Origin of the sequence: Deinococcus apachensis DSM 19763 (assembly GCF_000381345.1) — a bacterium.
Lineage (GTDB): Bacteria > Deinococcota > Deinococci > Deinococcales > Deinococcaceae > Deinococcus > Deinococcus apachensis.
The window spans coordinates 1-110,525 of the sequence record NZ_KB906401.1; the positions used below are offsets into that span (position 1 = coordinate 1).

107 protein-coding genes, 1 tRNA gene and 2 pseudogenes (1 of these 110 running past the window's edge) are annotated in these 110,525 nt (G+C 69.7%); 51 read left to right on the plus strand and 59 right to left on the minus strand.

Features of this window, described 5'->3' with window-relative positions; all coding sequences use genetic code 11:
• Position 1: 1 nt before the first annotated feature.
• The 7 genes from tuf to pgm form a co-directional block, all read right to left on the minus strand.
• The gene (gene tuf, locus F784_RS0108335) at positions 2-1,219 is read right to left on the minus strand and encodes an elongation factor Tu (protein ID WP_019586270.1); all 1,218 of its coding nucleotides are present in this window, start codon (positions 1,217-1,219) and stop codon (positions 2-4) included.
• A 221-nt stretch (positions 1,220-1,440) separates the two neighbouring features.
• Positions 1,441-1,800 (minus strand): hypothetical protein, encoded by a 360-nt coding sequence (locus tag F784_RS0108340; protein WP_019586271.1) that lies wholly within the window; start codon positions 1,798-1,800, stop codon positions 1,441-1,443.
• A gap of 170 nt (positions 1,801-1,970) precedes the next feature.
• On the minus strand, positions 1,971-4,064 hold the full coding sequence (fusA, locus tag F784_RS0108345) for an elongation factor G (protein WP_019586272.1): 2,094 nt from the start codon (positions 4,062-4,064) through the stop codon (positions 1,971-1,973).
• Positions 4,065-4,189: 125 nt separating this feature from the next.
• A complete protein-coding gene (gene rpsG / locus F784_RS0108350) occupies positions 4,190-4,660 on the minus strand; it encodes a 30S ribosomal protein S7 (protein WP_019586273.1) in 471 nt (156 codons plus the stop codon).
• Between the two features lie 115 nt (positions 4,661-4,775).
• Positions 4,776-5,180, minus strand: a complete 405-nt coding sequence (rpsL, locus tag F784_RS0108355; RefSeq protein ID WP_026332367.1) for a 30S ribosomal protein S12 — start codon at positions 5,178-5,180, stop codon at positions 4,776-4,778.
• Between the two features lie 239 nt (positions 5,181-5,419).
• Positions 5,420-5,881 carry a hypothetical protein gene (locus F784_RS0108360; RefSeq protein WP_019586275.1) on the minus strand — a complete coding sequence of 154 codons (462 nt, stop codon included), beginning with the start codon at positions 5,879-5,881 and terminating at the stop codon, positions 5,420-5,422.
• Positions 5,878-7,521 (minus strand): phosphoglucomutase (alpha-D-glucose-1,6-bisphosphate-dependent), encoded by a 1,644-nt coding sequence (gene pgm / locus F784_RS0108365; RefSeq protein WP_019586276.1) that lies wholly within the window; start codon positions 7,519-7,521, stop codon positions 5,878-5,880. The genes F784_RS0108360 and pgm overlap by 4 nt, the downstream gene beginning before the upstream one ends.
• 412 nt (positions 7,522-7,933) lie before the next feature.
• Between pgm and F784_RS0108375 the strand changes: the two genes are divergently transcribed.
• Together F784_RS0108375 and glpX are read left to right on the plus strand one after the other, a co-directional pair.
• Entirely contained in the window at positions 7,934-8,146 is a 213-nt protein-coding gene (locus F784_RS0108375) for a ParB N-terminal domain-containing protein (protein ID WP_019586278.1), read from the plus strand.
• A 69-nt stretch (positions 8,147-8,215) separates the two neighbouring features.
• Positions 8,216-9,226, plus strand: coding sequence for a class II fructose-bisphosphatase (glpX, locus tag F784_RS0108380; RefSeq protein ID WP_019586279.1), 1,011 nt, complete (start codon positions 8,216-8,218; stop codon positions 9,224-9,226).
• Here the strand turns inward: glpX and F784_RS0108385 are convergent.
• From F784_RS0108385 to F784_RS22665, 3 genes are all read right to left on the minus strand, one after another.
• The gene (locus F784_RS0108385) at positions 9,184-10,389 is read right to left on the minus strand and encodes a sensor histidine kinase (protein ID WP_019586280.1); all 1,206 of its coding nucleotides are present in this window, start codon (positions 10,387-10,389) and stop codon (positions 9,184-9,186) included. The genes glpX and F784_RS0108385 overlap by 43 nt on opposite strands.
• Positions 10,389-11,060, minus strand: a complete 672-nt coding sequence (locus F784_RS0108390) for a response regulator (protein ID WP_019586281.1) — start codon at positions 11,058-11,060, stop codon at positions 10,389-10,391. Before F784_RS0108390 ends, F784_RS0108385 begins: the two co-directional genes overlap by 1 nt.
• 74 nt (positions 11,061-11,134) lie before the next feature.
• Positions 11,135-11,584 carry an SHOCT domain-containing protein gene (locus F784_RS22665; protein ID WP_019586282.1) on the minus strand — a complete coding sequence of 150 codons (450 nt, stop codon included), beginning with the start codon at positions 11,582-11,584 and terminating at the stop codon, positions 11,135-11,137.
• 174 nt (positions 11,585-11,758) lie between these two features.
• Between F784_RS22665 and wrbA the strand changes: the two genes are divergently transcribed.
• Positions 11,759-12,367, plus strand: coding sequence for an NAD(P)H:quinone oxidoreductase (wrbA, locus tag F784_RS0108400; RefSeq protein WP_026332368.1), 609 nt, complete (start codon positions 11,759-11,761; stop codon positions 12,365-12,367).
• Positions 12,368-12,417: 50 nt separating this feature from the next.
• On the opposite strand, the gene F784_RS0108405 is transcribed toward wrbA, so the two are convergent.
• Positions 12,418-13,494, minus strand: a complete 1,077-nt coding sequence (locus F784_RS0108405) for a hypothetical protein (RefSeq protein ID WP_245557794.1) — start codon at positions 13,492-13,494, stop codon at positions 12,418-12,420.
• 22 nt (positions 13,495-13,516) lie between these two features.
• A complete protein-coding gene (locus tag F784_RS0108410; protein WP_040382829.1) occupies positions 13,517-14,266 on the minus strand; it encodes a metallophosphoesterase family protein in 750 nt (249 codons plus the stop codon).
• A gap of 37 nt (positions 14,267-14,303) precedes the next feature.
• Between F784_RS0108410 and dcd the strand changes: the two genes are divergently transcribed.
• The 4 genes from dcd (at position 14,304) to F784_RS22670 (ending at position 16,132) form a co-directional block, all read left to right on the plus strand.
• Positions 14,304-14,867, plus strand: coding sequence for a dCTP deaminase (dcd, locus tag F784_RS0108415; protein ID WP_019586286.1), 564 nt, complete (start codon positions 14,304-14,306; stop codon positions 14,865-14,867).
• Positions 14,864-15,358 (plus strand): GNAT family N-acetyltransferase, encoded by a 495-nt coding sequence (locus tag F784_RS0108420; protein ID WP_026332369.1) that lies wholly within the window; start codon positions 14,864-14,866, stop codon positions 15,356-15,358. The genes dcd and F784_RS0108420 overlap by 4 nt, the downstream gene beginning before the upstream one ends.
• Before the next feature lie 71 nt (positions 15,359-15,429).
• Positions 15,430-15,651 (plus strand): hypothetical protein, encoded by a 222-nt coding sequence (locus tag F784_RS0108425; RefSeq protein ID WP_019586288.1) that lies wholly within the window; start codon positions 15,430-15,432, stop codon positions 15,649-15,651.
• Between the two features lie 160 nt (positions 15,652-15,811).
• Positions 15,812-16,132 (plus strand): DoxX family protein, encoded by a 321-nt coding sequence (locus tag F784_RS22670; protein WP_342662480.1) that lies wholly within the window; start codon positions 15,812-15,814, stop codon positions 16,130-16,132.
• A 131-nt stretch (positions 16,133-16,263) separates the two neighbouring features.
• On the opposite strand, the gene F784_RS22675 is transcribed toward F784_RS22670, so the two are convergent.
• Positions 16,264-16,692, minus strand: coding sequence for a DoxX family membrane protein (locus F784_RS22675; protein WP_019586290.1), 429 nt, complete (start codon positions 16,690-16,692; stop codon positions 16,264-16,266).
• A gap of 168 nt (positions 16,693-16,860) precedes the next feature.
• Entirely contained in the window at positions 16,861-17,307 is a 447-nt protein-coding gene (locus tag F784_RS0108440) for an acyl-CoA thioesterase (protein WP_019586291.1), read from the minus strand.
• Positions 17,308-17,387: 80 nt separating this feature from the next.
• Between F784_RS0108440 and F784_RS0108445 the strand changes: the two genes are divergently transcribed.
• Genes F784_RS0108445 through F784_RS0108460 form a run of 4 tightly spaced genes read left to right on the plus strand, consistent with a single transcriptional unit; the run spans position 17,388 to position 20,694 of the window.
• Positions 17,388-18,560, plus strand: a complete 1,173-nt coding sequence (locus tag F784_RS0108445) for an acetyl-CoA C-acetyltransferase (RefSeq protein ID WP_019586292.1) — start codon at positions 17,388-17,390, stop codon at positions 18,558-18,560.
• Positions 18,561-18,568: 8 nt separating this feature from the next.
• On the plus strand, positions 18,569-19,387 hold the full coding sequence (locus tag F784_RS0108450; RefSeq protein ID WP_169405665.1) for a helix-turn-helix transcriptional regulator: 819 nt from the start codon (positions 18,569-18,571) through the stop codon (positions 19,385-19,387).
• A gap of 9 nt (positions 19,388-19,396) precedes the next feature.
• Positions 19,397-20,119 carry an ankyrin repeat domain-containing protein gene (locus F784_RS22680; protein ID WP_019586294.1) on the plus strand — a complete coding sequence of 241 codons (723 nt, stop codon included), beginning with the start codon at positions 19,397-19,399 and terminating at the stop codon, positions 20,117-20,119.
• A complete protein-coding gene (locus tag F784_RS0108460; protein WP_019586295.1) occupies positions 20,116-20,694 on the plus strand; it encodes a hypothetical protein in 579 nt (192 codons plus the stop codon). Before F784_RS22680 ends, F784_RS0108460 begins: the two co-directional genes overlap by 4 nt.
• Positions 20,695-20,759: 65 nt before the next feature.
• Here F784_RS0108460 and aceF read toward each other — a convergent pair whose 3' ends face one another.
• Entirely contained in the window at positions 20,760-22,610 is a 1,851-nt protein-coding gene (gene aceF / locus F784_RS0108465) for a dihydrolipoyllysine-residue acetyltransferase (protein ID WP_019586296.1), read from the minus strand.
• Positions 22,611-22,698: 88 nt separating this feature from the next.
• Positions 22,699-25,413, minus strand: coding sequence for a pyruvate dehydrogenase (acetyl-transferring), homodimeric type (gene aceE, locus F784_RS0108470; protein WP_019586297.1), 2,715 nt, complete (start codon positions 25,411-25,413; stop codon positions 22,699-22,701).
• A 98-nt stretch (positions 25,414-25,511) separates the two neighbouring features.
• Here aceE and F784_RS22685 point away from each other — a divergent pair, with 98 nt between their 5' ends.
• The 5 genes from F784_RS22685 to F784_RS0108495 all read left to right on the plus strand — a co-directional run bounded on the left by F784_RS22685 (position 25,512) and on the right by F784_RS0108495 (position 31,828).
• On the plus strand, positions 25,512-26,102 hold the full coding sequence (locus F784_RS22685) for a dihydrofolate reductase family protein (RefSeq protein ID WP_019586298.1): 591 nt from the start codon (positions 25,512-25,514) through the stop codon (positions 26,100-26,102).
• Between the two features lie 527 nt (positions 26,103-26,629).
• On the plus strand, positions 26,630-27,523 hold the full coding sequence (locus F784_RS0108480) for a LysR family transcriptional regulator (RefSeq protein ID WP_019586299.1): 894 nt from the start codon (positions 26,630-26,632) through the stop codon (positions 27,521-27,523).
• A 99-nt stretch (positions 27,524-27,622) separates the two neighbouring features.
• On the plus strand, positions 27,623-30,334 hold the full coding sequence (locus F784_RS24490; RefSeq protein ID WP_051086955.1) for a DUF4062 domain-containing protein: 2,712 nt from the start codon (positions 27,623-27,625) through the stop codon (positions 30,332-30,334).
• Positions 30,291-31,154, plus strand: a complete 864-nt coding sequence (locus tag F784_RS0108490; RefSeq protein WP_019586300.1) for a hypothetical protein — start codon at positions 30,291-30,293, stop codon at positions 31,152-31,154. Before F784_RS24490 ends, F784_RS0108490 begins: the two co-directional genes overlap by 44 nt.
• Positions 31,151-31,828 (plus strand): TMEM175 family protein, encoded by a 678-nt coding sequence (locus F784_RS0108495; protein ID WP_019586301.1) that lies wholly within the window; start codon positions 31,151-31,153, stop codon positions 31,826-31,828. Before F784_RS0108490 ends, F784_RS0108495 begins: the two co-directional genes overlap by 4 nt.
• A gap of 30 nt (positions 31,829-31,858) precedes the next feature.
• Here F784_RS0108495 and F784_RS0108500 read toward each other — a convergent pair whose 3' ends face one another.
• Entirely contained in the window at positions 31,859-32,326 is a 468-nt protein-coding gene (locus F784_RS0108500) for a hypothetical protein (protein ID WP_019586302.1), read from the minus strand.
• 256 nt (positions 32,327-32,582) lie between these two features.
• Between F784_RS0108500 and uvrB the strand changes: the two genes are divergently transcribed.
• On the plus strand, positions 32,583-34,598 hold the full coding sequence (uvrB, locus tag F784_RS0108505; protein WP_026332371.1) for an excinuclease ABC subunit UvrB: 2,016 nt from the start codon (positions 32,583-32,585) through the stop codon (positions 34,596-34,598).
• A 400-nt stretch (positions 34,599-34,998) separates the two neighbouring features.
• Positions 34,999-35,133, plus strand: a complete 135-nt coding sequence (locus F784_RS27550) for a hypothetical protein (RefSeq protein ID WP_281166701.1) — start codon at positions 34,999-35,001, stop codon at positions 35,131-35,133.
• Between the two features lie 161 nt (positions 35,134-35,294).
• Here the strand turns inward: F784_RS27550 and F784_RS0108520 are convergent, their stop codons facing one another.
• Positions 35,295-35,771 (minus strand): hypothetical protein, encoded by a 477-nt coding sequence (locus F784_RS0108520; protein WP_019586306.1) that lies wholly within the window; start codon positions 35,769-35,771, stop codon positions 35,295-35,297.
• Positions 35,772-35,875: 104 nt separating this feature from the next.
• Here F784_RS0108520 and F784_RS0108525 point away from each other — a divergent pair, with 104 nt between their 5' ends.
• On the plus strand, positions 35,876-36,817 hold the full coding sequence (locus F784_RS0108525) for a dienelactone hydrolase family protein (RefSeq protein WP_019586307.1): 942 nt from the start codon (positions 35,876-35,878) through the stop codon (positions 36,815-36,817).
• Positions 36,818-36,988: 171 nt separating this feature from the next.
• Here F784_RS0108525 and F784_RS0108530 read toward each other — a convergent pair whose 3' ends face one another.
• The 4 genes from F784_RS0108530 to F784_RS0108545 form a co-directional block, all read right to left on the minus strand.
• A complete protein-coding gene (locus F784_RS0108530; RefSeq protein ID WP_019586308.1) occupies positions 36,989-37,291 on the minus strand; it encodes a hypothetical protein in 303 nt (100 codons plus the stop codon).
• A gap of 3 nt (positions 37,292-37,294) precedes the next feature.
• Positions 37,295-37,900 (minus strand): YceI family protein, encoded by a 606-nt coding sequence (locus tag F784_RS0108535; RefSeq protein WP_019586309.1) that lies wholly within the window; start codon positions 37,898-37,900, stop codon positions 37,295-37,297.
• Positions 37,901-38,053: 153 nt separating this feature from the next.
• The gene (locus F784_RS0108540; protein ID WP_019586310.1) at positions 38,054-38,929 is read right to left on the minus strand and encodes a helix-turn-helix domain-containing protein; all 876 of its coding nucleotides are present in this window, start codon (positions 38,927-38,929) and stop codon (positions 38,054-38,056) included.
• A gap of 122 nt (positions 38,930-39,051) precedes the next feature.
• On the minus strand, positions 39,052-40,326 hold the full coding sequence (locus F784_RS0108545; RefSeq protein WP_019586311.1) for a uracil-xanthine permease family protein: 1,275 nt from the start codon (positions 40,324-40,326) through the stop codon (positions 39,052-39,054).
• Positions 40,327-40,495: 169 nt separating this feature from the next.
• Between F784_RS0108545 and F784_RS0108550 the strand changes: the two genes are divergently transcribed.
• Genes F784_RS0108550 through F784_RS0108560 form a run of 3 tightly spaced genes read left to right on the plus strand, consistent with a single transcriptional unit; the run spans position 40,496 to position 41,900 of the window.
• Positions 40,496-40,897, plus strand: coding sequence for a putative dsRNA-binding protein (locus tag F784_RS0108550; protein WP_019586312.1), 402 nt, complete (start codon positions 40,496-40,498; stop codon positions 40,895-40,897).
• Positions 40,894-41,562, plus strand: coding sequence for an HAD family hydrolase (locus F784_RS0108555; protein WP_019586313.1), 669 nt, complete (start codon positions 40,894-40,896; stop codon positions 41,560-41,562). Before F784_RS0108550 ends, F784_RS0108555 begins: the two co-directional genes overlap by 4 nt.
• The gene (locus F784_RS0108560; protein WP_019586314.1) at positions 41,559-41,900 is read left to right on the plus strand and encodes a YraN family protein; all 342 of its coding nucleotides are present in this window, start codon (positions 41,559-41,561) and stop codon (positions 41,898-41,900) included. The genes F784_RS0108555 and F784_RS0108560 overlap by 4 nt, the downstream gene beginning before the upstream one ends.
• Before the next feature lie 3 nt (positions 41,901-41,903).
• Here F784_RS0108560 and F784_RS0108565 read toward each other — a convergent pair whose 3' ends face one another.
• Complete coding sequence (locus F784_RS0108565; RefSeq protein WP_019586315.1) at positions 41,904-44,399, minus strand: transglycosylase domain-containing protein; 2,496 nt, start codon at positions 44,397-44,399, stop codon at positions 41,904-41,906.
• 161 nt (positions 44,400-44,560) lie between these two features.
• Here F784_RS0108565 and F784_RS0108570 point away from each other — a divergent pair, with 161 nt between their 5' ends.
• The 3 genes from F784_RS0108570 to F784_RS0108580 are packed head-to-tail and all read left to right on the plus strand — an operon-like array spanning position 44,561 to position 46,885.
• Positions 44,561-45,445 (plus strand): DUF817 domain-containing protein, encoded by an 885-nt coding sequence (locus F784_RS0108570; protein WP_019586316.1) that lies wholly within the window; start codon positions 44,561-44,563, stop codon positions 45,443-45,445.
• 48 nt (positions 45,446-45,493) lie between these two features.
• Positions 45,494-46,369 (plus strand): tRNA 2-thiocytidine(32) synthetase TtcA, encoded by an 876-nt coding sequence (ttcA, locus tag F784_RS0108575; RefSeq protein ID WP_019586317.1) that lies wholly within the window; start codon positions 45,494-45,496, stop codon positions 46,367-46,369.
• Between the two features lie 6 nt (positions 46,370-46,375).
• Complete coding sequence (locus tag F784_RS0108580; RefSeq protein WP_019586318.1) at positions 46,376-46,885, plus strand: GNAT family N-acetyltransferase; 510 nt, start codon at positions 46,376-46,378, stop codon at positions 46,883-46,885.
• Between the two features lie 3 nt (positions 46,886-46,888).
• Here the strand turns inward: F784_RS0108580 and F784_RS0108585 are convergent, their stop codons facing one another.
• Both F784_RS0108585 and F784_RS0108590 read right to left on the minus strand, forming a co-directional pair.
• A complete protein-coding gene (locus F784_RS0108585) occupies positions 46,889-47,716 on the minus strand; it encodes a DUF72 domain-containing protein (RefSeq protein ID WP_019586319.1) in 828 nt (275 codons plus the stop codon).
• 54 nt (positions 47,717-47,770) lie between these two features.
• The gene (locus tag F784_RS0108590) at positions 47,771-48,184 is read right to left on the minus strand and encodes a response regulator (protein ID WP_019586320.1); all 414 of its coding nucleotides are present in this window, start codon (positions 48,182-48,184) and stop codon (positions 47,771-47,773) included.
• Positions 48,185-48,318: 134 nt separating this feature from the next.
• On the opposite strand from F784_RS0108590, the gene hisF reads away from it, so the two are divergent.
• Genes hisF through F784_RS0108605 form a run of 3 tightly spaced genes read left to right on the plus strand, consistent with a single transcriptional unit; the run spans position 48,319 to position 50,533 of the window.
• Positions 48,319-49,098, plus strand: coding sequence for an imidazole glycerol phosphate synthase subunit HisF (gene hisF, locus F784_RS0108595; protein WP_019586321.1), 780 nt, complete (start codon positions 48,319-48,321; stop codon positions 49,096-49,098).
• Positions 49,095-49,751, plus strand: coding sequence for a bifunctional phosphoribosyl-AMP cyclohydrolase/phosphoribosyl-ATP diphosphatase HisIE (gene hisIE, locus F784_RS0108600; RefSeq protein ID WP_019586322.1), 657 nt, complete (start codon positions 49,095-49,097; stop codon positions 49,749-49,751). The genes hisF and hisIE overlap by 4 nt, the downstream gene beginning before the upstream one ends.
• A 32-nt stretch (positions 49,752-49,783) precedes the next feature.
• Entirely contained in the window at positions 49,784-50,533 is a 750-nt protein-coding gene (locus tag F784_RS0108605; protein WP_019586323.1) for a DUF4394 domain-containing protein, read from the plus strand.
• Positions 50,534-50,542: 9 nt separating this feature from the next.
• Here the strand turns inward: F784_RS0108605 and F784_RS0108610 are convergent, their stop codons facing one another.
• Positions 50,543-51,175 (minus strand): SDR family NAD(P)-dependent oxidoreductase, encoded by a 633-nt coding sequence (locus tag F784_RS0108610; protein WP_026332373.1) that lies wholly within the window; start codon positions 51,173-51,175, stop codon positions 50,543-50,545.
• Between the two features lie 49 nt (positions 51,176-51,224).
• Between F784_RS0108610 and F784_RS0108615 the strand changes: the two genes are divergently transcribed.
• Positions 51,225-51,773 carry a 5-formyltetrahydrofolate cyclo-ligase gene (locus F784_RS0108615; protein WP_019586325.1) on the plus strand — a complete coding sequence of 183 codons (549 nt, stop codon included), beginning with the start codon at positions 51,225-51,227 and terminating at the stop codon, positions 51,771-51,773.
• On the opposite strand, the gene F784_RS0108620 is transcribed toward F784_RS0108615, so the two are convergent.
• Positions 51,764-52,294, minus strand: a complete 531-nt coding sequence (locus F784_RS0108620) for a 2'-5' RNA ligase family protein (RefSeq protein WP_019586326.1) — start codon at positions 52,292-52,294, stop codon at positions 51,764-51,766. The two genes, F784_RS0108615 and F784_RS0108620, sit on opposite strands and share 10 nt — an antisense overlap.
• A gap of 130 nt (positions 52,295-52,424) precedes the next feature.
• Here F784_RS0108620 and gcvT point away from each other — a divergent pair, with 130 nt between their 5' ends.
• The 4 genes from gcvT to F784_RS0108640 all read left to right on the plus strand — a co-directional run bounded on the left by gcvT (position 52,425) and on the right by F784_RS0108640 (position 57,291).
• Positions 52,425-53,507, plus strand: coding sequence for a glycine cleavage system aminomethyltransferase GcvT (gene gcvT, locus F784_RS0108625; RefSeq protein WP_157465136.1), 1,083 nt, complete (start codon positions 52,425-52,427; stop codon positions 53,505-53,507).
• Positions 53,508-53,579: 72 nt separating this feature from the next.
• Positions 53,580-53,942, plus strand: a complete 363-nt coding sequence (gcvH, locus tag F784_RS0108630) for a glycine cleavage system protein GcvH (RefSeq protein ID WP_019586328.1) — start codon at positions 53,580-53,582, stop codon at positions 53,940-53,942.
• A gap of 82 nt (positions 53,943-54,024) precedes the next feature.
• On the plus strand, positions 54,025-56,886 hold the full coding sequence (gene gcvP / locus F784_RS0108635) for an aminomethyl-transferring glycine dehydrogenase (RefSeq protein WP_019586329.1): 2,862 nt from the start codon (positions 54,025-54,027) through the stop codon (positions 56,884-56,886).
• Positions 56,887-57,057: 171 nt separating this feature from the next.
• Entirely contained in the window at positions 57,058-57,291 is a 234-nt protein-coding gene (locus F784_RS0108640; protein ID WP_019586330.1) for a hypothetical protein, read from the plus strand.
• Positions 57,292-57,331: 40 nt separating this feature from the next.
• Here the strand turns inward: F784_RS0108640 and F784_RS22695 are convergent, their stop codons facing one another.
• Positions 57,332-57,763 carry a hypothetical protein gene (locus tag F784_RS22695; protein ID WP_019586331.1) on the minus strand — a complete coding sequence of 144 codons (432 nt, stop codon included), beginning with the start codon at positions 57,761-57,763 and terminating at the stop codon, positions 57,332-57,334.
• Positions 57,764-58,045: 282 nt separating this feature from the next.
• Between F784_RS22695 and dnaG the strand changes: the two genes are divergently transcribed.
• Together dnaG and F784_RS22700 are read left to right on the plus strand one after the other, a co-directional pair.
• Positions 58,046-59,809, plus strand: coding sequence for a DNA primase (gene dnaG, locus F784_RS0108650; protein WP_051086958.1), 1,764 nt, complete (start codon positions 58,046-58,048; stop codon positions 59,807-59,809).
• A gap of 246 nt (positions 59,810-60,055) precedes the next feature.
• Positions 60,056-61,237, plus strand: a complete 1,182-nt coding sequence (locus tag F784_RS22700) for an aminotransferase class I/II-fold pyridoxal phosphate-dependent enzyme (RefSeq protein ID WP_040382794.1) — start codon at positions 60,056-60,058, stop codon at positions 61,235-61,237.
• 87 nt (positions 61,238-61,324) lie between these two features.
• On the opposite strand, the gene acs is transcribed toward F784_RS22700, so the two are convergent.
• The 3 genes from acs to F784_RS0108670 all read right to left on the minus strand — a co-directional run bounded on the left by acs (position 61,325) and on the right by F784_RS0108670 (position 65,403).
• Entirely contained in the window at positions 61,325-63,277 is a 1,953-nt protein-coding gene (acs, locus tag F784_RS0108660; protein ID WP_019586334.1) for an acetate--CoA ligase, read from the minus strand.
• Between the two features lie 237 nt (positions 63,278-63,514).
• Positions 63,515-65,107 (minus strand): solute symporter family protein, encoded by a 1,593-nt coding sequence (locus F784_RS0108665; protein WP_019586335.1) that lies wholly within the window; start codon positions 65,105-65,107, stop codon positions 63,515-63,517.
• Positions 65,104-65,403 (minus strand): DUF485 domain-containing protein, encoded by a 300-nt coding sequence (locus F784_RS0108670; protein ID WP_019586336.1) that lies wholly within the window; start codon positions 65,401-65,403, stop codon positions 65,104-65,106. The genes F784_RS0108665 and F784_RS0108670 overlap by 4 nt, the downstream gene beginning before the upstream one ends.
• Positions 65,404-65,585: 182 nt before the next feature.
• On the opposite strand from F784_RS0108670, the gene moaA reads away from it, so the two are divergent.
• Positions 65,586-66,617 carry a GTP 3',8-cyclase MoaA gene (gene moaA, locus F784_RS0108675; RefSeq protein ID WP_019586337.1) on the plus strand — a complete coding sequence of 344 codons (1,032 nt, stop codon included), beginning with the start codon at positions 65,586-65,588 and terminating at the stop codon, positions 66,615-66,617.
• Positions 66,618-66,950: 333 nt separating this feature from the next.
• Positions 66,951-67,643, plus strand: a complete 693-nt coding sequence (locus F784_RS0108680; protein WP_019586338.1) for a GntR family transcriptional regulator — start codon at positions 66,951-66,953, stop codon at positions 67,641-67,643.
• 151 nt (positions 67,644-67,794) lie between these two features.
• Here the strand turns inward: F784_RS0108680 and F784_RS0108685 are convergent, their stop codons facing one another.
• The gene (locus F784_RS0108685) at positions 67,795-68,142 is read right to left on the minus strand and encodes a hypothetical protein (RefSeq protein WP_019586339.1); all 348 of its coding nucleotides are present in this window, start codon (positions 68,140-68,142) and stop codon (positions 67,795-67,797) included.
• A 147-nt stretch (positions 68,143-68,289) separates the two neighbouring features.
• Here F784_RS0108685 and F784_RS0108690 point away from each other — a divergent pair, with 147 nt between their 5' ends.
• Both F784_RS0108690 and F784_RS0108695 read left to right on the plus strand, forming a co-directional pair.
• A complete protein-coding gene (locus tag F784_RS0108690; RefSeq protein ID WP_019586340.1) occupies positions 68,290-68,913 on the plus strand; it encodes a TetR/AcrR family transcriptional regulator in 624 nt (207 codons plus the stop codon).
• Between the two features lie 107 nt (positions 68,914-69,020).
• Positions 69,021-70,505 (plus strand): ATP cone domain-containing protein, encoded by a 1,485-nt coding sequence (locus tag F784_RS0108695; protein ID WP_019586341.1) that lies wholly within the window; start codon positions 69,021-69,023, stop codon positions 70,503-70,505.
• 287 nt (positions 70,506-70,792) lie between these two features.
• Here the strand turns inward: F784_RS0108695 and F784_RS0108700 are convergent, their stop codons facing one another.
• From F784_RS0108700 to F784_RS24495, 5 genes are read right to left on the minus strand one after another with little or no spacing between them, the layout of a single operon-like run.
• Entirely contained in the window at positions 70,793-73,636 is a 2,844-nt protein-coding gene (locus F784_RS0108700) for a transglutaminaseTgpA domain-containing protein (RefSeq protein WP_245557796.1), read from the minus strand.
• A gap of 11 nt (positions 73,637-73,647) precedes the next feature.
• The gene (locus F784_RS0108705) at positions 73,648-74,601 is read right to left on the minus strand and encodes an AAA family ATPase (protein ID WP_019586343.1); all 954 of its coding nucleotides are present in this window, start codon (positions 74,599-74,601) and stop codon (positions 73,648-73,650) included.
• Between the two features lie 10 nt (positions 74,602-74,611).
• The gene (locus tag F784_RS0108710; RefSeq protein ID WP_019586344.1) at positions 74,612-74,986 is read right to left on the minus strand and encodes a VanZ family protein; all 375 of its coding nucleotides are present in this window, start codon (positions 74,984-74,986) and stop codon (positions 74,612-74,614) included.
• Positions 74,983-75,414, minus strand: coding sequence for a VOC family protein (locus F784_RS0108715; protein ID WP_040382847.1), 432 nt, complete (start codon positions 75,412-75,414; stop codon positions 74,983-74,985). The genes F784_RS0108710 and F784_RS0108715 overlap by 4 nt, the downstream gene beginning before the upstream one ends.
• Positions 75,415-75,442: 28 nt before the next feature.
• On the minus strand, positions 75,443-76,918 hold the full coding sequence (locus F784_RS24495; protein WP_019586346.1) for a sensor domain-containing diguanylate cyclase: 1,476 nt from the start codon (positions 76,916-76,918) through the stop codon (positions 75,443-75,445).
• Positions 76,919-77,025: 107 nt separating this feature from the next.
• On the opposite strand from F784_RS24495, the gene plsY reads away from it, so the two are divergent.
• The 4 genes from plsY to F784_RS22710 all read left to right on the plus strand — a co-directional run bounded on the left by plsY (position 77,026) and on the right by F784_RS22710 (position 80,014).
• Positions 77,026-77,619 (plus strand): glycerol-3-phosphate 1-O-acyltransferase PlsY, encoded by a 594-nt coding sequence (gene plsY, locus F784_RS0108725; protein WP_019586347.1) that lies wholly within the window; start codon positions 77,026-77,028, stop codon positions 77,617-77,619.
• Positions 77,620-77,905: 286 nt separating this feature from the next.
• Complete coding sequence (locus F784_RS0108730; protein WP_245557797.1) at positions 77,906-78,121, plus strand: hypothetical protein; 216 nt, start codon at positions 77,906-77,908, stop codon at positions 78,119-78,121.
• A 161-nt stretch (positions 78,122-78,282) separates the two neighbouring features.
• Positions 78,283-79,302 carry an aspartate-semialdehyde dehydrogenase gene (locus F784_RS0108735; RefSeq protein WP_019586349.1) on the plus strand — a complete coding sequence of 340 codons (1,020 nt, stop codon included), beginning with the start codon at positions 78,283-78,285 and terminating at the stop codon, positions 79,300-79,302.
• A 70-nt stretch (positions 79,303-79,372) separates the two neighbouring features.
• Complete coding sequence (locus F784_RS22710) at positions 79,373-80,014, plus strand: rhomboid family intramembrane serine protease (RefSeq protein ID WP_040382853.1); 642 nt, start codon at positions 79,373-79,375, stop codon at positions 80,012-80,014.
• A gap of 14 nt (positions 80,015-80,028) precedes the next feature.
• On the opposite strand, the gene F784_RS0108745 is transcribed toward F784_RS22710, so the two are convergent.
• The 7 genes from F784_RS0108745 to F784_RS0108775 all read right to left on the minus strand — a co-directional run bounded on the left by F784_RS0108745 (position 80,029) and on the right by F784_RS0108775 (position 85,914).
• On the minus strand, positions 80,029-80,811 hold the full coding sequence (locus F784_RS0108745; RefSeq protein ID WP_157465137.1) for an aminoglycoside adenylyltransferase domain-containing protein: 783 nt from the start codon (positions 80,809-80,811) through the stop codon (positions 80,029-80,031).
• On the minus strand, positions 80,808-81,431 hold the full coding sequence (locus F784_RS0108750; protein ID WP_019586352.1) for a VOC family protein: 624 nt from the start codon (positions 81,429-81,431) through the stop codon (positions 80,808-80,810). The genes F784_RS0108745 and F784_RS0108750 overlap by 4 nt, the downstream gene beginning before the upstream one ends.
• A 14-nt stretch (positions 81,432-81,445) precedes the next feature.
• Entirely contained in the window at positions 81,446-82,528 is a 1,083-nt protein-coding gene (locus F784_RS0108755; protein ID WP_019586353.1) for a hypothetical protein, read from the minus strand.
• Positions 82,529-82,667: 139 nt separating this feature from the next.
• Positions 82,668-82,850 carry a putative periplasmic lipoprotein gene (locus F784_RS0108760; protein WP_019586354.1) on the minus strand — a complete coding sequence of 61 codons (183 nt, stop codon included), beginning with the start codon at positions 82,848-82,850 and terminating at the stop codon, positions 82,668-82,670.
• A 51-nt stretch (positions 82,851-82,901) separates the two neighbouring features.
• Entirely contained in the window at positions 82,902-84,179 is a 1,278-nt protein-coding gene (locus F784_RS0108765; protein ID WP_019586355.1) for an NAD(P)/FAD-dependent oxidoreductase, read from the minus strand.
• A gap of 34 nt (positions 84,180-84,213) precedes the next feature.
• Positions 84,214-84,660: a hypothetical protein gene (locus F784_RS0108770; protein WP_019586356.1), complete on the minus strand. Its 447-nt coding sequence runs from the start codon at positions 84,658-84,660 to the stop codon at positions 84,214-84,216.
• A gap of 21 nt (positions 84,661-84,681) precedes the next feature.
• Entirely contained in the window at positions 84,682-85,914 is a 1,233-nt protein-coding gene (locus F784_RS0108775; RefSeq protein ID WP_026332376.1) for a class I SAM-dependent RNA methyltransferase, read from the minus strand.
• A 199-nt stretch (positions 85,915-86,113) separates the two neighbouring features.
• Between F784_RS0108775 and F784_RS22715 the strand changes: the two genes are divergently transcribed.
• Entirely contained in the window at positions 86,114-87,322 is a 1,209-nt protein-coding gene (locus F784_RS22715; protein WP_019586358.1) for an AI-2E family transporter, read from the plus strand.
• Here the strand turns inward: F784_RS22715 and F784_RS0108790 are convergent.
• The 3 genes from F784_RS0108790 to F784_RS0108800 all read right to left on the minus strand — a co-directional run bounded on the left by F784_RS0108790 (position 87,270) and on the right by F784_RS0108800 (position 89,154).
• Entirely contained in the window at positions 87,270-87,731 is a 462-nt protein-coding gene (locus F784_RS0108790) for a hypothetical protein (protein WP_019586359.1), read from the minus strand. The two genes, F784_RS22715 and F784_RS0108790, sit on opposite strands and share 53 nt — an antisense overlap.
• 68 nt (positions 87,732-87,799) lie before the next feature.
• Positions 87,800-88,516: an alpha/beta hydrolase family protein gene (locus F784_RS0108795; protein WP_019586360.1), complete on the minus strand. Its 717-nt coding sequence runs from the start codon at positions 88,514-88,516 to the stop codon at positions 87,800-87,802.
• A complete protein-coding gene (locus F784_RS0108800) occupies positions 88,513-89,154 on the minus strand; it encodes a histidine phosphatase family protein (protein WP_019586361.1) in 642 nt (213 codons plus the stop codon). Before F784_RS0108800 ends, F784_RS0108795 begins: the two co-directional genes overlap by 4 nt.
• Positions 89,155-89,224: 70 nt before the next feature.
• On the opposite strand from F784_RS0108800, the gene F784_RS26090 reads away from it, so the two are divergent.
• On the plus strand, positions 89,225-89,392 hold the full coding sequence (locus tag F784_RS26090; RefSeq protein ID WP_019586362.1) for a lipoprotein: 168 nt from the start codon (positions 89,225-89,227) through the stop codon (positions 89,390-89,392).
• Between the two features lie 82 nt (positions 89,393-89,474).
• Here F784_RS26090 and speA read toward each other — a convergent pair whose 3' ends face one another.
• The 3 genes from speA to F784_RS0108820 form a co-directional block, all read right to left on the minus strand.
• Positions 89,475-91,382, minus strand: a complete 1,908-nt coding sequence (gene speA, locus F784_RS0108810; RefSeq protein ID WP_019586363.1) for a biosynthetic arginine decarboxylase — start codon at positions 91,380-91,382, stop codon at positions 89,475-89,477.
• A 169-nt stretch (positions 91,383-91,551) separates the two neighbouring features.
• Positions 91,552-92,535 (minus strand): phosphotransferase enzyme family protein, encoded by a 984-nt coding sequence (locus F784_RS0108815; RefSeq protein ID WP_019586364.1) that lies wholly within the window; start codon positions 92,533-92,535, stop codon positions 91,552-91,554.
• Between the two features lie 72 nt (positions 92,536-92,607).
• Positions 92,608-92,683: transfer RNA gene (locus F784_RS0108820), tRNA-Asp, on the minus strand.
• Positions 92,684-92,752: 69 nt separating this feature from the next.
• On the opposite strand from F784_RS0108820, the gene F784_RS0108825 reads away from it, so the two are divergent.
• Positions 92,753-93,742: an asparaginase gene (locus tag F784_RS0108825; protein WP_026332377.1), complete on the plus strand. Its 990-nt coding sequence runs from the start codon at positions 92,753-92,755 to the stop codon at positions 93,740-93,742.
• A 137-nt stretch (positions 93,743-93,879) separates the two neighbouring features.
• Positions 93,880-94,248 (plus strand): hypothetical protein, encoded by a 369-nt coding sequence (locus tag F784_RS0108830; protein ID WP_019586366.1) that lies wholly within the window; start codon positions 93,880-93,882, stop codon positions 94,246-94,248.
• 55 nt (positions 94,249-94,303) lie between these two features.
• On the opposite strand, the gene F784_RS0108835 is transcribed toward F784_RS0108830, so the two are convergent.
• A complete protein-coding gene (locus tag F784_RS0108835; RefSeq protein ID WP_019586367.1) occupies positions 94,304-96,373 on the minus strand; it encodes a S9 family peptidase in 2,070 nt (689 codons plus the stop codon).
• Between the two features lie 37 nt (positions 96,374-96,410).
• Here F784_RS0108835 and F784_RS0108840 point away from each other — a divergent pair, with 37 nt between their 5' ends.
• The gene (locus tag F784_RS0108840) at positions 96,411-97,439 is read left to right on the plus strand and encodes a serine hydrolase domain-containing protein (RefSeq protein ID WP_019586368.1); all 1,029 of its coding nucleotides are present in this window, start codon (positions 96,411-96,413) and stop codon (positions 97,437-97,439) included.
• A gap of 440 nt (positions 97,440-97,879) precedes the next feature.
• Here the strand turns inward: F784_RS0108840 and F784_RS0108845 are convergent, their stop codons facing one another.
• From F784_RS0108845 to F784_RS0108855, 3 genes are read right to left on the minus strand one after another with little or no spacing between them, the layout of a single operon-like run.
• Entirely contained in the window at positions 97,880-98,965 is a 1,086-nt protein-coding gene (locus F784_RS0108845) for a hypothetical protein (RefSeq protein WP_019586369.1), read from the minus strand.
• 22 nt (positions 98,966-98,987) lie between these two features.
• Positions 98,988-101,813, minus strand: coding sequence for an LPS-assembly protein LptD (locus tag F784_RS0108850; protein ID WP_019586370.1), 2,826 nt, complete (start codon positions 101,811-101,813; stop codon positions 98,988-98,990).
• The gene (locus F784_RS0108855; RefSeq protein WP_019586371.1) at positions 101,803-103,023 is read right to left on the minus strand and encodes a SpoIID/LytB domain-containing protein; all 1,221 of its coding nucleotides are present in this window, start codon (positions 103,021-103,023) and stop codon (positions 101,803-101,805) included. Before F784_RS0108855 ends, F784_RS0108850 begins: the two co-directional genes overlap by 11 nt.
• Positions 103,024-103,119: 96 nt before the next feature.
• Between F784_RS0108855 and F784_RS22720 the strand changes: the two genes are divergently transcribed.
• Positions 103,120-104,337: an FAD-dependent oxidoreductase gene (locus F784_RS22720; RefSeq protein ID WP_019586372.1), complete on the plus strand. Its 1,218-nt coding sequence runs from the start codon at positions 103,120-103,122 to the stop codon at positions 104,335-104,337.
• A gap of 177 nt (positions 104,338-104,514) precedes the next feature.
• Here F784_RS22720 and F784_RS0108865 read toward each other — a convergent pair whose 3' ends face one another.
• The gene (locus F784_RS0108865; protein WP_019586373.1) at positions 104,515-104,724 is read right to left on the minus strand and encodes a hypothetical protein; all 210 of its coding nucleotides are present in this window, start codon (positions 104,722-104,724) and stop codon (positions 104,515-104,517) included.
• Between the two features lie 119 nt (positions 104,725-104,843).
• Between F784_RS0108865 and F784_RS0108870 the strand changes: the two genes are divergently transcribed.
• Together F784_RS0108870 and sufU are read left to right on the plus strand one after the other, a co-directional pair.
• On the plus strand, positions 104,844-106,022 hold the full coding sequence (locus F784_RS0108870; protein ID WP_019586374.1) for a M20 family metallopeptidase: 1,179 nt from the start codon (positions 104,844-104,846) through the stop codon (positions 106,020-106,022).
• Positions 106,023-106,026: 4 nt separating this feature from the next.
• The gene (gene sufU, locus F784_RS0108875) at positions 106,027-106,443 is read left to right on the plus strand and encodes a Fe-S cluster assembly sulfur transfer protein SufU (RefSeq protein WP_019586375.1); all 417 of its coding nucleotides are present in this window, start codon (positions 106,027-106,029) and stop codon (positions 106,441-106,443) included.
• 121 nt (positions 106,444-106,564) lie between these two features.
• Here the strand turns inward: sufU and F784_RS27785 are convergent.
• From F784_RS27785 to F784_RS0108890, 4 genes and pseudogenes are all read right to left on the minus strand, one after another.
• A pseudogene (locus F784_RS27785) lies at positions 106,565-107,795 on the minus strand (MFS transporter).
• A gap of 127 nt (positions 107,796-107,922) precedes the next feature.
• Positions 107,923-108,621 (minus strand): annotated as a pseudogene (locus tag F784_RS27790) (helix-turn-helix domain-containing protein); the annotation flags it as partial.
• Between the two features lie 73 nt (positions 108,622-108,694).
• Positions 108,695-109,306, minus strand: coding sequence for a GTP cyclohydrolase I FolE (gene folE, locus F784_RS0108885; protein WP_019586377.1), 612 nt, complete (start codon positions 109,304-109,306; stop codon positions 108,695-108,697).
• Between the two features lie 120 nt (positions 109,307-109,426).
• Positions 109,427-110,525, minus strand: partial view of an adenylosuccinate synthase gene (locus F784_RS0108890; protein WP_019586378.1) — the 3' portion only. The gene runs 116 nt beyond the window's last position; only the last 1,099 of its 1,215 coding nucleotides appear in the window; its start codon lies beyond the right edge, outside the window — the gene reads right to left on this strand; it ends in the stop codon at positions 109,427-109,429.

Below are 110,525 nucleotides of genomic sequence, written 5' to 3' on the forward strand. Positions count from 1 at the left end.
TTTACTCCAACACTTTCGTGACGACGCCCGCGCCGACGGTACGGCCGCCCTCGCGGATGGCGAAGCGCAGGCCCTCTTCCATGGCGATGGGCTTGATCAGCTCGACGGTGAAGGTCACGTTGTCACCGGGCATCACCATCTCCACGCCCTCGGCCAGCTCCACCACACCCGTCACATCAGTGGTGCGGAAGTAGAACTGCGGACGGTACCCGCCGAAGAACGCCGAGTGACGTCCACCCTCATCCTTGGACAGCACGTACACGCTGGCCTCGAACTTGGTGTGCGGCTTGATGCTGCCCGGCTTGGCCAGTACCTGGCCGCGCTCCACGTCATCACGGGCCACGCCGCGCAGCAGCACCCCCACGTTGTCGCCCGCCATGCCCTGATCCAGCAGCTTGCGGTGCATCTCGATGCCCGTCACCGTGGTCTTCTTGGTATCGCGCAGCCCGATGATCTCCACCTCGTCCTGCACCTTCACCACGCCACGCTCCACGCGGCCGGTGGCCACGGTGCCGCGGCCGGTGATGGTGAACACGTCCTCGACGGGCATCAGGAAGGTCTTGTCGGTGTCGCGCTCGGGGGTGGGGATGTAGCTGTCGATGGCGTCCAGCAGTTCCCAGATGCGGTCGACCCACTGGTTCTCGCCGCGGCTGGTCTTGGGGTTGGCCTGCAGCGCTTCCAGCGCCTGCAGGGCGCTGCCCTTGATCACCGGCAGGTCATCGCCGGGAAACTCGTACTTGCTGAGCAGCTCGCGCACTTCCATCTCCACCAGTTCCAGCAGCTCCTCGTCGTCGACCATGTCCACCTTGTTCATGAACACGACGATGTAGGGCACGCCCACCTGGCGAGCGAGCAGGATGTGCTCGCGGGTCTGGGGCATCGGGCCGTCGGCGCTGCTGACCACCAGGATCGCCCCGTCCATCTGGGCGGCGCCGGTGATCATGTTCTTGACGTAGTCGGCGTGGCCGGGGCAGTCGACGTGGCTGTAGTGGCGGGTGGGGGTGTTGTATTCGACGTGCGCGGTGTTGATGGTGATGCCGCGGGCCTTTTCCTCGGGGGCCTTGTCGATCTGGTCGTAGGCCAGCTTCTCGACGGTGGGGTCCATCGCGGCCGCCGTGAAGGTGATGGCGGCGGTCAGGGTGGTCTTGCCGTGGTCCACGTGCCCGATCGTCCCGACGTTCACGTGCGGCTTCGTCCTCTCAAACGTTCCTTTGGCCATGATCTGTCTCCTCCAAGCGGTGGGCACGCCAAAAAGCCCTTTGATCGGGCTTGGGTGGGCGCTCCCACATTGGTTTGATTCCCGCCAGGGCGGTGTCCCGCCGTGCTGGCACGTTGCGCGGCCATCCGGGGACGGCCCTCGCACCGACTTGCTAAGATACTAAAAGATGGGCCGGGCCGCAAGACCCGGCCTCGCCGCGCGCCGAGACTCCCTCCAACCGCTCAACGCCGGGTATACGCCTGCACGTCCCGGTCGAAGGCGCCGACGAGCATGATCAGGCCCAGCACCGTTCCGATTGGAAACAGCAGCAGACTGAGGACCGCGATCACGATGCTGGACACCCAGCCCCAGCGGCGCCCCTCCAGCAATGCCCGCCGGGTGGAGTACAGCAGCAGGATGATGCCGCAAGTCAGAAAGAACGAGACCCACAACACCGTCATCAGCTGTTCCTGCGACAGCGCGGCCACCGGCTCTCCGGTCGCAGCATTGAGTTGCGCGAGGATAGCATTGAGGGTATCCCCCGAAAAGGGCAGCGTCAGCAGCGAGATGGCATTGTAGATCAGCCCGATCAGGAGGGGCACGGTGAGGAAGGCGAGGCGTGGCGGCCTTGGCCCCGAGGGGGAGTTTGGCCGGAGGGAAGGCGATCTCATGTCGGTCAGAGTAGCGTGCTCATCCCCACTGCCTACTACCAAGCCGAACACCAAAGGAAAAACCCGCCTGTGCGGCGGGCTCTTCCCTCAGCCTCTCGGGCTTACTTCTTCATGAGTTGCTGCGCGAGGTTGTTCGGCACCTGGCTGTAGTGGTCGAAGAACATCGAGTAGCTCGCGCGGCCCTGGGTCATGGAGCGCATGTCGGTCGCGTACCCGAACATCTCGCTCAGGGGCACGAAGGCGCGCACGATCTGCGCGTTGCCGCGGGCCTCCATACCCTGAATCTGGCCGCGGCGGCTGTTCAGGTCACCGATGATGTCGCCCATGTAGTCCTCGGGCACGGTAACTTCCACGCGCATGATGGGCTCCAGCAGCGCCGGGGCGCCCTTCTGCACGGCCTCCTTGAGGGCCATCGAACCGGCGATCTTGAACGCCATTTCGCTGGAGTCGACCTCGTGGTACGAGCCGTCGTACACGGTGACCTTCATGTCCACGACCGGGAAGCCCAGCATGGGACCGCTCTGCATCGCTTCCTCGATACCCTTCTGGGCCGGGGCGATGTACTCGCGGGGAACGGTGCCCCCCACGACGGCGTTCTCGAACACGAAGCCCGCGCCGGGCTCCAGCGGCTCGGCCTTGATCTTCACGTGGCCGAACTGCCCGCGACCGCCGGACTGGCGGACGAACTTGCCTTCCACGTCGACGGGCTTGGTGATCGTCTCACGGTAGGCGACCTGGGGCGCGCCCACGTTGGCGTCCACCTTGTACTCGCGCTTCAGGCGGTCCACCAGGATCTCCAGGTGCAGTTCGCCCATGCCCGCGATGGTGGTCTGGCCGCTCTCCTGGTCGGTCTCCACCTTGAAGGTGGGGTCCTCTTCGGCGAGCTTCTGCAGGCCCACGCCCATCTTCTCCTGGTCGGCCTTGGTCTTGGGCTCGATCGCGAGCTTGATGACGGGCTCGGGCACGTCGATGCTCTCCAGCAGCACGCGGTCGTCGCCGTCACCGATCAGGGTGTTGCCGGTGCCCGCGTCCTTGAGGCCGATCACGGCGCCCAGCTCGCCCGCCTTGAGCTCGGTGACTTCCTCACGGCTGTTGGCGTGCATCTTGAGCAGGCGGCCAACGCGCTCGCGCTTCTCCTTGGAAGCGTTGTACACGTAGGAGCCGGAGTTCAGGGTGCCCGAGTAGATGCGGACGAAGGTCAGGCGGCCCACGTAGGGGTCGGCCATGATCTTGAACGCCAGCGCGGCGAGCTTGCCCTCGGGATCGGCGGGGAACTCGGTGACGGTCTCGCCGTCCTCGTGGGTGCCGCGGATGGCGGGCACTTCCAGGGGGCTGGGCAGGTAGTCGATCACGGCGTCGAGGAGGAGCTGCACGCCCTTGTTCTTCAACGCGGAGCCGCACAGCACCGGGAAGATCTTCTTCTCGATGGTGCCCTTGCGGATTGCCGCGACGAGCTGCTCGACGCTGGGCTCCTCGCCTTCGAGGTACATCAGCATCAGGTCCTCGTCGACCTCGGCCGCCGCCTCAATGAGCTGCGAGCGCATCTCGGCGACCTTGTCCGCGTATTCGGCGGGCACGTCGTGCTCCTGGATCTCGGTGCCCAGGTCGTTCGTGTAGGTGTAGGCCCGCTGGCGAACGATGTCGATGATGCCCTTGAACTCGTTCTCCTGGCCCATTGGGTACTGCACGGGGGCGGGAATCGCACCCAGGCGCTCGCGGATGTCATTCACCACGAGTTCGAACGAGGCGCCCGTCTTGTCCATCTTGTTGGAGAACGCAATGCGGGGCACACCGTAGCGGTCGGCCTGGCGCCACACGGTCTCGGACTGCGGCTCAACGCCCTGCGAGGAGTCGAACACCGCGACCGCGCCGTCCAGCACACGCATGGAGCGCTCCACCTCGATGGTGAAGTCCACGTGGCCGGGCGTGTCGATGATGTTGACGGTGTACTCCTCGTTGGTGCCGGAACGCTTCCAGCGGGCGGTCGTGGCGGCAGCCGTGATGGTGATGCCGCGCTCGCGCTCCTGCTCCATCCAGTCCATCGTGGCGGCGCCGTCGTGCACCTCGCCGATGTTGTGGGTACGCCCGGTGTAGTACAGGATGCGCTCGGTGGTCGTGGTCTTGCCCGCGTCGATGTGCGCGGCAATCCCGATGTTGCGGAAGTGCGTGAGGTAGCTCTGGGCTTTGGTGGTCATAGGACTCCCTATTTTCCGCGAGTGGCGTGTCTCGCCACCGTAAGGTCAACCCCTGGCTTTCAGCGAAACGGGACAGCCGGCTGTCTAGGCCGCTGTCCGGTCACGCTCTATTCAGCGGCGCTGAATTACCAGCGGTAGTGGGCGTAGGCGCGGTTGGCTTCCGCCATGCGCTCCACGTCGTCTTTCTTCTTGATCGCGCCGCCACGGCCCTGCGCGGCGTCCATGATCTCGCCCGCCAGTCTCTCGATGGCGGTGCGCTCGGGGCGGCCCTCGACGGCGCTCATCATCCAGCGCAGCGTGAGGCTCTGCTGACGGCGGGCACTCACCTCGACGGGCACCTGGTAGGTGCTGCCACCCACGCGGCGGCTGCGGACCTCGACGCGGGGCTTGACGTTGTCGAAGGCCTGGCGGAAGACCTTGAGAGGCTCCTGGCCGGTGCGCTCCTGCACGAGGCGGCAGGCCCCGTAGAAGATGCGGCTGGCAAGGTTCTTCTTGCCGTCGATCATGATGCGGTTGATCATCGCGCTCACCAGCACGTCCTGATACACGAGGTCGGGCTGGATGGGGCGCACTTCTGCTCTGCGGCGACGTGCCATGCTCTACTCCTTGAAACTCAGATAGCTCGGTTCATTGGCCTCACCTCTGGGGGAGGCGGCCTCTCTCCGCACGGGGCGGCGGGGGCCTGACCTCTCCCCCGCCGCCACACGGGGATTACTTCTTCTTGGCGCCCGCGGCGGCCGCGCCAGCCTTGGGCTTCTTGGTGCCGTACTTGGAGCGGCTCTTGTTGCGGTCCTTGACGCCCTGGGTGTCGAGGCTGCCGCGCACGATGTGGTAGCGCACGCCGGGGAGGTCCTTCACACGGCCGCCGCGGATCAGCACGACGCTGTGTTCCTGGAGGTTGTGGCCCTCGCCGGGGATGTAGGCGGTCACTTCGAAGCCGCTGGAGAGACGCACGCGGGCGATCTTGCGGAGCGCCGAGTTGGGCTTCTTGGGCGTCGTGGTCTTGACGACCGTGCAGACGCCGCGGCGGAAGGGGCTCCCCTTGAGCGCGGGAACCTTGCTCTTCTTCTGGAGGGTGGCGCGCCCCTTACGGAGCAATTGCTGGGTGGTAGGCAGAGTCGATCACTCCTAATCTGGTCTGGTTTCGTGGAGGCCCGCCCACACGTGGGATAACCCAGGGAGCGGGATCGGGTTGGCGGTGAAGCCGAGGTGATCAACGCACGTCCGGCGGCTGTCAGCATCAGCGCGGGAGTGGCGTGCCGAAAAACCCCCTGGGGCAACCCTGGTCCCGGGCAGTTTTCAACCGCAGTAGCATAGCGCGCGGCGCCCGGGAAGCGCAAGGATGGGGATGAGGTTCAGGCCATGTCGTCCAGCGCCTCCGCCCCCCCGTCCTCCTGCACCCGGATTCGCGTTGTGCCGAGGGGAACGGGTAAGGTGAGCCCAACCAAGTACTCCCCCAGCCGCTCGGGCAGCTCCTCCAACCGCAGGGGCGTGCGCGGGGCCGCGACGAGGCGGTACACGCCCGGCTCGTCCGGCACCTGGTCGTACACGTAGGCGCCCCGGCGCTGCGGCGGGGTGAGGTGTTCGTCAAAACCTCCGGCTAAAGCGTTCGCGTCTTCACGTTCAGGGCGGGTGTCGATCCAGACGTGCAGGGCTTCGAGGAGTTCCTCGGAGGCGAGGGCCGCCTCGGGGACGCTGGGATCACCCGCCGCCATGAACTGCGCGATATGGCCGTTCGCGTCGGTGGCGAACCAGTCGAACTCGACGTCCGTGATCTCCTCACGCGTGATGATGGTGTGGCCTTCGGTCATGCTCATGCCGCCCCTCCCGCCTTGAAGGCTGCCGCGACGACCTCACGGGCCTCTTCCATGACCTGCCGCAGATGATCCGCTCCCTTGAAGCTCTCCGCGTAGATCTTGTACACGTCCTCGGTGCCGCTGGGCCGGGCGGCGAACCAGGCGAAGTCCGTGGTGACCTTCAACCCGCCGATGGGCTCGCCATTGCCGGGCGCGCGGGTCAGCTTGGCGGTGATGGGATCGCCCGCCAGCGTCGAGGCGGTGACCTGCTCGGGGCTGAGGTTGGCGAGCACCTTCTTCTGCTCGGCGTTGGCGGGGGCGTCCTGGCGGTCATAGGCGGTCGCGCCGTACTGCTCGGTGAGGGCAGCGAAACGTTGGCTGGGCGTCTGCCCCGTCCTGGCCGTGATCTCCGCTGCGAGCAAACCGGGGATGATTCCGTCCTTGTCGGTGCTCCACGCAACCCCATTCATCCTCAGGAAGCTCGCGCCCGCCGACTCCTCGCCGCCGAAGCCCAGGGAGCCGGTGAGCAGGCCCTCCACGAAATACTTGAAGCCCACGGGCACCTCCACCAGCCTCCGCCCGATGCCCGCTGCCACCCGGTCGATCAGGGCGCTGCTCACGAGCGTCTTGCCCACCCCCGCGTCCGCGTTCCAGCCGGGGCGGTTCTGGAAGAGGTAGTCAATCATGACGGCGAGGTAATGGTTGGGGTTCATCAGGCCGTCGGCGGTCACGATGCCGTGGCGGTCGGCGTCGGGGTCGTTGCCCACGGCCACGTCGTAATCGTCCTTGAGGGCCAGGAGGCTCGCCATTGCCCAGGGGCTGGAGCAGTCCATGCGGATCTTGCCGTCTCGGTCCACCGTCATGAAGGCGAAGCGGGGGTCGATGACGGAGTTCACGATGGTCAAGTTGAGGTCGTACTCCGCCTGAATGGCCTCCCACACGGGCAGGCTGCTGCCACCCAGCGGATCGACGCCCAGGCGCACCCCACTCTGCCGGATCACGTCCAGGTCCACGACCTCCCCCAGTTCGGACACGTAGGGCGCGATGAAGTCGAAGGGGTCGAGCGTCGCCATCGCGTCGTTCAGGCTGACGCGCTTCACCTCGCTTAGCCCACCCTCCAGAATCGCGTTTGCCCGGTTCTGCACGGCCTTCGTCACATCGGTGTCGGCGGGGCCGCCGCTGGGTGGGTTGTACTTGAAGCCGCCGTCCTGCGGGGGATTGTGGCTAGGGGTAATCACGATGCCGTCCGCCGTGCCGCCCTGCCCCGCCCGATTGTGGTTGAGGATCGCGTGGCTGACCAGGGGCGTGGGCGTGAAGAAGCCCGGCTGGGCGCACACCCGCACCCCGTTCGCCACGAGGACCTCTAGCGCCGACATCCACGCGGGCTCGCTCAGCGCATGGGTGTCCAGCCCCATGTACAGCGGCCCGGTGATCCCCGCCGCTGCCCGGTGCTCGGCAACCGCCTGCGAGACGGCAAGGATATGCGCCTCGTTGAAGGTGCCATTGAGGCTGGTGCCCCGGTGCCCGCTCGTGCCGAAGGCCACTCGCTGCGCCGCGTTCCCGGGATCGGGCCGCGTCTCGTAGTAGTGGGCGACCAGGCGGGGGATGTTCGTCAGGAGGCTCTGCGGGGCGATCTTGCCTGCGAGGTCGCTGAGGGTCATGCGGGCAGTTTAAGCAGAGCGGCGCGGGAGCAGGGTTAATGGGGCGCAGACAGAGTGAGACTGGACGCGGCCTGTACCTCCCCTCCCCTGCTACCCTGCCGCCATGCGGGAATTCCTGAACGACTGGTGGCGGCTACTCAAGCTGATCGTCGGCTCGCTGGCGATCCCGGTGCTGCTGTGGCTGCTGCTGGTATGGGTAGGCGTGTTGCGTTGAACCCTGGGGCCGCCCCCTTCGATCTGACGGGGGTGCCAGAGACGGGGGGCAGAGCGAGTTGGCCCGCTGGATAGATACCCACCTGCGGCAGCCGGGAGGCAACGTGGCCCTGGCAGATGGCCTGCACCTGGCGCCCCGGTTCTGGGAGGGACCATGCCCCTGAGTGAATTGTAGAGGTGCTGTGGCCCGGAGCCGGACATGGAGTACCGGGTGTCGGCCGAAGAGTGGATGGCGCATGGGGCGGAACTCGCCTCTCACCTTAGGGCCGGAGGGCGCTTCGCCCCGCTCATCGTTCGGCGGGGTGAGGGAAGGCTGGTCGTGAGTGACGGCAACCACCGACTCGCGGCTCTGCACACCCTCGGCCTGCCCGCCGCCTGGGTCCTGATCTGGTCCGACCTGCCTTCCCCTTGATCCCAGCCGGGTGACACCCTGGAACCGCTCCCAGCCGCCTTTTTCCGAATGACATGGTACGGTCCAACCATGACGGGCAAAGGCAAGGGGCAGGGCACGCAGGCAAGGACGGGCAGTTTCGAGCACGCGCTGGTGCTGGAGACGGCGCGGGTGACCGAGGGGGCGGCGCTGGCGGCCAGCCGCTGGGTGGGCATGGGCGACAAGAACGCGGTGGACGGGGCGGGCACGGAGGCCATGCGTGAGTTGCTGAACTCGCTCGACATCCGCGGCCGGGTCGTGATCGGCGAGGGCGAGATGGACGAGGCGCCCATGCTGTACATCGGCGAGGAGCTGGGGCAGGGGCAGTACGAGGTGGACATCGCGGTCGACCCGGTGGAGGGAACGAGCGTGACCGCCAAGGGGCTGCCCAACGGCCTCGCGGTGATCGCCCTCTCCGAGCGGGGCGGCCTGATGCACGCGCCCGACTGCTACATGGACAAGCTCGTCGTGCCGCCCCCCGCTGCCGGACGGGTGAACCTCGACTGGCCGGTGGAGGCCAACCTCAGTGTCCTCGCGCAGAGTTTGGAGCGGGACGTGGAGGACCTGCTCGTGACCATCCTTGACCGTGAGCGGCACGCGGACCTGATCCGCCGGGTGCGGCAGGCCGGGGCGCGCGTGAAGCTGATCGGGGACGGGGACGTGGTGGCGAGCCTCGCCGTTGGGGTGCGAGGCACGGGGGTCCACGCACTGATGGGCTCGGGCGGGGCGCCGGAGGGTGTGCTGTCGGCGGCCGCGATGAAGTGTCTGGGCGCCGAGATTCAGGGCCGCTTCATCGCCGAGGACGACGCTATGCGCGAGCGGTTCGCGTCGATGGGCGTGGACGAGCACAAGATTTACAAGACGGACGAACTCGCCCCCGGGAGCCAGATCGTGTTCAGTGCGACGGGCATTACGTATGGTGAGTTGCTGAGCGGTGTGCGGCGCTTCGGCGGCGGCGCGCGGACGCATACGCTGGTGATGGGCTACGCGAGCCGGGTCGTGCGCTTTATTGACACCGTTCACCTGGAGGACGACGGGGCGCGGGTGACCATCCGGGTCTGAGGACTGGGAGGTTCCCCGGACGGAACCGGGAACGTCAGCGTAAATTCCGCCCCTCCCTCCGGATGATTCCGGGCGGCAAGCCGTCCTCCTTGAGCTTCAACGAGGGCGCGGGCAATTGCCAGACCCAGCCCGCTGCTCGCCCTTCCCTGCGGGTCACGGGTGCGGCTGGCGTCTGCCCGGTAGAAGCGCTCGAAGGCGCGGGCGAGGTCGTCGGGGCGAAAGCCGGGGCCATCATCCCGGATGCTGAGGTGGGTGCCTTCCCCATCCGCCCAGGCTGACAACTTGACCGGGCCAGGCGCCGCGTAGCGCAGGGCGTTGTCCAAAATATTCCCGAGGGCCTGCCTCAAACGGTCGGAGTCGACGTGCAGGGGAAGCGGAGAGGAGGCGTGAACGGTGAGCGTTACCCCCGCCTCCACCGCCCGGACGGAATAGGCCTCGGCGAGCCCCCGCAGCGCTTCCTCCGCGTCGAGGAGTCTGGGCTCTAAACTCAGCGCCCCGCTCTCCGCCAGCGACAGCGTCCGCAGGTCGGTCACCAGGCGCGCGAGGAGCAACACCTCGCCGTGCAGCCGGGCGAGGGCGGCCCCGTCCAGCGGTTGCACGCCGTCCTGCATGGCCTCGATCTCCGAGCGCAGGACCGCCAGGGGCGTCCGCAGGTCGTGGGCGATATCCGCGACCAGGCCGCGGCGCCACGCCTCCTGCCGGGCGAGGCTGAGGGTGAGGTCGTTGAAGGTGGCGGTGAGGTCGCGCAGTTCGTCCTGGCGGGGGGGAATGGGCAGTTGCACGCTGCGGTCCCCCGCCCGCAGCCGTTCGGCCCCGTCGGCGAGGCGCGCGAGGGGGCGGGTGAGCTGCCGGGTGACGAGCCCTGCGACGAAGATGGCGAGGAGCGCACTCAGGAAGGCGGCCTGCACGGCGCTGCGGATGATTGAGCGCCCCGCCCCGCTCGCCACCTGCTGCCAGGTCGCCGCGTCCCAGGCGGTGTCCGCCCCCACCCCGGGGCCAAACTGCGCGAGGACGCGAAAGGTCGCCCCCACTGTCAGGACAGTCGTGAGCACCACCGCCAGGATGGCCACCAACGCGAACATCCGGGTCAGACGGGCGCGCAGGCCGCGGCGGCGATGATGAGCCCGCCGGGCCGCCCGCCCCTGGCGCCACCGTTCCCGCATCAGGAAACCTTCAGGCGGTAGCCCACACCGCGCACCGTGTCGAGCAGCGCGTCGTGCAGGCCGAACTTGCGCCGCAGGTTCTTGACGTGGGCGTCCACCGTGCGCTCGTCCGTGCCGCGCTCCAGGCTGCCCAGCGCGGCGAGCAGTTCGGCCCGCGTCCGCACCACTCCCGGCTCGCGGGCCAGCAGGGCGAGGAGGCGAACCTCGGCCACGGTGAGGTCCAGCGGCTCGCCCGCCAGATATGCCTCGTAGCTCGCCGTGTCCACCGTGAGCGGTCCCGCGTGCCGCACGGTGGGCAGGCCGACTCCCCCGCCCGCCCGGCGCAGCACCGCCTTCACGCGCGCCACCACCTCGCGGGGGCTGTAGGGCTTGACCACGTAGTCGTCGGCGCCGATGCCCAGGCCCACCAGCCGGTCCACCTCCTCGTCCCGGGCGGTGAGCATGATGATGGGGAGGTCGGATTCGGCCCGGACGCGGCGGGCAATCTCCAGACCGTCCAGCCCGGGCAGCATCAGGTCGAGCAGCATCAGCGCGGGGCGGGCGGCGCGCCACAGCTCCAGGGCACGGGGTCCGGTGGCTGCCCGCTCGGTGTGAAAGCCCTCGCGGCGGAGGTAACCCTCCAGAATCTCGGCGAGCCGCGCCTCGTCCTCGACGATCAGGATGGTGGTCATGGGCTGCTGCCATTCTCGCCGGTTCGGGGCCGCCTGCCACCCGGATGGGGAAGGCAGGCAGCCCGGAAAGAGCCTCAGAGCTTGAGCGTCCCCTCGTCGCCCCCGGCCGGAGGACGCGGCGCTCCGCCCTCCTCGCCGCTCAGGGTGCGCCGCAGGGTCTCGTACTCGTCGGCGTTGATCTCGCCTTTCGCGTACCGCTCTCGGGCGATGTCGAGCGCGTGGTCATTCAGGAAGCGCGCCCGCCCACGCCGGAAGGTGTCGCGCACATCGTCGCCCAGGTTGCCGCCCGCCGGACCTCCTGGGCCGCCTGCTCCGGTCCACCGACGCCAGGCGCCGCGCCGACGCAGGAACACCACGGCCCCGATGATCAGCAGGACGAGGAAGAAGCCGGGGAAGCCCCCCTCGTGGCGGTAGCCGGGACCGTAGCCGTACGGCGCCGCGTACGTCACGCCCGGCGTGGGCACGTATTGCTGCGGCACCATCTGAACTGCACCCGGGGTCGCGTTATTGATGATCACATCCATACCAATGCAGAGCTCCTTTCGGGGCGGGGAACAGGATTTCCCCTGCCTGCGCGCAAAGTAAGCCGGGGGCCGTGAAGGGCGCGGGGAGGCTCTGTGAATCGGGTGTGAACGGCACGGGGTCTCTTAAAACCGCTTAATGTTGAATAAATTGGTGGGGAGGCGTACCCTTGGCCCATGACGAGTCCTGCCCCGGTTCGGATGACCATCGTGTACTACTCGACCTACGGCACGAACCACCAGATGGCCGAGGTCGCCGCTGAAGCCGCGCGGGAGGCCGGGGCGGAGGTCCGGCTGGTGAAGGCCCGCGAGACGGCGCCCCAGGAGGTCGTCAACAGCCAGGACGCCTGGAAAGCCCAGCAGGAGCGCACCGCGCACGTCCCAGAGGCCACCCTGTCCGATCTGGAGAACGTGGACGCCATCATGTTCAGCAGCCCCACCCGCTTCGGCGGAGCGGCCAGCCAGATTCGCGCCTATATCGACACGCTGGGTCCCCTCTGGGGCACCGGGGCGCTTGCAGACAAGACCTTCAGCGCCATGACGAGCGCCCAAAACGCCCACGGCGGGCAGGAGACGACCCTCCAGACGCTGTACATCACCGCAATGCACTGGGGCGCGATCCTGGTGCCGCCCGGCTACACCGACCCGGCGATCTTCGCCTCGGGCGGCAACCCCTACGGCGCCAGCATCACCGCGAACGGGCAGCCCCTGAGCGAGGAGGACAAGGCCACCATCCGTCATCAGGCCCGCCGCCAGGTCGAGATCACCCGCCAGCTCAAGGGCTGAAGTTGGATTTCAGCGCGCTCCGGGGCAACCTGGGGCGCGTTTGTATGGCCTCAGCGCGGGTAAAGGTCGCGGAAGTACACGCCCCTTGGGTCGGCCCAACCCCGCAGGGAGGCATACGGCAGGACGATCGTCTCAGCGCAGGCGAAGGCCACGTGGGGTAACCCTGTGGGTGTGACGGCCAGTCCCGCCGGGGTGAGGTTCGCCGTGAACGTCGGGTCGCGGTCCGTCAGGGCCTCGCGGCAGTCCGCCCCCACCTTCACCCCGGCGAGGTACAGGCTGTTCAAACGAGGCGCCGTTACGCCCGGCCAGATCACCGTGATGGGCACTTCCCGCCCACTGATGCGGTCCAGAATCAGCCCTACGTCGAAAGCATCGGGATGGGCGCCGCCGCAGTAGTACCCGGCATTCTCGGCCACGCTGAGGAGCCGGGGACCGCGAAAGGTGACCTGGGCCGTCAGCGTGTACCCGTCGCCTCCGGCGGGGGCGTCACCGAGCTGGGAGCGGCAGTCGAGCGCGTTCGCGGCGTGGAGGAGTTGGCGGTCTTGCAGTGCGGCGTTCAGGGCCGCACTGCCGCCGGGGATGCGCGGGTAGGTCAATCCGGTCAGGGGTTCCCGGACGCTCGTCCTGTCCGGTGCTGGGACCCAGGGACGATTCAGTTTCAGAAAGGCGAGCGGGGCCGAGGTTCGGAGCCCCCGCAGGCCCGGCGAGTCGGGGAGGTTCAGGGGCAGGCGCGTCACATCGAGCGGCGCGAGGGTGACGGGCAGAGGTTGTCCGCCGTCGGGGCGGCGCCACTGACCTTTCAATCCCGCTCCGACCCGGCTCAGGGTCAGGCAACCCGTCACTTTCAGGCCCGCCCCCGGTCCCGACCAGACCTCCTCCTGCGCCACCAGCGTCTCACCCCGCCGCCCGAGCGTGAGGGGAAGATCCACCCCCCGGCGTTCGTAGAAATACGCCCCGGTGAGGTCCGTGCCTTCCCGCCCAATGGCGAGGTTGACGGCCTGGGTGCCCACCGTTCCCCGGTACACCCCCGGCTTCATCCAGGCGGGCGGGCCTTCGCTGCCCCCACACCTCACTGCGGACGCCGAAGTTCCCAGCGCCAACGCCGCCACCGCTGCTGCCACGCGCATGGGGGCAGCGTACACCCTGGCCTTATCCCCCCCGGCGCTCGAAGGTGCCGGAGCGCAATAATTCCCCCTCGCCCAGACCGAAGGGGGTGTGCGCCTCCGACCACTGCACCGCCGCCTCGATGTCGTACGGCACGCTGCGAAACTCGACCGACCAGCCGCCCCGCCCCCGGGTGAGCAGGGTCCAGCGGGCGCGGGGGTCGCCGTCCACCTGATCGCTCACGGCGCCCGCGTTCACGACGAGGGTGTCGCCCACCCGGGTCCCGCCGGGGCGATGGGTGTGGCCGCACAGCACCACCTCGGCCTCCAGCGGCTCGACCAGTGCGCAGAGTTCCCTGGGGTCCCGGGCGCGGTAGAAGCCCTTCCCCTCCCCCTCCGGCTGCCAGACCCACAACAGGCTGTCCCAGGCACTCTCCGGCGTGCCGTGGCAGGCAAAGAGCGCCCCGTCCAGCGCTCGGGCGGTCAGGGGCAGTGCGGCGAGACGAGCCAGCAGCTCCGGGTCCACGTGCGACTCCAGCCAAGCGCCGTACTCGTGGCTAAGGGGGGAACGGCGGCCACCCGGCCAGAGCTTCTCCTCGTTGTTGCCGCGGACCTCCAGCGCGCCTGCCCGCGCCAGCTCCAGTTGGAGCGCCGCGGCCCGCGCGGGATCGGCTGAACCCTCGACCTGATCGCCCAGGTTCACCGTCACATCGGGGTCGGCCTGACGAACCTCGCGCAGCACCGCCTCCAGCGCGAAGGCGTTGCCGTGCACGTCGCTGATCACCGCCACCCTCACGGGCACAGGCTACCCCACGCCCGCTAGCATGCGGCCCATGAGCATCCTCCCGGACTGGCGCATCCGTGAACTCGCCCGAGCGGGCATGATCGACCCCTTCGAGGACCGCCTCGTCCGCACCGCTGAGAACGGGCACGTCATCAGCTACGGCCTGAGTTCCTTCGGGTACGACCTGCGCTGCGCCGACGAGTGGAAGGTGTTCACGAACGCGCACGGCAACACCATCGTGGACCCCAAGGCCTTCGACGAGCGGGCGTTCATCGACATCCAGGCCCCCGAGATCATCATCCCGCCCAACTCCTTCGTGCTGGCCCGCAGCGTCGAGTACCTGCGGATTCCCGAGAACGTGATGGTGGTGGCGCTGGGGAAGAGCACGTACGCGCGCGTGGGCATCGTCGCCAACGTGACCCCGCTGGAGCCCGGCTGGGAGGGGCACGTCACCCTCGAATTCAGCAACACCACGCCCCTCCCGGCCAAGATGTACGCCTTCGAGGGCTGCGTCCAGCTCCTCTTCTTCGAGGGCGAGCGGCCCGAGGTGACGTACGGGGATCGCGGGGGCAAATACCAGAAGCAGACGGGCGTGACCCTCCCCCGCCTGTGATCCGCCCGCGCACCGGGGCGGATCTCCCTGCTCTGGAACAGGCGATGCGAGAGGTCCACGAGGCGGACGGCTACCCCACGACCTGGCCCGCCGACCCCCGGGCATTCCTGGCGCTGCCCGGAACAGTCGGCGAGTGGGTGGCCGAGCTTCGGGGCGAGGCGGTGGGACAGGTCGTCCTGCGCCCGGTGCCCGACCCCGTGCCCGGCTGGGTGAGGGCCACGGGTCTCGCGGCCCCGGAGGCCCTGATCCTCTCGCGGCTGTTTGTCGCCCCGGCAGGACGCGGCCAGGGTCTAGGACGCGAGCTGTTCCGCACCGCATGGGCGGGAGCGGAAGCTCTGGGCAAACGCGCCATCCTCGACGTCCACCACCGGAATCTGGCCGCCATCCGGCTGTACGAGGCTGAGGGCTGGCCGCGGGTTGCCAGCGTGGACGGCGACTGGCTCGAACCGGACGGGAGCGCGCCGCAGGTGCATGTCTACGTTTCTCCCTGACCGGGTAGTCCCTCAACGCCCGCTGGGCTTCCTCTCGCCCTGCCGGGACCATCTCGTGGGAAGCTGCCACCATGCCAGACAGGGACGACAAGAACAGCGGCCACACCAGCCAGCCCGGCGAGTACAAACGCGACGGGCAGGAGGTCCACGAGCGCGAGAAGGATGACCGGCCATCCTTCAAGGGTGCCAACGACCGTGAGGCCGAGGCGGCCCGCAACACCGAACACGACTGTCGCAAGGAGTCCGGGGACGTGGAGGAGGCCCGCAGTGTTCCCGCCTCCGAACAGGGCTGAACAGGCCACCCATGGGGAGGGCCGGACCCAGTGCCCGGCCCTCTTGTCACGCCGAGCGCTGGGAGGGCCACCGCCGGAACTTCCCGAACCCACCCCCGGCGTGCTGCTCCTGGCCGCCCTGTTCATAGGGGCTGGCGTACTGCACTGCGTGAGACCGGAGGTGTTCGACCGCATCGTGCCGCCGGGTCTGCCCCTCACGGCGCGAACGGCGACGCTGCTGAGCGGCGCGGCGGAGATCGCGGGCGGGCTGGGCCTGCTGCACCCCGCCACCCGTCCCGCCGCCCGCCTGGGCCTGCTCGCGTTGCTGGCCGCCGTCTTTCCGGCCAACGTCTACATGGCGCAACAGGCCGAGCGCTTCGAGCCCCTGCCCGCGTGGAGCCTGTGGGCACGGCTGCCGCTTCAGCCGCTGCTGATGTGGGCGGTGTGGCGGGCGGCACGGCGGCGCGTCCAGATGCACGGGAAGGCGCCACCGGGGCCGTGAGTTGGCGGGTGGCGCTCCCCGGTGGGGTTAGCAGAAGAAATGAGACTTCGGGCGGGTGACCGGTGTTCCAGCTTAGGGCTGGGTGCACTGAACACTCCGAGGCGCGGCAGCGCGCGGCGGTCCAGGCCCCATCACCCGCCACGGAGGACTGGCCAGGTCGCCAGGATGAACAGCAGGGACTTCCAGGAGAGGGTGCCTGCCAGCAGGCCCAGGATCAGGGCGGTGCCGACGGCGAGTTCACCGAACGTCACCAGGTAGGAGAAGAGGGTCGCGTTGGGCAGCGCGACGTTCTCGATGAACCGGCCGTACCAGCCGGACACCGACGGGCGCTCGCCTCCCGTCTTCGCCAGCGCGCCGCGCAGGAAGCCAGTGATAGCGGTTCCCGCCTGCCCGCCGACCCAGGCGGGGTCAGTGACCTTGTGACACCCGGCGTCGAGCCACTGCCAGCCCACATAGATGCGGAGCAGGGTCCACAGGGGCGTCAGCCGAGTATCGGCGAACAGGAAGCGTGATACGCGGGGTTCGATCAGGACACGGGGAGTGTTGGCCTGGGCAGTCATGGTCGGTCTCCTCTGGAGGGGAGCGGGTGGTGTGACCCTCCAGGGCGAGCATGACAGGGGGTCGTTACTGGGCCGTCAAGAACGGTCTGTCACTGTCAGGCTGCTGCAAGCACCGCCAGGAGGAAGGGCTCCTTGACAGACCAAAGTTGACGGCCCATTACCAGCCCATTACCTCCCGGCGGCGGGGCGCAGGTCCTCCAGTACCGTCCTCAAGGCATCCGGCAGGGGCACCGGGCGGCGGGTCCCCCGGTCCACGTATACGTGAACGAAGTGGCCCTGGGCACCGGCCCTCTCCTCCCCCTCCCGGAAGACGGCGAGTTCGTAACGCACGCTGCTTCGGCCCAGATGAGCCACCCGCACGCCCACGCTGAGCAATTCGGGAAAGGCGGCGGGGGCGAAGAAAGCGCAGCCCGTCTCCACCACCAGGCCGATCACCGTCCCCGCCTGCACGTCGAGGACACCGCGCGAGGCCAGGTAGGCGTTCACCGCCGTGTCGAAATAGGCGTAGTAGGTGACGTTGTTGACATGCCCATACACGTCGTTGTCCGCCCAGCGGGTCGGCATGGGGTGGTGGTAGGGGTAGGCGGCGCGCGTCTCCGGGGTGGGGCGGGTCATGGGGGCAGCGTACCGGGCCGCTGCGTTCTGGGAACGGGGACAGACCGGGGGCCGTTACACCCACACGTTAGATTGCGGGCATGGAAACTCTGGTCATCACGGCGGCACGGCGCACGCCGATTGGAACCTTCATGGGCTCTCTCGCTGAAGTCAGTTCCGTCGATCTGGGGGTGACGGCGGCGAAAGCGGTGCTGGAAGGCGTCAACGCCGAGGAGGTCGCGGACGTCATCGTCGGAAACGTCCTTCAGGCGGGCCAGGGCATGAACGTGGCGCGGCAGATCGCCATCAAATCGGGTCTGCCCCAGCATGTGCCCGGACAGACGGTGAACCGGGTGTGCGGCTCGGGCCTCCAGGCCGTCGTGAGCGCGGTGCAGGGCCTGCGCTCGGGGGACGGGAAGCTGTACCTGGCGGGCGGCACCGAGAGCATGAGCCGGGCACCCTACCTGCTTCCCCGGGCCCGGCAGGGCTACCGCCTGGGCCACGCGCAGGCGCTCGACTCCATCCTGTCGGATGGCCTGACCGACGTGTTCCACGACGTTCACATGGGCATCACCGCCGAGAACATCGCTGAGCAGTGGAACCTGTCGCGCGAGGAACAGGACGCCTTCGCGGTGGAGAGCCAGCGCCGGGCGGCGTCGGCCATCGACTCCGGCGCCTTCGCAGACGAGGTCGTGCCCGTGGAGGTGCCGGGCAAGAAGGGACCGACCCTCTTCGAGCGGGACGAGCATGTGCGGCCCGGCACCACGCCGGAGGCGCTCGCCAAACTCAAGCCCGCCTTCAAGAAGGACGGCACTGTGACCGCCGGGAACGCGAGCGGCCTGAACGACGGCGCGGCAATGCTGGCGATCAGCACCGAGGAGTACGCGAGGGCGAACGGCCTCCCTATCCTCGCCGAGATCACGAGCTACGCGGCCATTGGGGTGGACCCGCGCGTCATGGGGATCGGCCCAGCCAAGGCGGTTCCTGTGGCGCTGGAACGGGCCGGGATGAAGGTGTCGGACGTGAACCTGTTCGAACTCAACGAAGCCTTTGCCGCGCAGAGCCTCGCCGTGGTGCGGGACCTGGGGGTGGACCCCGCGCAGGTGAACGTGACGGGCGGGGCGATTGCGCTGGGGCACCCCATCGGGGCGTCGGGTGCCCGGGTGCTCGTGACGCTGGTCCACGCCCTGCGGCGCTCGGGCCAGGAGACGGGGGTCGCCAGCCTGTGCATCGGGGGCGGCATGGGCATCGCCATGGTCGTCCGCGCCCGTTAGCCATGCCCATGCCGCTCGCCCGCCTGCTGAACGAGGAATCGTTCGGGTACGCGGGCGAGTCGGCGTCCGGGGCGCTGTCCATGAAGACGATGCGTGGCACGGCGCACTACCGGACCGGGGACGCCCGGCACCGCGTTGGCGGCGAGCAGGCACTGCTCCTGAATGACGGCACCCCCTACCGGGTGGAGGTCGAGCCCGGCACGCGGTCCTTCTGCGTCTTCCTGAACCCGGGTGTCCTGAACCTCGCCCCGCTGGCCGAGGACGCGGGGACTCACCTGCGCTTTCTGGAACGGACGCTGACCCCGCCCCCGCCTGTCTGGACGCTGCTGGAGACGCTGCGGACCCGGCATGAGGCCCGCACGCTGGACCCCCTCGCGCTCGACACCCTGGCCCTGCGGCTGCTCGATCTGCTGGTGGGCGAGGACCGGGAGGCGTGGCGGGCGGCGGACGAGCTTCCGGCCCTTTCCCCCGCGAGGCGGGCCGAACTCGCGCGGCGGCTCTTCCTGGCTCGGGATACGCTCGACGCCCTCGCCCTCGGCCCGGTGGGGCTGGGGGACGCGGCGCGGGCGAGCGGGCTGAGCCCGGCCCACATGGCCCGCGGCTACGCCCGGCTCTTCGGGGAGACGCCCCTCGCCACCGTCACCCGCCGCCGCATGGCCGAGGCGCGCCGGTTGCTGAAAGAGGAGGACTTGCCCGTGGCGGAGGTCACCTGGCGGGTCGGCTACACAAGCGTGACGACCTTCACGGCGGCCTACGCCCGCTGGCACGGCCAGACCCCGGGCCGGGCGCGCAGGATTGGAGAAGTCGAGGACGGACGGCGCCACTAGCATGGACCCATGACCAGCGACGCCACCAACGATCTTTTCGCCGCCATTCACGCGAACAATCTGGAGGGGGTGCGCCTCCTGGTCTCGGCCCAGCTGGAGTTGCTGGAGGCCGTCAGCCCCACCGGCCTCTCCCCGGTCCTGTTCGCCACGTATTACGGGCGCCCGGAGATCATGCGTTTCCTGATCGGGGCGGGAGCGCCGCTCAGCGTGTTTGAGGCCGCCGCGACGGGAGAACTGGCCCCACTGCTTGATCATCTGCAGGCTAATGCTGACCTCGTGAACGCCACCAGCCCGGATGGCTTCAGCCCGCTCGGCCTGGCCGCCTTCTTCGGGCGGGAGGAGGTCGCCACCGAACTTCTCGCTCGCGGAGCCGACGTGAACCGGCCCAGCACGAACGCCATGCACGTCCAACCCCTCCACTCTGCCGCCGCGGGCAACCACACGGCCCTGGCCCTGCGGCTGCTGGCAGCGGGGGCAGATGTGAACGCGGCCCAGCACGGCGGCTTTACCCCGCTGATGAGCGCGGCGCAGAACGGAAATGTGGCGCTGGTGGAGGCGCTCCTCGCGGCGGGGGCTGACCCGGCAGCGACCACCGGGGACGGGCGGAACGCGGCGGCCCTGGCCCGCGAGGAGGGCCACGCGGCGGTGCTGGAGATTCTGAGCGGGACGACCCAGGACGCTGAAGGAACCCGGAATGCGCCGCTCTCCCCCACGCGGGAGACTGGAGCATGAGTGACCATCGCAGGGACCGGGACGGCCGCCCCGACAACGCGCCCGCGGACGGGACGCAGATCAACGAGCTGACGCGCACGCCCGACTACAAGACCGGCTTCCAGACGCCGGACCCCAAGGACGTTCACGAGGAGCACTACACAACCACGCCCGCTGAGGACCGGACGGGCAGCGCCGACCACGGCAAGTACCAGCCGGTGGAAGCACAGGACCCCCGGGAGGTCACCGGTCAGTTTGACCGCCTTGCCACCCGCGACCCGGCGGCGATGGAGCACGCACCTCAGGCCCCCGAGTTCGCGGGCGCCGAGACGGTGGCGGGCATCGGCGTGCAGGACACCACGCTCGGCAGCGGCATCACCGTGGCGGGCGGGCTGGGCACCGAGAGCACCAGTCTGGCAGCGGGCGAGGCGGGGGTGGGCTTGCGCCCCGGCGTGGACCAGAACCCCGGCTACGTCCCCCCCAGCGAGAAGGAGCCGCCCCACTTCCGTGACCGCCCCGGCGACCTTCCCGCAGGTGCTCCCGCTGAGCTTCAGAACGAGGTCGCGGGCGAGGCCGAGAACCACGACCGGCTGTAGGTCCCCTCAGGTATGCGAAAACCCCCACCTTAGCGGTGGGGGTTTTCGCTGGAGTTCCCGGCCCGTTACAGCGAGATCAGGAAGGGGTCCTCCAACGCCTCGCAGATGTACCGGAGGAAGCGCGCGGCGTCCGCACCGTCGATCAGGCGGTGATCGTAGGTCAGGCTCAGGGGCAGCATGTTGCGCGGCTCGAAGCTCCCCGTCTCCTTGTTCCAGACGGGCTCGAAGCCGCCACGCGAGACGCCCAGGATGGCGACTTCCGGCGCGTTCACGATGGGTGTGAAGCCGTACCCGCCGATGCCGCCGAGGTTGGAGATGGTGAAGGTCGCCCCCTGCATCTCGTCGGGCTTGAGTTTGCGCTCGCGCGCCTTGCCCGCCAGTTCGTTCAGCTCCAGCACGATCTCGGTGATGCTCTTGCGGTCGGCGTCCTTGAGCACGGGCACCAGGAGGCCTTGCGGCGTATCGACTGCCACGCCCAGGTTCACGTAGTCCTTGTAGATGACCTGCTGGTTTTCCAGGTCGAGCGAGGCGCCGAACTTGGGGTACTTCCGCAGGGCATTGGCCACGACCTTCATCAGGATGTGGGTCATGGTGAGCTTGCCGCCCGCCTTCTCGACCCGGGCACCGAATTGCTTGCGCGTCTCCTCCATCCGGGTCACGTCCGCCTTGTCGAAGTGCGTGACCATGGGAATGGTCGTCCACGACTGGGTCATGGAGCGCACCGTCGCCTTGCGGATGCCGCTCATGTCCTCGCGGCGCACCGTACCCCATCGCTCGAAGTTGGGGAGGGGGGCGGCAGCCGGGGTGGCGGCAGGGGCCGGAGTCGGGGTGGGGGCAGCGGCGGGCGTGGGTTGGGCCGCCGGGGCCTGCACGCTCGGTGTGCCCGCCGTCCGGCGCACATCTTCCTCGCTGATGCGTCCGGCGATCCCGGTGCCGTGCACGTCGTGGATGTCCACATGCAGTTCGCGGGCCAGGCGACGCACGCTCGGCGCAGCGGGGATCAGCAGGCGGTTGTCATACGCCTGGGTGTTGTACGGCCGCTGGGCACCCGGCACCTGGGTCGCGGGCTGCGCCTCCTGCGGGGTGAGTTGCGTCTCACGTGGCGCGGTGGGCCGCTGGGTGGACAGAGTATCGACCGGGAAGTTGTCCTGCGAAGTGGGAGCCGGGGCGGGCTGGGACGGCTGAGGTTGCGGAGCCGCGCTGGGCTGGGCGCTCGCCGCTGGCTGCTGTCCACCGCCGAGCGTCAGAATCACGCCGCCGACCTTCACCGTGTCGCCCACCTTCACCGCCACGTCCTGCACGGTGCCCGAGGCGTTCGCCGGAACCTCGACGACCGCCTTGTCCGTCTCGATCTCGATGACGGGCTGGCCCTCGCTGATCGTGTCGCCAGCCTTCACGAGCACCGTGACGACCGTTCCCTGCTCGATGTTGTCCCCTACGTCGGGGAGGGTGACCTGGGCGCCGCCCGTCGAGGTGCCCGGCTGGGCAGGAGCGGACGCCACGCCGCTTCCGTCGGAGGTTCCCGCCTGCACCTTCTGGGACTCCACCTGGGCCTGGGCGACCCGGTTGGCGGTTCCCGGATCGTCGGCCACCGTCGGGCTGTCGGGCTCAGCCGCGGGCATCCCGGGCGAGGGCGTCTGCTCCTGGCCGGTGTTGGAGGCGGTGGAGGCCGTGTCCCCACCCCCCGCCAGCGTCAGGATCGTTCCGCCCACGGGCACAGTGTCACCCACCTTGACTCCCACGGCCTCGACCGTGCCACCACTCGTGGCGGGCACCTCGACCACGGCCTTGTCCGTCTCGATCTCAATGATGGGTTGGCCCTCGGCCACGCTGTCGCCGGGCTTGACGAGCACGGTGACGACTGTTCCCTGCTCGATGTTGTCCCCCACGTCGGGGAGTTTCAGTTCAGTGGGCATGCGGGGCGCTCCTTGATGTGAATGAAGGGCCGTCAGCTTTCAGCCATCAGCATAGGCGGCTGACCGCTGAACGCTGATGGCTGAAGGCTTAACGCAGGACCGGCGCTTCCCGCTCCGGGTCGATGCCCAGGTCCGCAATGGCCTTCGCCACCACGTCCCCTTTCACCTTCCCGTCGCGCTGAAGGGCGTACAGGGTGGCGAGGACCACATGCCGCGCGTCCACCTCGAAGAAGTCGCGCAGTTCCTCGCGGGCCTCCGAGCGGCCCCAGCCGTCCGTGCCAAGCGTCCAGACCTTGCGGCTCAGGTGCCCGTTCAGCCCGTCCGCCCCGAGCTTCACGTAGTCGCTGACCGAGACCAGCACGCCGGGCGCGTTCTTCTCGTCCAGTTGCGAGGCGACGTAGCTGACCTTCGGCTCCTCGGTGGGGTGCAGCATATTGCGCCGCTGGGTCAGCAGGGCGTCCTGGTGGAGTTCCTTGTAGCTCGTGACCGACCACACGTCCGCCGCCACGCCGTAGCCCTCCAGCATCTTCACGGCCTCCAGCGCTGCCCCCATGGCGGGGCCACTGGCGAGGAGCTGCGCCCGGAGCTTGGCCTTCGTGTTCTCACTCGCCTGGAAGCGGTACATGCCCCGGATGATCCCCTCCCGGATCTCGTCGTGGCTGCGGCCCTCCGGCATGGGGGGCTGGACCTCGTTCTCGTTGTCGATGGTGACGTAGTAGAACTCCTCGATGTCGTCCACGTACATCCGCTGAATGCCGTGTTCCACGATCACCGCGAGTTCGTACGCGAAGGCCGGGTCGTACACCTTCAGGGTGGGCACCACATACGCCTGGAGAAGAGAGTTGCCATCCTGGTGCTGGAGGCCCTCGCCCGCCAGCGTCGTGCGGCCTGCCGTCGCCCCGAAGAGGAAGCCGCGCGCCCGCTGGTCCCCGGCCGCCCACACCAGGTCACCGATGCGCTGCATGCCGAACATGGAGTAGAAGACGTAGAAGGGGATGGTCGGCACGCCGTGGTTCGCGTAGCTCGTCGCGGCGGCGATCCACGAGGCCATCGCGCCGTCTTCCGTGATGCCCTCTTCGAGCATCTGCCCGTCGGTACTCTCCTTGTAGGCCATCAGCGAGCCGAAGTCGACCGGCTGGTAGGTCTGCCCGCGCGGCGAGTAAATGCCGATGCGGGGCACGAGCGCGTCCATGCCGAAGGTCCGCGCCTCGTCGGGCACAATGGGGACGATCAGCTTGCCGATCTCCTTGTCACGCAGCAGCTTGCTCATGATCTGCACGGCGGCCATCGTGGTGCTCACCGCTCGGCCCTTGCTGCCCGCCGCGAACTCCTCGTAGAACTCACCGGTCGGGACGGTGGGACGGGGGTAGTCCACGATTCGCTCGGGCACGAAGCCGCCGAGTGCCTGGCGCCGTTCGAGCATGTACTTGATCTCGGGCGAGTCGGGGCCAGGGTTGTAGAAGTCTAGGTGCTCGACCTGATCGTCGGTGAGCGGCAGCTCCAGCAGGTCACGCAGGTTCTTCAGCGCCCCGAACTCCAGCTTCTTGACCTGGTGGGCCACGTTGCGCGCCTGCGCCGTCTCGCCCAGGCCGTAGCCCTTCACCGTGCGGGCGATGATGACGGTCGGGCTGCCCGTATGTTCAGTGGCCGCCTTGTAGGCCGCGTAAACCTTCCGCACATCATGCCCGCCGCGGTTGAGGAGTTCGAGGTCTGCGTCCGTCCAGCCCTCGATGAGCTTCTGGAGTTCCGGCGTGTTGAAAAACTTCTCGCGCAGCTCCTTGCCACCGAAGGCCGCGTACCGCTGCGACTCGCCGTCCACCAGCGCCTCGAAGCGCTTGACGATCTCGCCGTTGTAATCGCGGGCCAGCAGCTCGTCCCACTTCGAGTCCCACACGACCTTGATGACGTTCCAGCCCGCGCCGCGGAACAGCGCCTCGAACTCCTGAATCACCTTGGAATTGGCGCGCACCGGGCCGTCCAGCCGCTGAAGGTTCGCGTTCAGCACGAACACGATGTTGTCAAGGTTCTCGTAGGCAGCGAATCTGAGGGCCCCCACTGACTGCGGCTCGTCCATCTCACCGTCGCCCAGGAAGGCCCAGACCTTGGCGTTCCCTTTCGGCTTCAGGCCCCGGTTCTCCAGGTACTTGATAAAGCGGGCCTGGTAGATCGCCTGGATGGGTCCCAGACCCATGCTCACCGTCGGGAACTCCCAGTAATGCGGCATCAGCCAGGGGTGTGGGTAGCTGCTCAGGCCGGGACCGTCCGGGCTCAGCTCGCGCCGGAAGTTGTTGAGCTGCGCCTCGCTGAAACGCCCCTCCAGGAAGGAGCGCGCATAGATGCCGGGGCTCGCGTGCCCCTGGAAGAAGATCAGGTCGCGGTCCTGCCCCGCCCCGTGCCCCCGGAAGAAGTGGTTGAAGCCCACCTCGTACAGTTCGGCGCTGCTCGCGTAGGTAGCGAGGTGCCCGCCGATGCCGTCACTCTTCTTGTTCGCCTTGACGACCATCGCCACGGCGTTCCAGCGGATCGCGTTGCGGATCTTGCGCTCCAGCTCCAGGTTGCCGGGGTACTCGGGCTGCTGGTCCACGTCAATGGAGTTGATGTACGGCGTGTTCTGCTTGAAGAGGATCGGGGCGCCGTGGAAGTAGGCGTAGTGGTCCAGCTCCTCCAGAAGCTGCGCGGCACGGTCGTCGCCCGCATGCGATAGCACGTAGGCGAGCGAGTCGAGCCACTCCTGGGTCTCCACGCTGTTGAGCTTCTCCCGGTCCTGCGGCGGCAATTCGGCACGCGGGGGCATCTTCGTCATGCCGGTAGTCTATGCCCACCCATTCACCGCTTCCAACAGGGCAAAATGAGCCCATTGACCACCGCTGCTGGTGGATGTCTGAAGTCGGAGGAGGCGCCATGCGAAAAGTCGTGTTCCACGCCCAAAGCACCCTGAACGGCCGCATTGCCAACACGCAGGGAACGTTCTGGACCCCCTTCCCCTGGGGCGAGGCAGAGTCGGCGGCCTTCAACCGACATTTCCGCGCGGCCGATACCTGGGTCCTGGGACGAGTGATGTACGAGGCCATCGTGCCCTGGTGGGACGAGGTCGCCTGGGGAACGCCACCCAACGACGCGGCCGACCTTTCACCCCCCGACCTGGAGTTCGCCGCCCTGCAACAGGCGATGCAGAAGGTGGTGTTCTCCAGAACCCTGCCCGACGCCGAGGACCGGACCGTGATTCGCCGCGATCCGGCCGGGTATCTCCTGGCCTTGAAACAGCAGCCGGGCGGCCCCATCTTCCTGTCGTGCGGCCCTGCGCTCCTGGCCGAACTGGCCGCCATGCCCGGGCTGATCGACGAATACCTGCTCGCGGTCCACCCCGCCGTGCTGAGTGAAGGCCCCCGCCTCTTCGACGGCCTCTCCCGCGACCTCGCGCTGCGGCTGCTGGGCGCGGAGGTGTTCGAGGCCGGGGCCGTCCTGCTGCACTACGGGGTGGAGGCAAGCTGAGTGGACTGGAGGGGAAAGGCTCGGTGTATTTCTGGGGCCGGGCAGGAGGGCAACCTGGGGCTGCTACCCCCACCCAACCTCCCCCGCAAGGAGGGAGGAGTGACAGCGCCAAAGCTTCAGCTCTTTGAAAACTGTCTCTTGTGGACGGCCAATCGCCACAAGTGGCTGGTTCTCGCACGGCCTTCACCCGCCTTGCTCGCGCAGCGAGACGGTGGGCACGCGGCTGGGTACACAGCAGGGTCAAACCTTCGTCAGGAGAAACGACCCCAGGCGGGGCGGGCGAGCCCTTTGCCGAGCGCAGCGGGAAGCTCCCCTGCCCCCTCTGGGGGTAGGGGCTGGGGGTGGGGGCAAACAAGGGCAAGATGCCCGGCCCCTCAGATCGTGTCTCTCAGCAAACCGTGCCCCAGCCACCGCATAGAACTCTCGCCCCACATTCAGGCCCTCCTCTTCCAACAAAATCCGAAAGGCCAGCGCAGCAACTCGGCGCACGCCCGCCCCCACCCCCTTTCCCCGGAGAGAATCACGCCATGGAACTCCGCCACCTCCGTCATTTCGTCGCCCTCGCCGAGGAGGAACACTTCGGGCGGGCGGCCGAGCGCGTCTTCGTGGTTCAGCAGGCGCTGTCGAACTCCATCCGCAATCTCGAGGACGAGGTCGGCGTACCCCTCGTGCTGCGAACCACCCGGCGGGTGCAACTGACCCCGGCGGGACAGGAGTTCCTGGAGGGGGCGCGCGCAACGCTGGCCCAGGCGGCGCAGACGGTTGAGCGGGCCCGGCGGGCGGCCCGGGGCGAGGTGGGGCGGCTGACGGTCGGTTTCGTGGGTGGCCTCGCCTTTGGGGGGCTGCCGGAAATCGTGCGGTCCTTCCGCGAGCTGTACCCCAACGTCTCTGTGGACCTGCGCGAACTCACCGCCCAGGAGCAGGAGGCGGCGCTGCGGGGCGGGCAGATTGACGTGGGCCTGATGCTCCTGCCCGTGCGTGACCCCGGACTGGACTCCCGGGCGCTGTGGCGCCAGCCCCTCGTCGCGGCCCTCCCCGCCGGGCATCCCCTGGCCCGCAAACGCAGGCTGAGAATTGGCGACCTTGCGGGCGAACGCTTCGTCTTCTTTCCCCGCCACCTGCGCGCCACCTACTTCGACCAGGTCATGCGCTGGTGCGCCTCCGCTGGCTTCACGCCCAACGTGGTGCAGGAGGCCATCGAGATTCCCACCCTGCTCTCGCTGGTGGCGGCCGGGCTGGGCGTCTTTCTCCCCATCCAGTTCTTCGAGCGACTGTCGCTGCCCGGTGTGGTGTACCGGCCTGTCGACGACGCGCCCCTCATCGACATCGTGGCGGTCTGGCGGCGTGAGGAGGTGGGCGGCGGCCCCATCGTGCGCGCCTTCCTGACGGTGGCGGGGGAGGCTTTAGGCAATCAGACCTAGGCGGGGAACCGGAGGAGGTCCGGGCAAGGGGGAGTATGATGAATTTCACAAAGCGGGCCGGGCACCTGGCACGTCGGCCCCGCTCCAGGGAGGCTCCCCATGCCGGACCAACCCGGGCCGGACGAGACCGCGGCCCTCCAGCCGTCGCTCGCCCCGCCCCCCGTTCCCAGCGCCGCCATCCGCACCCCCGACCAGAAGCTGCGCGTGTTCGTCTCCTCGACCCTCCAGGAACTCGCGGAGGAACGCCGGGCGGCGAGAGCGGCCATCGAGCGGCTGCGCCTCACGCCCGTCATGTTCGAGCTGGGCGCGCGGCCCCACCCGCCCCGCGACCTGTACCGCGCCTACCTCGCGCAGAGCCACGTGTTCGTGGGGCTGTACTGGGAACGCTACGGCTGGGTGGCTCCCGGCGAACAGGTGTCCGGCCTGGAGGACGAGTACCTGCTGTCCGGTGACCGGCCCAAGCTGATCTACGTCAAATCCCCCGCCCCGGCGCGCGAGGCCCGGCTGGAGGAACTGCTGGGCCGCATCCGGGCGGATGACGCCGCCTCCTACAAGCCCTTCACCTCGGCGCGGGAACTGCGAGAGCTGCTGGCCGACGACCTCGCGGTGCTGCTCACCGAGCGCTACGAGCAGAGCCTGCCCGCCGGAGTTCCGGCGCCCTCCCCTCCCCCGCCCGAGCCGGAGCCGGGCGTCGGGGCACTGCCCGTTCCCCTTACCAGCCTGGTGGGGCGCGAGGGGGAAATTCAGGAGGTGACGGGCCTGTTCGGGGAGCCGGACGTGCGGCTGGTGACCCTGTGGGGGCCGGGTGGGATCGGCAAGAGCCGCCTGGCCCTGGCCGCCGCGGCGGCGCTGTCGGGCCGCTTCCGGCAGGGGGTCCGCTTCGTGGCCCTGGCGGCGCTGCACGAGCCGGAGGCCGTCCTGCCCGCCATCGCACGCGGGATCGGGCTGCGTGACCCCGGCGGGCCGACGCTGGCGCAGGACGTGCGCCGGGCGCTGGAGGGCCGCGAGCTGCTGCTTGTCCTCGACAACTTCGAGCAGGTCCTTCTGGCCGCGCCGCTGCTGACGGACCTGCTCTCGGACGCGCCGGGGCTGCGCGTGCTGGTCACCAGCCGCTCGCCGCTGCGCCTGAGCGGGGAGCGGCAGGTCGAGGTGGGGCCGCTGCCGCTCCCCGACCCCCGGCACCGCCCCACCCCCGCGCGGCTGCTGGCCTCGCCCGCCGTGCGGCTCTTTGTCGAGCGCGCCCACGCCGTCAAGCCCGACTTCGAGCTGACCGCAAGCAACGCGGCGGCCGTCGCGGGCATCTGTGCGGCGCTCGACGGGGTGCCGCTCGCCCTGGAACTCGCGGCGGCGCGCATAAGGCTGCTGCCCCCGGCGGCGATCCTGGCCCGGCTCGACCAGCGCCTGCCGATGCTGACCGGGGGGGCACGCGACCTGCCCGCACGGCAGCAGACCCTGCGGGGCGCCATCGACTGGAGCGTGCGGCTGCTGACGGATGAGCAGCGCGACCTTTTCACCCGGCTGGGGGTGTTCGCCCGCGGCTTCACCCTGGAGGCGGCCGAGGCGGTGTGTACGCCCGAGGTGCCCGACGTGCTGGGCAGCCTGGAGGCCCTGGTGGACGGCAGCCTGGTGGGGCAGGAGCCGCGCGAGGAGGAGCCGTGCTTCACGATGCTCGCCACCGTGCGCGAGTACGCCCGGGAATTGCTGACCGCCAGTGGCAACCTGGAGACGCTGAGCGCCCGCCACGCGGCCTACTACCACGCCCTCGCCGCCCGCGCCCGGCCCGAGCTGCGTGGCCCCACCCAGGCGGGGTGGCTCTCGCGGCTGGACTTCGCGCACGACAACCTGCGCGCCGCGGTGCGGCACGACCTGGACACGGGTGATGCCGCGGGGGCCGCGGGCCTCGCCTGGGACCTGTACATGTACTGGTGGATCGCCGGGCACCTCACCGAGGTCCGGGCCTGGATGGAGGAGGTGCTGACCTCGGGCAGGCCCCTGCCCGACCTCGCCCGGGCGCGGGCGCTGTACTACGCGCGCACGATCACCTTCTGGCAGGCGGAGGCGAAGCCCCTCGCACCCGACTTGGCCGAGAGCGCTGCGCTGTTCCGTGCGGGAGACGACCCCTGGGGGGCGGGCCTGGCATCCCTGTCGCTGGGGCTGGCGCTGGGCACGGCCCTCCCGCCGGACCCGGCGGGGGCGGCGGCGGCCTTCGGGGACAGCCTGGCGTTCTTCCGCCAGGCCCACGACCCCTGGGGCGAGGCGATGGCCCTCGTGACGCTGGGCCGCGCCGCCCTCGCCGCCGGGGGGGTCGGGGAGGCCCACGCCCGCTTCGGGGAGAGCCTGACCCTCGCCCGGGGCGCGGGGGACGACCTCGGCCTCGCCATCGCCGAGAACCACGTCGGCTGGACCTCCCTGCTCCTGAACCGCCCGGACGAGGCCCGGGAGCATTTCGCCGCCGGGCTCGCCCTCTCCGCGCGGCTGCATCACGATGAGGGCGTGGCCTACGGCCTGGAGGGCCTGCTCGCCGTGGCGGCGGGGCAGGGGGACGTGGGGCGAACGGCCCGGCTGCTGGGCGCCTCGCGCGCCCTGCGCGAGCAGACCGGCCTAATCCACAACCCCAACGCCGCCTTCTACCAGGGCGCGGTGGACGCCCTGCGTTCGGGGGCGGCGGCAACCTTCGCGGCCGAGGAAGCTGCCGGGCACGAGCTGAGCGCCGCGGAGGCCGTCGCGTATGCCCTGAGCGGGCCGAATGCGGCCCCAGGAGAGCCCCATGATCCGAGCCCAGCCCTCCCCGTCCCTGCCCCATCCCCGTGACGACCGGGTGCGGCCCGCCACACGGCGGCTCGCCGCGTTCGTGCTGCCCTTCCTGATCGTCGCCTTCGCGCTGCTGTTCTTCTGGCCCGCGCCGGGGGACACCGAGCGGCTCTTCGCCTGGACCATCCGGCCCCCGATGACGGCCATGATGCTCGCCGCCGCCTACCTGGGGGGCATCCTCTTCTTCGTCCAGGTGCTGCGGCAACGCTGGCACCACGTCGCGGCGGGCTTTCCGGCGGTGGGGCTCTTTGCTGGCCTGCTGGGCATCGCCACCGTGCTGCACTGGGACCGTTTTCATCCCGGCCACGTCAGCTTCATCGCCTGGGCCGGGCTGTACTTCACCACGCCCTTTCTGGTGCTGGCCGCCTGGTGGGTGAACCGGACGGCCGACCCCGGCACGCCGGACGAGCGTGACCTCGTGCTGCCGCGGGGGTGGCGCCTGCTGCTGGCCTGCGCCGGGGTCGTCACCCTCGCCCTCGGGCTGCTGCTCTTCCTGCGGCCCGGGACCCTGATCGGGGTGTGGCCCTGGGCGCTGACGCCGCTCACCGCGCGGGTGGTGGGGGCGCTGTTCACCCTGCCCGGGGTGGTGGGGCTCAGCCTGGCGCGGGATGGCCGCTGGAGTGCGGCGCGGGTCCTGCTCCAGGCGCAGGCGCTGGGGATCGTCGCCATCCTGGTGGGGGTGGCGCGGGACCGCGCGTCCCTCGACTGGGGGCAGGCGGCGGCATGGTGGTTCGTCCTGGGCCTGTCGGCCATGCTGGGGTTCTGCGCGCTCGCCCTGGTCACGCTCGACCGCCGGGCACGGCGTGGGGAAGGCGCATGACGGGGCGGCGGTTCCTGACCAGCCTGCGGCTCGACACGCTCTTCGACGGCGTGTTCGCCATCACCCTCACCCTGCTCGTGCTTGACGTTCGCCCGCCCGAGGAGCTGGGGCCGGGCGGCCTCCTCCCCGTCCTGCGCGGCCTGGGGCCGGAGCTGGCGAGCTACGTGGTCAGCTTCGCGCTGCTGAGCGTGTTCTGGCTGGGGCATCACCTGGGAGGCAGCCTGGTCGTGCGCTCGGACTTCGCGCACGCGGCGCTCAACCTGCTCGCCCTGCTCGTGGTCGCGCTTGTCCCGTTCTCGGCGGCGCTGATCGGGCGACACCCGGGCGAGCCGCTCGCGTACACCGTCTTCGGCACCCACGTGGCCGCCCTGTCCGTGCTCTTCTTGCTGAACTGGCGGCACTGCTCGCGGGGGCACCGGCTGGTCGAGGCGAACCTGCCTCCCCGCATCATCTCGCGCATCACGCAGATGGGTGTGGAGGCCACCGTCGGCTACCTCCTGCTGATTCCCGTCGCGTTTTTCGCGGCGCGTTGGAGCCTGATCCTCTACTTCCTGCTGATCCCCGTCGCCCTGGTCGAACTCGCCCGGCTGGCGCGGCTGATCGAGGGACTTCCGGCGGGCGGGGTAGAGGGGGGGCTGGAGCGGAAGGACGGGGCCTCGCAAGGAGTGGGGTAGACGGAGGTGAAGAGAATTAGGGCACCGGGATTAGAACTCCGGCCCCGGCTCCTCCTTCACCCTCTCCTGGTGTTCCCGCCAGTCACGGTGCCCGGTCCGCAGCGATTCCGGCAGGTCGTCCCGCCCCAGACGCCGGGCGACATTTTCCACTTGAGGCGTGAGGTGCCCGGCCATGTCCACGAGTGGCAGCCCCCCGCGCAACATGCCCGCCACCCACGGCTGCCCCGTCGCGTGGGCGAACAGCGCGAGAATGCTCTCCACCGCCCGGAACCCCTCCTGAGTTGTGTCCGAGAGCAGCCGCAATTGCCCGGGTAGATGTGGCAGCAACCCGGCGAGCCCGACTTCGTAAGCAGCGATGGTCCTGGCGCCAACACGTCCGGCCAGCAGGGGCTGGAAGCGGAGGCGGGAGAGTTCAATCTCGGCCAGGAGACCCAGCAGCGGCCCGTGGCTCCGGCCACCGAACTTCGCCACGACCTCGCACCAGACAGGCACCGCCACGTAGATGTCGCCCTGATCCAGATTTCACGCCAGACCAGTTCATAGGGCGGCAGGGCCTCATCCGGGTAATGGCCCGCTCCCTTGAACCAGTTGTACTCCCCTGGCCCTTCCGGGCGCATCCGCTCCAGGTCCCACGTGAACTGCCGTAGCAACTCTGCGCCAGCAATTCCAGTTAGCGGGACGTGAAGGGCATGGTAGGAGGGTAGTCCGCCATCCCGCTTACCTTCCCCTTACGTCCCCGGCGTAAAATAGTAGGATGCTACGGGTCCAGTCCGACTTCAAACCGTCCGGAGACCAGCCGACCGCCATTCGCAGTCTGGTGGATGGGCTGGGGTCGGGCCTTCGGTTTCAGACACTATTAGGGGCCACAGGTACGGGAAAAACGTACTCTATGGCGAAGGTCATCGAGGAAACAGGCCGCCCCGCCCTCATCATGGCCCCTAACAAAATCCTCACCGCCCAGCTCGCCTCCGAGTTCCGCGAGTTCTTCCCCGACGCGGCGGTGGAGTTCTTCATCTCGTACTACGACTACTACCAGCCCGAAGCGTACGTGCCCGGCAAGGACCTGTTTATCGAGAAGGACGCCTCCATCAACCAGGAGATCGAGCGTCTGCGGCACTCCACGACGCGCAGCCTGCTCACCCGGCGGGACACCATTGTGGTCGCCTCGGTGTCGTGCATCTACGGCTTGGGCGACCCCGCCGAGTACCGCGCGCTGAACCTCATCCTCAAGGTCGGCGAGAAGGTGGGGCGCGACGAGATCTTGGGCCGCCTGGTCACCATGCAGTACGAGCGCAACGACATTGAGATGGCGCCGGGCCGCTTCCGCGCGAAGGGGGACACCGTCGAGGTCTGGCCGAGCTACGACGAGCAGCCGCTGAGAATCGAGCTGTGGGGCGACGACGTGGACCGTATCCAGGTCGTGCATCCCATGACCGGAGACAAGCTGGGCGATCTGGACGCCACCATCGTCTACCCCGCCAAGCACTACGTCTCCAGCGCGGGGAACATCGAGCGGGCCATTGTGACGATCCAGGAGGAGCTGGACCAGCGGCTGGACTACTTCAAGTCGGTCGGCAAGCTGCTCGAAGCGCAGCGGCTCAAGGAGCGCACCCTCTACGACCTGGAGATGCTCAAGGTGCTGGGCTACTGCTCGGGCATCGAGAACTACTCGCGGCACATCGACGGGCGGACGCCGGGGGCTACGCCGTACACCATGCTCGACTACTTCCCGGACGACTTCATCACCTTTATCGACGAGTCGCACGTGACGGTGCCGCAGATCGGCGGGATGGCGAACGGGGACCGGGCGCGCAAACAGACGCTGGTGGACTACGGCTTCCGCCTGCCCTCGGCGATGGACAACCGCCCCCTGAACTTCGACGAGTTCCTGAGCAAGACCGGGCAGACCGTGTTCGTCTCCGCCACCCCCGGCCCCTTCGAGCGCGAGGTCAGCGACTCGGTGGCCGATCAGATCATCCGTCCGACCGGTCTGGTGGACCCACCCGTCACCGTGCGGCCCATTCAGGGCCAGATCGAGGACCTGCTGGGGCGGGTGCGCGAGCGGGCGAACAAGGGCGAACGCACCCTCGTCACCACCCTCACCAAGCGGATGTCGGAGGACCTCACCGAGTACCTGCTCGAAAAGGGCGTCAAGGCGCGGTATATGCACTCGGACATCGACTCGGTGGAGCGCCAGGTCATCATCCGCGACCTGAGATTGGGGCACTACGACGTGCTGGTCGGCATCAACCTGCTGCGCGAGGGGCTGGACCTGCCGGAGGTCTCGCTCGTCGCCATCCTCGACGCCGACAAGCCGGGCTTCCTGCGAAGCGAACGGGCGCTGATCCAGACCATCGGCCGCGCGGCCCGCAACGTGAACGGCGAGGTCGTGCTGTACGGCGACACCATGACCCCGGCGATGGAATCCGCGATGGAGGAGACCCGGCGCCGCCGCGAGAAGCAGATCGCCTTCAACGAGGAGCACGGCATCACGCCGACCACCGTGGTCAAGGGCGTCCGCAACGTGATCCGCGGCGAGGAGGTCGAGGGCGAGATCAGCTCCGAGACGGTCGGCGACGACCGCGACGCGCTGACCGCGCAGCTCACCGACCTGGAACTCGACATGTGGCAGGCGTCCGAGGACCTCGACTTCGAGCGGGCGGCCAGTCTGCGCGACCAGATTCGCGCCATCGAGGCGAAACTCCAGGGCAAGGAGTTCAAGCAGGCGACGGTGCCCGGGCAGAAGGTCAGGAGGAAGGGTCGGCGGTAGGGCGGGAGGGGAGCCGCCCCGTCCGATCGGGCAGCCCTCCTCTATCTGCTCAACGCCGGTCAGGCTGCACTCTCCGGCGCTGAACAGCGGGGCATATGCAGCACGCAGGACGCTTAACTTCTACTCCCGCTCGTTGTCCTGGCCGCCCACGGTGCCCGTGACGCTGTAGGTTTCGCCCTCCTCCCGCAATCGCAGCGAGAGCCCGCTGAAGCTGCGCCCACCCGGATCAGGCAACAGGAAGCAGAAGGCCAATTCGTCGTCAGCTCCGGCCTCGGTGTTCCACGAGGTCGTCCACGGAGGGATTGGGAAGCACGGTCACGAACGTTTGCTGCCCCGCGGTCGCCACCGCCGGGATGTGGGGTTCATCGGTCCCGTGATCGTGCCGCCTACCACGGCGGTGATGCGTGTCCCCTCCGCGTTCTGCCTGAGCGGCTCCTCCAAGCCCCGCCGCTCCTCTGCCGACAGCAGCCTCAACATCAACTCGGCCCTGAAGGCGCGGCCTTTGTCTGTTCTGCCCCCCAGCAGCCGGGTCTGACCCACCTGCAAGGGGCCGGAGCTGGCGACATTCCCCGACTGGCCCGGTGGAATCGCCGGAACAGTGGACGTCGTGGGCATGGTCTGGGCAGCAGAAGGGAGCGTATGGGGCAGCATAAATCCCGGCCCATCGCCGGGGAGCCGCAACTCAGCCGCAGCGTCCTACTGGCGACGGAGTGTACACGTCCCCAGCCGCAGCTCCCTTGCCGCCGCCCGGAGGTCCGCCGGGGTGCGCGCGACGCTCGCCACCGCGAAGGCCTCCTTCAGCCGGGCCGAGACCTCGGGCAGAGGGCCGCTGATCAGGACGCCGGAGAGCGGCGCGCGGGTGCTCCCCAGGGTCACGCAGGCCAGGGCCAGGCCGCCGTTCCCGGCATCGGCGGTGTCCAGGGCGACGAGCGACGGCACCCGCGGGTCGTAGAGCAGGGCGCCGCGGTCGGCGCGGTAGGTCAGCGGTTGGCCCGCCGGGGGCTGGGGTCTCAGACGCAGGACGGTCTGAAACTGCTCGCCGTCGGCCGTCACGCCGTCCAGCCTCCACACCTGACCGGGCTGCACGGGGGAGGCTGGTTGTGAAGCTCCCCCCGAACTCCCCGCCAGGGCAAACGCGAGGGCGAGCAGGAGGGTGGGGGCAGGGGAGCGCATGGCTCAGAGTACGGCGCCCAGGCCCGCCATTCGTGCGCGTCCCTACACCTCACCTCTCCCCTTTCCACTTAACATCGAAAGGGTTACCCATAAAGGAGAGGTGTATGAGCGAGTACCGGCAGGACCTGTTCCGCTACGTGGCCGAGGAGTTCGCCGAGGATTACCGCGAGGGGGAGCTCCCCCGCCGCGAGTTTCTGCGCCGGAGTGTCCTGCTGGGCGGCTCCATCCTGGGGGCGCGGACGCTGCTGGCCTCGCTGGGGGTGCTGGGCGTGAGCGCCGCCGAACTGGCCGAGGCGCAGACGGCCCCGCCGCAGAACGAGCCCGCCCAGAATGTCTATCAGGTCGCGCCCGACGACCCTTCCATCGAGGCGGGGGCCGTCACCTACGAGGCGCTGGGCCGCACCAACTTCGCCTACCTGGCCCGCCCGAAGGGGGTGGCGAGCGCCCCCATCGTGATGGTGATTCATGAGAACCGGGGCCTCCAGCCGCATATTCAGGACGTGACCCGCCGCGTCGCCAAGGCCGGGTACATCGGGCTGGCCCCCGATTTCGTCTCGCCCGAGGGCGGGACGGCGAAGTTCACCGACACCGCCCAGATCTCCGCCTTCATCGCCCGCACCCCGGCCGAGGCCCACGTCGCGCACGGGCTGGAGGCAGTGAAGTTCCTGAAGGCCCAGCCGGGCGCGCAGGCGGAGCGCTTCGGAATGGTCGGTTTTTGCTGGGGCGGCGGCATGACCTGGCGGATGGCGACGCTGCTGCCCGACCTGAAGGCCGCCGTGCCCTTCTACGGCCCGTCGCCGTCCTTCGAGGACATCCCCAAGATCAGGGCGGCGGTGCTGGGCATCTACGGCGGGCTCGACAACCGCATCACCTCGAACGCGGCGGCGACAGACGCGGCCCTCACCGCGGCGGGCGTCAAGCACCAGTTCCTGATCTACCCGGGGGCCAACCACGCCTTCCACAACGACACCGGGCAGAACTACAAGCGCGACGCGGCCGAGAATGCCTGGGCGACCACCCTGGTCTGGCTGGGGGGAAATCTGTAGGCGGGGACAGCCGAGAGGGCCACATCTTGTCCTGGATGTGGCCCTCTTGCCGCGCGTGTTCTAAAGTCAGCCCGTTCGGCGACGCGCCCAGTTCCAAAGCCCTCCGAAGAGCAGCAGCGCGGCGACGGAGGCCCCCACGACGAGGTTTCGCACCAGCTCCACCGTCTTGACCTAGAGGGGGTAGACGCCGTTCTCGCGCAGGTAGGTCTCGCTGAGGTACCGCACGCCGTCCTGGCTCTGGCCGGGCAGGAAGGCCCCCGCGTCGCGCACGATAAGCCGCTGGGGGGAGCCGATAGGCGTGCCCGGGCTTTCCGTGTCACCGAAGAGGGCGCCCACTGCCCCGGCAGGCTCGACACGCTGGACCAGGGCCGCGTCCCGCAGCAAGACCGCGCTGACCACCAGGCTCAGCACCAGCGCGACGAGCGCCAACACGGTAAAGACGCCCGCGACCCGGCGCAGGAGGGCAGGCCGCACGCCCTACCCGTCGCTGGCGACGAAGCGCACCGAGATCGCCAGCTCGTCGTTCACGCGGCCCGAGGTGATCTGCCCGTTCTTCACGCCGAAATCGCTGAGCTTCACGTTGAACTTGGTGCTGACCGCCAGCACGTTGCCCTTGAGACCGGCCGCCTTCGTGCTGTCGCCTGCGGGTGTGTAGCGCACAGTCGCGTCCGCCGTCACGGGCTTCGTGATCCCGTTCAGGGTGAGGTTCCCCGTCACCCGGTACTGGTCGCCGCTCACGCGGGTGACGCGGGTCGCGGTGAACTTCACCTGGGGCGCCCTGTCGAAGTTCAGCCACGCGGCCGAGCGCATGTGCCCGTTGCGCGTGGCGATGCCGGTGTCGATGCTCGCGCCGTCGATGACGACCGTGCCGCTCCCGGTTCGTGCCACGGGGTCGAAGGTGAGCGTTCCGCTGATCTTGTTCGTGCGGCCCGTGAAGTTCTCGACGGCCGTCTCGCTCTCGACGGTCATCACGTTGGCGTTCTCGGCGCTGCTCACCACCTCGAACTTGGCGGGCGCGGCGCCCGCGGCGGCCAGGGACAGGACGGCGAGGGACAGCAGGCGGGCGGTGTAGGTCTTGTGCATGACAGGCCTCCTTGCCGGGCATGCCCGGTGGACCGGGCTCACTCGTTTCGCTTCAGGAGCGGACTTCACGGGAGGCGGGAAACAGGCTCCCCCCCTTTCCCACGCTACAGGCGGGCTCTAGCGGGGGGAATGCTGGGATGGGACGGCGCCATGTCATTTTCTCCCGGCCTGCTCCTCCGGCCTCCCCTCGCGGAAGGCCTGGGGGGAGAGGCCTGTCGCCGCCTTGAACGACCGGCTGAAGTGAAAGGGGTCCGCGAAGCCGAGCTGCCCCGCGATCTCCTTCACGCTCGCGCCCGTGAAGCTCAGCAGCCTCCGGGCCTCCAGGGTCCGGCGGTCCTGAATGACCTCCTTGGCGGTCTTGCCCAGCGCCGCGCGGGTGAGCCGGGAAAGCCCCTTGGGTGAGAGGTTCAGCGCCCGGGCGTAGCGCCCCACGTCGTGCCAGGCGGTGAAGTGGCGCTCCAGCAGCGTGAGGACCCGGGGCAGGTCGGGCGCGCCCTTCACATGGTCCACGTCGGCGGCCCGAACCGCGCGCCACACGAGCACCAGCAGGGCCTCGACCAGGGGGCGCAGCAGCCGGACGTCTCCCCCGCCCCGCACCCGCTCGTACTCGCCCGCCAGCAGCTCCAGCAGGGCCAGCGCCTGGCCCTGCAGCTCCGGCCCCACCGGGACCGCCTGATCGCCGGGCGCGTAGTTGAACAGCAGTTGCCCCGCCGCGGCGCCCGGCGTGCCCGCCAGCAGGTCCTCGGTAAAGGACACCACGAAGGCGCCGAAACCCTGCCCGTCCACGAAGGCGTGAACCTGCCCCCGCGCAATCAGACTGACGCTGGGCGCCCGCAGCTCGATCAGCCGCCCGTCGATGGTGTGCCGGGCCTGCCCCGAGTGGACCCAGAGGATTTCCTGAAAGTCGTGCCGGTGGGGCCGGAAGATCTGGCCGGGGGCGCTCGCCCAGCCCTCCAGCCGCTCCACGACGATAGGCAGCGCCTGGTCCTTGAGCGGCACGTACTGGACGGAGGAGGAGGGGGGGGTCATCACGGGCCTGGTTCCACCTTAATCGGCGCCCAGGAGAGGACCGTTAGGACGGCTACGGGGGAGGCGGGAAAAGAGGAGGGGCCGCCCAACCCAACGCGAGCGGCCCCCCTCACTTCCCACCCTCAGTGGATAACTCGCTCCGCCTCCGTGGGCACCCCATCTACCTCGGCCCTCTGGGCGGGCAGGAGGAGGTTCGCCACGATGCCCACCACGGCGGCGAGCGCCATGCCTGAGAGGGTCAGCGTCGTGCCCCCCACCGCGATGGGAAAGGCCGCCCCGCCCAGCCCCAGCACCAGGATCAGGCTTACCACGATCAGGTTGCGGGAATGCGCGAAGTCGATCCTCGCCTCGGCCAGGGTGCGGATGCCCACGGAGGCGATCATGCCGAAGAGCAGGATGGAGACGCCGCCCAACACGCCCTGGGGCAGACTCTTCAGGACGGCGGCCAGCTTGGGCGAGCAGCCGAAGAGGATGGCGAACACGGCACCAATGCGGAGAATGGCCGGGTCGTACACCCGCGTCAGCGCCAGCACCCCCGTGTTCTCGGCGTAGGTAGTCGCCGCGGGCCCACCCAGCGCGGCGCTGCTCATGTTGGCGATCCCGTCCGCGAAGAGGGTGCGGCTCAGCCCTGGGTTTTGCAGGAAGTTCTGCCCTACGACCCGGCCGTTCACAATCACGTCGCCCACATGCTCGATAAAGGTCACGACGGCGACGGGCGCGATGATGGCGACCGCCCGCCAGTCCAACGCGGGCGCGTGGAAATCGGGCAGCCCCAGCAGCGGCGCGGCGCCAATCGCGTTCAAGGCTTCACTCCCGATCTGCCCGGTGGCGAGCGCGACGAGGTAGCCGACCACCACGCCGATCAAGATGGGGATCATGCGGAAGAGCCCACGCCCGTACACGCTGGCGACCACGGCGGCGGCGAGCGTGACGAGGGCCAGCCACCAGTTCGTCTTCGCCTCGTTCACGGCGACGCTGCTCAGCCCCAGCCCGATCACGATGATGACGGGGCCGGTGACGACCGGGGGAAACACCCGCAGCAGCCGGTCCGTGCCGAAGAGTTTCACCAGCCCGCTGAACAGCAGGTACATCGCCCCGGCGGCGATCAATCCGCCCGCCGCCGCGCCCGGCCCCATCTCCTTGACGACGAGCGCGGTCGGCGCGATGAAGGCGAAGCTGGAGCCCAGGAAGATGGGCACCCGGCCCCCGGTGAGCAGGTGGAAGATCAGGGTGGCGAGCCCGGCCCCGAAGAGGGCCACGCTGGGCGAGAGGCCCACCAGAATGGGCACGAGCACCGTCGCCCCGAACATGGCGATGGCGTGCTGCACGCCGAGAACCAGGCGGCGCTCCGGGCGAGTCGGGCTGGGGGGCGGGGCGGCGGGGACGGTCTGGGTCATGGGGCCTCCGGGCAGGGGGTCGCCGCAGGCCACCGGGAGGGCAGACTAGGGCGTGCTCCTTCTCCGGGGGCCGAGCATACCGCCTGCCGGTTCCGGATAAATGGGGCGCGCGGGAGCATTCGTGCGGCCAGGGGGACGAGGGCCCTCCCCGTGTTCTACGCTGGGGGCCATGAACCCCAAGGGAGACCTGATCGCGCGACTCCAGGCGCTGGGCCTGGGCACGCCGACCTTCGACGCCACGGCGGACGGCCCGCCCCACGACCGGCTGTTTCGCGTGACTGTCTCGGCGGGTGGCCGGGCACTCGGCCAGGGCGAGGGCCGCTCCAAGCGCGACGCCGAGCGCGCGGCAGCGGAGGTGGCCCTGCAAACGCTCGACACCGACCGGGATGGCGGGGGCGTGGCGCGGTCGGGGGGCCGCTGGCCCATCTACGCGGCAGTGCTGGAGGGCGCGCTGGAGACGGCCCTCGAACTCGCCCCGGAGGACGCTGGCCTGGACGACGTGCGCCGCGACGCCGCCCGGCTCTACCGGGACCTGCTCGCTGAGCTGGGGCACGGGCCGGAGGAGGCGTGAGCCTCACACTCCCCGCCCGCCCCGCCGGGGTGCTATTCGACATGGACGGGGTGCTGACAAGCAACAACGTCTTTCACCGCCAGGCCTGGCTGGAGGTCGCCGCCGAGGTGCTGAGCCTGACGCTCACCGACCACGACCTCGACACCAAGGTGGACGGGGGCCGTAACCCCGAGATCATCGAGCGGCTGACGGGCACGTACCCGGACGAGGTGTTGATCCGGCGTTTCCATGAAGCGAAGGAGGGCCGCTACCGCACCCTGGCCCAGGGGGCGCTGCGCGAGGTCGCGGGCCTGAGCGCCTACCTCGACGCGCTGGAGGAACGGGGCGTCCCCTTCGCGCTCGTCACGAGTGCCGACGCGGTGAACGTGGAGTTCGGGATGGCGGCGCTGGGGTTCGGTTCACGCTTCGGGCCGCGGGTGCTGGGCGAACACGTCACCCGCGGCAAGCCGCACCCGGAACCCTTCGAGCGGGGCGCGGCGCTGCTGGGCCTGGACCCACGGGACTGCCTGGCCCACGAGGATGCGGTGAATGGGGTCCTCAGCGCGGCGGGGGCGGGCTGCACGGTCGTGGCCCTGACGACCACCTCCCCTGCGGAGAAGCTGCTCGCGGCGGGCGCGTCACTCGCGGTGCCCGACTTCACCGCTTGGCATGAGTGGCTGACGTGAAGGGTGCCGATGCTGAAGCACGCGCCGCCGCCCACCTGGAGACGCTGGGGCGGGAGGTCCTGGCGCGCAACTACCGCATCCCGGGGGGCGAGATCGATCTGGTCAGCCGCGAGGGTGGAATGCTCGTCTTCACTGAGGTGCGGCAGCGGCGCAATGCCCGCTACGGCAGCGCCGCCGAGAGCGTCACCGCGCGCAAGCTCGGCCTGATGCGGCGCGCTGCCCTCAATTACCTTGTCCGTGAGCATGGGCGCGACGACCTGCCCTGCCGCCTGGAGGTTCTGACCATCGACGGACCGGCACACACGGGGACGCTCACGCTGATCCCCTTGGACGGGTAGCGGTCAGAAGGTGGGGGCCGTCTCGGGGGGACTGCTCTCGCTGCTCGTGTCCGGCTGACTGCCGTCCTGGGAGAACCCATCGGGCGAGACGGGCGTGTCGCCATCCTCCTCGGGGAGCGGTTCGGGGAGGGGCTGCGGCTCGGCAGGGGCCGGTTCCGGCGCGATGTCGATGGAGGAACTGTCGTCGGGAAGGGGCTCGGCCGGGGGAGCTTCAGGCTCACTTGACGTGAAGGAATCGTCCGTCTTCGGCTCAGCCGTGCCGCCCTCCTGGGGCGCCGGGTTCTCCTGCGGGGCGGCGTATGGGTCCCCGGGGGGGATGCCGTCGATGGCCGGGTCCACGGGCACCGCGTTCAGGTCGAGGGAAGGCACCTCCCCAGCCGGAGCGTCTTGCGGGGGCACCTCGGTCACGGGGTCAGGCTGGGGAGCGGGGTCGGGCTCCGGCTGGGGGGCCGGGGCGGGCGCACGGTCTCGACGGCTGAAGAAGCCGCCTCCCTCACTGTTGCCGCTGCCGTCGCGGGCGGTCTGCTCCGCGTCGGCCTCCTCCTCGCGGAAGGCCATCTCGACGCGGCGCACCACCCGGTAGGTGATGCCGCCGGGCTCCGTGAAGCTCTGGCGCGGCTGCCCGGCGAGCGCCCCCGCCACCGCCCGCTGCCAGACGGGGGTGGGAATCTCGCCGCTGTAGGCCCAGCCCGGCAGCGCGCCGCCCGCCTGCTTGCCGACCCAGACCGCCCCGCTGATCGTGGGCGTGACCCCGGCGAACCACAGGTCCTTCACGTCGTTGGTCGTGCCCGTCTTGCCGCCCACCTCCCGGCCGGGAATCCGCGCCCGGGTGGCTAGGCCGCCCTCGGCGGGGGTGAGGTCGTTCACCACGCCGCGGATCATGTCCAGCCCCAGCCAGGCGGTGCGCTCGTCCCACACTCTCTTGCCCTGCGGATTAGGGCGGCTGTAGAGCACCTGCCCCCGGTCATCCTCCACCCGGCGCACCAGGGTGGGCGCGTAGTAGAGACCACCGTTAGCAAAAGGGGCATAGGCGGCGGCCATCTGGAGCGGGCTCGCCTCCAGCGTGCCGATGCTCAGGGACAATCCGGCGTTCGGCGGCGGGTCGAGCCCCAGCTCGCGCAACTTGGTCTCGAAATTGGAGAGCCTCACCTCCTGCGCGATGCGGACGGTGGGGAGGTTCAGGCTGTGGTCGAGCGCGTACCGCATGGTGACGTAGCGACCCGTCCAGCGCCCGTCGTAGTTCTGCGGCTGGTAGTCGCCCGTCAGCGGCGCGTCGAGTACGGTGTCGCTCTGCTTCCAGCCCTTTTCGAGCGCCAGGGTGTACAGCAACGGCTTGATCGAGCTGCCCACTTGCCGCCGCGCCTGGACGGCGTTGTTCCAGTCGGAGGGCCGTCCGCCCGTCAGCTTCTGGCCGACCAGCGCGAGAACCTCCCCATTTTTCGGGCTGACGAGCGCCAAGCCCAGGGTCGCCCCATCGGGGAGCTGAGCATTCAAACTCGCCCGCTCGGACGCCTCCTGCGCCCCGAGGTCCAGCGCCGTGTAGACCTTGCCCCCGCCGAACAGCGCCTTACGCCCGATCTTGGGGATCAGTTCGCGCTCGACCGCCTGCAGGTAGTGAAAGGCCGACTGCACCGGGGGTGGCGGCATGTTCTCCTGGAGCCGTTCGGGCCGCTCCAGCACGGCGCTGCGGACAGTACCGTCCTCGTTCCAGCCCAGGCGCCAGCCCGCCGGGTAGATCGGGGTGCGCCACGCAGCGTCCGCCTCCGCCTTCGTGACCCGCCCGTCCTCCACCATGCGGTCGAGCAGGTTCCGCATCAGCGGGCGGTACGCCTTGAAGTCCTTGTACCGCTTGTTGGGCGCGGGCACGATGGTCGTGAGGTACACGCTCTCGGCGAGGTTGAGGTCGGCAGCACTCTTGCGGAAATACGCCCGCGCCGCCGTCCCCGCCCCGATGATGTCGCTGCGCCCCCCGTCGCCCCAGTAGATGACGTTCAGGTAGGCGTTGAGAATCTGGTCCTTGGTGAAGCTGCGCTCCAGCTGGTAGGCGAGCACCGCCTCCTTGAACTTGCGCTCGGGGGTGCGCGCACTCTTGAGGTCGGAGAGCAGCGTGTTCTTCACGACCTGCTGGGTGATGGAGGAACCACCCTCCAGGTCGTTCTCGAAGATGCCCTTCAGGAGCCCGCGCGCAATCCCGATGTAATCGACCCCGTGATGCTCGAAGAAGCGGCGGTCCTCACTCGTCACCATGGCCTTTTGCAGCCAGGGGCTGATCTCGTTGAGCTTCAGGAGGTCGCGGTTCACGCCCTCGCCGCTGCCCAGGCTGGGGGTCAGGGTGCCGACCAGCGTCCCCTGGCGGTCGTACACCCGGGTCTTGCCGCTGAATTCCAGCACGTCGAGATCCTGCACGCTGGGCAGGTCGCGCCCCCAGGCCCACCACATCGCCCCGGCGCCCGCCACGCCCAGCAGGAGGAGCACGCCCAGGCCAGTGAAGAACCGCATGGCCCTCACTTTAACGGCCTTTCATGTGGCCTCTGGGGGCGGGGCTCACGGTCGGTGGGGAGGAGGGCAGGCATTCTGCCTTCAACCTACCGGCTCCCCGGCGCCCCATCGTCCGCCTTTGGCATGACGCGCCCCGGGGTGGGGAGGGCCAGGCTGAGACCATGTCCGCCCCCGCCCTTCCGCGCCGGGCTGCCCGGTTCTGGCCCCAACTCTGGCGGTTCACTCTGGGGCAGGCAGCGTGCTGCACCTTTGCCTTCGCGGTGGTGGGCCTGCTCGCGCTGTCGCAGGCACTGCCGCTGGGGGCGTGGGGGCTGGCCCGCTACGACTTCCTGCTGTTGGGCTGCCTGCTTGTGCAGGGGGCGCTGCTCGCCCTGCGCTTCGAGACGCCGCGCGAGGCCGGGGTCATCCTGCTGTTTCACGCGTTGGGCTTCACGCTGGAGGCCTTCAAGGTCGCCCACGGGAGCTGGGCCTATCCGGAGGACGCGCTGAGCAAGCTGCTGGGCGTGCCGCTCTACGCGGGCTTCATGTACGTGAGCGTCGGCAGCTATATGGCCCAGGCCTGGCGGCGGTTTGGCCTGACCCTGGAGAAGGCCCCACCCCTACGCGTTCAAGGTGGGCTGGCAACGGTGGCTTATCTGAACTTCTTCACGCACCACCTGGGGCCGGACCTGCGCTACGCGGTCACGGCGGCGCTGCTGCTCGCGTACCGCCGGACGAGGGCGGCCTTCACCGTAGGGCAGGAGCGGTACGAGATGCCGCTGGGCCTCGCCTTCGCCCTGATCGGCGGCTTCGTCTTCCTGGCCGAGAACGCCGCGACCCGGCTGGGAGCCTGGGTCTACCCGCACCAATCGGGCGGCTGGCAGCCCGTCCACGTCGCCAAGTGGCTGGCCTGGACCCTGATGGTGGTCGTTGCCTTCCTGATCGTGTCGGGATTGAAACGCTGGGAGGAACGGGGGCGGACGGCGCCGGGTGAAGCTGCCGCCACTCCTCCCCCCTCCCCCGCAAAGGTTGCCGCCGCCCCGCAGCCTTTCCGCGATTTACCCTAGCATGGCGTTCTGCCCGCCCATGCGGGAGAGCCAGAAAAGCGAGTCCCCATGACCCACACCCTCACACCGGAGACGCAACGCCTCTTTTCCACCCTCGTCAGGGGCGCCGCCCAGGCCATCACCGACTACCGCATGATCGAGGACGGTGACCGCGTCATGGTCTGCCTCTCGGGCGGCAAGGACAGCTATACCCTGCTCGACCTCCTGCTGCACCTGCAAAAGCGGGCGCCCATCGACTTCGAAATTGTCGCCGTGAACCTCGACCAGGGCCAGCCGGGCTTTCCCACCCACGTGCTGCCCGAGTACCTGACGCGCCTGGGCGTGCGGCACGACATCCTGACCCAGGACACCTACTCCATCGTCAAGGAGAAGGTGCCGGAGGGCAAGACGACCTGCTCGCTGTGCAGCCGCCTGCGCCGGGGCATCCTGTACGCCCACGCCCGCAAGATCGGCGCGACGAAGATCGCGCTGGGGCACCACCGCGACGACATCCTCGAAACGCTGTTCATGAACATGTTCTTCGGCGCGCGGCTCAAGGCCATGCCCCCCAAGCTGCAATCGGACGACGGGACGAATGTAGTGATCCGGCCGCTGGCCTATCTTGCGGAGCGGGACATCGAGCGGTACGCGGTGGCGAGGGGCTTTCCCATCATCCCCTGCAACCTCTGCGGCAGTCAGGAGAACTTACAGCGCAAGGTCGTGGGCGAGATGCTGGAAGGCTGGGAGCGGGAGCACCCGGGCCGTCTCCAGAACATCCTGCGCTCGCTGACGCGCGTGACGCCCAGCCACCTCCTCGACCGCGACCTCTTCGACTTCGCCTCGCTGAGCGTCACTCCCGCCGAGGGCGACCGGGGCTTTGACGGCGAGGAGTACCCGGAGCGCGAGTTCCTGGCCGGGCTGAGCGAGATGCGGATGTTAGGTTGAGGCGAAATGCGCCAGACCATCCTCACCACGCCGCGCCTGACCCTCACCACCTGGGAGGACGGCGACCTCGCGCAGTTCCACGCGCTGCACGCCGACCCCGCGACCATGCGGTATTTCGCCTCCGGCCCCTATGACGAGGTGCGCTCTGCTGAGCGCCTGACTGACTTCCAGCGCGAGCAGGCCGAGTGGGGCTGGACGAAATGGCGGGTACAGGACAGCGGCGGGAGGACGGTGGGCCGCGGCGGCTTTGGTCTGTACGACGGGACACACCGCGAACTGGGTTATCTCCTTCTCCCCGAGTTGTGGGGACAGGGCCTGGCAACAGAACTCGCCCAGGCGCTTGTCGCGTGGCACGGCGCGCATCCCGACTCCCGGTTAAGCCGCAACCTCCTCGGCTTCGCGCACGCGGACAACCGCGCCAGTCGCCGGGTGCTGGAGAAGGTGGGCTTTACCCCCACGCATGAAGGAGACTGGCAGGGGCAACCCCACGCCTTTTACGTGCGGTCCGCAGACTGACCTTCAGATCAGCCGACCCTCGTCCCCCGGGTCGGGCGTCTGCACCGGCACCCCGCGCGCATTCAAGGCCTCCCGCAGCATGGGGATGTTCTTCAGCGCATGGCCCTTCGTCGTGTTCTGGAAAAACACGTACAGCTCGGACAGATCATCCGCCACCAGCGCGATCTTCTCCGCCCACTCGTCCATCTCGGCCCGGTTGTAGAGGTAGTCGTGGCGCTCGGCGGCGCTCTGGCCCTCCCACCAACTGCCCTTGTTGCGGCCGTGCAATCGGAGGTAGCCCACGTCGGTCGTGACGTGGACCTGCGGCTCGGGCATCCCGCCAACCGGGGGGTAGTCGGGGCTGACCCAGATCAGGCCGTACTCCGCCATCCCCTCGCGGACCTCCGGCTTGTCCCACGAGGCGTGCCTCAGCTCGACGGCGAGTTCATGCCCGGCGAAACGCTCGGCCAGGCCCAGCAGGTACTTGCGGTTATCCGCGGTGCGGTGGAAGGAGTACGGGAACTGGGCGAGGTAGGGACCCAGCAGCCCCGCGTCGGCCAGGGGGCCGGGGCTTTGCAGCATCCGGTCGTAGTCGGCGTCGGCGGGGGCGCGGTCGTGGGTGAAGACCTTGTTGAGCTTGACGGCGAAGCGGGTGCGTCCGGCCGACTTGCGGGCCATGCCCTCGAAGGCTTTGAGGCCGGGAATGGCGTAGAAGGAGGAGTTCAGCTCGACGGCGTCGAAGTACCGCGAGTACGTCTCCAAGTAAGCGTCCTTCTTCACGCCCTCGTAGATCAGGCCGGGGGCCGCCCAGTCGTCGTTGGTGTAACCGCCGCAACCGATCCATACGCGCATGGGGGCAGCGTAACGCGGTGGCGTGAGCCGGGACCCGAAAGGTAAAGGCGGCCTTCAGCCCACACGGGGGTGGCGGTTCAGGTGCGCCCAGAAGGCCGTGATGGTCCGCACCGCCTCGCGGAACTGGGTGAAGTCCATCGGCTTGATCACGTAGGCGCTCGCGCCGTGGGCATAGCTCTCGCGGATGTCGCGGTCCTCACCGCTGGTGGTGAGCATCACGACGGGAATAGCGCGGGTGGTGTCGTTGCCGCGCACGGCATCGAGCACCGCGAGCCCGTCAATCTGGGGCATCTTGAGGTCGAGCAGGATCAGATCGGGCAGCGGGGCCGGGCCGCGCAGAAGGGCGATGGCCTCCCGCCCCCCCACCGCGACCAGCACCTCGTGGTCGCCGCTGTCCTGAAAGGCGTTCAGGGCCAGTTCCACGTCGTGCGGGTTGTCGTCTACCAGCAGAATACGCCGCCGCTCCACCGGACCCCTCCTCCCCCCGTCTCCCCCAGCCTGCACGCTGGATATGAAGATTTCCTCAATTCTGACGGCCCAGGTGTGACCAGGCCATGTTCACTCGACCGTAACGGGACGGGAAGCCGCTCTAGACTGCCACCATGTTGACGAAGCGCATCATCCCGTGCCTGGACGTGCAAAACGGGCGGGTGGTCAAGAACGTGCGGTTTTTCGAGGACCACCGCGACGCGGGCGATCCCCTGACACTCGCCCGGGCCTACGAGGCGCAGCAGGCCGACGAGCTGGTGTTCTACGACATCACCGCCACGCACGAGGGCCGCTCTCTCATGCTCGACGTGGCCGCCCGGGTCGCCGAGCAGGTGATGATGCCGCTGACGGTGGGCGGCGGGGTGAACGCCGTCTCGGACTTCCGGCAACTCCTTATGGCGGGGGCGGACAAGGTCAGCGTGAACAGCGGGGCCGTGCGGCGCCCGGAGGTGATCCGCGAGGCGTCCGATCACTACGGCGCCCAGTGCGTGGTGCTGAGCATCGACGCCAAGCGGTGCCCGAACGGCGAGGGCTGGACGGTCCACGTGGGCGGGGGCCGGATCGACACCGGCCTCGACCTGCTGGAGTGGGCCGAGCGGGGCCAATCTCTCGGGGCGGGCGAAATCTGCCTGAACGTGATGGACGCCGACGGCACCCGGGCGGGCTTCGACCTGGAGGCCACCCGCGCCGTCGCCTCTGCGGTGGACCTGCCCGTGATCGCCTCGGGCGGGGCAGGGAAACTGGAGGACTTCCGCAACGTGCTGACAGAGGGCCAGGCCGACGCCGCCCTTGCTGCCAGCGTCTTTCACTTCGGGGAACTCACCGTGCCGCAGGTCAAGACGTATCTGAAGGGCCAGGGCCTGCCCGTACGCCCGGAATGGAGGGACCTGTGACGGGGCTGGACGATCTCAAGTTCGGCACGGACGGCCTGATTCCCGTCGTGACCCAGGATGCCCGAACGGGCGCGGTGCTGATGCAAGCGTATGCGGATCGTGCGGCCGTGCAACGTACGTTGGATACCCGCGAGGCCACCTACTACAGCCGCTCCCGGGCGGAGCAGTGGGTCAAGGGGTCGACGAGCGGGCACACGCAGCACGTCGTGTCCGTCTCCCTCGACTGCGACGGCGACAGCGTGCTGTACCGGGTCGAGCAGACCGGCCCGGCGTGCCACACGGGCGAATACTCCTGCTTCCACCGACCACTCCTCGGGGAAGAGGCGACGGACACGGGGCTGGACGGCACTCTGGAGCGCGTCTACACAACGGTTGCCGAACGGCTCGCCACCCTGCCCGAGAACAGCTACGTGGCTCGGCTGCACGCCGGAGGCCTGGACCGCGTGCTGAAAAAGATCAGCGAGGAGGCGGGCGAGGTGCTGCTCGCTGCGAAGAACGGGGACCGGGCCGAACTCGCCACCGAGGCCGCCGACCTCTTCTTCCACACTCTGTTCGCAATGGCCGAGCTGGGTGTCTCCCCCGCCGATGTGGCCGCCGTATTGCGGACGCGCGAGGGCAAAAGCGGGCTGAAGGGGCCGAAGGAGGTGGGGTAAGCCCCGTCGTTACCCCTCCGCCCTCGGGCCGGATGGCCTACGGGCTGGATGCCCAGGGGCGGCTCGTCACCTTCGGCCTCGACAACGCCTCCGTCAGCGTGACGACCCGGGCACTGACCGGCCTGGGCGTGGGCGATACCCTGGTGGACCTCGACGTGTTCAGCAAGGACGGCGCGCTGTACGCCCTCACCGACACGGGCAAGCTCAACCGGGTGGACCCGGCCACGGGCGCCCTGACGCTCAACACGAGCGGGAGCCTGGGCGCCCCCCACGCCATGGACTTCAACCCGGCAGCCCTGCGCCTGCGCGTCTTCAGCACCGGGGACATGAACTACCGCCTGACGCCCGCCACGGGCTCTTCCACCGACGGCGCGGTCACGGACGACGACATGCTCATGTACGCGGCGACCGACGTGGGTGCGGGCAAGAACCCCAACCTCGTCGCGGCGGCGTACACGAACTCCTTCCAGGGTTACCAGTCGGTGATGGCCGACTTCAACCCGCCCACCACCCTGTACTCGGTCAATGCCGACCTCGACACCATGGTCACGCACACGGTCGGCCCGGCCTTCAGCACCCTGAACACGGTGGGAGCCCTGGGTGTGGATGCGGGCGCCGAGATGACGGGCTTTGACATCGCGGGGACGAACGAGGCGTACCTCACCACCAGTAACGGCACGAACACCACGCTGAATCTGAGCACCGGCAGGGCCACCCTGAAGGGCACGATCAATGGGGTCGCGCTCAGGGCTTTCGCAGTCATGCTCTCCCCCCGCTTGTAGGTCAGGAAGTTATTGCCCCACCCACAGCTCATTCTGCGTGGGACCGGAGCGGTCAGCCGCGATGGCGGTGCCCACGACTTCCGGCGGGAGGGCTCCCCGCGGAACCCGGCCCACCTGGCCCCACAGCGGCGTGTCCACAGCCGGAGGCAGGACCAGCGTGATCCCGACTCCCCGCGCCTCCAGCCGGGCCACCTCGGCGGCGCGGCTCAGGGCGGCCTTGCTCGCCGCGTACTGCGAAAAGCCCCGCGCGGTGACGAGTTCAGGCCGGGCGCCGAGCAGATACACCCGTCCCCCGGGCGCCATCCGCCCCAGCCCATGCTTGAGGACCCACAGCGCCCCGAAGTAGTTGGCGTTCCACACGGCGCGCACGGTGGCGGGTTCCGCTTCGGCCAGCGGGCCGGGTAGCGCGGTCCCGGCAGCATAGACGAGGGTGTCCAGCCCATTGACCTCCTCCAGCAGCGCCCGCACGTGGCTCTCGTAGGCGAGGTCGGCGATTCGGCTTTGAGCCCCCAGTTCCGAGGCCAACGCTTCCAGCCTCGCCGAGTCCCGCCCGCTGAGGGTCAGCCGCGCGCCTCCTGCCGCAAAAGCCCGCGCCGTCGCCCTGCCGATGCCCCCGGTGGCCCCCACGATGAGCGTGTTCATCCCGGGCAGCAGACCATGCCAGGGTCGGCGGGACGGTAGGCTCAGGTACATGCAGCCCTCCGCAGCGCAGGGCAAGGCCGAGTGGCGGGAGTGGGCGCGGGCGAGGCGCCGGGAGGTGCCCGACCTCTCGGCGAAGGTCGCCGCCCATCTCGTCGCCTTTCTGCAAGCCCGGAAGGTTCGGCGTGTCCTGGTCTACCGGGCGCTGCCGGGGGAGCCGGACGTGTCCGCCCTCGCCCCCCACTTCGACCTCCTGACCACGCGCGCCCGCTTCCGGCCCGCGCCGCACCTCACCCTGCACCCTTGGGAGACGGCGACGGAGCTCAGCCGCTTCGGAGTGCTGCAACCCCCGGCAGACGCGCCGAGGGTGGGGCTGGAGACGGTGGACGCCGTGCTCCTCCCCGCCCTGGCCTATGACCGCCGGGGCGTGCGGCTGGGCTATGGGGGCGGCTTCTACGACCGGTTGCTGCCGGAATTCACCGGCCCGACCGTTGGCGTGGTCTGGGACCCGCTCGTCGTGGAGGAGTTGCCGTGCGAGACCCACGACCTGCGGGTGGGCTTCCTGGCGACGGAGACGGGCGTGCGGGCCATTCAGCTTTGACCCAGCGGCCAAGCCTCCTCGGGCCTGTAGAGTCCTCCGGGGCCAGGTTTCCGCATCAGCCAAACCTCGGGGCAGGTGAAGGTGCTGGGTTTCTCGTCCAGACCGCCGAACTCGGCCTGCGCCGCTTCCAACACAGTCTGGAGGTTCACTCCACGCCGCCTGAGCGCCAAAGTGAGGTGCGGCGTCATGTTCGGCCCCTCGTACCCGAACCGCTCGGCGGGTTCCAGGGCGTCGAGGAGCCGGACATGCAGGGCGACCGCGCCCGGCGAGTGAACCGCGAGATACACGGCGCTCCCGTTGCGGAAGGCCCGCGCTCCGCCCACCTCCAGGGTGACGGGGGAACTGGCCGCGAGAGCAGCGCGTGCTAACGGCGCCCATGCCAGGTCAGCGTCCAGGCCGCTGCGGGCTTTCACCGTCACGTGGGGGGCACTCTCCCGCAGGCCCAGCCGCTCCCGAAAAGCCTCTACCCGGGCCGCGAAGTCGGCTGGTGGCAACAGGCCCAGCAGGAAGGAGGGGGTCACGCCCCCACTTTCAGAAATGGAAAGATTACGTGCGGGCGCGACTTTTCGCCACTGGGCATAAGCCAATGTACCGCGCATTCCGTCCGGTCCCCCCGGACGGGAACGGGCTCACCTCCGGTACAGTTCAGGCGTGACCAGCACTCCTGGCAGTACTCCTGACGTGGCGCTGAAGCGGACGCCCCTCCACGCCGCGCACCTGCGTGCGGGGGCCCGTATGGTGCCCTTCGGCGGGTGGGACATGCCCGTGCAGTACGCGGGCGTCAAGGCCGAACACGAGGCGGTGCGGACCCGCGCGGGAATCTTCGACGTTTCGCACATGGGCGAGTTCCGCGTTCAGGGGCCGGACGCCGAGGCTTTCCTCCAGCGCGTGACCACGAACGACGTGAGCAAGCTCAAGCCCGGCCGCGCCCAGTACAACTGGCTGCCGAACGAGACGGGCGGCCTGGTGGACGATATTTACGTGTACCGGGTCGGGTCAGAGGAATTCCTCCTCGTCGTCAATGCCTCCAACATCGAGAAGGACTGGACGCACCTCCTGAACCAGACTGCGGGCTTCGCCGTGACGCTGGCCGACGAGAGCGACCGCTGGGGCCTCCTGGCCGTCCAGGGTCCCGAGGCCGAGACCCTGCTGCAACCGCACGTGGACGTGGATCTGGGCGCGAAGAAGAAGAACGCCTTCTTCAAGGCCAATCTGCTCGGTTTCGATGTGCTGCTCGCCCGCACAGGCTACACGGGCGAGGACGGCTTCGAGGTCTTCGTGAAGACCGACGAGGCCGAATCTCTCTGGGACCGCCTGCTTGCGGTGGGGCTGACCCCGGCGGGGCTGGGCGCGCGGGACACCCTGCGGCTGGAGGCGGGCTTCCCCCTCTACGGCCACGAGTTCGCCGACGACCTCCACCCCCTCGCCAGCACGTACACCTGGGTCGTGAAGGACAAGGAGCATGTGGGCCGCGCGGGAATTCAAGCCGCGCCGCCCGTCAAGCTGATCGGCCTGGCGCTCGACCGGGTGCCGGTGCGCGAGGGCTACCCCGTGCTGCTCAACGGCGAACGGGTCGGTCAGGTCACGAGTGGCACGAGCAGCCCGACCCTGGGCCACCCGATTGCGATGGCGCTTGTCCGGGCCGATGCCGCCTCCGCCGACGCCTACGAGGTCGAGGTGCGCGGCAAGGCGCATCCGGCGCGGCGACTGGAGTTGCCCTTCTACAAGAGGTGAGTCGGATTTCTCCCGCGCCTTCCCTCCCAAATCCCACACATCTCCCCTCCGCCACATAGGAGAATCAACCCCATGCAGACTCCCTCCGAACTGAAATACGCCCCCTCCCACGAATGGCTCGCCGAAGACGGCACGGTCGGTATCTCCGATTTCGCGCAGGACCAGCTCGGCGACGTGGTGTACGTCGAACTCCCCGAGGTGGGCCGCGAGGTCACGGCGGGCGAAACGGTCGCCGTGGTCGAGTCGGTCAAGACGGCCTCGGACATCTACGCTCCCGCCAGCGGCACCATCGTGGCCGTGAATGACCAGCTTTCCGGCAGCCCCGAACTTGTCAACAGCGGCCCGTACGGCGACGGCTGGCTCTTCCGGCTGGATGTGACTGAGGAAAGCGGCGACCTGATGGACGCCGAGGCGTACAACGCCGCCAATAGCTGAAGCTCTCAGTCCTCAGCGGTCAGTGGTCAGCAACTGAGGCTGAAATCTGACCGCTGTGCGCTGACAGACACAAGGAGCCCCCATGCGCCCCCTCAACGAACTTATGCAAACTGACGAATTCACCCGCCGCCACATCGGCCCCTCCGAGGCGGAACAGGCCGAGATGCTCGCCGCGCTGGGCGTGTCCAGCCTGGACGAGCTGGTGGAAAGCACCCTCCCCGAGAGCATCCGCTTTGAGGGCGAACTCCAGGTCGGCGGCCCCGTCACCGAGGCGCAGGCCCTTGCGGACCTGAAGGCCGTCGCTGCCAAGAACAAGGTCTTCCGCTCGTACATCGGTATGGGGTACTACGGGACGCACGTGCCCCCGGTCATCGGGCGGAACATGCTGGAAAACCCCGGCTGGTACACGGCGTACACGCCCTATCAGGCCGAGATCAGCCAGGGCCGCCTGGAGATGCTGCTGAACTTCCAGCAGATGGTGATGGACCTGACCGGGATGCCCGTCTCCAACGCCTCCCTGCTGGACGAGGCGACCGCCGCCGCCGAGGCGATGACTCTGGCGAAGCGGCAGGTCAAGAGCAAGGGCCACGTCTTCTACGTGGCGGACGACGTTCACCCCCAGACGCTCGATGTGGTCCGCACCCGCGCTGAGTACTTCGGGTACGAGGTCGTCACCGGCCCCGCGAACGGCGAGCTGCCCGAGGGCACCTTCGCGGTTCTGGCACAGACGCCCGGCACATACGGCGACCTGCACGACCTCTCCCCCATCGCTGAGCGCATCCACGCGGCGCAGGGTGCCCTGATCGTGGCGACGGACCTGCTGGCCTGCGCCCTCGTCACCCCGCCCGGCGAGCAGGGCGCGGACATCGTGATCGGCAGTGCCCAGCGCTTCGGCGTGCCGATGGGCTTCGGCGGGCCGCATGCGGCGTTCCTCGCCTGCCGCAGCGAGTACCAGCGGTCCATGCCGGGCCGCGTGATCGGCGTTTCCAAGGATGCCCGTGGCAAAACCGCCCTGCGGATGGCGATGCAGACTCGCGAGCAGCACATCCGCCGCGAGAAGGCGACCTCCAACATCTGCACCGCGCAGGCGCTGCTGGCGAACATGGCCGCCGCCTATGCCGTGTACCACGGGGCAGAGGGCATTCGGACGATTGCGGAGCGCGTGCAGCGGATGACGGGCATTCTGGCGAAGGCGCTGACGGACGCGGGCCTGAAGCCGGGCGCCACCTTCTTCGACACCCTCACCTTCAAGGGTGACGTGGCCGAAGTCAGCCCCCGCGCCGAGGCGAAGGGCATCAACTTCCGCTACAACGGCAACCGCATTGGCGTCAGCCTGGACGAGACGGTCACGGTGAATGACCTCGCGGACGTGATCGAGGCGATCACCGGGCAGGCCGTGGACGTGCTCTCGCTCGACGGCAGCGCGACGGACGGCATCCCTGCCGACCTCAAGCGCACCTCCAAGTACCTCGCCCACCCCGTCTTCAACACGCACCACAGCGAGAGCGCCATGCTGCGCTACCTCAAGACGCTGGAGAACCGGGACTACAGCCTCGTCCACGGCATGATTCCGCTGGGCTCCTGCACGATGAAGCTGAACGCCACGGCGGAGATGATTCCCGTCACGTGGCCCGAGTTCGGCAGCCTGCACCCCTTCGCGCCCGCCGATCAGACGCTGGGCTACGCGCAGATGCTCGCCGAGCTGGAGGCATGGCTGGCGGACATCACCGGGTATGACGCGGTGTCCTTGCAGCCCAACAGCGGCGCGCAGGGCGAGTACGCGGGCCTGCTGACCATCCGCAAGTACCACGAGAGCCGGGGCGAGGGCCACCGCACCGTCTGCCTGATCCCAGCCAGCGCGCACGGCACCAACCCCGCCAGCGCCGCCATGCTGGGGATGCAGGTCGTCGTCGTGAAGACCGACGCGAACGGCAACATCGACCTGGACGACCTGAAGGCGAAGGCGGAGCAGCACTCCGCCAACCTGGGCGCCCTGATGATCACCTACCCCAGCACCCACGGCGTCTACGAGGAGCACGTCACCGAGGTCTGCGAGATCATCCACACGCACGGCGGGCAGGTGTACCTGGACGGCGCGAACATGAACGCGATGGTGGGTCTCGCCAAGCCCGGGTTGATCGGCAGCGACGTGTCGCACCTCAACCTGCACAAGACCTTCGCCATCCCCCACGGCGGCGGCGGGCCGGGCATGGGTCCCATCGGCGTGAAGGCACACCTCGCACCCTTCCTGCCCAACCATGAGGTGCGGCCTGTCAGCGACAGCCACACCGGGGCGGTCAGCGCGGCGCCCTTCGGCTCGGCGAGCATCCTGCCCATCTCCTACCTGTACATCCGCCTGCTGGGCCCCACCGGGGTGAAGAAGGCCACGCAGGTCGCGCTGCTGAACGCCAACTACATCGCCAAGCGGTTGGGCGGCGTGTTCCCCGTCCTGTACACGGGCCGTCACGAGCGGGTGGCGCACGAGTGCATCCTCGACATCCGGCCCCTCAAGCAGGCCAGCGGCATCACCGAGGAGGACATCGCCAAGCGGCTGATGGACTACGGCTTCCACGCCCCCACCATGAGCTTCCCCGTCCCCGGCACCCTGATGATCGAGCCGACCGAGAGCGAGCCGAAGGCCGAACTCGACCGCTTTATCGACGCAATGCTCAACATCCGCCGCGAGATTCAGGAGGTGCAGGACGGCCTGCTGAAAGCCGAGGACAGCCCGCTCCGGCACGCGCCGCACACCCAGGACGACCTGATGGCGGACGAGTGGAACCGCGTCTACAGCCGCGAGACCGCCGCCTTCCCCACCCGCGCGCAGAGGGCGTGGAAGTACTGGCCCGCCGTGAGCCGGGTGGACAACGTGTACGGGGATAGGAATTTCGTGTGCTCTTGCCCGCCCATCGAGGAGTACGCGGACTTCGAGTTCAGCGAGTAACCCCGGGGCAGGAAAGGAGAGGCACGGCTTCTGTAGCCGCGCCTCTCGTCTTGAGGAACCGCAGGATGCGCTCCAACTGACGGAGACCCCAATGTTCCTTACGTCGCCTCTCAAGCACCCGGTGGATTGGCAGCCGACAATGCAGCCACACCATTTTCGGGAGGAACCAGCATGACCGATGACCGCCGAGAGAGCTACAACCCGCCCGTCGACACCAGCCAGACACCCGGCGAGGGGGGCAACAGCACCGTCAACGAACCGGGGAACAACGCCGCCCCCAGCCTCGACACGACCCTGGACACCTCCCGCACCGGGGGAATGGGCGGCATGGCGGGCACGATGGACGTCACCACGGACACGGATATGGCGGGCTCGCCGACAGACACGGAACTCGAAGACCTCTGAGCCCGGGAGGGGGTGCGGCGCGGGCCTCCCTCCCCTGTCTCTAATCCTCGCCCCGCTCCGGCCTGATGCTGAGCGCCTGCCGGGCGACCAGGACGGCCAGGAGGAGGCCCAGCACGTGCCACAGCGAATGCTGCGCGGCCAGGGCGAAGGCAATGTCACCCGCGACCAGGAGCCCGGCCAGGCTCACCCCGGCCAGCGGGACGCGGCTCTGGTGGGGCGTATCGTACATGGGCGTGCGGGGGTGGGGGTCGGTCATGGCGTCGCGCGCCTCGACATAACGGATCAGGGTCAGAACCCCGTAGACCAGCATCCACCCGGCGAGCAGGATCAGCGCCAGGCCCTCGTACCGCCCGGCGTTCGCATAGTCCAGGGCGCCCAGCGTGAAGTGCCACAGGGCCGTCACCAGGGACAGCAGCGCCAGCCCCAGCATGGCAGGGGTGCTGTACATCGGGGGGGCGCCGAGCGGGGGCATAGGGAATGGCCTTCACCTTACGCCCGGGCCCGTACATGAACCGTGGGAAGGGCGGCCAAGACACTCCTGGCGGGCCGGGGCAACAGGGGTGAGGGAACGCTTCAGGCTCACACACCGCTCAAGTTCAGCGTGGCAAGGCCGTCCAGCACGGCAGGCGCTGGCTTGTGCCGAAAAAGCACGTACCAGACACCCTTTTCGGGGCTTGGCATCGGGGGGCTGGGAAGCGTACACTGACCCTCTACCGTTGCGCTCGGCGACGCGGACAGGGGGGTGAGGAACAACGTGGGAACGAAGGAGGATGTGCGTGCGCGCCTGAACATCGCGGACGTCATCGGCGAACACGTGCGCCTCACCCCCGCGGGGAAGGGACGGCTCAAGGGCTTGTGCCCCTTTCACAAGGAGAAGAGCCCCAGCTTTCAGGTAGATGTAGAGCAGGGCTACTTTTACTGCTTCGGCTGCAAGGCGGGCGGCGACGTGTTCTCCTTCGTGCAGCGGGTCGAGAACCTGAGCTTCGGCGACGCCCTGCGCCAGCTCGCGGAAAAGGCGGGCGTGCAGGTCGAGGCGAAGTACGGCGAGCGCAGCAGCCGTGACCTGTACGACGTGAACGCCTTCGCCTTGAGCTATTTCCGGGAGCATCTGCCCGGCCCGGCGCTGGATTACCTGCGGCGGCGGGGCCTGACGGACGCGACCATCGAGGCCTTCGAGCTGGGCTACGCACCGGAAGGCTGGGACGGCCTGCTCAAGCGTGCCCGCGCCCGCAATATCTCCGAGCGGCAACTCCTGGAGGCGGGCCTGCTCATCGAGAATCCCGAGTCAGGCCGGGTGTACGACCGCTTTCGCGCCCGGGTGATGTTCCCTATCCGCGACCACCTGGGGCGGCTGGTGGGCTTCGGGGGCCGGGTGCTGGACGACAGCAAGCCCAAGTACCTCAACACGCCGGAGACCGACGCCTTCAGGAAGGGCGAACTGCTGTACGGGCTCGACAAGGCCCGCGCGGGCCTGAGCAGCGGCGCCGAATTGATCGTGGTCGAGGGGTACATGGACGTGATCACCATGCACCAGCACGGTTTCACGGGGGCGGTGGCGAGCCTGGGGACGGCACTGACGGCTGAACACGCGACCCTCCTCGAACGTCTGGGCGCGAGCAGCCTGGTGCTGATGTTCGACCGCGACGAGGCGGGGCTGAAGGCCACCCTCTCCGGGCTCGATCAGGTGCTGGGCGCCAAGTTCCGCGTCCGGGCGACGAGTGTTCCGAGTGGCAAGGACCCGGCGGACGCGCTGCTGGCCGGGGATGACAAGGGGATTCGCCAGGCGCTCGCGGGCGGGCTGGACGAGGTGAAGTACCGGGTGCAGGCCGCCGTCGAGGCGCACGGCCTGGAGACGACCGAGGGCAAGCGCCGCGTGCTGATGGCCCTGCTTCCCCGCATGCAGAACCTCGACCCCCTGGATGAGGGCGCCGAGCGGATGCGTTCCCTCACCTCCGAACTCCTGGGCATCCGGCCCGAGGCGCTGCTGGAGTGGATCGGCAGCAAGGCCAAACGCCGCAGCCTCACGGACACCCACCTGGCCGGGATGAGTGCCCACCGAGCCGAGGAGGACCGTGAGCTGGCGCTACTACGGCAACTCCTGGTAGACCCGACCCTACTCGCCAAGCTGGACGGCACGATGCCCTGGCGCAACGAGGCGGTCCGCAAGGTGATGCTGGCGGCCCAAGGCGCCCAGAGCCCCGACGATATCCTGGAAGTCTTCCGCGGCCAGCCCGAGGAACAGCTCCTGATCCGCCTGATGTTCGAGGGCCGCGATACCGGGGCCATCTCCCGCGACACCAACCAGCTCTACGAGCAGAAGGTGAACGCCTACGCCGCCGCCGCCGTGGACGACATTCAGGTGGGCCTGAGCATTGACTCCATGCGCGCCGAGGTCGACCTCCTCAAGCGGCAGGTCGCTGGGGCGCCGCCCGCCGAGCAAATCGGCCTGCTGCGGCAGATTCAGGACCTGCAACGGGCCATCGAGGCCGAGAAGCGGGCGCGGCGGGGCAGCGCGTAGGGAGTCGATACCCCTTGGCCCAGCGCGTGCTCCACCCCGTCATGCTGAGCAAACGCAGAGCATCTCCAACAGGGCCAAAAGGCGAGCCCCTTCACTGCGTTCAGGGCGACAAGTTGTTGTGGCCGGGGCGCCGTTCAACCCACGACTTGTTCGAGAACCCCAGCGAGCAGGACCACTTCACTACGAGCCCGTATTCCCGGACGGCGGGTTATGTCGCGTTCAGAGCTGGGTGTTAGCCTGCCTGATATGTGGGCCTCCAGACGAGCGGGAGCGGTGCCGGGCAGCGTGTTCGCGCTGATGGACGCGGCGAAAGGGCGGGCGAGGGCGGCGGGGCATAGCGTCATTGACCTCAGCATCGGGTCGAGCGACCAGACCCCCCCGGAACCCGCGTTGGAGGCGCTGCGGGAGGCCACGCGCGACCCTGAGACCTACCGCTACCCCCTCTTCAGCGATACCCGCCCGTTGCGGGAGGCAGCGGCGGCCTACATGAGGCGGCGCTTCGGGCTGAGGCTGGACGTGGACATGGAGCTCCTGCCCCTCATCGGCGCGCAGGAGGGGCTGGCCCACCTGCTGCTGGCCGTCACCGATCCCGGAGACACGCTGCTGCTGCCCGACCCCTGCTACCCGCCCTACCTAGGGGCGGCGGCGGTCGCGGGCCTGAACGTGGTCACGCTGCCCCTCCTCCCCGAGCGCGGCTTTCTGCCCGACCTGAGCGCGGTCCCGGATGACGTTCAGCCCCGAGTCCTGCTCCTAAACTACCCCAACAACCCGACCTCAGCGGTGGTGGACGCGGCGTTTTTCCGGGAGGCCGCCGGGTGGTGCCGGGCGAGGGGCACGCTGCTCATCCACGACCACCCCTACGCCGAGCTGACCTTCGGGGATTATCGAGCGCCGAGCGCGCTGGAGGCTGGGACGGAGGGCGTCGTCGAATTACACTCGCTCTCCAAGACGCACCACCTGGGGGGCTTCCGGGTGGGTTTCGCGGCGGGGGACCGGCACGCCATTGCAGCCCTCGCCCGGGTCAAGGGGGCGGTGGACTTCCACCCCTATCTGGGGATTCAGCGGGCGGCGGCAGTCGCGCTGGACCTCCCGGACGAAGTGGGCCGGGCCGGGGCGCACATTTTCGAGGCCCGCCGTGACGCGCTCGTTCCAGCCCTGCGTGAGATCGGCTGGGAGGTCGCACTTCCCCAGGCGAGCATGTACGTCTGGGCGCGGGTGCCGGGCCTGACGGACAGCGTGGCCTATACGGTACGCGCCGCCAAGACGACGGGAGTGGCGGTCAGTCCCGGCCGCGCCTTCGGTGAGCAGGGTGAGGGATTCGTCCGCTTCGCCCTCGTGCAGCCGCCGGAAGTGCTGGCCGAGGCGGCGCGGCGCCTGGCAACTGTTCCCGTAGCGGAGGAACCGGCGCCTCAGCCCGCCCTGCCGTAAACCCGCCGTTCAGCAGGGAGGGCGCCCAGCCGATGCCCCGGCAGGCGCCCTCTCTCCCCTTTTCCTACAGGCGGCAGGCCACGCGCCCTACACCGCCTCCGTCGCTGCCAGCCGGTCCAGCACGCCAGGGTCCTCCAACGTGCTCGTGTCCCCCTGAATCTCCTTCCCGGCGGCGATCTGGCGCAGGAAGCGGCGCATGATCTTGCCACTGCGCGTCTTGGGCAGCGCGTCGGCGATGTAGATGGCATCCGGGCGGGCCAGGGCGCCGATCTCCTTGGCGACGTGGGCGCGGACCACCTTGGGATCGACCGTCTGCCCGACCTGCGGCAGCACGAAGGCGACCACGCACTCGCCCTTCACGTCGTCCGGGCAACCCACCACGGCAGCCTCGGCGATGGAGGGGTGGGCGACGAGGGCCGACTCGATCTCCATCGTGCCCAGGCGGTGGCCGGAGACGTTGAGCACGTCGTCCACCCGGCCCACGACCGTCACGTAACCGTCCGCGTCGCGGCGGGCGCCGTCCCCGGCGAAGTATACGTGGGGAATCTCGCCCCAGTAGCTCTTGCGGTAGCGCTCGTCATCGCCGTAGACCGTGCGGAGCATGGAGGGCCAGGGCCGCTTGATGACCAGCAGGCCGCCGTCGTCGGGGCCAAGTTCCTCTCCCGCGTGGGTCATGATCGCGGGCTCGACGCCGAACATGGGCAGGCCCGCGCTGCCGGGCTTGCTGGGGTGGGCGCCGGGCAGGGTGGTCAGCATGATCGCGCCCGTCTCGGTCTGCCACCAGGTGTCCACCACCGGGCAACGCTCGCCGCCGATCACGCGGTAGTACCACATCCACGCCTCGGGGTTGATCGGCTCGCCCACCGAGCCCAGCAGGCGCAGGCTGCTCAGGTCGTACTTCGCGGGAATCTCGTCTCCCTGGCGCATGAAGGAGCGGATGGCGGTCGGCGCGGTGTAGAGGATCGTCACCCGGTGCTTCTGCACGATCTCCCAGAAGCGGCCCCAGTCGGGGTGGTTGGGGGCACCCTCGTACATCAGGACGGTCGCGCCGTTGAGCAGCGGGCCGTACACGCTGTAGGAGTGCCCGGTCACCCAGCCCACGTCGGCGGTACACCAGTAGATGTCGTCGTCGCGCAGATCGAAGACCGTCCCGGTCGTCAGGTACGTGCCCACCATGTAGCCGCCGGTCGTGTGTTGCACGCCCTTGGGTTTGCCCGTGCTTCCCGAGGTGTACAGGATGAAGAGGGGGTGCTCGGAGTCGAGCGCGGCGGCCTCGTGCTCCCCCTCCGCCGCGCCCACCACGTCGTGCCAGTACACGTCGCGGCCCTCCTGCATGGGGGCGTCGCAGTCCGCGCGGCAGACGACCACGATCTTTTCCAGGCTCGGCGTGTTCTGCGCCGCCTGGTCCGCGTTCTCCTTCAGCCGCACCAGCCCACCCCGGCGCTGCCCCGCGTCAGCGGTGATCAGGACCTTGCTCTGTGCGTCGTTGATGCGGTCGGCGAGCGCGCTCACCGAAAAACCACCGAACACGACGCTGTGGACAGCGCCGATGCGGGCGCAGGCGAGCATGGCGACCGCCGCCTCCGGGATCAGCGGCATATACAGGGTCACCCGGTCGCCCGTCACGACACCCAGCGACGTCAACGCGTTCGCCGCCTTCTTCACCTCGCGCAGCAGTTCCGCGTAGGTATAGGTGCGAGTCGTGCTGTCCTCTCCCTCCCAGATGACCGCCGTCTTGTCACCCAGTCCCCGCTCCACGTTGCGGTCGAGCGCGTTGTAGGCGATGTTCGTCTGGCCGCCCACGAACCACTGCGCGTGGGGTTCCTGCCAGTCGAGGACCCGGTCCCAGGGCTTCATCCAGGCCAGTTCTCCCGCCACGTCCCCCCAGAAGCCCTCGGGGTCGTCGAGGCTGCGGCGGTACATCCCGTCGTACTGCTCGCGCGAGATGCGGGCACGGGCCGCGAACTCCTCGCTGGGCGGAATGACCCGGTTCTCGTGCAGCATGGCGTCGATATGGTCGGTCAGGGTCTGGTCGGTCATGGAAACCTCTGAGGGGGGAGAAACGGGGAAGTCCTCGCCTGAGACAGGCCGCCCGGTCGTGGCCGTGCTTGCTGTGAGTGGACCTACTGTAGCGCTGCCGGGGCGTGGAAGCGCCTGTCGTTACGGGAGGGGTACTGCACCGGGTTCAGGCTGCTTCGTCCGCCCCCGGAGAGCGAAACCCCCGACACGGGGCCGGGGGCTGACTGCTGATGACTGACTGCTGAAAGCTCACCGCTCCTAGTCGTGCGCCGCGACCGTGCCGTCCGTGCCCGCCCCGGTGTAGGCGCGGAACTGCATCTCGTCGAAGTCCTGATCCGCGCCCTCGCGGCGGCGGGCGGCGCCGAGCAGGGTGCCCAGAGCCGCGAACGCGAATCCGGCGGGGATGGAGACGATGCCGGGATTCTCGTAGGGGAAGAGGGGCGCGGCCTGCACCGGGTGACGGCCCGTGGTCTTCTCGGGCGGGTCGATACCCCGGATGTTGGGGCTCACGGCGATCAGCGCCAGGCAGGTCAGGATGCCACCCACGATGCCCCAGATCGCCCCGGTCGCATTGAACCGGCGCCAGAACAGCGTGAAGAGGATGACCGGCAGGTTGGAGCTGGCCGCGATGGCAAAGGCGAGTGCCACCAGGAAGGCCACGTTCTGCGTCTGCGCCAGCAGACCCAGCCCGATGGCGATGACGCCGACTCCGATAGTGGCGAGACGGGCGACCCGGAACTCCTCGCGCTCGGACGCCTGGCCCTTGCGGATCACGCCCTTGTAGATGTCATGGGTAAAGGAGGTGCTGGCCGCGATGGTCAGGCCCGCGACGACCGCCAGGATGGTGGCGAAGGCGACCGCGGAGACGAAGGCCAGCCCGAACTCGCCGCCCGCGGTGCCCGCCCCGCCGAAAAGGGCCTGCGCGAGCAGGGGCGCGGCCATGTTGCCCGCCGCGTTCGCCGTCGTGATCGTCTCCTTGCCCACGAGCACATTCGCCGCGTTGCCCATGAAGGCCGTCATCACGTAGAAAGCGCCGATCAGGACCATCGCCCACACCACGCTCTTGCGGGCGTCCTGTGCGGTGGGCACGGTATAGAAGCGCACCAGGATGTGCGGCAGCCCGGCGGTCCCCAGCACGAGCGCGAGACCCAGCGAGATCAGGTCCACCGGATTCTTGTACTTCACACCCGCGCCCAGGAACTCGGCCCCATTCCTCGCCTCGACCTGGCCGAGCAGGTTGGAAAAGCTCCAGCCGAAGCGGTTCAGAATCAGCACCGTCATGATGATCGTGGCGAACATCAGCAGCACGGCCTTGACGATCTGCACCCAGGTCGTGGCGAGCATCCCGCCGACCACCACGTAGATGATCATGAGGACGCCGACGAGTGGAATTGCCACGCTGGCCCCCAGCACCCCGCCCGAGAGCAGGCTGATCAGGGACCCGGCCCCGACGACCTGCGCGATCATGTAAAAGGCGCTGACCACAATGGTGCTGATCGCCGCATAGGTCCGCACGCGGGGGTCCTGCAGGCGGTAGACCAGCATGTCCGCGAGCGTGTACTTGCCCAGGTTCCGCAGCGGCTCGGCCACGATGAACAGCACCGTGAGGTACGCGATGAACCACCCGACCGAGTACATGAAGCCGTCGTAGCCATTCAGCGCGATCAACCCGGTGATTCCCAGGAAGGAGGCCGCGCTCATATAATCCCCGGCGATGGCGATGCCGTTCTGGGTCGCGCTGATGCGCCCGCCCGCCACGTAGAAGTCGCTGGCGCTGGTGTTGCGCCGACTGGCCCAGAAGGTGATGGCGAGCGTGATCGCCACGATGACGGCCGCGAGGACAAAAGTCATTGCTGCGCCTCCGCGGCCAGACGGTCGAAGGCCCGCGCCCGGACCACGTAGATCGCGGCCATGACCCAGCCCACCACGAACTCCAGGAAGGCGAAGACGTACCCGAAAGTCACGTTCCCGAACACCTTGGTCGCCATCAGCGGCTTGTTATACCCCGCCAGGATGGGCAGCAGGAAGTACAGCACCAGGAAGGTCAGTGTCATCACGACCGTGAAGCGGTTGCGCTCGGCCACCAGACGCTGGTACGCAACGTTGCGCAGGGGCGGCGAGCCAGGCTGGATGCGGGAAACGGTCATACAGACCTCCTGTGCGGCGGCGAGAGGCGGGAAAAGGGGAGCGGCGGCCTGGGCGCGTGCTGGATTGTCGGGCTAAGGGCAGAGTAGAAGTCGCTTCACCCGAAATCAATGAACTGGGTTCAACGTCCGCGTTCCCCGGGGTGGAACAGGAGTGAAGCCGGACCGTGGGTCAGTTTGCGGACATGGCCCCCGGGCGCGGGTATGGTGGGGAGGTGCTTCTCGACCGGCTGGGCCGCCCCCTGCGTGATCTGCGCGTCAGCGTGACCGACCGCTGCAACCTGCGCTGCACGTACTGCATGCCCGCCGAGGTCTTTGGGCCTGACTACGCCTTCCTGCCCCGCTCCGAGTTGCTGAGCTTCGAGGAGATCGAGCGGCTGGCCGGGGCCTTCGTAACTTTGGGCGTGCGGAAGCTGCGATTGACGGGGGGCGAGCCGTTGCTGCGCCGTGACCTGCCCGACCTCGTCGCCCGCCTGGCAAGGCTTGAGGGGGTGGAGGACGTGGCCCTCACCACCAACGGGCTGCTGCTGCCCCGCCTGGCCGCCGACCTGAAGGCGGCGGGGCTGAGGCGCGTGACCGTCAGCCTCGACAGCCTCGACCCGGAAGTGTTCGGGCGCATGAACGGGGTAGGCGTTCATCCCAAGCGGGTGCTGGACGGCATCGAGGCGGCACTGAAGGCTGGCCTGGGCGTGAAGGTCAACACGGTCGTGCAGCGGGGCGTGAATGACGAGGGCCTGCGCGAGTTGTGGCTGGCACTGCGGGAACAGGCGGTCGTGCGCTTCATCGAGTTCATGGACGTGGGCAACCACAACGGGTGGAACCTGGAGTCGGTCGTGCCCTCGCGCGAGGTGCTGGCGCGGCTGAGTGAGGACGGGACGGGCGGGGAGTTCGAGCCGATCAACCCCACCTACCGCGGTGAGGTCGCCTCCCGCCACGTGGACGCCCGGGGCCACGAGGTGGGGCTGATCTCCTCCGTCACCGCCCCCTTCTGCGGCGACTGTTCCAGGGCGCGGCTCTCGGCGGTCGGCGTGCTGTACACCTGCCTCTTCGCGGGCGCGGGCACCGACCTGCGGGCCCCCCTGCGTGCCGGGGCCTCTGACGCTGAACTGCGGGACCTCATCTCCGGCATCTGGCAGGAGCGCCGCGACCGCTACAGCGAGGAGCGCGGCGAGGTGACGCGGGCGCTCAAGGTGGAGATGTCGCACATCGGCGGGTAGCAGTGGTCCGGCCGGTTTTGGTGACGTATCTGCCTGAAGGTTTAGAACCTCCCTTTGCAACGTGGTTTTTAGCCCCTCCCCCTTGGGCTGGGTGGGGGTGAGCGGGCACCGCGTCCATAGGCCACCCGGGATGTCCAAGCACTCCTCTTTACGCCAATTCGGCAGGGCCAGCGTCCGCTTGCCACCCCTCTCCCCGACCCTCTTCTTGCGGCAGACGGAGAAGGCCCCCTATTGTCCCACCCCCATAACAGACGGGGCAGCCTTGTGTACCTCGGACACAAACTCTAAGATGAGCTTCCAAAGGCCCCCGCGCCAATGGGGCCGGGGGGATGCATGGCGAAGTACCCGCTCATCAAAACGACGCTGAAAGACCGCCTGCTGGGCGGGCACTACCCGGAAGGGCTGCCCCTCCCCAGTGAACCGCAACTGGCCCGCGAATTCGAGGTCTCGCGCATGACCGCCCGCCGCGCCATCGACGAGCTGGAACGTGAGGGCTACGTCTACCGGGTGCAGGGGGCAGGCACCTTTCCCACCGGCAAGCGCTTCCGGCAGGGGATGTTCCGGGTGCGGCCCTTCAAGGAGTGGGCGCGGCACCCGGATCACCGCACCGCCGTGCTGCGCGCCATGCAGATCGACGCGACGCCCGAGATCGCCCTGGTGCTTCAGCTTCAGCCCGGCGACCCGGTGATCTTTATCCACCGCCTGCGGACGGCGGGCGACGAGGCGCTGGTGATCGAGAAACGCTACATCAACGCGGCGCTCGTGCCCACCCTGCTCGACCACAACCTGGGCACCGAGAGCATCCATGAGGTGATGGTGGGCATGGGAGTGCCCCTGACGCGCGTGGAGCAGAACCTGGAGGCGGTGAACCTGCGCCAGGAGGAGGCGGACCTGCTGAGGGTGCCCATCGGCACGGCGTCCTTCCTGCTGCGGCGCACGACGTACAGCGGGGCGCGGCGGGTGTCCTACGTGAACTACTGGGTGCGCGGCGACCGCTACGCCTTCCAGGACAGCTTCGAGCCGTAGGGAGAGCGGCCAGCCACCGGGAAGGGATGCCCGAATCTAAGGTCTCCTCGCTGTGGTGCGCTTCATACCGGATTGCGGCGACGGCGAAACTTCCGGCGTCTTTTGCGGAGGTCGCGGCACCAGAGCGGTCTGGTGTCCGGTCACCTCCTCTTCAGGCGTCGGGGTTGGCCTCCCAGTCGGTCAGGGTGTAGGCCCCGGCGACCGTCCCCGCCAGGCCCAGGAAGTAGGCCCGGTCGCGCGTCTCCTTCTGGAGGGCGGCGACGAGCAGCAGGGCGGGGACGGTCGCCAGTTCGATCTTGCCGTGGAGGGGAAAGGGGATCATCCGGCGGATCGCCAGCGGGTAGTCGGTCAGGGCGCTGACCATCAGGTACGACCCGGCGAACAGGTAGGACAGCGTCCGGGCGCCGGGGCTCAGGTTCAGCAACGACGGGGCGGCCAGCATCGCAGCGCAGGAGGCGTAGTCGAGGCCGCCGTGGGCCCGGGGAGTGATGGGTTTCATGGGGCCAGCATCGGGGCCGCCGGGCGGGAACGGATGGCCTTTTCCCTAACCCGGCTTTGGGGTTGGGGCCTCGGGACGAATGCCCCGCCTCTCCCCTAGGTTTGACGGGGTGCAATTTTGAACTGCAGGCGCTATATCTGGAGGACTATGGACTCGTCGTCGCTCCGGGAGCGCCAGAAGGAACGCCGCCGCGCGCGAATTTACAGCGTGGCCCTGGACCTGTTCAAGCGGGGCGGCTTCCAGGCGACCACCGCGACCGACATCGCCCGGGCCAGCAACGTCTCGCGCGGCACCTTTTTCAACTACTACCCCTACAAGGAGGCGGTGCTCCTCGACTACGGCAGCGAGGTGATGGACCGCCTGCGCGACAGGGCAGAAGCCCGGCTGAAGGAGGGTGTGCCCCCGCTGACCGTGCTGTACGAGGTCTGGGACGAACTCGCCACTGAGAGCGGGCGAGAGCGCGACCTCTTCCCGCCGCTCGCCTACGAGGTGATGAACCCCAACCCGGAGCGGGCCCGCACCGCCTATCAGGCCCTGCCGCTGAGCAAGGTGATCGAGCTGATCCTGCGGCCTCTGCACCAGGCGGGGCAGATTCGCAGTGACCTCAGCCTCCAGCGCATCAGCAACCTGATCGCGGATACGTACCTGATGGTCGCCTTGCGCTGGAGCGCGTATGGAACGGACCGCACGTTGCAGGAGGAGACGAGGCTCGCCCTGAACCTGCTGCTGGAGGGGGCGCTGCGGCGCGAGGGAACGCCGCGCACGACCTGAACCCGGCTGCGGGCGTCCTGACCTTCCGGCCAGGCATTCCAAACCGTTCCCTTCCGGGCCCCTAGAATGCCCGCCGGTTCCTGCCCGGACCGCGGAGGCCCCTGACCTTGACCCAGCCCGAACTCACCGTCGGCACCCCCAAGCACCACTGGCCCTTCAGCCGGGGGCTGGTGGTGGAGTCGCTGGTGAACGCGGGGGCGAGCGGGCCGGTGGCGGCGGCGGTGGCGCGGCGGGTGGAGCAGGGGCTCCGCAACGCGCGGCGGTCGCCGATCAGTCCGGCCGAACTCCAGGCCCTGATGGTGGAGGTCGCGCAGGACGTGGCGGGGGATGAGGTGGCGAACAAAGCCGCCCGGCAGACCCCGGCCTTCGTGGACATCCTGGTGACGGCGAAAAAGGGCACGCTGCCCTTCAGCCGGGGCGTGCTGGCCCGCACGCTGGAGGACACCGGCCTCTCGCCGCGGGACGCTTACGGCACGGCGAGCGAGGTGGACGTACGGCTGCGGCAATCGGGGCGGCGCGAGATCAGCGTGCGCGACCTCGACGCGCTCACCGAGGAGACGCTGGCGGGGCGCTACGGGGAACACCAGCGCCTGACCTACCGCTTCCTGCAACGCAACCGCGGCAAGCTGGGCGTGGTGGGCGAGGATGGCGGGAGCCCTACCCCCTTCAGCAAGGGCCTGCTGGTGCAGTCGCTGCTGGCGGCGGGGGTGGCCCCCGACGTGGCCCGCAAGGTGGCGCGCGTGACCCAGCGCGACCTGCGCGGCAGCGAGGACCGCCTGGTGACCCGGCAGGCGATCCGCGAGAAGGTGGAGGCCCTGCTCCGCGACGAGGTGGGCCCGGACGTGAGTGCGCGCTACCGCCTGCTGCGGGTGATCCGCCGCCCGCCCCGGCCCCTGGTCGTGCTGCTGGGTGGCGTGAGCGGCACGGGCAAGAGCTACCTGGCCGCCGAGGTCGCCTACCGCCTGGGGATCACCCGGGTGATCGGCACCGACTCGATCCGGCAGGTCATGCGCGCGATGGTCTCGCCCGAACTCGTGCCGGGGCTGCACGCGAGCACCTTCAACGCCTGGGAGGCGCTGCTGCCCCCCGGCGAGCCTCGCCCGGAAAAGCCCACCCGCGCCGAACTTCTGGCGGGCTTCCGCGATCAGGTGGGGCAGGTCAACGTGGGGGTGGGGGCGGTCGTGCGCCGCTCGGTCGAGGAGGGGACCAGCCTGGTGCTGGAGGGGGTCCACCTCGTGCCCGGCTACCTGCGGGCGTCGGACTACGCGGGGGCCCTGGTCGTGCCCATGCTCGTCACCCTGCCCGACGAGGCCGAACACCGCCGCCACTTCGAGACGCGCGACCACGAGACGGCGGCCAGCCGTCCGCTGCACCGCTACATGCGCTACTTCGGGGAAATCCGCCTGATGCAGGAGTTTCTGGAGGACCTCGCGCGGCGGGAGGGGGTGCCCCTCCTCGACGGGATGACGCTGGACGAGAGTGCGGATCAGGCGGTGGACGTGGTGCTGCGCCGCGTGATGGCCGCCCTGACGCCGGAGGAGCGGGTGGCCCTGCTGGGCGAGTCGGGGGAAAGTGCCAGTGCCAGGCCATAGGGGGAGGGTACCCTCTCTATCCGCGCCTGGTCCTGACGCCGCTTCGCCCTGTGCAGGGCTTACCAAGCAGGTCACCCTGAGCAACGCGAAGGATCTGGCGTAGGGATGCTTCGCCTTCGCTCAGTGTGACAAAGCTTTTGCGCCCTGCCCAGCGATACGCACTCAATCACAGGAACCTTCAGAACCCGGAATGCCTGTTCCTCCGCCTGCTACCTCGCGCGGGCGATCAACGGCGTGGCGAGGCGAAGCGGCAAGAGGCCCGGAAGCCGCGTCCTCCGCATGTCCACTCACCGCCCCCGCACCCGGCGCACTGCCGCCCGCAGGTTCCGGAGAGTTGCCGCATCACGGTCAGGCGCATATCGCGCGGCATGATAGGCCCGCACCGCCTGCGTGATTGCTGACGCCTGGTCGGGAAACCTCAGGGCTGCCCGCTGGCCGTACGCGGTGGGGGTCTCACCGGGACTGCGGGGCAGACGCAGGCGGTGGGTCAGGTCGTCGAGCAATCGGGCGGCCGGGTCGGCGGGGCGGGAGCGCACCCGGGCCGCGAACAGAGCAGGCAGCAATCCCAGGGCGAGCAACCCCCCACCCAGCGCGAGGTAGAGGGGGCTGCCGACGCTTCCCACGCCCAGGCGGCCCAGCAGGGCGCGCTGCTGATCGCCGCCGTACCCCGCGACCCAGGTGTTCCAGCGGTTCTGGAGGGCATCGAGGCGCAGGGCGACGCGGTCCAGGCCCCTGGGTGAGGGGGCGGCCAGAGCAGCGGGCTGCCGCAGGGCTGTGGGCAGGTCAGCGTTCACCCGGGCGGGCGCGACGGCGGCGGTGGGGTCCACCCGCACCCAGCCCTGGCCCGGCAGCCACACCTCCGTCCAGGCGTGCGCGTCCTGCTGGCGCACGATCAGGTAGCCGCCGTCAGGGTTGGGCTCGCCGCCCAGGTAACCGCCGACGATCCGGGCGGGCAGCCCCGCCGCGCGCATCAGAAAGGCGAAGGCCGAGGCGTAGTGTTCGCAAAACCCCTGCCGAGTGCCGAAGAGAAAGGCGTCCACCCGGTTGCGCTCGGGCAGCGCCGGGGGCGAGAGGGTGTAGCGGAAGTCCCCTTTCCGAAGCAGCTCCAGCGCCGCCCCCACCCGCTCGCCTGGTTCATGGGTGCGCCACGAGGCAGCGAGGGCCCGCGCCCGGGGGCTCTCCCCCACCGGCAGCCGCAGGTCGAAGTTCAGGCGCTCCACGCTCTCGCGCACCCCCAACTGGGCGCGGCGGCTCTCGAAGGTGTAACGGGTGCGGCCCGTGGCGGGCTGGGGGGTGACGGCCTGGAAGGCGTCCGTCAGGAACGCGCCGGGCGGCAGGCGGGTCGGGGTGTCCAGCGCAAGCAGCCACGGCTTGCCGCCGGGTTCCAGGGTCAGGGTGTAGCTCAGGGGGGGACCGGAGAACGCCACGCTGGGCGAGGGGACGCGGGCACGCACCTGGGTCCAGCGCAGGCCGTCGTACCCCTCGTACACGGGGCCGCGCCAGTAGAGGTCCCAGGGGGGGGGGACGGACCCCTCAAAATCGGCCCGGAAGGCGACCGCCCGGCTCTGCGCGAGGTCGCCGAACTCGCCCGCCGTGATCTGGTCGGCCAGGCCGGTGCGGGCGCGGTCCTGCACGGGGAGCTGCCACAGGGGGCCGTCGGGCCGGGGGAACAGCAGGAACAGCAGCGCGGCGAGCGGGGCAGCCTGAAGGGCGAGGACGCCCGCCGCCCGCAACGACCCCTTTCCCCCCGTCCAACCCCCCAGCGCGGCGAGCAGCAGCAGCACGCTGAGGGCTGCGTGCGCCGCCGAGAGTAGTCCCTGTCCGAAGAAGAAGTGCGTGAGGGTCACAAACACGCCCAGGAGCGCGAGCAGCCGCCCGTCCCGCCGGGTGCGCGTCTCGGCCGCCTTAAGGGCGACGAGCAGGCCCAGCAGCGCCGTGCCCGCCTCGCGGCCCAGCAGGGTGCCGTACTCGGCGTTCAGCAGGGCGATCCCCAACCCCGCCGTCAACCCGAGGAGCAGGGTGGGCGGCGCGGGGAGACGGCGCAGGGTCCGTGCGGCGCTGTAACCCAGCAGGCCCGCGACCAGGGCGGTCAACCATACGGGCTGCCTGAGCGCGGTGGGGGCGAGCGCGACCGCCAGCGCGAATAGGGTGAAGCGCAGCGGGGCGCCGGGGAGGGGGGGACGTGGGACGGCTTTCTTTGCCGGGGCGGACGGAACGGGCAGCGGTTCATGCCGGGCCAGCGCGGTCAGGGCCGCCCGCGCGTGCGCCTCCCCCGCCCCGACAAGGAGCGTCACACCCGGCAGCGTCAGGCGAAAGGGCGTGCCCGAACGCCGCGCCGCGTTCACCCACGCCGCCAGCCGGGAGAGCCGCGCCTCAGTGCCGGGCAGGGCCGCCGTCTCCGCCCAGTCGAGGGCGAGCGCCGTTCCGGCAGGCGCGTCCGTCTCCCGGGTGAGCAGCGTTCCCATACGGGCCGCGTGCCGCCATGAGACCTGCCGGGGAGAGTCACCGGGGACGTACGCGCGCAGGCCGCTAAACTCGTCGTCGCCGCGCGTGCGCCCCGCACCCTCCCCCGCGCTGGAAATCGGGCGGGGAGGCGGGGGAGGCGCGTTCACCTCGGGGGCCGGGAAGACGGTCAGCGGGTCGGGGGCCGGGAGGGGGCGCCCTGCCTCCCACAGCCCCAGGGGATCGAGGGCAGCCACGCCGGGACGGGCGAGTGTGAGGAGCCCGCGGACAGGGGCCGGAATGGGGAGCGGGACCGTCACCGTCTCCCCCGCTGGAACCAGGACGGGGACCGAAGCCGCCCGCCGCCCTGGCCCGGCCCGCACCACCGCCGTGCAGGCGGGGCCGCTGCTGGACACCCGCACCATAAAAACCGCGTCCGACCCGGCCACCACCTCGGCCGGGGGTTCCAGCGTGGCCCCCAGCGCCCGCCCCGCCCGGGTCGCGTGCGCCGCCGTCGCCACCCAGACGCCGCCCAGCAGGAAGGTCACCCCGTAGCCCAGGCTCAGCCCGTAGTTGATGCAGCCCACCAGCGTCACCAGGATCAGGCCCAGGAAGACGAGCCCCAGCCGGGTGGGCCGCAGGGAGGGGGCAGACTCTGGCCGACGAGGGGCCGTTTCCCTCTTCGCCACCACTCAGCGCCTCATGGAATCGGGGTCTCGGCCAGAATTCGCGCGGTCACGTCGCTCACCCGCACCCCGGGGTCGCGGGGGGGCAGGCGGTGGGCGCTCAGGGCGGGAAAGACGGCCTGCACGTCCTCGGGAAGCACCATATCCCGGCCCGCCAGGAAGGCCCAGGCGCGACTCAGGGCGAGGAGCGCGAGCAGCGCGCGGGGGCTGAGCCCGGCGGCGAGGGCCGGATGGTCGCGGGTGGCGCGGGCGAGTTGCTGGAGGTAGTCCAGCAGCGGGGGCGCGGCGTGGATGGCGTCCACCTCCCGCTGGGCGGCGAGCAGGGTGGCGCTGTCCAGCACGGCGGGAAGGTCGCGCACCGTCTGAGCCCGACCGCCCGTCTCCAGCAGGGTGCGCTCGGCGCGAGGATCGGGGTAGCCCAGCGTCACGGTGAGGAGAAAGCGGTCGAGCTGCGCCTCCGGCAGCGGGAACGTGCCCACGAACGCCGCCGGATTCTGGGTGGCGATCACGAAGAAGGGGTCGGGGAGGGGCCGGGTGACGCCGCCCTCGCTGACGGTGCGCTCCTCCATCGCTTCCAGCAGAGCGCCCTGCGTCTTGGGGGTCGCGCGGTTGATCTCGTCGGCGAGGAGAACTTCCGAGAAGATCGGGCCGGGGTGGTAGCGAAAGACCCCCTCGCGCGCGTCCCAGATGCTCACCCCGAGCAGGTCAGCGGGCAGCAGGTCGGAGGTGAATTGCACCCGCCGGAACGAGAGACCCAGCGTGCGGGCAAGGGCGTGCGCCAGGGTGGTCTTGCCCACGCCGGGCTGGTCCTCGATCAGGAGGTGCCCGCGGGCGAGCAGGCAGGCGATGGCCAGCCGCACCTGCATGGGTTTACCCAGGATCACCCGGTCGAGCTCCTCGAGCACACGTCCCACCGCCTGCGCCTGGGGAGCGGAACGGGGGGGGGTGGAGGGCGCGGCGCGGGTCATGGGCCTCAGGCTAGCGGGGGGCCTCTGACAGAACTGCGACGTCCGCCTTCCCCGCCCGGCGACGGGTGGCGAGGAAGGCGCCCAGCCAGGCCCCCGCCAGGTCGAAGAGCCAGTCGGTCCCGCCCGCCTCGCGCGGGGGCACGAAGGCCTGATGCACCTCGTCGAGCGCCCCGAACCACGCGGCGAGCACGAGCGCCAGCCCGGGGCGCCCCGTCGCGCGGCCCAGGCAGAAGCCGAGGATCAGGTAGGCGGTGAAGTGCGCCAGCCAGTCGAACGGATGCACCAGGGTCGGTCCGGGCGTGTGCGGCTGCGAACTCAGCCACCAGATCGCCCCCATGACGGCGAGGGTGGGGAGCCACCACAGGGGTTGGGCGGGGCGGCTCAACGGTGGCCCTGCCCCCCGTGCCCCGCCGGATGCTCCACGAGTTCGATCAGGGTGCCCTCTCCCCACTTCGGATGCAGGAAGGCGACCCGGGTGCCCGCCCGCCCCGCCGACGGCGCCTCCGAGAGGAAACGGGCCCCAAGCCCCCCCAGCCGCGCCATCTCGGCCTCCAGGTCGGCCACCCGGTAGGCGGTGTGGTGCAGGCCCGGCCCCCGCCGCTCCAGGAAGGTGGCGATGGGGCTGTCGGGCCGGGTCGGGGCCAGGAGTTCGATCAAGGTTTCGCCCACCACGAAGGCGCGCACCCGCACCCCCTGCGAGGGGACCTCCTCGTCCGGCCCCTCGGGGGTCAGGCCCAGGGCGAGGTAGGGGGCAGCCCCGATATCGAGGTCGGGGGTGGCGATGGCGACGTGGTCGAGCAGGGTGACGGTCATCGGTTCCAGGGTAGCGGGGCCGGGGGCGTCAGCGGCCATGCCCGGCTCCCCGGCGCGAGCGTTTCTGGGCATGCATCCGCCTCAAGGCCGCGCGCAGGGCCCCGGTCGCCCCCGGCGCGTCGTCGGGCACGGTGGCGACCCCCACGGATGCGCCCACCGGGTAGGCCAGGCTGCGCGTAAAGCGCACCGCCCCCGCCACCCGGTTGACGAGCGCCTGCGCGGCGGCCTCGGGCAGGCCGGGACTCAGGTGCAGCAGGGCGTACTCGTCGCCGCCCAGGCGGTAGGCGGTCACGTCGGGGTACTGGAGCTGCCGGGCGAACTCGCGCAGCAGGTCGTCGCCCCGGGCCCGGCCGTACTCGTCGTTCACCCGCCGCATCCCGTCGAGGTCCACGAGCGCGAGCACGTAGCCTGCCCCGCCCCGGGCGCGCAGGCCGTCAGCGTCCTCCAGCGCGCGGTCGAAGGCATGGCGGTTGCCCAGCCCGGTCAGCGGGTCGGTCAGGGCCGCCCGTTCCAGGCGCCGGTTGTGTTCGGCCCGCTCCAGGGCCACGCCCACGCCGCGGGCCGCCGCCTCCAGTGCCCAGCGCTCCCCCGGGGTCCAGGGGGATTCGGCCATCCGCAGGAAGGCCAGGGCGTGGGCCGCGTCCTCCCCGCCCGGCAGGGGCAGCCACGCCAGCGCGCCCAGCCCCGCCTCCACCAGCTCGGGAAAGGCCCGCGCGACACTCCAGGCACCCTCAAGGAAGAGGGGCTCCTCACGGTCCACGGCGGCCCACCCGGTGCCGCCTGGGCCGAGGGCCCGAAGCGTCTCCCCGCGTCCCCCCACCTCGGCGCTCACCTCCACAGCCTCCCGGGTGCGGCGCAGCAGGGCCGATCCCTCCAGGGACAGGGTGCCGTGCAGCCGCCCCAGGGCCTGCCGGGCGGCCTCCTCGGGTGTCAGGGACCCGCCAACCAGCCGGGCGAGATCCCCCAGCAGCGCCTCCTGCTCCCGGGCACGGGCGAGGTCCAGCCGCAGGGCCCGCCGCTCCAGCTCGCCCAGTACGAGCCCGGCGAGACTGTGCAGGAGGTTCTGCTCGTGGGCACCCAGCGTCCGTGCCCGGGTGTCGAGGACACATAGCGTGCCCAGCGCCTCGCCGTCTCCGGTCACCAGGGGCACACCCGCGTACATTCGCAGCCCCAGGCGTGACCCCAGGCTGAAGAGAGGATGGCGTGCAAAGCGCGGGTCGGCGGCCAGATCCTCAATGTGCAGCGGGCCGTCCGGGAGGCTGGGCCAGCCGCGGGGCCGCTCCTCGCGCGCCAGGCCCAACCCGGCCAGCCCCGGGCCGTGGCAGGACTTGGTGAACGTCCCCTCCGCGTCCCGCAGCGTGAGCACCGCGTAGGGGACGTTCAGCACCCGCGCGGCCAGGCAGGTGATGCGGTCGAAGGCCTCCTCGGGCGACGCGTCCAGCACCCCGGCCCGGGCCAGGGCGGCCGGGCGGGCGGACTCGTGGGTGGGCCGGGAGACAGACACGCCCCCACCCTAACGGCGCTCTTCTTACCGGGACGTGACAACGCCTGACGGGAAGTTCATGAGGTGGGCGGGTCGGGAGCGGCCCGGCAGCCCCTACAATCAGGGCCGTGATCCTGCTCGCCGCCCTCGCCGTGCTCGCCGCCTACCTGATCGGCTCGATCCCCGCCGCTGCCTGGGTGGCGCGGGGACGCGGCGTGGACATCCGCAAGGTGGGCAGCGGCAACAGCGGCGCCACCAATGTCCTGCGCGCACTGGGAAGCGGCCCGGCCCTCGTCGTGGCGCTCTTTGACATGCTCAAGGGCGCGCTCGCCGTATGGCTGGGGCGACTCCTGGGCCTGGACCCCGCCCTGTGCGCCCTGTGCGGGGTGGCCGCCGTGCTCGGCCACAACTTCAGCCCCTTCCTGGGCTGGCGGGGCGGCAAGGGCGTGGCGACCAGCTTCGGCACGATCGTTGCCGTGGACCCGGTCGTGGGCGGGGGCGCCTTTGTTGTCGGGGCGGCCTGCATCTGGCTCACCCGCTTTGTGAGCGCGGGGAGCATTCTGGGGGCGCTGACCGCCGTGACCCTGGCTGCCACTCTCGCCCGCCCCGGCTGGCTGATCCTGACCGTCGCCTTTCTCGCCGCGCTGCTGATCTGGCAGCACCGCGACAACATCACGCGCCTCCAGGCCGGGAACGAGCGGCGGCTGGGCCAGAAGGGGTGAGGCAGGGCGAGCGCGGAGTCGCAAGGGGGCCTTTGACTCCCCTACAGTGCGGCTCTGCGAGTCCGGCCAGAACCCGACCTCGCGCTGGCCCTGAGGAAGGTGGAACCGGGCACCAGCCTCCTTCCGCCTTGCGCTATGCTGGGCGGGTCAAGACAACTGACAAGCCCGGACGGTGGTCAGCCCGTTCGGCCCGGGAGCGTCCATGCCGGTCAGGATTCGCATTTACGGTCAAGAAGCCACCTTCTCGAGGGGGTGCTGGACCTGTGAGGACGACAGCCTCCAGGCGATGCTCGAAGCCCTGGCCGACCCCCGCGCCCTCACCGAGGAGCAGGAGCACGCCCACGCCCTGTACGCGGCCGGGCGCTACGGCGGGATGATCTTCATCTCGGGAAACTGGGAGATGGCTCCCCACCCCGAGGCTGAGATCAAGATGAGTGACATCGCCTCCCAGGGGCGGCCTGAGCGCGCGGGCTGGCTCACGTTTCTGCGCCGCAAGAGATAAGGACTTCCCTAGCCCGGCCCCTTGACCCCCCGGCCCCCGGCGGGTACCTTGCCCCCATGCGCCGCCCCCTGACGATCACCCCCTAGGGCGGCTTCGCGTTCAGGCCGCCCGCAACTCCTGCGCGGCGGCTTTTTTCGGTAGACCTTGAAGGAGGCGTGGGAATGCGCGTAGCGATTGTGGGAGCCACCGGGGCCGTCGGGCACGAACTCTTGCGGGTGCTGGAGAGCAGCACGCTGAAATTCGATGAGTTGCAGCTTTACGCCAGCCCGCGCTCGGCGGGAGTCAAGCTGCCCTTTAGTGGGCAGGAGCTGACGGTGCGGGCCACGCCGGAGGACGCCATCGACGCTGACCTGATCCTGGCCTCGGCGGGCGGGTCGATCAGCAAGGCGCTCGCCCCCGCGTGGGTGGCGGGCGGCGCGGTCGTGATCGACAACTCCAGCGCCTTCCGCTACGAGCCCGACGTGCCCCTGGTCGTGCCCGAGGTGAACGGTGAGGCGGCGCTGCGGCACAAGGGCATCATCGCCAATCCCAACTGCACCACGGCGGTCGCGGTCGTGGCGGTCGCGCCCCTGCACCGCGAGTTCGGGGTCAGGCGCATGATCGTCTCCACCTACCAGGCGACGAGCGGCGCCGGGCAGAAGGGCATCGAGGAGTTGCTGGACCAGACGCGCGTGGTCCTCAGCGGCGGCGAGGCGGGAGCGGAGGTCTTCGCCCACCCCATCCCCTTCAACGTGATTCCGCATATCGATGCCTTTCAGGAGAACGGTTACACCAAGGAGGAGATGAAAGTCGTCTGGGAGACGCGCAAGATCCTGGGCGACGACTCGCTGAAGATCAGTTGCACCGCCGTCCGCATCCCCACCCTGCGGACCCACAGCGAGGCGATCACGCTGGAGTTGGAGCGTCCCGCCACGCCCGAGGAGGCCCGCGAGCTGCTGCGCCGCGCGGCGGGCGTCGAGGTGCGCGACGACCCCGGAGCCAAGCTCTACCCCATGCCCCTCACCGCCAGCGGCAAGTACGACGTGGAGGTGGGGCGCATCCGCTCCTCGCTGGTGTTCGAGGGCGGGCTGGACCTGTTCGTGGCGGGCGACCAGCTCCTCAAGGGGGCGGCGCTGAACGCGGTGCAGATCGCCGAATACTTGCAGGCGCAGGGGGCGCTGAAGGGCCGGGTCGCTGGGTAAGGCGTCCGGGACCGGGGCCACTGGGGGAACCCTCCCGGTGGCCCCTCCCCTTTTGGGGCAGACTGGGGAGGTGAGACGGCGGCCCACCCTTCCTCCTCAATCCGCCCGCAGGCGTTCCCCCACCGGGGTGGCCGCGGGACTGGCGCTGCTGCTCGTCGGCGTGATCTGGGGACAGGAACTGCTCGACCAGTTCGCCTTCGGGGGAGCGCTCGATCAGTACGGGATCGTGCCGCGCGATCCGGGCAGCCTCTCCCACATCCTCAGCGCGCCCTTCCTGCACGGCGGCCTGGGGCACCTCCTTGCCAACACCGTGCCGCTCGCCGTCCTCGCCTTCATGAGTGCGCTGCGCGGGGCGGCCCGTTTCCTCGTGGCGACCCTGGTGATCGTCGTGGTGGGCGGGCTGCTCGTGTGGCTGCTGGGGCGCGGGGGCAGCCTGCACCTGGGAGCCTCGGAACTCGTGTTCGGCTACCTCGCCTACCTGCTCGGGGTAGGCTGGTGGGAGCGGACACCCGCCGCCATCGCCGTCGCCGTGGTCGCGCTGTTCCTGTACGGCGGGGCGCTGTGGGGCGTGCTGCCCACCAATCCCCTGATCTCCTGGGAATCGCACCTCTTCGGCTTCGTGGCGGGGTTGATCGCGGCGGCGCTGCTGCACCGCAGGCGGCCCCGGCCGGAGGATGGGGTCAGCGCGTATTCGCCCCGTTCCAGGTTTTGAAGGGCTGGGGGCCGTCAGGAAACTGTTTCTGCCCCCCGCGCTGCCCAGCGGACGAAGCGCATGACCTCCGGCAACGTGTTCGGGTCCAGCGTCTCGTCCTCGCGCCAGAGCCGCGAACGTTCGGTGAGCAGGCGCCATTCCTCCGGCAGAGCCCCCAGCGCCCAGGCGACGGCCCGCGGCTTGCTCGGCAGCTCGTCCGTCCGCAGGGTGAAGTGCGCGCGGCACATGGTCTCGACCGCGAACGCTTGATAGCTGCGGCGCAGGAGCCAGTCGGGGGCGTCCGGCAACGCGGCCCACCAGCACAGTTGCTCCCACACGGCGGCCTTGAGTTCCGAGGGCGTGATGGGTTCAATCAGCGTCTTCGGGTCCGGCCCCAGGAGGGTCACGCCCCGCTCGCTGACGATCCAGCGTTCAAGCACCCAGTCCGCGCCGTGATCCGCCCAGCCGAAGGTCCAGTCCGGTCCGATGGACGGATGGCGCCGCTCACCCGGACCGAAGCGGCGCAGGGCCATGCGGTCGATGTAGGACCCCTCCAGATGGCGCGCGTAGGGGTTCAGAAGAGTCGCCAGCCCCGAGTGCAGCTCGGCCAGGGCGGCAAACTGGTTCTCGGTAACGGGCCTTTCCGTCACGGTGAGGAAATCTATGTCGCTCGTGACCGGGTCGAAGTCGCCCAGGGCGAGGGAGCCACGCAAGTACACGCCGACGAGGTCAGAACCCAGCGCGGCCTGCACTCCAGGCAGCAGGGCGTCCAGCATCGCGCGAACCTCAGGGGTGAACTGGGACGACAGCTCCCTCACAGCGTCACGGGTCCCTCCGGCGTCTCCAGGATCGCCAGGAGTTCGGGCTGCGGCGCCTCGTAGACCTCCACCTCGCCTACGAAGTTCAATGTGTTCAGCACCGCCCGCAACCCGTCAGGGTCGGGAGCACCCAGGCGCAGGGTCAGGAGGCGCACCCCCACGTCGGGGAGGCGGGTGGGAGGCGGTGGCGTGTGCCAGCGGATGAGGCTGGGGCGCACGCCGCCACCGGGCAGCGAGCTGTCCCCCGGCACCGTCAGCATCCAGCGGTTCTCGCCGCGGGAGAGGTCCAGCGGCTCACCGAATGGGGCGAGATCCAGGCCACCCAGGTCAGGCACCCGCGCGACCCAGTGGATGAGCAGCGGGCCGTCCTCCAGCCGCTCCTGCATTTCGGGCGTGTCCAGCCCGAACCAGCGCGGGCGACGTGGGGCGGGGGCCTGCGGGTTCACCGCGATCACCTCCAGGTACGCCGTGGGGCCGAGGGACAGCAGGACGTTGTGGGTGCCGAACCGCTCGTGCTCGCCACCGGGCTGTGTGGGCACGTTCAGGCGCCCCTCCAGCCAGGCCCGCCCCTCGGGCAGCGTGCGGGCGGCGACGACGAGGTGGTCGAGGTGGGCGGTCATGGGGTGAGGATAGGCTAGGGGCGACGCAGCCAGCCCCCGAAGGTTGAGTTGGTCGCCTGTTCCTGAAGAAAGACCGCGTAGGTGGGAGCCCTGGGAGCTTCACTAGAACCGGGCTCCAGCAGGGATGCGGAGGCCAGCACTTTGGCGACCACCTGCGTGCCGTCCAGCAGGGTCAGGTTCGCCCGCAGTTCGGGAAGGAACATCCGGCCCTGGGGCTTGAGCTTGGCGTCAAAGCCGCTGTCCAACGTCCCCCGCACTTCCAGAGAACGCCCGTTCAGGCGAGCGGTCCCGGTGACGTCGGCCGTCCACTCGCCGGTTCGGTTGGTCCGCACGTCCAGGGTGAGGGCACAGTCCTGCACGGCCAGCCGCCACGACCCGGCCTCCCAGCCGACGAAGTGGTGCCCGTCACCTATCTTCCCCGACGACCAGGTGCGGTACAGGACGCCCTCCTCTGTCAGCAGACTCCCATTGACGGAAGCGCCGGACAGGGTCGCCTCGGGCAACAGTTCCGTGGCTCCCGACTTGAGATTCAGGAGCCCGATCTCCCGGGAGGCCCAGGCCCGCTGGTAGGCGACGCGCTGCCCACCCGGGAGGGGCAACAGGGTCTGAATCGACGAGCAGTTCAGTTCACCTGGCGCCCGGAAAGTGTTCAGCAGGTGACCCTGGGCATTACGAACTTCGACAAAGCCGTCGTTGTAACCGAGCAGCAGCCGCTCAGGCTCACCGCTAACGGCGGGCAGGGTTTCCACCGCCGTGACGCCCACGAGTGGGGAGGAGGTGTGCGGGCAGTTCGGCGTCAGGTGCAAATCCTGAACTTCGAGTTTCCTGCCATCACGGGACTGCATGATCGCCTCTTCGGTCACCCACCAGTGGTCGTCACTCGACCGCCGCAGGAGGATCTGGTTCTTCTCCAGCACCACGGTCGGCAGGGCTGTCCCGTCCACAGTTGAGAGGCGCTTACTGCCGCCGTCCGCTGCAGGCAGGGTATAAAGCACCCGCCCGTTCGGGCTGAGGTGCCAGTCCCCGGTGAGAGGACGGCTGGACTCCAGGCGCAGGCTGGTCGCGTCGTAAATATCCAGACCATCACGGTTGAGCACGGCCAGCCTGCATCGGAGCGGTACGCGATGTCCACGGCCCCAGGGAGGGGCAGGCGGGCCAGTTGAGCGCCACTGCCAGCGTCCATGACCCGCAGGAACGACTGGGGGCCGAAGCCCGTGTTTATATCAGTGCCCTCCCTCAGATAGACGCGCCCACCCCCGAAAATGCCCGGTCGATGGACACCGACTCGTCCAGACTTCCCTCCCAGTGCCCCTGCAAGACCCGGGGGTCGTCCATCCCCACTTCGACGGGCTTGTACCCCTGGGGACAGGCGGTCAGGAGCAGGCTCAGGCCGAACAGGGCGGGCAGCAGACGCTTCACACCGGGGAGCTTAACCCGGCCTTCATCTCCCGTTGCGCGACTTTGCCCCGCTCACGCCCCGCGCGGGCGGCTCATGCCCGCCAGGTCGCCGAGGAGGATGGCCGCCGCCTTCTCGCCACTTTCCATCGCGCCCTGGATGCTGCTCGACGCGGTGACCTCGGAGGCGAGGAGGACGCTGGGGAGGCCGGTGGCGTGGCCGGGAAGGGTCGCGGCGTACTCGGGAGGCTGCGGGTACTGGGCGTGGTGGATGCGCTCGATGCCCAGCGTCCGCAGGCCGCCCGCGCCCGCCCCGTACCAGCGGCTCAGCTCGCCGCGTACCCGGGCGTCCAGCGAGTCGTCGTCGAGGTCGGGCAGGCCCGGGACCGAGACGGTCAGGAGGTGCCCCCCGGCGGGCGCCCGCTCGGGAATCACGTTGCTGACCCACTGGGCGTTGTTGATCAGCCCGTCCTCGGCGTTCAGCAGGAGGCGGAGCTGGCGGTCGAGCCGGGTGGCCGAGGCGTAATACAGGTAGGTGCTGCCCAGGCTCCCGCGCGACACCGGCTCGCCCGTCAGCACCTGGGCGGTGTCCGGGTCGGTGGCGACGATCACCGCGCGGGCATCGATCTCCCCGGCGGAGGTGACGGCGGTCACGTGCCCGTTGCCCGGAGTGGGGCCATACGGCAGGAGGCGGGTGACCCGCACGCCGGTCGTCACCTCCACGCCCTGGGCGAGCTGGGCCGGAATCTCACCGACCCCCGCGCGGGGCAGGGCCGTGCCGCCGTCCACCAGCATGCGGAAGTAGTAGCGGAACAGCCGCGCGCTCGTGTGCAGGTCGCGCCGCAGGAAGATGCCGCCGAAGAAGGGGCGGAAGAAGCTGTCGATGGCGCCCTCGCTGAAGCCCTGGCGACGCAGATAGCCCTCCGTCGTCTCGTCGGGGCCATTCAGCAGGGTGTGAGGGGCGGGGGCACGCAGCGCGGCCACCAGACGGGCCACCCGCAGCTTGTCGCCCAGCGAGAGCGCCCGGGAGGTCAGCGTGCCAGCCAGGCTGCCGGGGTCACGGAAGGGGTCGCCCAGCACCTCCGCCCGCGCCCCCCAGCGGATGGCCGCCGCCGAGGGAATCTGCACGAGGTCCAGCGCGTCAAAATCGAGGTGCCTCCGCAAGGCCGGGTACGCCGGGAAGATCACCTGATACCCAGCGTCGAGGGTGTAACCGTCCACCACCCGGGTCGTCAGGCGCCCGCCCACCTGCCCCGCCGCCTCCAGCACGCGCACGCGCCGCCCCACCCGCGTCAGCACGCGCGCCGCCGTCAGGCCCGAGAGCCCCGCGCCGATCACCAGAACGTCCAGCATGGGGTGAGGGTAGCAGCCGGGGGCGACCCTTCCGTCAGCCCTGAAGCTTTTTCATGGTCTGGCCGATCCAGGGCACTCGCTCGGCGAGCAGGCGGCCCCCCACCGCGAAGGCCGTGGGCGGGTAGGAATGAAGGCGGATGTTGACGTTCTCCAGGTTCTCCCCCCCAACGCCAAACAGCTGGGCGAGCAGGGGCGTGAGGTGCCGCGCCACCCGCCGCTGCTGGCGCACGCTCATGTTCCAGTCGGAGAGTTCCACGGTCAGGTCGGCCGCGCCGCGCTCGCCCACCGAACGGGCGCCGATGTATAGATCGTCCTCGCCGTACTCGGCGAAGTGGACGGTTGTGCGCTCGCGCAGCTCCTCGCGGGTGGGGCCGCCGCGGGGTGAGAAGAAGAGGAGGTTCACCGCCTCCGTCAGTTGCCCGGCGATGTGGCGCTTGCGCTCGGCGGGCAGGGGGGGACAGGTGACGCGCAGGTAGGGCATGGGGCAGTCTATGCCCGCGCCTCAGCGGTCGAGCACGCTCACGACTTCCACGTGGCTCGTCTGCGGGTAGAAGTCGTGGGGCGTCACCGAGCCCAGCCGCCAGCCCCGCCGGGTGAGGTCGCCCACGTCACGCGCCCAGGTCGCCGGGTCGCAGCTCACGTACACCAGGCGGTCGGCGGTACTGGCATGGACGTGGTCGCGCGCCCCCTCGTCCAGGCCCGCGCGGGGCGGGTCCACCACGATCACGTCAGTGCCCAGCTCGCCGAAGCGCGAGGCGTCGCCGCTGCGGTAGGTCACGTTGCGCTCGCCACTCTGGGCGACCGCCTGTCGTCCCCGGCTGAGCGCCTCGGCGGCGGTGTCGAGCACGGTCACGCGGGTGAAGTGGGGGGCCAGGTGCCGCCCGATGGCCCCCGAGCCACCGTAGAGGTCCACCGCGTGCAGCCCCTTCCCGGCGAGGTCCGCCGCGTGGATGTACGCCAGGCCCGCCGCCTCGGGGTTCACCTGCGCGAAACCCGTCGCAGTGACGCCCACCCGCACGCGCCCGAACTGCTCCTGAATCTCGGCCTCACCTGTAATTAGGCGGACGCCCGCCCCGAACCTCTTTCCCGAGGGCTGGGCGAGGCTTACGCCCACCACCCCCGCGTCCATGAGGTGATCGGAGGCCCGCAGGAACACGCGCGGCTCACCCGCCCCGATCAACGCCGCCACGACCTCGCCCGTCAGGCGGCTGGCGCGGAAGGCGACCTCGGTGGCGGGGTCGAGGCGTTCGGGGTCAAGGCGGTCCATCACGGCCTGGATCGCCTCCATCACCAGCGGGTCCTGGCCCACGGGCTGCGGGTCGCGGCCCCGGCGCTCGCGGTAGGCCAGGCCCCCCGGCGTCACGAGGTACTGCGCCGTGTTGCGGTAGTGCCACTCGCGGGGGCTGGCGACCGTCTCCCCCACGGGTGCGCGCAGCTTGGCGATGCGGGAGAGCGCCTCCTCCACGAAGCCGCGCTTGTACCGCAGTTGCGCCGGGTAAGAAGCGTGCGCGAGGTCCACGGTGGGCAGGTCGGGCGCCTCCACCCGGTCGGGGCTGGGCGACAGCACCTCGCGGGTCACGCCCTGGCGCACGCCACGGCCCGCCCGCACCGCCGCCGCGACCCGCTCGCCCGGCAGCGCCCCGCGCACCAGGACCACGCCGGACTCATCCCGTGAGAGGCCCAACCCCCCCGCGACGAGTTTCTCGATATCCAGCGTGAGGAGAGCTTCGGGCATGGGGGACAGGGTAGCGCGGGCGGAAGGCGGGATGGGGGCCGGGCTGACGGTGAGGACCCGGGACGAGGTCCAGACAGCCTGAGGGGGCTTCGCTCTGCAGGACGGGACAGGGCGAGGGCCGCTCGCCCCGAGTTCGCACCAGGACCCATAATGTGGGGATAGGACCCCCACACCCACCGTCCCCCGTTGAGGAGCCGCCGTGAACTCCAAACGAACCGTGCCGCAGCTTCTGCACGACCTGTGGGCCAGGCCGCAGGTCCGGCTGCCCGTCTACTTGCTGGGGCTGGTGCTCGTGTTTCTCCTCGCGCGGCGGCTGAGCGGCGTGCTTCTCACGGTGGGCGGTGCCTACGCCATCGCCTACCTGATCAACCCGGCGCTGATCTGGCTGGAAAAGCGGGGGCTGGGCCGGGGCTGGGGCGTGCTGCTGTTTACCCTCGCCCTCCTGGCCGTCTCGGCGCTGCTGTTCTGGCGGCTGGCGGACCAGGTCCTCAGCTTCGTGAGCAGCCTGCCCGCCCTGGCCGACCTGTTGACCCAGCTCCTCGACCGCGCGCTGCGGCACCCCAGCAGTGTCCCGGGCGTCGAGCAGCTTCAGGCCCGCCTCGCCGAGTACGTGCAGACCCGGGCCGCCGAGCTGGCGAGCAACATCGGCCCGCTGCTCGACCGCCTGCTGTCCTCCAGCCCCTCACTGCTGGCCGACTGGCTGGCGTGGCTGGGCCGGATCGGTCTGCTGCTGACGCTGGCGCTGTACTTCGCCCTGGACTACCCCCGGATCACCAGCGGGCTCCTGAAGGCGTTCCCGCGGGAATGGCAGCCCGGCCTGGCGCGGCTGTCGGAGGACGTGAGCGTCTCCTTCGGGCGGGCCATCCGGGGGCTGCTCCTGACCGGACTGGGGGTCGGGGTCCTCGCCGCGCTGGGCCTGCTGCTGCTGGGGGTACCCAACCCGCTGGCCCTGGGCCTGCTGACCGCCCTGACGTGGCTGATCCCCTTTGTCGGCATCTTCATCGCTGCCATCCCCCCGCTGCTGCTGGCCCTCTTGCAGGGTCCCCTCACGCTGGGCCTGGTGGCGGCGCTGTATTTCGTCCTTAACCAGATCGGGGGCAACATCCTGGGCCCCATGATCATGGGCCGCACCACCCGGCTCGCCCCGGCGGCGCTCCTCGTCGCCGTGCTCGTGGGGCTCGCGCTGGGCGGAGCGCTGGGGGCGATGCTCGCGGGTCCCGCCGCCCTGCTGCTGCACCGCTGGGCCGTGCGCTACTGGCTGCCCAGCCGCGCCTACCAGGGCCAGGAGGAGCCGCAGGCCGTTCAGAGCGGGGAGGAGCCGAGCCAGAACGGGTCAGTCCTCCCGCCGCCTACGGTCACCCCCGCCGCTGCCCCTCCGCCAGGACCCCCGTCACGCCGCCCCAGATGAGGTGCGCCGCGATCATCAGCGCGTTGCGGCGGGCTGGATGCTCGGTCGCCGGGCTCAGCAGGCCGAGGGCGGGCAGCAATCCCAGGTAACTGCCGGTCCAGACGAGGAGACCCAGGCCACAGCCCTTGAGCACGGGGGAACCGGGCAGCGTCCGCAACGGCGCGTAGAGGCTCCCGGCGGCGGCCCCGTAGGCGAAGTGGTTGATCACAGTCGCTACCTTCAGAACGGGCTCCTTCTCGGCCACCGCGTCCAGCCCCACGGCCTCGGCGGCATGCTCGGTGATCTGCTCGGGCGGCAGCGGGTAGCGCTCGCGCCGGGGCAGCAGCCAGTGCTGGGCAGCCAGCATCCAGACCGACATGGGCAGGGTGGCGGCGCACCCGGCGAGGGCAGACCTCAGGAAGGAATTCATGCCCGGATCATGCTGTGGGCCATGGTGAGAGAAGGGAGATCAGAACTCTCCCACGTTGGGGACTCGGTTCATCCCAGTTCGCCTGCCAGTGCCGCCCGCACGATGAGGCCCCACTCGGCCTCGTTCGGAAGGTGGGCCATCCCATCAACTTCCAGCAGCCCCGCCCCCGACGCCCGGGCGAACTCGCGTCCCACAGCCGGGGGACACAGGTGGTCCTCTGTGCCAACCACCACCCGCGCCGGGGTCCGCAACCGCCCGGCCCAGCGGATGGGTGAGCCTTCCTCCCACTGCGCCTCCGTCAGCACAGCCTCGTAGTAGCAGCGCAGGATTCGGGAGGTGGTGGTGCGGTACACCCCGCGCAGGTCGGTGGGGGCGTTCACCGCAACCACCAGCCGCGCCGGGTGTTCCCGCACGGCGGTCAGGAGGGCCACCAGCCCGCCCAGCGAGAAGCCGAGCAGCACCGTGGAGGTTACATCAGGCCTGTCCCGGAGCCACTCCAGCACCCGCAGCGTGTCGCCCGGCCCGCTGCGCCCGTAGTCGTCGCACCCGCTCGACCCCCGCCAGCCGCGCAGGGAGAGGCTCAGGACGTGCCATCCGGCCTGATGAAAAAGCCGCGCTGGGCACGCCATGTCCGAGGCGTCCTGGCCCCAGCCGTGGAGCAGCACGGCGGCGGGGGCGTGGTGGGGCTGCTCCCACAGGTAGCCGCCCAGCGTCACGTCCCCCAGGGGGAGCGTGAGCCGGGAGGCGTCGGGGAGGGATGGGAGGTCCAGGCCGGGAATGTTCACAACTCCCCCCCCTCCAGATGGGCGGCGTCGTTTAACCGCACCAGTGTCCAGGCCGGAGGCGGCCACGCGGCGGGGTCGCCCTCCGTCCGCCATTCCGTCACCGACGCGGACCTCACCTCCACCTCGAAGGGCGGCAGCAGGGGAAGATTGCCGAACGCCACGAAGGACGCCTTGACGACTTCCGCATGGGTGAAGACGAGTGTGGTCTGCCCCGGGTGCCGCCGCGCCAGTGTCAGCAGCGTGTACGAGGCGCGGGTGACGAGCGAGGCCCAGGACTCGCTGACGGACTCGAAGGGGTGAAAGACGCCGCCGGGGGTGGCGTAGCGGGTCTGGAATTCCTGCGTGGGTATTCCGTCCGCCTCCTCGGGCACTGCCCAGGAGATCAGGCCGGGATCGAGGAGGACTGACGGCAGGTTCAGGTCCCGCGTGACCACCTCGGCTGTCTTCTGGGCACGGGGCAGCGGAGACGAGTAGACCGCTTGTGCTTCCAGCCCCTGCCGGGCGAGACGGTCACGCAGCCGCTCGGCCTGCCGAACTCCCTCCGGCGTCAGCCCCCGGTCCCCCCTTGCCCCGCCGACGATGCCCTCCCGCTTGTGCCAGGAGTCGGCGTGACGAAGCAGCAGGAGGCCAGTTGACATCCCCCTCAGGGTAAAGACTTCTCGTTGGGTCTGTTCATACCGCGTCAGCACCCCGCCAAACAATGGAGGCATGAGAAAAGTCCTGACCCTCCTGTGCGCCGCGCTGCTGCTCGCCGCCTGCAACGACAAGACCCAGAGCAGCTCCAGCACGAGCACGACGACCACCAAGAGCTTCGACTCGACCGGCCAGTCGCAGGGGACGACCACCACCACGACGACGGAGCAGAAGAGTCCCTGAGGCGCCCAGGGAAGAGGCCCGCCCCACTCGCCTTTTTCAGCGCTGGGACGGGCCTCTTCAGGTGGCCGGGAGATAACCCCGCCTACCCCTCCTCGTACTCCAGATACGTGTAGCCCAGCAACTCCTCGCCGTAGTCTTCCAGCAGCTCGTTTTCCTGCTCGGTCGTCAGGGTGCCGACCCGCAGGGCCTCGTCCGCCTGGTCCTCGATGGAGTCGCGCAGCATGGGTTCCTCGTAGCCCATCGACTCGATCATGCGCCGCGCCTTCTGCCCGCGCACGAAGAGGTCAATGTGGAACTTGCCCCCGGGCCGCACCGTCACGTGCGCCTCGCTGACCTTGCCGAAGAGGTTGTGCGCGCTCCCCAGCACGTCCTGGTACGCCCCCATCAGGAACGCGCCCAGGTAGTAGGGCCGCCCGCCCGGCTCGTGCAGGGGCAGGGTGGCCTTCACGTCGCGCAGGTCAATGAACTTCTCGATCTTGCCGTCCGAGTCGCAGGTGATGTCCACCAGCGTGCCCTGGCGGGTGGGCCGCTCGTTCAGGCGGTCGAGGGGCACGATGGGGAACAGCGCCTGAATGGCCCAGTTGTCGGGCAGGCTCTGGAACAGCGAGAAGTTGCAGATGTACTTGTCGGCCAGGACCTTTTGCAGGTCCTCCAGCTCGTCGGGCACGTACTTCTCGCCCTGGATCAGCTTGGCGATCTTGCGCAGGATCGCGTTGAACAGCGCCTCGCCCCGCGCCCGGTCGTTCAGGGTGACGTACCCCAGATCGAAGAGGTTGTGCAACGTCTGCTTGTCGCCCACCGCGTCGTTGTACATCTCGCGGTAGTTGCGGGCAGAGATGTTGACCAGAATCTCTTCGAGGTCCTTGACGATCTGGTGGCTGTCCTCGTTCGGCGCGGCCAGTTCTTCGAGGTCACGGGTGGGGCCGGTCACGTCCACCACCGGCATCACCAGGACGGCGTGGTGGGCGGTCAGCGCCCGGCCCGACTCGGACACGATCACGGGCTCGGGCACCTCGCGGGCGCGGCAGACCTCCTGCACGGTGTACACCACGTCGGCGGCGTACTCGCCCACGGTGTAGTTCATGGAGGCGTAGAAGGTGGTCTTGGACCCGTCGTAGTCCACACCCAGGCCGCCGCCCACGTTGAGGTACTTGAGCTGCGCGCCCGCCGCGATCAATCCCGCGTAGGTCTGGGTGGCCTCGCGCACCGCGACCTTGATACGGCGGATGTCGGTGATCTGCGAGCCGATGTGGGTGTGCAGCATCACCAGCGAGTCGAGCATGTCCTCCTCGCGCAGCCGCTCGACCACGCGCAGGAGTTCGTAGGCGTTCAGGCCGAACTTCGCCTGGTCGCCGCCCGACTCCTCCCACTGGCCTGAGCCGCGGGCATGCAGCTTGAAGCGCACGCCGATGGCGGGCTTCACGCCCAGCGCGCGCGCCTGCTTGAGGATGCGGTCGAGCTCGGAGTACTTCTCGATGGTGATGACCACGTTCTTGCCCAGCGTGCGGCCCCACAGCGCCAGCTTGATGAAGCCGTCGTCCTTGAAGCCGTTGCAGCACAGCAGCGCGTCGGGGTGCATCTTCTGCGCCAGGCACAGGGCGAGCTCGGCCTTGCTGCCCGCCTCCAGCCCGTGCGCGTACTCGTACCCGGCGGCGGCGATGGATTCCACCACCACCCGGCGCTGGTTCACCTTGATGGGAAAGACGCCCTGGTAGTGCCCGGTGTAGCCGTACTCGGCGATGGCCTTGCTGAACGCCTCGTTGAGATGTTTGACGCGGCCCGCGACGACCTGCGGAAAACGCAGGATGACCGGCAGGCTCTCGCCGCGCTCCACGATCTCGTCCACGATGGCGCGCAGCGGCGCGTGCAGGCCGGGCGAGGGGGTGACCTCGACCTGGCCCTTATCACTTACACGGAACCAGCCGCCGCTCCAGTTGGGCACCTGGTACAGTTCGGCGGCGTCAGCAACAGAAAAAGATGTGGTCGTCAACTCAGGCGTCCTCCGTCCATGGGGTAGGCTCGCCGTGCGCGGGGTCGGGGGCAGGCCTGCCTTGCGGAGGGGCTCACGGACGCCGTGCGAAACCGGGGCGCATGATACGGCAAGGCGCGGGCGTGGGAAGGGGGATGGGTAGCAATCCGGACCCGTCCCACCCCCGACCTCAGCGGCAGGCGTCCAGATCCTCGGCCAGCCCGTCCAGATGCCCCCTCAGGTACGCCGGGGCCCAGTCCCGCACGCCCGGCTGGTGCGCCCGCTGGAGAATCCATCCCACCAGCCACACCCGCCGGGCGACCAGGAAGCAGTCCAGGTCCGACCAGACGGCGGACAGGCGTCGCGCCGAGGCGTATCCAGCCAGGAAGGCCGCGCGCAGAGCGGGAAAGTCCGGCCGATGCCGTACATGCACGAGCGTGGCCGCCGCGTCATAGGGAAAGGGTCCGAAGACGGCATCGTCGAAGTCGATGGGCACAGCCTGCCCGCCCTGCATGAGGTAGTTGCCCTGGTGCAGGTCCGCGTGGATCAGGCCCACCTCCCCAGCTTCACGCGCCCTGGCAAAAGCCTCACGGGCGACAGCCAGGCCCTCACAGAGCTGCGCGCGATCCCCGGAAGACAGGGGAGCCTGCCCTGCGAAGAACGCCTCGTCCCCCTCGAAGCCCAGCGTGGCCCGCCAGAGCGGGGCGGGGAGCCGGTAGGTGAGCGAGTGGGCATGGAGCTTCGCCATCAGCCGCCCCACCCTGTGCAGGTGTTCCGGAAGTGGCTGCTCACCCACGAACTCGCCGTCCGCCCACTCGAAGAGGGCGCAGAACCAGCGGGAACCCGGGGAGGCACCCTCGATTACCTGCAACACGTCTCCCCCGGGGGGAACGAGGGGCGCGGGCAGGGCCAGCGCGGTGTCCCGCCGCAGGGCGGTCAGCCAGGCCAGCTCGGCCCCGATCTCCTCCCGGGTGTAGCGGAAGGGCCGGTACAGGCGCAGTGCCCGGGGACCCGCCCCGGTATTCACCCGGAAGGTAACGTTCTCGGCGTGCCCGTACAGGTCGAGCGGGGCGTCGGACAGGCTGAAGGCCGCCAGCGCCCGGCGAGCCACCTGTTCCCAGCGGCCCACCTGCGCGGCGAACTCCCGGGCGGGTGTGGTGGTGATCTCGGTCATCCCCTTACCCTACCGGGCGCGGGAGACATGACCACAACGAGAAGGAGCGAGGCTTTCACCTCGCTCCCCTTCTGGCGGTCCGGACGGGATTTGAACCCGCGACCTACTGCGTGACAGGCAGTTATGCTAACCGCTACACTACCGGACCAGCGGACCAGAGGTTATAGGGCGCCGGGCGGGAAGTCAAGCCGGGCGGGGCCGCGCTACCCTGGGCCACATGACAGGGCAAGCCGGAAGAGTGGTCTTCACACGAGGGGGGCTGACGGAGAGCGTCCACACCGTTCACGTGGTCGTCGTGGACCGGGAGGGGCGGCGGGTCGCCTCCTGCGGGGACGCGGACCTCGTCACCTTTCCGCGCTCCAGCTCCAAGCCGGTGCAGGCGCTCCCGCTGGCCTTGAGCGCCCCCGACCTGCCCGCCGATGAACTCGCCATCGCCTGTGCCAGCCACGCGGGCACACCGGAGCATTTGGCGGTGGTGGAGCGGCTGCTCGCCCGCTCGGGCAGCACTGTGGACGACCTGCGCTGCGGCACGCACCCCCCCTTCAACCCCGGGGTGGCCGCCGACCTGATTCGCCGGAACGAGAAGCCGACGCCGCTGCACCACAACTGCTCGGGCAAGCACGCGGGGATGCTCCTCTCGTGCGTGCTGAACGGCTGGCCGTGCGAGGGGTATACGGAATACGGGCACCCGTTGCAAGTGCGGATTCGGGAACTGCACGCCGAGCTGGGCGGCGTTCCCCTGGATGACGTTCATCTGGGAACGGACGGGTGCAGCGTGCCCGCGTTGGCGTTGCCACTGCATGGGGCGGCGCGCATCTTCGCCCGGCTGGCGGCTCCAGAGGGCGAACTGGGCCCGGCCCTGGAACGCATCTTCCAGGCCATGACCACCCATCCCTTCCTGATCGCCGGAGCGGGGCGGCTCGACACCACGCTGATGCCGCTCGTGCCCGGCCTGGCGGCGAAGATGGGGGCGGAGGCGTTCTACGGGATGGCGCTGCGGGACACGCTGCGCGGCCCCCTGGGAATCGCCTTCAAGATCATGGACGCTGGCGAGCGGGCCCGGCCCCACGTCGCCCTCGCCGCGCTGGAGATGCTCGGTCTGCCCATTACCGAGGAGATGCGCGCCCTCGCGCCCACCCCCCTGCACAACTGGGCGGGGCGGGAGGTGGGCACGGTGGAGGTGGAGTTGCCCGCAGTCCGGAGCTAGGGCCGCGAAATCAGGGCGTCTTCGGGAGTCGTCCTCACTCCGGTTGTCACGGCCCCGCTCCAGCCCGTCCCCAACCCGGCCCGACCCCTGTGCCGCCTGCTACGGTCACGGCCAAGTCTCCTTATTTAAAATAAGGCGTGAGCCCCTCCGAGCAGGCCGAGCAACTGTACCTGGCCCGGAACAGCGCCCGGGCGGCCATCAGCTACGCCGCGGGACTGGCCTCTGCTCAGGGGGACCCGGTGGGCTTCTCCCAGGCCGTTTGCCTGTTCATCTCTGCTCTGGAAGCCCGAACGGTGCGGAGGATGGTCGGCATCGAGGAGCAGGCGCTCGACCTCGTCTGCACCCTCCGGGAGGACCGGCTGCGGCCGCGCTTCCCCGGGAAGGAAAGCTGGTTCCTGCCGCCCGTCGCCCGGGAACCCGTCCCGCCCCGGGGCGGGACAGGCGGACGCCGCTCCGAGCCTGACCTCTCCGGGCTGCCCTCCAAATGTCCGGAGTGCATAATTTGACTTCCCCTGCATTCCATGCTATCTTTTTTTCATCACCGCCCAAGAGGCGGCTTTTTTATTGCCCCTCCAGCCGCCCCTCGACCGCGGCCAGTGCGAAGGCGTATTCCTCGGCGGCCTCGTTCAGGGCGTCATAGCGCCCGCTGGAGCCGCCGTGCCCCGCGCCCAGGTTCGTCTTGAGGACGAGGGTGCCGCTGCCAGGCTGCCGCAGGTCGCGCAGGCGGGCAGCGTACTTGGCGGGTTCCCAGTAGGCCACGCGCGGGTCGTTCAGGCCAGTGGAGACGAAGAGGTGGGGATAGACGCCCGCCTTCAGGTTGTCGTAGGGGCTGTACTCGCGCATGGTGGCGTAAGCAGCGGGGTCATTCGGGTTGCCCCACTCGTCGTACTCACCGGTCGTCAGGGGAATGGAGTCGTCGAGCATGGTGGAGAGCACGTCCACGAAGGGCACGCCGACAAAGGCTGCCCGGAAAAGCTCGGGACGCAGATTCACCACGGCGCCCATCAGCAGGCCGCCCGCGCTGCGGCCCACCGCCACGAGGTCACTTGCGATGCCCTCCGCCTTCAGGTGCTCGGCGGCAGCGATGAAGTCAGTGAAGGTGTTCATTTTGTGGGCCAGTTTCCCGGCCTCGTACCAGCGGCGGCCGAGTTCGGAGCCGCCCCGGATGTGGGCGATGGCCCAGACCCAGCCCCGGTCGAGCAGGGGCAGGCGGGCCGAGCGGAACTCGGGGTCGGTGGGAAAGCCGTAGCTGCCATAGGCGTACAGCAGCGTCGGGGCGGGCAGGGCCGTATCTTTCCGGCGCACCAGGCTGACGGGCACCCGCTCGCCGTCCTTCGCCGCCGCCCATACCTGCTCGGCCACATACTGCGAGGGGTCGTAGTTGGGAACGGGCGTGGCCTTGACGAGCGTGGTCTGCAAGGTGTTCAGATCGAGGTCCAGATGCTCGGCGGGCCGGGTGAGGCTGGTGTACACGATCCGGGCGGAGGTTGTGTCAAAGATGTGGTTGGGGCCGACGTAGACGGTGTAACTCGCCTCGGGGAATTCGACGCGGCGGGGTGGGCCGTACCCTTCGGGTGTGCGGGGCAGCACCCACAGCCGGGTGAAGCCTCCCTCACGACCGGAAACGAGCAGGTGCGAGGCGAAGAGGTGCATATCGGTGAGGTGCCGCTGCGGGTCGTGCGGCAAAACTTCGGTGGCGTCCGCCCAGGTCAGGCCGTCCTTTTTCGGCAGGGTGACGAGCTTGAACTCCGTCGCGCCCCCCTGATTCGTCAGGGCGAGCCAGTGGTCGCCGCCGTCCGTCACCGAGTATTCGACGCCGCGCTCGCGGGGGAGGAGGAGCTGTGGTCGGGCTTGCGGGCCGTGGGTATCCAGCGCGTGCCACTCGGAGGTGATCCCGGCATTGCTGACGATCAGCAGCGTGTCGCCGTTTTCGGAGAGAACCGCGCCTGCCAGGAAGGTCACGTCGTCTTCCTGATACAGCAGTTCATCCCCCTCCCGCGCCTGACTCAAGGTGTGGCGCCAGAGTTGGTAGGGCCGCTGGGTGGCATCGTCGCGGGCATAGTACAGATGGGAACTGTCCGCGCCCCAGGCCAGGGTCCAGCCATTAACGGCGGTCAGGGGAGCTTCGGCCAGCTCTCCCGTCCGGGTGTCCAGCACGCGCAGCTCGAACACCTCCTGCCCGGTCGTGTCGAGCAGGTAGGCCCAGTACCGCCCGTCGGGGCTGGGGCGGGTGTCGTACACCCACACGTTCGCGTGGCCCTCGCGCTCCTTCAGGGCGTTGAGGTCGAGGAGCACCTCCTCCTCTCCCCCGTTCAGCGGGCGGCGCAGGAAGATCGGGTGGGCCTTTCCCTCCTCCGTGCGGGTGAAGTAGGCGTAGTCCCCCTCCGGCACGGGCGGCTGGTCGTCGCGCTCCTGCACGTGGGAGAGGAGTTCCTGGTAGATCGCCTGCTGCGTCTCGCGCAGAGGCGCCATCACCGCCTCCAGATGGGCGTTCTCGGCGTTCAGGTAGCCCAGCACCTCGGGGTCGGCCTTGCTCTGGGTCTTGAGCCAGTGGTAATCGTCGGGGCGGACCTCGCCGTGCAGGGTGTGGGTGATCGGCTTCTTCGCAGGGCGGGGCGGGCTGGAGGTCATGCCCGGAGCGTAGCAGGGCGTGCGTTACCCTGGCCGCATGTTCCGCCGTGACCCCCTGCGCGCCGCCCTCTCCGGGGTGGAGGAGGTGCTGGGCCGGGACCTGCGCCCCGCCTTTCCCCTGCTGCGGCTGGCCCTGCGGCGGGGCGGCGTGCTCAGCGTGGCGCGGGGAGACCGGGTAGCTCTCGCCGGGCTGGGCGGCGTGCCGCGTGAAGGGATATTCGAGCTGGCGAGCGTCACCAAGCCCTTCACCGCGGCGCTAGCAGGCGTGCTCGTGCGGGAGGGGCGGCTGGCCTGGGATCAACCCCTGTCCGCATTGGGGGGGCCGTGGCGCGGCTTTCCCGCCTTCGTGACCCCGCGCGCCCTGGCAACCCACACGGCGGGGCTGCCCCCACATCCGGCCCGGGTGATCGTCACCAGCTTCACTCGCTTTCAGGACCCCTACGGCGGGATGAGTACGCGGGACGTGCTGGCGAGCGCGCGGCGCTGGGCAAACCGGCGCGCAGCGGGCCGCTTCGCCTACTCCAACCTGGGGCTAGGGGTGCTGGCGCTGGCCCTGGCGTCCGGTTCGGGAGAAGCCCTGAACGCGGCCGGTTACGGGGGGGCGCTCGCCCGGTATGTGACGGGACCGCTGGGGCTGGACAGCGTGACCCTCACGCCCCCAGCCGGTCGGCTGGTCACCCCCACGGCCACGCTGCTGGGCGAGGGGATCACTGGCTTCGGGCCCCTGGCCGGGGCCGGAGGGCTGTTCGGCACGGGGGCCGACCTGCTGACCTTCGCGGGGGCGCACCTGGACGGCCGTCTCGGCGGGGACTGGCGGGCGGTGACGCGCCCCCCCGGCCTGCCTCCCCACCTGACCGGGGTGGCGCCCGGCTGGCTAGAGTCGCGCGGCGTGTGGTGGCACGACGGGGTGGCGCGGGGCACCCGCACGGCCCTGGGCTTTCGTCCGGCAGATGGGACTGCCGCCGTGCTCCTGGTACGCGGCGGGCTGCCGCTGCTGGGGCTGCGGGGGGCGGTGCCGATAGGGCTCCTGGCGCTGCTGGGGGGTGGGGGTCAAGCGATAGGTTGAACCGTCAGGCGGCGGGACGGGTTCGTTCGGAGCTGTCCAGGGTTGAGCGCGGGGTTTCCCTTTTTGGGAAGGGGGCCGGGCGTCTTGATACGGTTTGCCCCCACCCGGGGAGTTCTCCGCTACGCTCGACAAGGTTCCTGCCCATCTCGCCTGTGGCCGTCTTCCTCCACGCACAAGGTTTGATCCTGCTGTTCTCCAAGTTGTGGGGCTAGCGTCTCGTTGCTCGCGCAAGGCGGGGTGAAGGCCGTGCGAGAGCGAGCAATGGGCCGTCTACAGGAGACGGTTTTCAAAAGCTGGAGCTTTGGCGCTCTTACTCCTTCGCCCTGGTGGGGGAGGTTAGGGGGGTAACAAGCGTCAGCTTGCCCTCCTGCCCAGCCCCAAAGAGCCCTCCCAAACGCGCCCCTCGCGGTTGATCCTCCCCCAGACGGCAGGAACTCACGTCACTGAGGCACCAGCCACGTCACCGCCCGCGCGTCATTCAGGCTGCTCAGGAGGACCTGCTCGCGCCAGTTGCCCTGGGAGAGCCCGAACACTGTGTCGTAGCGGCGCAGGTCCGTGCGGGTCAGGGCATACAGGTTGCCGTCGGGGGCAAAGGTCACGTCGCGCAGGTCGGCCAGTGAGGTGACGGTGACGGCGGTCGTCCGCGCCCCGTCCCAGAGCCGCAGGGGCTCGGAGCTGTTGCCGCTGAGGGTGGTGTCGCGCCAGGCGGCGATGAAGTTGCCCACCGAACCGCTGCCCGCGCTCGTCCACAGGCGGTCCACCCGGGCGGTCCCGAAGGCGGCCAGCCGACCCTGGGTGTTGGGCACGCCCTGCTCGCTGAGGGGCAGCACGCCGGTGTCGGTCGCGGCGTAGACCGCGCTTGCTCCCGGCGCCAGGTCCCGGATGGCGACCGTGGGCTGCGGGGGACTGACGGTGGCGACCGCCGCCCCGGTCGTCCCGGGCGCGGCGCGCAGCACCTCGCTGCCCCCCGTCAGCGCGGGGCGGGCCACCACTCCCACATCCCCCCGCACGGCGAGTCGGATGGGCGGCGTGTCGAGGGTGGGGATGGGCGGCGTGAAGGTGGGCAGGGTGGCCGTCCAGACCAGGGTGCCGTCGGTGCGGTACAGGGCGAGCTGCTGGAGCCCGTTGGGTGTCCCATTCGTCCCGCACTGGCTGAGGGTAAGGAGGCGGTCGCGGGTCGCGCTCAGCGCGGTGGCGATCAGGCAGATCGGGTTGAAGGGCAGGGCCGCGAAGGGGACCGCGTTCGCCAGGTTCACGTCCCGGCTCTCGATGCCCCCCGCCAGGGTCAGGGCCAGGCGGGCGCCGCCGGGTAGCGTGTCGAGCGTGACGCCCCCGTTCACGCTGACGGTCACATCACCGGGTGTGGGCACCGTGCCGCCGCTGCTGGTGGTCACGGTGCGGACCGTGGCCCCACCGTCTGTGAGTACCGCGAGCCGCAGGGTCACGACCCCCTCGTCGGTGCCGGTGCAGGCGGCGATCAATCCGGGAAGCAGCAGGGCGAGGGCCGTCAGGGGGGGGCGGGACATGGGGAGACCTCCGGGGAAAGGCTCAGCGCAGCGGCAGCAGGGGCACGCTCAGGCCCTCGTTGCCGTAGTCGAAGAGGGGGTAGCGGTCGGTGCCTGGGAGGCTGATCCCCAGGCGGTAGCGGCGCAGGCTCATGTCGATCTCGGCCTGGAGCGCCCAGCAGCAGCGGTCGATGGTCAGGCCGATCACGGGCGCCAGCGGCGCGGGATTCTGCCGCACCCCGCCCACCCAGGTGAAGGTCTGGCGCAGGCTGCCCGTCAGGTACGCGCCGGGGCGTGGGCCGTTGCCCAGGGCGATCCCCACCTGGATGGGGTCGAGGACCAGCGTGTCCGTCGGCACGTCGTTCGGGTAGACGCCGAAGCGGCTGCGGGTGTAGGAGACCCGCGCCGAGATCGCCGCCCGCGAGCCGAACAGCCAGGAGTTCGTGCTCACGTCCGCGCGGGTGAGTTCGGTGCGCGGCTGGTCCAGGCCCGGCGTGTTCACGACGGCGGCGACCGCGAGCGACTGCCCGGGGCGGGTGGCGGTCAGGCTGCCGCTGAGGGTCGGGCGGGTGAAGCCCCCCCGCCGCAGGTCGTAGGGGCCGCCGTACGTGAGCTGCCAGTTCGTGGCCCGCCCCGCGACGGTCCCCACACTGAAGGTGATCGTGCCGCTCTCCCGGGCGGTGTCGGGCTGCTCCAGCGCGATGTCGTGCGCGGTGGAGGCGGTGTACGCCCCGCGCCACGTGACGCTGTAGCTCCCGGTCAGGCGCGGCGTGATGAGGTTGAGGTTCTCGCGGCCGGTAAAGCTCAGGGAGTTGAGCACCGGATCGACGGCGCTGACCCCGCTGAACTCGACCCCCACGGCGCTCAGGCGGGGGGTCTGGATGTCGTGGGTCGCGTACACGCTGAAGGAGTTCGTGCGGATGTCTCCCGTCACCGTCGCGCGCACCGTGAAGGGCTGGTAGCCCCCCGCGCGGGTGTAGGCGCCGTTCGCCGTGACCGTGAGGTTCGGCGCGGGCCAGTTGCTGCTGCGCGTGACCGTCGCGGGCTGGGCGGGCACCGCGGGTGTGGTCGCGGTGGCGGGCTGGGCCGGGCGGGCGGGCGTGACGGTCACCTTTCCCGAGTTCGGGTCCCCCAGCGTGAGGCTGAAGTCGCTGCTCTCCAGCTCGCCCGTCGAGAAGTTGTGCGCCAGGTTGTACGTCAGGTTCACGGGCAGCCGGTTCACGGTGACCCGGAAGGTCGTGGGCGGCTGCTGGCTCGCGGGCAGGAACAGGTCGCGGGTGTACGAGACGCCGAAGGTCACGTCCTTGACGGGCACCGTGTTCAGGTCGAGGGTCAGCGGCGCGCTCAGGCGGCGGGTGGGCAGCGCGTCGAAGGCGAAGGGGCTCGTCCCCTCGATGCGGATGTAGTTGTAGCGGAGCCGCACCGTGTTCGTGACGTTGAAGCGCTGGGTGAGTTCCGCGCCGACGTTCAGGTTCACCGTGCGGGCGCCGGTCCCGTAGTACCGCCCGGTGAAGGTGTTCGTGAGGGTCAGGTCCGCATTGCGCCAGGGCTGCGTGGTGTAGCTCAGCGCGTGCTGCTCCTCCAGCCGGGTCGTGGTGATGTTGGGCTTGCCCCCCGCCTCCACGGCGGCCAGGCGCGAGAGGGGGTTGACCTGCGCCGTGTAGCGCCCCGCCGAGACCCGGAAGTCGGCGCTGAAATTGCCCTGGGTGTAGGGCTTGGGGTCCACGACGACTTCCGGGGTCCGCAGCGGCGTGCTGAGGGGCACGGTGGGCTCGGGCCCGAAGCGGTCGTTGTAGTTGAACTGGGCGCTGAAAAGGGGGTACTCCGCGTTCGCGGTGAAGTCCACCCGCGTCACGTTGCGCTCGGGGTCGGTCTGCGAGCGGCCGATGTCGCGCTGCACCACGCTGAGGCTGTAGTCCGCGTCGCGCACCGCGAGCGAGAGGGGAAAGCGGCCCTTCACGCTGAAGTCCAGGTCCACGTCGTAGCCGACCTGCCGCGTGCCGTCGGAGGCGAAGGGCTTGGGGTTCGCCAGGGCGTACAGGTTCAGCCGGTCCACGAAGGGCAGCGGCGCGTAGGACCGCAGGTTGACCCCGAAGCCCAGGCTGGGGTTGCGGTTCTCGTAGTAGCGCAGCAGGGTGGTGCCCAGCGTGTTCGACCCGATGGAAAAGGGCAGGTCCGCCTCCACCGTCCGGCCGTCGGGCTGGCCGTTCCCGATAACGAGGCGGGGCTGGCGCTCGGGGTCGCCCAGCGGCAGCACCACGACGGGCAGGTACAGCACCGGACGGTCCGCGAGCAGGAGCTGCGCCCGGTACGCCACCAGGCGGTCCCCGGGGTACACGACCAGCCGCTCGGCCCGGAAGGCGTAGTCGTTCGGCGTGCGCCCGCACTTCGCGCAGGGGGTGAAGTACCCGCCCGTGGCCCGCAGTTGCCCCGGGATGCGCTCGACCTCGCTGCCCCGGATCTCCAGGTTCCCGTCGCTGATGAGCACGTCCTCGCCGGTGAGCTGCTCCTGCCCCAGGTCCACGACGAGGTTCTCGCCCTGGAGGTTTTGCCCCTCCTTCGCGGTCCGGTAGGTCGCCGAGCCGATCAGGGTCAGCGTCCGGCGGGTGCGGTTGTACTCGACCCGCTGGGCGAGCACCACGTCGTCGTCCACCCGCAGCTCGACCGTGCCTCCGCTCTCGCCCCCGGTGATGACCACGATCTCCTGGTCGTCCACCCGTCGCAGCTCCAGCGTCTGCGCCTGCACGATCCGCACCGTCCGGGCCCCCGCCTCGCCCAGCGCGAGCAGCCCGGCGAGTGAGGCCAGGGCGACGAGGGCGCCCCGGCGCACCTTCCGCCGGAAGAGGTTCCCGATGGTTTTACTCGCCATGTGATCCGGTCAGCGCGAGGGGAGCGGAGAGGGGGGACAGCGTGGGCAGCGGGCGGGACAGCGCGAGGACTGGCCGGGCGTCTGGTACGCCTGCGAGCATGCCCAGGGTGGTGCCGGGGTAGTAGAAGCCCAGGATGTGCAGGTGGTCCTGTCCCTGCCGCGCGAGCCCCAGCGCCCCGTACTGGGAGAGGCCGACCCCGTGCCCGGAGCCCGCCCCCTCCACCACCAGGGGGGTGTTCGGCCCCACCGGCCCGCTCAGGGTCACCCGGCTGCTCGCGGCGCCCAGCGAGCGCACGAAGCCGCCCGCGTCGGCGCCAGCCAGGCGGGTCACCCCACCCGTTCCCGTCAGCGTGACCTCCTGCGCGCGGCCCGAGAGACTCGCGCGGGTGATCCGCACGGAGTTCAGGGTCCCGACCCGCACCCGGTAGCGCGCGGCCACTTCCGCCACCTTGGCCGCGCTCACCTCCAGCCGCCAGCGGGCGCGCGGCCCGCCCGCCGAGTAGGGATCGGCCTGGGCGGGCAGGTAGGGCAGGTCACGGCCCCAGGTTTCTGCGCTCGACGCCGTATAGCCGCCCGAGTCGCTGGAGAAGTAGGTGCTCGCGGGTTTGCCCGAGTAGGCGACGACCTGCCCGGCGGTTGCCCGGATCGCGGCGTCCGAGCCCGGTTTCTCGGCCTTCACCCCGCCGTACATCTGGCAACTCTCGGTGGCGCAGGTGTCGTAGGGCAGCGCCGGGTTGATGCGCGCCGCCACGTAGGTCCGCGCGATCACGGCCTGGGCGGCGAGCGCGGAGGCGGGCCAGCCCGCGGGCATCTCGGCGGGAACCACCCCCCGCAGGTAGTCCTCCACATCCAGCACGTTGATCGCCTGCACGCCGCCCGACACAGCCCGCAGCAGTACGCCACCCCGGTAGGGCTTCGAGGCGATCTCCACCACGCTGCCCGGCGAGGGCGGGAGGTACAGGGTGCCGCTCCCCGCGTCCCGCCCGTTCAGGGTGAGGCGGTCCCCCTGCGCGCCCACGGTCCAGGCGTTCGTTGGCAGCGGGGCGGGCGCCACCCCCGGCACGGTGAGGGCCCCCGGCGCCGGGGCGGACGTGCCCGGCAGCCGCACCGTGAGCTGCGGGGCGCTGACGACCAGCACCCGGATGTTCAGGGCCTGGGCCGCGGTTAGGGCACTCCCACCGAGCGCCAGCGTGAGCATGAGAACGCGCATCTGTCCCGAGAGTATAAGCGGCGGCTTCTGTACCTGGCCTGACAGGAAGGTGAGAGGGAAAACGTTCCCCTCATCGCCCCCGTCCGGCACGGCATCATGGGCGGCATGACAGCGGGGGCGGGACGGGTCTGGGCCCACGTCGGGCAGACGTTCGCGGAGACGGGTTACGACGTGGTGATCGTGGGGGCCGGGCGGATGGGGGCGGCCTGCGCGCTCTTCCTGCGGCAGCTCGCGCCGGGGCTGCGCCTCCTGATCGTCGAGCGGGGCGGCCTGCCCAATGAGGAGGGGGCGACGATCCTCGCGCCGGGGGTGTGGACCGCGTTCGACGTGCCGCCGGGCCGGGAGGCGGAGGCGGCGTGGGTGCGGCGCATTCTGGAGGAGAGTTTCGGGGACGTGCAGTTTGCCGCCCGCCCGCTGCTGAACCTTTATCCAGAAGAGGCGGAGGGCAGCGTGCCGACAACCGACGCGCTGGCCCGTTGTCCCGAGGCCGTGGGGCTCCTCAGTCCCCGGGCCCTGCCCTTCGCCCGGGTAGACGAGGACGCGGCGACCTACCGCCCCGGGGCCGTCGCCCTCGCCTGCGGACAGGGGGCGGTGCGGGCGAGGGCCGACCTGCTGCTGAACACGCACGTGCACCTCACGCCGGGGGGGCTGTGCCTGGACCGCCTGACGGTCACGAACACCCATGAGATCGTCACGCACGAGACGCACGAGTTGCGGGCGGGCCGGGTGATCGTGGCAATGGGAGCCGATGGTCCCCACGCCGCCGAACACGATCTGGGCGTCCATACAGGGCACGGGCGGGCGTACCGGCAGGCGCCGCGCCTGAACACGCCCAGCACGGATGCGGCACCGATCCTGCGGGCGGGCGGCCTGACCCTGCGCCCTCAGCACGGCGGCTTCACCCTGATCCCTCCCGTCCACCACCGCGACCCGCATGGCTACGTCCCGACCGGAGGCCGCCTGACCGGTGTGCCGGTCGGTGTGCGGCGCGAGACGCTGGAGGACCTTATCCGCCTGATGGACGCCCTACCGCCGCTGGGCACGGAGGCGCTGGAGGTCGGACACAGCCTCGCAGACGTACCCGGTGCGTGGCTCGCGTTGCCGGAAGGAAGGGCTGATGCGCCCCCCGTCCACCACAGCCTCACCGAGGGCGCCCATCTCCTCCTGGGTGGTCCTCTGGCGGACACGTTGGGCCTCGCCGTTGCCTACGACCTGGCCGCGGAGCTTGCGGGAGTACGGGAGAGACCGTGGGGGAAAGTTCCGTTCAGAACGGCCAAAAAGCTCCCCCTTGAGGGGGAGGTTGGGAGGGGATGAACGGGCCTAGCGTCTAGAGACCAGTCAGAAGAACTAGACCTTCTAGCAGGGAGGGCAAGTGGCGAGGGTCACACGCCCCCTCGCCCCAGCCCTCTGCCAGCAGCCCTGCGAGTCTCCCATAAGGGGAGAGGGAGCAGACGGCCATCGCCTACTCCCTCCACACTGCCTCCGGCTTCCCTACCAGCGGCGTGCGCCCCGCTGCTTCCCCAGCCTGCGCTCGGCCTGCCCCAGGAGGAAGTCCAGGGCGCGGTCACGCTTGCGAATCTTGGCGTACCTGCCCCGCTTGGCCTTCTGGTTTCGGCGGAGCAGGCTGATGACTTCCAGCGCGACGGGCGCGTAGACCATCCACTTGCTGAACTTGCCGCCCTGCGAACGGGTCTTTTTCATGCCCCCAGTACGACAGTTCGGGGGGAAAAGTTGCTGAGGACGAGCTCAGCCGCGTTCACCCTCGGACGTGCCGTCCAGAAAAACGGGCCCCCACATGGATTCGGGGCCTACACTGAGGCATGACACAAACGGTGGACAGGGTGACGGCCCTCCGTGACCAGCTCGTCGCGTGGCGGCGGCACCTGCACATGAACCCCGAGGTGGGCTTCGAGGAGCACGAGACGGCGGCGTACATCGAGGCCGAGCTGCGGAAGATGCCCGGCCTGACGGTGTCGCGCCCAACCGCGACGAGTGTGCTCGCCGTCCTGAAGGGCGGGAAGCCCGGCCGCACCGTGCTGCTGCGGGCCGACATCGACGCCCTGCCCATGGAGGAGGAGAACACCTTCGAGTTCCGCTCGCAGAAACCCGGGGCCATGCACGCCTGCGGGCACGACGGGCACACGGCGATCCTGCTGGGTGTGGCGAAGCTCCTGTCGGAACACGCGGTGGAGGTGCCCGGCGAGGTCCGCATGATCTTCCAGCACGCCGAGGAGATCGGGCCGGGCGGCGCCGAGGAACTCGTGATGGAGACGGGGCTGATGGACGGGGTGGACGTGGTGACCGGCCTGCACCTCAACAGCCAGCTTCCGGTCGGACTGGTGGTGGTCAAGCCGGGCGCCTTCATGGCCGCGCCCGACACCATCCACATCACGGTCAAGGGCAAGGGCGGGCACGGGGCGCACCCCGAGCAGACGGTGGACCCCATCGCGGTGGGGGCGCAGGTCGTGACGAACCTCCAGCATGTGGTCAGCCGCCACGTGGCCGCGCTCGACGCCCTGGTCGTCTCCATCACCTACTTCCAGAGCGGCACCACCCACAACGTCATCCCCGACACGGCGACGATGATGGGCACGGTACGGACCTTCGACCCCGAACTGCGTCAGCGGGCACCGCAACTCATCGAACGTGTCATCAAGGGCATCACGGCGGCCCACGGGGCGGATTACGACTTCAAGTACGAGTTCGGCTACCGGCCCCTGATCAACACCCACTGGGTGGCCGCCCAGCTCAAGGAGATCGCGCTGGAGACGGTCGGCCCCGAGCACTACGAGGACGCCAAGCCCACGATGGGCGGCGAGGACTTCAGCGCCTACCTGGAGAAGGCGCCCGGCGCGTACTTCAACGTGGGCTCGGGCAGCGACGAGCAGGACAGCCGCTGGCCGCACCACCACCCCCGCTTCACCATCGACGAGGCCAGCCTGGAGACGGGCGTGCGGATGCTCCACGCCGCCGCGCTGCGCCTCGCCCAGCCGGAGTAGGCTCATGCTGCCCGAGGCCCTCGCCCGCCAGATCATCACCGACCACGAGCGACATCCTCGCGGGAAGGGGGCGATTGAGGGGGCGCCCCACGTCGCCCTCGACAATCCTGGCTGCGGCGATCACGTCACGGTCTGGGTGCGGGTGGAGGCCGGGCGGCTGGCCGAGGTCTGCTTCACCGGGCGGGGCTGTGCGATCAGCCAGGCGAGCGCCAGCCTGATGACGGGGGCGCTCAGGGGCAAGGGGCTCGAAGAAGCCCGCGCCCTTGCCACCCGTTACCGGGCGATGGTGATGGGCGAGGGGCCAGCGGACCCAGTGCTGGGTGACCTCGTGGCACTCGCGGGCGTGAGCCGATTACACGCGCGGCGCAAGTGTGCGCTGCTGGCCTGGAACGCGCTGGAGGCGGCGCTGGCGGAAGACTGAATGGATTCAAGGAAGCGGGCGGGAAGAATAATGCTCCCCGCCCGCTTCCTTTTGCCGATCTGAACGAAGCCTCTCCTGCATTGAGGAGGCCGCAAACTTCTCCTGCCAGCCGCGCCACAGATCAGGCCGCCGGGGAAACCTCTTCCCCAGCCGCGTCAGCAGGCGTGCCGTTCAGCACACCGAGCGCCGTCAGCACCAACGCGGCGCCCGTACCGAAAGTGACGGTCTGTCCCAGGCGGGAATACAGTTCCCCACCCATCAGGGGGCCTGCGATCCCGGCGAGCGAGCCGAACGCCTGCACGCCTCCCTGCACCTTTCCCTGCGCCTCGGCAGGCGTGGCGTTGGAGATCAGAGCATCCAGAACGGCGTTCAGCACACCTTCGCCCAGCGAGAACAGCAGGAGCGCGGCGTAGAGGAGAGCCTGCACCGGGTAGAGATGGAGCACGGTCAGACCGAGGAGGCCCGCGACACCCGCACCCAACGCCCCCTGCGCGACGTGCCGCTCCCCCCACCACTGGATCAGGTGCGAGAGGAGAAAGCCCTGCACCAGGATGTCGCAGACTCCGACGACCACGGAGCGGGTGGCAAGTTGTTCCGGCCCCCAGTGCAGGGTGTCCCGTGCGAGGAGGGGAAGCGTGACCTGCATGAGGGTGAAGTGCAGGGCGAACAGCACCGACACGGCCACCAGGCGGCAAACGAGCGGGTGAGCGAGGACGCCCCGGAGCTGAAGGAGCGGATTGAGGTGGGCCGCGCCGAACTGCCTGCGGCGCCGCTCGGGGGGCAGGCTCTCGGGGAGGACGAACGCGCCCCCACAGCAGGTTCAGTCCGCAGATGGCCGCTGCCGGGAACATCGGGGCACTCAGGCTCAGGTGGGCCAGGGCCCCGCCCAGCACCGGACCCAGGATCAGGCCCGCGCTGATGGTCGCCCCAAGTTGCCCGAAGACCTTGCCGCGCTCCTGCTGTGGCGTGGTGTCCGCCATGTAGGCGAAGGTGCCCGCCATGCCGCCCGCCGTGAGGCCGTCGATGGCCCGCCCCAGGAACAGCATCGCCAGACTGCCGCCGATCCCGAAGACCACGTACCCGACCGCCGAGCCCAGCAGACTGAGCATGATCACGGGGCGCCGCCCGTAGGCATCGCTGAGGGCGCCCATCACGGGGGCCGAGAAGAACGAGAGCAGGGCGAACGACGCCCCCAGCCAGCCGATCACCGCCGCCTGCTCCGAGACCTGCGGCACGTAGCGCACGACAATGAAGGGCAGCACGGGAAAGACCACCGACAGGCCCATCGCAAACAGGAACGTGGTGACGATCAGGAACAGGCGGGGCAAGCGTCGAGTAGACGAGGTGTTCATGCCTCCGAACGTAGTGGCGGTACTCCACAACCGAATTGTCAAAAAGCAACGTCTGGACCTGCCGCTCAGGAAGGAGGCTCCTGCCCCGCCTCTGCCGCGCGGCGCTGACCCCAGCGAAGCGTCCGGGACTCATGCGGGCCAGCGCCCCGAACTCCTTGGTCAGGTGGGCCTGGTCGCTGAACTCCAATTCGTAAGCTAGTGTCGTCAGCCGCAGCGATGGATTCAGGCCGATGCGGCGCTGGACCTCGCCGAAGCGGACGAGGCGGGCGAGCCACTTGGCGTTCAACCCGACCTCCTCCCGGAAATACCGTTCAAGTTGCCGGGGACTGAGGTTCAGTTCGTTGGCCAGGGCCGTGATCTTCGTTGTCCCGTGCGAGGCGTAAAGCTGCCGCGCGGCCCTCACGCCCTTACCTGGCGCTTCTGTCTGAATGCGGCACAGGTCCAGCATCCACTCCTCCAGGGCCTCCCGCGCCGCCGCCCAGTCCCCGAGTTCGAGCAGGCCGCAGATTTGCCGCGCCAGAGGTTCACGAGTGAGGTCCAGGCCCGACCCCTCCCCGCCCAGGAGCCGTTTCGCCCCCCAGGGAAAGAGGTGGGCCGTGAGCGTGCGGCCCCCGCCACGCGACTCGATATCCCGGGCCACCAATTGAGGGCCGCAAAGCGTTGCCCGCGCGGGGCTGCCGCTTCCCGCACGAAAGCTCAGCCGCACCAGATATTCCGGCATCTCCCGGTGGGCCCACAGCACCGCGCTGTGGGTGAAGGCCTTCTCCTCATACGACCGGACCCACGCGCTCAGACGTGGGTCGGGCAGGTACGTGCGGAAGATCATGCTCTACTTTGCGCGGAAGGCGCGGCGTTTGCCTACTGTGTTCGTCGGGCAGCAGGGCCGGGAAGGTTCTCGCTCAGCGCCCCCGCAGCGTGGTCTGCACCGCGCTCATGAACTCGGCGCGGGTGCGGGCGTCCTCCTTGAAGAGGCCGCGCATGGCGCTCGTGGTCGTGCTCGAATTCTGCTTCTGCACGCCGCGCATCGCCATGCACAGGTGAACGCCCTCCATCAGCACCGCGACGCCACGGGGGTTCAGCAACTCCTCCACCGCGTCGGCGATCTGGGTGGTGATGCGCTCCTGCACCTGGAGGCGGCGCGAGTAGAGGTCCACGATGCGGGCGAATTTGCTCAGGCCCAGGATCTTGCCGTCGGGAATGTAGGCGATGTGCGCCCGGCCGTAGAAGGGCAACATGTGGTGCTCGCACATGGAGTAGAACTCAATGTCCTTCACGATCACCATTTCAGAGCCGTCGGCAGCGAACACGGCGTCCCCGGCGGCGTCGGCGAGCGTCTTGTGATACCCGGCGGTCAGGAAGCTCCAGGCTTTCGCCACGCGGTGCGGCGTCTTTTGCAGGCCCTCGCGGTCGGGGTCCTCGCCGATGGCGGCCAGCCAGTCCTGGGTTAGGACGCGCAATCCGGGCACTTCCTGCCGCTCTTCGGCAGCGCTGATGGTGGGGGGAGTGGTCAAGGTGCGGTTCTCCTTCCCGCGCCGGGACGCGGCACGAGTGAATAAGCCCGAGTGTAGGCCCGGCCCGGGTGCAGGACTGTAGGGAAAGCTTTCAGCCGTCGGGCGGCCAGCCCCCCCCCCTCACGCCCAGTGGACCTCGCCGTACGTCTGCTCGCGGGCCGGGCCGCACGAGAAGATCACGACGGGGCAGTTCACCGTCTCCTCGATCAGGTCGAGATACGCCTGCGCCTCCCCGGGGAGGTCAGTGCGGCTGCGCACCCCCTCCGTGCTGGCCCAGCCGGGCAGCTCGCGGTAAATCGGTTGGCCCTCTGAGCCGTACTCCACGCAGACTTTGACCCGGTCCAGGCCCGAGAGGATATCCATCTTGTTGATCACCAGGCCGTCGAGGCCGTTCACGTCCACGGCGTAGCGCAGGAGCTGGAGGTCAAGCCAGCCCACCCGCCGGGCCCGGCCCGTCGTCGTGCCGAACTCGTCCCAGGGCTTGGAACCGTCACCGCGCAGGCGTACCTCCATCTCGCCGAACACCTCCGTCGGGAAGGGACCATGGCCCACGCGGGTGTTGAAGGCCTTCGCCACGCCGTACACCTGGCCGACCGCCTTGTGATTCACGCCCGCGCCCACGAGGATGCCGCCGACCGTCGGATGGCTGCTCGTCACGAAGGGGTAGGTCCCGTAGTTCAGGTCGAGGAGGGTGGCCTGCGCGCCCTCGAACAGGACGTTCTCGCCGTCCCTGATCGCCTGCCGCAGCTCCGCGCCGGTATCCCGGACGAAGGGCAGCAGCGCGTCCCGGATGGGGAGCAGGTAGCCCAGCGCGTCCGCCACGGTTGTCCAGCCCGCGTCCCGGGTGGAGTTGGGCTTGGCCTCCAGCAGCCGCTCGACCCGCTCACGCAGCACGCCGTCGTCCGCGAGGTCGCCGAAGCGGATGCCCACCCGCCGGGCCCGGTCCGCGTAGGCGGGGCCGATACCGCGCCCAGTCGTGCCCACAAAATCCTTGCGCCCGTCCACGTACTTGTGATGCGGCAGGACGAGGTGCGCCCGGTCACTGATTCGCAACTCGGGGTTCAGCCCGCCGTCGAGCAGGTTCTGGCGTTCGGCGAGGAACTTCTCGGGGTCAATCACCATGCCGTCGCCCAGCACGCTGACCGGGCCCTCGTGCAGGACGCCGCTGGGGAGCAGGTTGAGCTTGAAGGTCTGCCCCCGCGCCGTGACGGTGTGTCCG

Excerpts from the sequence above, each read along its gene's own strand:
- tuf (WP_019586270.1), bottom strand. The coding sequence starts at position 1,219 with ATGGCCAAAGGAACGTTTGAGAGGACGAAGCCGCACGTGAACGTCGGG.
- fusA (WP_019586272.1), bottom strand. The coding sequence starts at position 4,064 with ATGACCACCAAAGCCCAGAGCTACCTCACGCACTTCCGCAACATCGGG.
- rpsG (WP_019586273.1), bottom strand. The coding sequence starts at position 4,660 with ATGGCACGTCGCCGCAGAGCAGAAGTGCGCCCCATCCAGCCCGACCTC.
- F784_RS0108360 (WP_019586275.1), bottom strand. The coding sequence starts at position 5,881 with ATGAGCATGACCGAAGGCCACACCATCATCACGCGTGAGGAGATCACG.
- pgm (WP_019586276.1), bottom strand. The coding sequence starts at position 7,521 with ATGACCCTCAGCGACCTCGCAGGCAAGATCGCCCCGCAGAGCCTCCTG.
- F784_RS0108375 (WP_019586278.1), top strand. The coding sequence starts at position 7,934 with ATGGAGTACCGGGTGTCGGCCGAAGAGTGGATGGCGCATGGGGCGGAA.
- glpX (WP_019586279.1), top strand. The coding sequence starts at position 8,216 with ATGACGGGCAAAGGCAAGGGGCAGGGCACGCAGGCAAGGACGGGCAGT.
- F784_RS0108385 (WP_019586280.1), bottom strand. The coding sequence starts at position 10,389 with ATGCGGGAACGGTGGCGCCAGGGGCGGGCGGCCCGGCGGGCTCATCAT.
- F784_RS0108390 (WP_019586281.1), bottom strand. The coding sequence starts at position 11,060 with ATGACCACCATCCTGATCGTCGAGGACGAGGCGCGGCTCGCCGAGATT.
- F784_RS22665 (WP_019586282.1), bottom strand. The coding sequence starts at position 11,584 with ATGGATGTGATCATCAATAACGCGACCCCGGGTGCAGTTCAGATGGTG.
- wrbA (WP_026332368.1), top strand. The coding sequence starts at position 11,759 with ATGACGAGTCCTGCCCCGGTTCGGATGACCATCGTGTACTACTCGACC.
- F784_RS0108405 (WP_245557794.1), bottom strand. The coding sequence starts at position 13,494 with ATGCGCGTGGCAGCAGCGGTGGCGGCGTTGGCGCTGGGAACTTCGGCG.
- dcd (WP_019586286.1), top strand. The coding sequence starts at position 14,304 with ATGAGCATCCTCCCGGACTGGCGCATCCGTGAACTCGCCCGAGCGGGC.
- F784_RS0108425 (WP_019586288.1), top strand. The coding sequence starts at position 15,430 with ATGCCAGACAGGGACGACAAGAACAGCGGCCACACCAGCCAGCCCGGC.
- F784_RS22675 (WP_019586290.1), bottom strand. The coding sequence starts at position 16,692 with ATGACTGCCCAGGCCAACACTCCCCGTGTCCTGATCGAACCCCGCGTA.
- F784_RS0108440 (WP_019586291.1), bottom strand. The coding sequence starts at position 17,307 with ATGACCCGCCCCACCCCGGAGACGCGCGCCGCCTACCCCTACCACCAC.
- F784_RS0108445 (WP_019586292.1), top strand. The coding sequence starts at position 17,388 with ATGGAAACTCTGGTCATCACGGCGGCACGGCGCACGCCGATTGGAACC.
- F784_RS0108450 (WP_169405665.1), top strand. The coding sequence starts at position 18,569 with ATGCCGCTCGCCCGCCTGCTGAACGAGGAATCGTTCGGGTACGCGGGC.
- F784_RS22680 (WP_019586294.1), top strand. The coding sequence starts at position 19,397 with ATGACCAGCGACGCCACCAACGATCTTTTCGCCGCCATTCACGCGAAC.
- F784_RS0108460 (WP_019586295.1), top strand. The coding sequence starts at position 20,116 with ATGAGTGACCATCGCAGGGACCGGGACGGCCGCCCCGACAACGCGCCC.
- aceF (WP_019586296.1), bottom strand. The coding sequence starts at position 22,610 with ATGCCCACTGAACTGAAACTCCCCGACGTGGGGGACAACATCGAGCAG.
- aceE (WP_019586297.1), bottom strand. The coding sequence starts at position 25,413 with ATGACGAAGATGCCCCCGCGTGCCGAATTGCCGCCGCAGGACCGGGAG.
- F784_RS22685 (WP_019586298.1), top strand. The coding sequence starts at position 25,512 with ATGCGAAAAGTCGTGTTCCACGCCCAAAGCACCCTGAACGGCCGCATT.
- F784_RS0108480 (WP_019586299.1), top strand. The coding sequence starts at position 26,630 with ATGGAACTCCGCCACCTCCGTCATTTCGTCGCCCTCGCCGAGGAGGAA.
- F784_RS24490 (WP_051086955.1), top strand. The coding sequence starts at position 27,623 with ATGCCGGACCAACCCGGGCCGGACGAGACCGCGGCCCTCCAGCCGTCG.
- F784_RS0108490 (WP_019586300.1), top strand. The coding sequence starts at position 30,291 with ATGATCCGAGCCCAGCCCTCCCCGTCCCTGCCCCATCCCCGTGACGAC.
- F784_RS0108495 (WP_019586301.1), top strand. The coding sequence starts at position 31,151 with ATGACGGGGCGGCGGTTCCTGACCAGCCTGCGGCTCGACACGCTCTTC.
- uvrB (WP_026332371.1), top strand. The coding sequence starts at position 32,583 with ATGCTACGGGTCCAGTCCGACTTCAAACCGTCCGGAGACCAGCCGACC.
- F784_RS27550 (WP_281166701.1), top strand. The coding sequence starts at position 34,999 with ATGCGTGTCCCCTCCGCGTTCTGCCTGAGCGGCTCCTCCAAGCCCCGC.
- F784_RS0108520 (WP_019586306.1), bottom strand. The coding sequence starts at position 35,771 with ATGCGCTCCCCTGCCCCCACCCTCCTGCTCGCCCTCGCGTTTGCCCTG.
- F784_RS0108525 (WP_019586307.1), top strand. The coding sequence starts at position 35,876 with ATGAGCGAGTACCGGCAGGACCTGTTCCGCTACGTGGCCGAGGAGTTC.
- F784_RS0108535 (WP_019586309.1), bottom strand. The coding sequence starts at position 37,900 with ATGCACAAGACCTACACCGCCCGCCTGCTGTCCCTCGCCGTCCTGTCC.
- F784_RS0108540 (WP_019586310.1), bottom strand. The coding sequence starts at position 38,929 with ATGACCCCCCCCTCCTCCTCCGTCCAGTACGTGCCGCTCAAGGACCAG.
- F784_RS0108545 (WP_019586311.1), bottom strand. The coding sequence starts at position 40,326 with ATGACCCAGACCGTCCCCGCCGCCCCGCCCCCCAGCCCGACTCGCCCG.
- F784_RS0108550 (WP_019586312.1), top strand. The coding sequence starts at position 40,496 with ATGAACCCCAAGGGAGACCTGATCGCGCGACTCCAGGCGCTGGGCCTG.
- F784_RS0108565 (WP_019586315.1), bottom strand. The coding sequence starts at position 44,399 with ATGCGGTTCTTCACTGGCCTGGGCGTGCTCCTCCTGCTGGGCGTGGCG.
- F784_RS0108570 (WP_019586316.1), top strand. The coding sequence starts at position 44,561 with ATGTCCGCCCCCGCCCTTCCGCGCCGGGCTGCCCGGTTCTGGCCCCAA.
- ttcA (WP_019586317.1), top strand. The coding sequence starts at position 45,494 with ATGACCCACACCCTCACACCGGAGACGCAACGCCTCTTTTCCACCCTC.
- F784_RS0108580 (WP_019586318.1), top strand. The coding sequence starts at position 46,376 with ATGCGCCAGACCATCCTCACCACGCCGCGCCTGACCCTCACCACCTGG.
- F784_RS0108585 (WP_019586319.1), bottom strand. The coding sequence starts at position 47,716 with ATGCGCGTATGGATCGGTTGCGGCGGTTACACCAACGACGACTGGGCG.
- hisF (WP_019586321.1), top strand. The coding sequence starts at position 48,319 with ATGTTGACGAAGCGCATCATCCCGTGCCTGGACGTGCAAAACGGGCGG.
- F784_RS0108605 (WP_019586323.1), top strand. The coding sequence starts at position 49,784 with ATGGCCTACGGGCTGGATGCCCAGGGGCGGCTCGTCACCTTCGGCCTC.
- F784_RS0108610 (WP_026332373.1), bottom strand. The coding sequence starts at position 51,175 with ATGAACACGCTCATCGTGGGGGCCACCGGGGGCATCGGCAGGGCGACG.
- F784_RS0108615 (WP_019586325.1), top strand. The coding sequence starts at position 51,225 with ATGCAGCCCTCCGCAGCGCAGGGCAAGGCCGAGTGGCGGGAGTGGGCG.
- gcvH (WP_019586328.1), top strand. The coding sequence starts at position 53,580 with ATGCAGACTCCCTCCGAACTGAAATACGCCCCCTCCCACGAATGGCTC.
- gcvP (WP_019586329.1), top strand. The coding sequence starts at position 54,025 with ATGCGCCCCCTCAACGAACTTATGCAAACTGACGAATTCACCCGCCGC.
- F784_RS0108640 (WP_019586330.1), top strand. The coding sequence starts at position 57,058 with ATGACCGATGACCGCCGAGAGAGCTACAACCCGCCCGTCGACACCAGC.
- F784_RS22695 (WP_019586331.1), bottom strand. The coding sequence starts at position 57,763 with ATGCCCCCGCTCGGCGCCCCCCCGATGTACAGCACCCCTGCCATGCTG.
- F784_RS22700 (WP_040382794.1), top strand. The coding sequence starts at position 60,056 with ATGTGGGCCTCCAGACGAGCGGGAGCGGTGCCGGGCAGCGTGTTCGCG.
- acs (WP_019586334.1), bottom strand. The coding sequence starts at position 63,277 with ATGACCGACCAGACCCTGACCGACCATATCGACGCCATGCTGCACGAG.
- F784_RS0108665 (WP_019586335.1), bottom strand. The coding sequence starts at position 65,107 with ATGACTTTTGTCCTCGCGGCCGTCATCGTGGCGATCACGCTCGCCATC.
- F784_RS0108670 (WP_019586336.1), bottom strand. The coding sequence starts at position 65,403 with ATGACCGTTTCCCGCATCCAGCCTGGCTCGCCGCCCCTGCGCAACGTT.
- moaA (WP_019586337.1), top strand. The coding sequence starts at position 65,586 with ATGGCCCCCGGGCGCGGGTATGGTGGGGAGGTGCTTCTCGACCGGCTG.
- F784_RS0108680 (WP_019586338.1), top strand. The coding sequence starts at position 66,951 with ATGGCGAAGTACCCGCTCATCAAAACGACGCTGAAAGACCGCCTGCTG.
- F784_RS0108685 (WP_019586339.1), bottom strand. The coding sequence starts at position 68,142 with ATGAAACCCATCACTCCCCGGGCCCACGGCGGCCTCGACTACGCCTCC.
- F784_RS0108690 (WP_019586340.1), top strand. The coding sequence starts at position 68,290 with ATGGACTCGTCGTCGCTCCGGGAGCGCCAGAAGGAACGCCGCCGCGCG.
- F784_RS0108705 (WP_019586343.1), bottom strand. The coding sequence starts at position 74,601 with ATGACCCGCGCCGCGCCCTCCACCCCCCCCCGTTCCGCTCCCCAGGCG.
- F784_RS0108715 (WP_040382847.1), bottom strand. The coding sequence starts at position 75,414 with ATGACCGTCACCCTGCTCGACCACGTCGCCATCGCCACCCCCGACCTC.
- F784_RS0108730 (WP_245557797.1), top strand. The coding sequence starts at position 77,906 with ATGCTCGAAGCCCTGGCCGACCCCCGCGCCCTCACCGAGGAGCAGGAG.
- F784_RS0108735 (WP_019586349.1), top strand. The coding sequence starts at position 78,283 with ATGCGCGTAGCGATTGTGGGAGCCACCGGGGCCGTCGGGCACGAACTC.
- F784_RS0108750 (WP_019586352.1), bottom strand. The coding sequence starts at position 81,431 with ATGACCGCCCACCTCGACCACCTCGTCGTCGCCGCCCGCACGCTGCCC.
- F784_RS0108765 (WP_019586355.1), bottom strand. The coding sequence starts at position 84,179 with ATGCTGGACGTTCTGGTGATCGGCGCGGGGCTCTCGGGCCTGACGGCG.
- F784_RS0108770 (WP_019586356.1), bottom strand. The coding sequence starts at position 84,660 with ATGCCCTACCTGCGCGTCACCTGTCCCCCCCTGCCCGCCGAGCGCAAG.
- F784_RS0108775 (WP_026332376.1), bottom strand. The coding sequence starts at position 85,914 with ATGCCCGAAGCTCTCCTCACGCTGGATATCGAGAAACTCGTCGCGGGG.
- F784_RS0108790 (WP_019586359.1), bottom strand. The coding sequence starts at position 87,731 with ATGAATTCCTTCCTGAGGTCTGCCCTCGCCGGGTGCGCCGCCACCCTG.
- F784_RS0108800 (WP_019586361.1), bottom strand. The coding sequence starts at position 89,154 with ATGTCAACTGGCCTCCTGCTGCTTCGTCACGCCGACTCCTGGCACAAG.
- F784_RS26090 (WP_019586362.1), top strand. The coding sequence starts at position 89,225 with ATGAGAAAAGTCCTGACCCTCCTGTGCGCCGCGCTGCTGCTCGCCGCC.
- F784_RS0108815 (WP_019586364.1), bottom strand. The coding sequence starts at position 92,535 with ATGACCGAGATCACCACCACACCCGCCCGGGAGTTCGCCGCGCAGGTG.
- F784_RS0108825 (WP_026332377.1), top strand. The coding sequence starts at position 92,753 with ATGACAGGGCAAGCCGGAAGAGTGGTCTTCACACGAGGGGGGCTGACG.
- F784_RS0108835 (WP_019586367.1), bottom strand. The coding sequence starts at position 96,373 with ATGACCTCCAGCCCGCCCCGCCCTGCGAAGAAGCCGATCACCCACACC.
- F784_RS0108840 (WP_019586368.1), top strand. The coding sequence starts at position 96,411 with ATGTTCCGCCGTGACCCCCTGCGCGCCGCCCTCTCCGGGGTGGAGGAG.
- F784_RS0108845 (WP_019586369.1), bottom strand. The coding sequence starts at position 98,965 with ATGTCCCGCCCCCCCCTGACGGCCCTCGCCCTGCTGCTTCCCGGATTG.
- F784_RS0108850 (WP_019586370.1), bottom strand. The coding sequence starts at position 101,813 with ATGGCGAGTAAAACCATCGGGAACCTCTTCCGGCGGAAGGTGCGCCGG.
- F784_RS0108855 (WP_019586371.1), bottom strand. The coding sequence starts at position 103,023 with ATGCGCGTTCTCATGCTCACGCTGGCGCTCGGTGGGAGTGCCCTAACC.
- F784_RS22720 (WP_019586372.1), top strand. The coding sequence starts at position 103,120 with ATGGGCGGCATGACAGCGGGGGCGGGACGGGTCTGGGCCCACGTCGGG.
- F784_RS0108865 (WP_019586373.1), bottom strand. The coding sequence starts at position 104,724 with ATGAAAAAGACCCGTTCGCAGGGCGGCAAGTTCAGCAAGTGGATGGTC.
- F784_RS0108870 (WP_019586374.1), top strand. The coding sequence starts at position 104,844 with ATGACACAAACGGTGGACAGGGTGACGGCCCTCCGTGACCAGCTCGTC.
- sufU (WP_019586375.1), top strand. The coding sequence starts at position 106,027 with ATGCTGCCCGAGGCCCTCGCCCGCCAGATCATCACCGACCACGAGCGA.